The sequence below is a fragment of the Pseudomonas sp. 2957 genome (assembly GCF_031456345.1).
Lineage (GTDB): Bacteria > Pseudomonadota > Gammaproteobacteria > Pseudomonadales > Pseudomonadaceae > Aquipseudomonas > Aquipseudomonas siliginis.
Genome location: NZ_JAVDUL010000002.1, coordinates 1 through 114,732 on the forward strand (window position 1 = coordinate 1; position 114,732 = coordinate 114,732).

Annotated in this window: 98 protein-coding genes and 2 pseudogenes (1 of these 100 only partly in view); 35 read left to right on the top strand and 65 right to left on the bottom strand. The window is 60.0% G+C overall.

The genetic code is table 11. From position 1 onward, the window contains the following. Positions 1–130: 130 nt before the first annotated feature. From J2Y39_RS05690 to J2Y39_RS26430, 19 genes and pseudogenes are all read right to left on the bottom strand, one after another. Entirely contained in the window at positions 131–1,183 is a 1,053-nt protein-coding gene (locus J2Y39_RS05690) for an autotransporter outer membrane beta-barrel domain-containing protein (protein ID WP_310215829.1), read from the bottom strand. Positions 1,184–1,562: 379 nt separating this feature from the next. Then, complete coding sequence (locus tag J2Y39_RS05695) at positions 1,563–2,345, bottom strand: endonuclease/exonuclease/phosphatase family protein (RefSeq protein ID WP_056786852.1); 783 nt, start codon at positions 2,343–2,345, stop codon at positions 1,563–1,565. A 198-nt stretch (positions 2,346–2,543) separates the two neighbouring features. Next, positions 2,544–3,302, bottom strand: a complete 759-nt coding sequence (locus tag J2Y39_RS05700; RefSeq protein ID WP_056785811.1) for a PIG-L deacetylase family protein — start codon at positions 3,300–3,302, stop codon at positions 2,544–2,546. 178 nt (positions 3,303–3,480) lie between these two features. After that, a complete protein-coding gene (locus J2Y39_RS05705; protein WP_095179947.1) occupies positions 3,481–4,140 on the bottom strand; it encodes a glycosyltransferase family 2 protein in 660 nt (219 codons plus the stop codon). After that, the gene (locus J2Y39_RS05710) at positions 4,137–4,736 is read right to left on the bottom strand and encodes an SAM-dependent methyltransferase (protein WP_056785814.1); all 600 of its coding nucleotides are present in this window, start codon (positions 4,734–4,736) and stop codon (positions 4,137–4,139) included. Before J2Y39_RS05710 ends, J2Y39_RS05705 begins: the two co-directional genes overlap by 4 nt. Continuing rightward, positions 4,733–5,491, bottom strand: coding sequence for a PIG-L family deacetylase (locus tag J2Y39_RS05715; RefSeq protein ID WP_310215837.1), 759 nt, complete (start codon positions 5,489–5,491; stop codon positions 4,733–4,735). The genes J2Y39_RS05710 and J2Y39_RS05715 overlap by 4 nt, the downstream gene beginning before the upstream one ends. Then, positions 5,488–6,486: an acyl-CoA dehydrogenase gene (locus J2Y39_RS05720; RefSeq protein ID WP_150635384.1), complete on the bottom strand. Its 999-nt coding sequence runs from the start codon at positions 6,484–6,486 to the stop codon at positions 5,488–5,490. Before J2Y39_RS05720 ends, J2Y39_RS05715 begins: the two co-directional genes overlap by 4 nt. 1 nt (position 6,487) lies before the next feature. After that, a complete protein-coding gene (gene glgX / locus J2Y39_RS05725; RefSeq protein ID WP_041480983.1) occupies positions 6,488–8,647 on the bottom strand; it encodes a glycogen debranching protein GlgX in 2,160 nt (719 codons plus the stop codon). 239 nt (positions 8,648–8,886) lie between these two features. Continuing rightward, positions 8,887–9,225 carry a DUF2934 domain-containing protein gene (locus J2Y39_RS05730; RefSeq protein ID WP_252885989.1) on the bottom strand — a complete coding sequence of 113 codons (339 nt, stop codon included), beginning with the start codon at positions 9,223–9,225 and terminating at the stop codon, positions 8,887–8,889. A gap of 21 nt (positions 9,226–9,246) precedes the next feature. Continuing rightward, the gene (locus tag J2Y39_RS05735; protein WP_310215841.1) at positions 9,247–12,021 is read right to left on the bottom strand and encodes a malto-oligosyltrehalose synthase; all 2,775 of its coding nucleotides are present in this window, start codon (positions 12,019–12,021) and stop codon (positions 9,247–9,249) included. Then, positions 12,018–14,096: a 4-alpha-glucanotransferase gene (gene malQ / locus J2Y39_RS05740; RefSeq protein ID WP_095179954.1), complete on the bottom strand. Its 2,079-nt coding sequence runs from the start codon at positions 14,094–14,096 to the stop codon at positions 12,018–12,020. The genes J2Y39_RS05735 and malQ overlap by 4 nt, the downstream gene beginning before the upstream one ends. Continuing rightward, the gene (treZ, locus tag J2Y39_RS05745) at positions 14,093–15,895 is read right to left on the bottom strand and encodes a malto-oligosyltrehalose trehalohydrolase (protein WP_310215843.1); all 1,803 of its coding nucleotides are present in this window, start codon (positions 15,893–15,895) and stop codon (positions 14,093–14,095) included. Before treZ ends, malQ begins: the two co-directional genes overlap by 4 nt. A gap of 17 nt (positions 15,896–15,912) precedes the next feature. Next, positions 15,913–17,499 carry a glycogen synthase GlgA gene (gene glgA / locus J2Y39_RS05750; RefSeq protein ID WP_016774645.1) on the bottom strand — a complete coding sequence of 529 codons (1,587 nt, stop codon included), beginning with the start codon at positions 17,497–17,499 and terminating at the stop codon, positions 15,913–15,915. Positions 17,500–18,089: 590 nt separating this feature from the next. Beyond that, on the bottom strand, positions 18,090–19,043 hold the full coding sequence (locus J2Y39_RS05755) for a D-2-hydroxyacid dehydrogenase family protein (RefSeq protein ID WP_041480978.1): 954 nt from the start codon (positions 19,041–19,043) through the stop codon (positions 18,090–18,092). A gap of 12 nt (positions 19,044–19,055) precedes the next feature. Further along, complete coding sequence (locus tag J2Y39_RS05760; protein ID WP_310215847.1) at positions 19,056–20,102, bottom strand: alpha/beta hydrolase; 1,047 nt, start codon at positions 20,100–20,102, stop codon at positions 19,056–19,058. 86 nt (positions 20,103–20,188) lie between these two features. Further along, complete coding sequence (locus tag J2Y39_RS05765) at positions 20,189–20,623, bottom strand: YqaA family protein (RefSeq protein ID WP_310215849.1); 435 nt, start codon at positions 20,621–20,623, stop codon at positions 20,189–20,191. Beyond that, positions 20,623–21,069, bottom strand: coding sequence for a DUF411 domain-containing protein (locus J2Y39_RS05770; protein WP_041480975.1), 447 nt, complete (start codon positions 21,067–21,069; stop codon positions 20,623–20,625). The genes J2Y39_RS05765 and J2Y39_RS05770 overlap by 1 nt, the downstream gene beginning before the upstream one ends. Positions 21,070–21,309: 240 nt before the next feature. Next, positions 21,310–21,837 (bottom strand): annotated as a pseudogene (locus J2Y39_RS26425) (methyl-accepting chemotaxis protein); the annotation flags it as partial. 333 nt (positions 21,838–22,170) lie between these two features. Further along, positions 22,171–23,301 (bottom strand): annotated as a pseudogene (locus J2Y39_RS26430) (cache and HAMP domain-containing protein); the annotation flags it as partial. A 354-nt stretch (positions 23,302–23,655) separates the two neighbouring features. Between J2Y39_RS26430 and J2Y39_RS05780 the strand changes: the two are divergent. Continuing rightward, on the top strand, positions 23,656–24,183 hold the full coding sequence (locus J2Y39_RS05780) for a hypothetical protein (protein WP_310215854.1): 528 nt from the start codon (positions 23,656–23,658) through the stop codon (positions 24,181–24,183). A 45-nt stretch (positions 24,184–24,228) separates the two neighbouring features. Here J2Y39_RS05780 and J2Y39_RS05785 read toward each other — a convergent pair whose 3' ends face one another. The 5 genes from J2Y39_RS05785 to J2Y39_RS05805 are packed head-to-tail and all read right to left on the bottom strand — an operon-like array spanning position 24,229 to position 31,278. Beyond that, positions 24,229–25,164, bottom strand: coding sequence for a GNAT family N-acetyltransferase (locus J2Y39_RS05785; protein WP_310215856.1), 936 nt, complete (start codon positions 25,162–25,164; stop codon positions 24,229–24,231). Then, positions 25,133–26,443: a phenylacetate--CoA ligase family protein gene (locus J2Y39_RS05790; protein WP_310215858.1), complete on the bottom strand. Its 1,311-nt coding sequence runs from the start codon at positions 26,441–26,443 to the stop codon at positions 25,133–25,135. The genes J2Y39_RS05785 and J2Y39_RS05790 overlap by 32 nt, the downstream gene beginning before the upstream one ends. A 43-nt stretch (positions 26,444–26,486) precedes the next feature. Then, the gene (locus J2Y39_RS05795; protein WP_310215860.1) at positions 26,487–28,889 is read right to left on the bottom strand and encodes an aldehyde dehydrogenase family protein; all 2,403 of its coding nucleotides are present in this window, start codon (positions 28,887–28,889) and stop codon (positions 26,487–26,489) included. A gap of 1 nt (position 28,890) precedes the next feature. Then, the gene (locus J2Y39_RS05800) at positions 28,891–30,021 is read right to left on the bottom strand and encodes an acyl-protein synthase (RefSeq protein ID WP_310215862.1); all 1,131 of its coding nucleotides are present in this window, start codon (positions 30,019–30,021) and stop codon (positions 28,891–28,893) included. Positions 30,022–30,030: 9 nt separating this feature from the next. Then, positions 30,031–31,278 carry an MFS transporter gene (locus J2Y39_RS05805; protein ID WP_310215863.1) on the bottom strand — a complete coding sequence of 416 codons (1,248 nt, stop codon included), beginning with the start codon at positions 31,276–31,278 and terminating at the stop codon, positions 30,031–30,033. A gap of 355 nt (positions 31,279–31,633) precedes the next feature. Between J2Y39_RS05805 and J2Y39_RS05810 the strand changes: the two genes are divergently transcribed. Then, the gene (locus J2Y39_RS05810; RefSeq protein WP_041480969.1) at positions 31,634–31,822 is read left to right on the top strand and encodes a hypothetical protein; all 189 of its coding nucleotides are present in this window, start codon (positions 31,634–31,636) and stop codon (positions 31,820–31,822) included. Positions 31,823–31,831: 9 nt separating this feature from the next. On the opposite strand, the gene J2Y39_RS05815 is transcribed toward J2Y39_RS05810, so the two are convergent. After that, entirely contained in the window at positions 31,832–32,209 is a 378-nt protein-coding gene (locus tag J2Y39_RS05815; protein WP_252885999.1) for a fe2+ zn2+ uptake regulation protein, read from the bottom strand. Positions 32,210–32,452: 243 nt separating this feature from the next. On the opposite strand from J2Y39_RS05815, the gene J2Y39_RS05820 reads away from it, so the two are divergent. Further along, the gene (locus J2Y39_RS05820; RefSeq protein ID WP_310215868.1) at positions 32,453–34,792 is read left to right on the top strand and encodes an acylase; all 2,340 of its coding nucleotides are present in this window, start codon (positions 32,453–32,455) and stop codon (positions 34,790–34,792) included. 53 nt (positions 34,793–34,845) lie between these two features. Here the strand turns inward: J2Y39_RS05820 and J2Y39_RS05825 are convergent, their stop codons facing one another. Continuing rightward, positions 34,846–35,847, bottom strand: a complete 1,002-nt coding sequence (locus J2Y39_RS05825; protein ID WP_056785862.1) for a FecR family protein — start codon at positions 35,845–35,847, stop codon at positions 34,846–34,848. Positions 35,848–36,000: 153 nt separating this feature from the next. Between J2Y39_RS05825 and J2Y39_RS05830 the strand changes: the two genes are divergently transcribed. After that, positions 36,001–36,270, top strand: a complete 270-nt coding sequence (locus J2Y39_RS05830) for a PepSY domain-containing protein (RefSeq protein WP_041480965.1) — start codon at positions 36,001–36,003, stop codon at positions 36,268–36,270. A 70-nt stretch (positions 36,271–36,340) separates the two neighbouring features. Here J2Y39_RS05830 and J2Y39_RS05835 read toward each other — a convergent pair whose 3' ends face one another. Continuing rightward, positions 36,341–41,188 carry a dermonecrotic toxin domain-containing protein gene (locus J2Y39_RS05835; protein ID WP_310215870.1) on the bottom strand — a complete coding sequence of 1,616 codons (4,848 nt, stop codon included), beginning with the start codon at positions 41,186–41,188 and terminating at the stop codon, positions 36,341–36,343. Between the two features lie 233 nt (positions 41,189–41,421). Here J2Y39_RS05835 and J2Y39_RS05840 point away from each other — a divergent pair, with 233 nt between their 5' ends. After that, positions 41,422–42,450 carry an Ldh family oxidoreductase gene (locus J2Y39_RS05840; RefSeq protein WP_095179972.1) on the top strand — a complete coding sequence of 343 codons (1,029 nt, stop codon included), beginning with the start codon at positions 41,422–41,424 and terminating at the stop codon, positions 42,448–42,450. Positions 42,451–42,652: 202 nt separating this feature from the next. Here the strand turns inward: J2Y39_RS05840 and J2Y39_RS05845 are convergent, their stop codons facing one another. Further along, positions 42,653–42,970: a YqjD family protein gene (locus J2Y39_RS05845; protein ID WP_016774661.1), complete on the bottom strand. Its 318-nt coding sequence runs from the start codon at positions 42,968–42,970 to the stop codon at positions 42,653–42,655. Between the two features lie 154 nt (positions 42,971–43,124). On the opposite strand from J2Y39_RS05845, the gene J2Y39_RS05850 reads away from it, so the two are divergent. Beyond that, positions 43,125–43,379: a hypothetical protein gene (locus J2Y39_RS05850; protein WP_003224595.1), complete on the top strand. Its 255-nt coding sequence runs from the start codon at positions 43,125–43,127 to the stop codon at positions 43,377–43,379. A 6-nt stretch (positions 43,380–43,385) separates the two neighbouring features. Here J2Y39_RS05850 and J2Y39_RS05855 read toward each other — a convergent pair whose 3' ends face one another. Next, positions 43,386–44,300 carry a LysR substrate-binding domain-containing protein gene (locus J2Y39_RS05855; RefSeq protein WP_150635368.1) on the bottom strand — a complete coding sequence of 305 codons (915 nt, stop codon included), beginning with the start codon at positions 44,298–44,300 and terminating at the stop codon, positions 43,386–43,388. Positions 44,301–44,384: 84 nt separating this feature from the next. On the opposite strand from J2Y39_RS05855, the gene J2Y39_RS05860 reads away from it, so the two are divergent. Next, complete coding sequence (locus J2Y39_RS05860) at positions 44,385–45,308, top strand: carbon-nitrogen hydrolase family protein (protein ID WP_310215877.1); 924 nt, start codon at positions 44,385–44,387, stop codon at positions 45,306–45,308. A gap of 137 nt (positions 45,309–45,445) precedes the next feature. Here the strand turns inward: J2Y39_RS05860 and J2Y39_RS05865 are convergent, their stop codons facing one another. Beyond that, complete coding sequence (locus J2Y39_RS05865) at positions 45,446–45,919, bottom strand: LEA type 2 family protein (protein WP_310215879.1); 474 nt, start codon at positions 45,917–45,919, stop codon at positions 45,446–45,448. A gap of 65 nt (positions 45,920–45,984) precedes the next feature. Continuing rightward, a complete protein-coding gene (locus J2Y39_RS05870; RefSeq protein ID WP_110645241.1) occupies positions 45,985–47,451 on the bottom strand; it encodes a nucleobase:cation symporter-2 family protein in 1,467 nt (488 codons plus the stop codon). 263 nt (positions 47,452–47,714) lie between these two features. Between J2Y39_RS05870 and zapE the strand changes: the two genes are divergently transcribed. The 3 genes from zapE (at position 47,715) to J2Y39_RS05885 (ending at position 50,130) form a co-directional block, all read left to right on the top strand. Then, positions 47,715–48,833: a cell division protein ZapE gene (zapE, locus tag J2Y39_RS05875; RefSeq protein ID WP_310215883.1), complete on the top strand. Its 1,119-nt coding sequence runs from the start codon at positions 47,715–47,717 to the stop codon at positions 48,831–48,833. 17 nt (positions 48,834–48,850) lie between these two features. After that, complete coding sequence (locus J2Y39_RS05880; protein ID WP_258708179.1) at positions 48,851–49,432, top strand: DinB family protein; 582 nt, start codon at positions 48,851–48,853, stop codon at positions 49,430–49,432. Between the two features lie 200 nt (positions 49,433–49,632). Beyond that, positions 49,633–50,130, top strand: a complete 498-nt coding sequence (locus J2Y39_RS05885) for a GNAT family N-acetyltransferase (RefSeq protein WP_310215888.1) — start codon at positions 49,633–49,635, stop codon at positions 50,128–50,130. A gap of 116 nt (positions 50,131–50,246) precedes the next feature. Here the strand turns inward: J2Y39_RS05885 and J2Y39_RS05890 are convergent, their stop codons facing one another. From J2Y39_RS05890 to J2Y39_RS05900, 3 genes are all read right to left on the bottom strand, one after another. After that, positions 50,247–50,456, bottom strand: a complete 210-nt coding sequence (locus J2Y39_RS05890) for a hypothetical protein (RefSeq protein WP_310215891.1) — start codon at positions 50,454–50,456, stop codon at positions 50,247–50,249. Positions 50,457–50,632: 176 nt separating this feature from the next. Then, entirely contained in the window at positions 50,633–52,375 is a 1,743-nt protein-coding gene (locus J2Y39_RS05895; RefSeq protein WP_150635362.1) for a phosphoethanolamine transferase CptA, read from the bottom strand. Positions 52,376–52,586: 211 nt separating this feature from the next. Then, on the bottom strand, positions 52,587–52,769 hold the full coding sequence (locus J2Y39_RS05900) for a DUF6026 family protein (RefSeq protein WP_016774671.1): 183 nt from the start codon (positions 52,767–52,769) through the stop codon (positions 52,587–52,589). A gap of 275 nt (positions 52,770–53,044) precedes the next feature. On the opposite strand from J2Y39_RS05900, the gene gnd reads away from it, so the two are divergent. Genes gnd through J2Y39_RS05915 form a run of 3 tightly spaced genes read left to right on the top strand, consistent with a single transcriptional unit; the run spans position 53,045 to position 56,363 of the window. Further along, positions 53,045–54,025: a phosphogluconate dehydrogenase (NAD(+)-dependent, decarboxylating) gene (gene gnd, locus J2Y39_RS05905; protein WP_122507312.1), complete on the top strand. Its 981-nt coding sequence runs from the start codon at positions 53,045–53,047 to the stop codon at positions 54,023–54,025. Beyond that, on the top strand, positions 54,022–55,545 hold the full coding sequence (zwf, locus tag J2Y39_RS05910; protein ID WP_095179979.1) for a glucose-6-phosphate dehydrogenase: 1,524 nt from the start codon (positions 54,022–54,024) through the stop codon (positions 55,543–55,545). Before gnd ends, zwf begins: the two co-directional genes overlap by 4 nt. After that, positions 55,542–56,363: an HAD family hydrolase gene (locus tag J2Y39_RS05915; protein WP_310215895.1), complete on the top strand. Its 822-nt coding sequence runs from the start codon at positions 55,542–55,544 to the stop codon at positions 56,361–56,363. Before zwf ends, J2Y39_RS05915 begins: the two co-directional genes overlap by 4 nt. Positions 56,364–56,523: 160 nt before the next feature. Here the strand turns inward: J2Y39_RS05915 and nhaB are convergent, their stop codons facing one another. From nhaB to J2Y39_RS05930, 3 genes are all read right to left on the bottom strand, one after another. Next, positions 56,524–58,026: a sodium/proton antiporter NhaB gene (nhaB, locus tag J2Y39_RS05920; protein ID WP_056785902.1), complete on the bottom strand. Its 1,503-nt coding sequence runs from the start codon at positions 58,024–58,026 to the stop codon at positions 56,524–56,526. Between the two features lie 88 nt (positions 58,027–58,114). Next, on the bottom strand, positions 58,115–59,404 hold the full coding sequence (locus J2Y39_RS05925; RefSeq protein ID WP_310215901.1) for a hypothetical protein: 1,290 nt from the start codon (positions 59,402–59,404) through the stop codon (positions 58,115–58,117). A 264-nt stretch (positions 59,405–59,668) separates the two neighbouring features. Continuing rightward, on the bottom strand, positions 59,669–59,935 hold the full coding sequence (locus J2Y39_RS05930; RefSeq protein ID WP_095179983.1) for a hypothetical protein: 267 nt from the start codon (positions 59,933–59,935) through the stop codon (positions 59,669–59,671). Between the two features lie 520 nt (positions 59,936–60,455). On the opposite strand from J2Y39_RS05930, the gene J2Y39_RS05935 reads away from it, so the two are divergent. Further along, positions 60,456–61,781: a sigma-54 dependent transcriptional regulator gene (locus J2Y39_RS05935; RefSeq protein WP_041479695.1), complete on the top strand. Its 1,326-nt coding sequence runs from the start codon at positions 60,456–60,458 to the stop codon at positions 61,779–61,781. 99 nt (positions 61,782–61,880) lie between these two features. Here J2Y39_RS05935 and J2Y39_RS05940 read toward each other — a convergent pair whose 3' ends face one another. The 10 genes from J2Y39_RS05940 to J2Y39_RS05985 all read right to left on the bottom strand — a co-directional run bounded on the left by J2Y39_RS05940 (position 61,881) and on the right by J2Y39_RS05985 (position 72,521). Beyond that, on the bottom strand, positions 61,881–64,091 hold the full coding sequence (locus J2Y39_RS05940) for a hypothetical protein (RefSeq protein ID WP_310215906.1): 2,211 nt from the start codon (positions 64,089–64,091) through the stop codon (positions 61,881–61,883). A 222-nt stretch (positions 64,092–64,313) separates the two neighbouring features. Further along, the gene (locus tag J2Y39_RS05945; protein ID WP_041479694.1) at positions 64,314–65,630 is read right to left on the bottom strand and encodes a hypothetical protein; all 1,317 of its coding nucleotides are present in this window, start codon (positions 65,628–65,630) and stop codon (positions 64,314–64,316) included. Positions 65,631–65,675: 45 nt separating this feature from the next. Next, on the bottom strand, positions 65,676–66,422 hold the full coding sequence (locus J2Y39_RS05950) for a hypothetical protein (protein WP_041479693.1): 747 nt from the start codon (positions 66,420–66,422) through the stop codon (positions 65,676–65,678). A 43-nt stretch (positions 66,423–66,465) separates the two neighbouring features. Next, positions 66,466–67,146 (bottom strand): C39 family peptidase, encoded by a 681-nt coding sequence (locus J2Y39_RS05955; RefSeq protein ID WP_024012915.1) that lies wholly within the window; start codon positions 67,144–67,146, stop codon positions 66,466–66,468. Between the two features lie 64 nt (positions 67,147–67,210). Continuing rightward, the gene (locus tag J2Y39_RS05960; RefSeq protein ID WP_150635355.1) at positions 67,211–68,203 is read right to left on the bottom strand and encodes a heme utilization protein; all 993 of its coding nucleotides are present in this window, start codon (positions 68,201–68,203) and stop codon (positions 67,211–67,213) included. Between the two features lie 73 nt (positions 68,204–68,276). After that, entirely contained in the window at positions 68,277–68,849 is a 573-nt protein-coding gene (locus J2Y39_RS05965) for a hypothetical protein (RefSeq protein ID WP_041479691.1), read from the bottom strand. A gap of 1 nt (position 68,850) precedes the next feature. Beyond that, positions 68,851–69,300, bottom strand: a complete 450-nt coding sequence (locus J2Y39_RS05970; protein WP_056785923.1) for a hypothetical protein — start codon at positions 69,298–69,300, stop codon at positions 68,851–68,853. 331 nt (positions 69,301–69,631) lie between these two features. Then, positions 69,632–70,156, bottom strand: coding sequence for an AAA family ATPase (locus J2Y39_RS05975; protein ID WP_150635354.1), 525 nt, complete (start codon positions 70,154–70,156; stop codon positions 69,632–69,634). Then, a complete protein-coding gene (pnuC, locus tag J2Y39_RS05980; RefSeq protein WP_310215913.1) occupies positions 70,153–70,716 on the bottom strand; it encodes a nicotinamide riboside transporter PnuC in 564 nt (187 codons plus the stop codon). Before pnuC ends, J2Y39_RS05975 begins: the two co-directional genes overlap by 4 nt. Positions 70,717–70,886: 170 nt before the next feature. Continuing rightward, the gene (locus J2Y39_RS05985) at positions 70,887–72,521 is read right to left on the bottom strand and encodes a methyl-accepting chemotaxis protein (protein WP_310215916.1); all 1,635 of its coding nucleotides are present in this window, start codon (positions 72,519–72,521) and stop codon (positions 70,887–70,889) included. Positions 72,522–72,814: 293 nt separating this feature from the next. Between J2Y39_RS05985 and J2Y39_RS05990 the strand changes: the two genes are divergently transcribed. Both J2Y39_RS05990 and J2Y39_RS05995 read left to right on the top strand, forming a co-directional pair. Beyond that, complete coding sequence (locus J2Y39_RS05990; protein ID WP_016774688.1) at positions 72,815–73,645, top strand: undecaprenyl-diphosphate phosphatase; 831 nt, start codon at positions 72,815–72,817, stop codon at positions 73,643–73,645. Continuing rightward, a complete protein-coding gene (locus J2Y39_RS05995; protein WP_256809786.1) occupies positions 73,642–74,070 on the top strand; it encodes a DUF1294 domain-containing protein in 429 nt (142 codons plus the stop codon). Before J2Y39_RS05990 ends, J2Y39_RS05995 begins: the two co-directional genes overlap by 4 nt. A 119-nt stretch (positions 74,071–74,189) precedes the next feature. Here J2Y39_RS05995 and J2Y39_RS06000 read toward each other — a convergent pair whose 3' ends face one another. Both J2Y39_RS06000 and J2Y39_RS06005 read right to left on the bottom strand, forming a co-directional pair. Further along, positions 74,190–74,549 carry an MmcQ/YjbR family DNA-binding protein gene (locus tag J2Y39_RS06000; protein ID WP_110645259.1) on the bottom strand — a complete coding sequence of 120 codons (360 nt, stop codon included), beginning with the start codon at positions 74,547–74,549 and terminating at the stop codon, positions 74,190–74,192. After that, on the bottom strand, positions 74,546–75,454 hold the full coding sequence (locus J2Y39_RS06005) for a LysR substrate-binding domain-containing protein (RefSeq protein WP_056785936.1): 909 nt from the start codon (positions 75,452–75,454) through the stop codon (positions 74,546–74,548). Before J2Y39_RS06005 ends, J2Y39_RS06000 begins: the two co-directional genes overlap by 4 nt. A gap of 126 nt (positions 75,455–75,580) precedes the next feature. Between J2Y39_RS06005 and J2Y39_RS06010 the strand changes: the two genes are divergently transcribed. Together J2Y39_RS06010 and J2Y39_RS06015 are read left to right on the top strand one after the other, a co-directional pair. Continuing rightward, on the top strand, positions 75,581–76,192 hold the full coding sequence (locus J2Y39_RS06010) for an FMN-dependent NADH-azoreductase (protein ID WP_310215922.1): 612 nt from the start codon (positions 75,581–75,583) through the stop codon (positions 76,190–76,192). A 167-nt stretch (positions 76,193–76,359) separates the two neighbouring features. Next, positions 76,360–77,397 carry a dienelactone hydrolase gene (locus J2Y39_RS06015; protein WP_310215926.1) on the top strand — a complete coding sequence of 346 codons (1,038 nt, stop codon included), beginning with the start codon at positions 76,360–76,362 and terminating at the stop codon, positions 77,395–77,397. 57 nt (positions 77,398–77,454) lie between these two features. Here J2Y39_RS06015 and J2Y39_RS06020 read toward each other — a convergent pair whose 3' ends face one another. Further along, complete coding sequence (locus J2Y39_RS06020; protein ID WP_095179994.1) at positions 77,455–78,642, bottom strand: MFS transporter; 1,188 nt, start codon at positions 78,640–78,642, stop codon at positions 77,455–77,457. 282 nt (positions 78,643–78,924) lie between these two features. Next, positions 78,925–80,511 carry an ABC-F family ATPase gene (locus J2Y39_RS06025; protein WP_016774693.1) on the bottom strand — a complete coding sequence of 529 codons (1,587 nt, stop codon included), beginning with the start codon at positions 80,509–80,511 and terminating at the stop codon, positions 78,925–78,927. Between the two features lie 375 nt (positions 80,512–80,886). Here J2Y39_RS06025 and J2Y39_RS06030 point away from each other — a divergent pair, with 375 nt between their 5' ends. The 4 genes from J2Y39_RS06030 (at position 80,887) to J2Y39_RS06045 (ending at position 85,495) form a co-directional block, all read left to right on the top strand. Then, on the top strand, positions 80,887–82,113 hold the full coding sequence (locus J2Y39_RS06030; RefSeq protein WP_252869519.1) for a zinc-dependent alcohol dehydrogenase: 1,227 nt from the start codon (positions 80,887–80,889) through the stop codon (positions 82,111–82,113). Positions 82,114–82,128: 15 nt separating this feature from the next. Continuing rightward, complete coding sequence (locus J2Y39_RS06035) at positions 82,129–83,058, top strand: ZIP family metal transporter (RefSeq protein WP_236168844.1); 930 nt, start codon at positions 82,129–82,131, stop codon at positions 83,056–83,058. Positions 83,059–83,168: 110 nt separating this feature from the next. Next, on the top strand, positions 83,169–84,536 hold the full coding sequence (locus J2Y39_RS06040; RefSeq protein WP_056785944.1) for an iron-containing redox enzyme family protein: 1,368 nt from the start codon (positions 83,169–83,171) through the stop codon (positions 84,534–84,536). A 14-nt stretch (positions 84,537–84,550) separates the two neighbouring features. Then, positions 84,551–85,495, top strand: a complete 945-nt coding sequence (locus J2Y39_RS06045) for a class I SAM-dependent methyltransferase (RefSeq protein ID WP_310215932.1) — start codon at positions 84,551–84,553, stop codon at positions 85,493–85,495. A 33-nt stretch (positions 85,496–85,528) separates the two neighbouring features. On the opposite strand, the gene J2Y39_RS06050 is transcribed toward J2Y39_RS06045, so the two are convergent. Next, positions 85,529–85,963, bottom strand: coding sequence for a short chain dehydrogenase (locus J2Y39_RS06050; RefSeq protein ID WP_310215934.1), 435 nt, complete (start codon positions 85,961–85,963; stop codon positions 85,529–85,531). Between the two features lie 309 nt (positions 85,964–86,272). Between J2Y39_RS06050 and lpxO the strand changes: the two genes are divergently transcribed. Next, on the top strand, positions 86,273–87,172 hold the full coding sequence (lpxO, locus tag J2Y39_RS06055; RefSeq protein ID WP_041480397.1) for a lipid A hydroxylase LpxO: 900 nt from the start codon (positions 86,273–86,275) through the stop codon (positions 87,170–87,172). Positions 87,173–87,303: 131 nt separating this feature from the next. Here the strand turns inward: lpxO and J2Y39_RS06060 are convergent, their stop codons facing one another. Beyond that, positions 87,304–88,170, bottom strand: coding sequence for a Ku protein (locus J2Y39_RS06060; protein WP_310215938.1), 867 nt, complete (start codon positions 88,168–88,170; stop codon positions 87,304–87,306). A 188-nt stretch (positions 88,171–88,358) separates the two neighbouring features. Here J2Y39_RS06060 and J2Y39_RS06065 point away from each other — a divergent pair, with 188 nt between their 5' ends. From J2Y39_RS06065 to nudC, 4 genes are all read left to right on the top strand, one after another. Then, positions 88,359–88,679, top strand: coding sequence for a hypothetical protein (locus J2Y39_RS06065; RefSeq protein WP_056785955.1), 321 nt, complete (start codon positions 88,359–88,361; stop codon positions 88,677–88,679). Between the two features lie 52 nt (positions 88,680–88,731). Next, the gene (locus J2Y39_RS06070; RefSeq protein WP_016774703.1) at positions 88,732–89,877 is read left to right on the top strand and encodes a PQQ-dependent sugar dehydrogenase; all 1,146 of its coding nucleotides are present in this window, start codon (positions 88,732–88,734) and stop codon (positions 89,875–89,877) included. A gap of 205 nt (positions 89,878–90,082) precedes the next feature. After that, the gene (locus J2Y39_RS06075) at positions 90,083–90,895 is read left to right on the top strand and encodes a crotonase/enoyl-CoA hydratase family protein (RefSeq protein ID WP_310215941.1); all 813 of its coding nucleotides are present in this window, start codon (positions 90,083–90,085) and stop codon (positions 90,893–90,895) included. A 7-nt stretch (positions 90,896–90,902) separates the two neighbouring features. After that, complete coding sequence (gene nudC / locus J2Y39_RS06080; protein WP_095180000.1) at positions 90,903–91,733, top strand: NAD(+) diphosphatase; 831 nt, start codon at positions 90,903–90,905, stop codon at positions 91,731–91,733. Here nudC and J2Y39_RS06085 read toward each other — a convergent pair. The 3 genes from J2Y39_RS06085 to J2Y39_RS06095 form a co-directional block, all read right to left on the bottom strand. Then, positions 91,701–92,480: a TSUP family transporter gene (locus J2Y39_RS06085; RefSeq protein WP_016774706.1), complete on the bottom strand. Its 780-nt coding sequence runs from the start codon at positions 92,478–92,480 to the stop codon at positions 91,701–91,703. The two genes, nudC and J2Y39_RS06085, sit on opposite strands and share 33 nt — an antisense overlap. Before the next feature lie 252 nt (positions 92,481–92,732). Next, positions 92,733–93,212, bottom strand: a complete 480-nt coding sequence (locus J2Y39_RS06090) for a nuclear transport factor 2 family protein (RefSeq protein ID WP_016774707.1) — start codon at positions 93,210–93,212, stop codon at positions 92,733–92,735. A 54-nt stretch (positions 93,213–93,266) separates the two neighbouring features. Then, complete coding sequence (locus J2Y39_RS06095; RefSeq protein WP_252876285.1) at positions 93,267–93,830, bottom strand: TetR/AcrR family transcriptional regulator; 564 nt, start codon at positions 93,828–93,830, stop codon at positions 93,267–93,269. Between the two features lie 215 nt (positions 93,831–94,045). Between J2Y39_RS06095 and pssA the strand changes: the two genes are divergently transcribed. Beyond that, positions 94,046–95,389: a CDP-diacylglycerol--serine O-phosphatidyltransferase gene (gene pssA, locus J2Y39_RS06100; protein ID WP_310215950.1), complete on the top strand. Its 1,344-nt coding sequence runs from the start codon at positions 94,046–94,048 to the stop codon at positions 95,387–95,389. Positions 95,390–95,484: 95 nt separating this feature from the next. On the opposite strand, the gene efeO (J2Y39_RS06105) is transcribed toward pssA, so the two are convergent. Genes efeO (J2Y39_RS06105) through efeU form a run of 4 tightly spaced genes read right to left on the bottom strand, consistent with a single transcriptional unit; the run spans position 95,485 to position 99,684 of the window. Next, complete coding sequence (gene efeO / locus J2Y39_RS06105; RefSeq protein WP_150635338.1) at positions 95,485–96,309, bottom strand: iron uptake system protein EfeO; 825 nt, start codon at positions 96,307–96,309, stop codon at positions 95,485–95,487. Positions 96,310–96,335: 26 nt separating this feature from the next. Next, complete coding sequence (gene efeB / locus J2Y39_RS06110) at positions 96,336–97,634, bottom strand: iron uptake transporter deferrochelatase/peroxidase subunit (protein ID WP_310215953.1); 1,299 nt, start codon at positions 97,632–97,634, stop codon at positions 96,336–96,338. Between the two features lie 17 nt (positions 97,635–97,651). Beyond that, positions 97,652–98,836 (bottom strand): iron uptake system protein EfeO, encoded by a 1,185-nt coding sequence (gene efeO / locus J2Y39_RS06115; RefSeq protein ID WP_310215956.1) that lies wholly within the window; start codon positions 98,834–98,836, stop codon positions 97,652–97,654. A gap of 8 nt (positions 98,837–98,844) precedes the next feature. Further along, a complete protein-coding gene (gene efeU, locus J2Y39_RS06120; protein WP_310215959.1) occupies positions 98,845–99,684 on the bottom strand; it encodes an iron uptake transporter permease EfeU in 840 nt (279 codons plus the stop codon). A 273-nt stretch (positions 99,685–99,957) separates the two neighbouring features. On the opposite strand from efeU, the gene J2Y39_RS06125 reads away from it, so the two are divergent. The 6 genes from J2Y39_RS06125 to J2Y39_RS06150 all read left to right on the top strand — a co-directional run bounded on the left by J2Y39_RS06125 (position 99,958) and on the right by J2Y39_RS06150 (position 106,975). Next, a complete protein-coding gene (locus J2Y39_RS06125) occupies positions 99,958–100,974 on the top strand; it encodes an AraC family transcriptional regulator (RefSeq protein ID WP_310215962.1) in 1,017 nt (338 codons plus the stop codon). Positions 100,975–101,265: 291 nt separating this feature from the next. After that, positions 101,266–102,930, top strand: a complete 1,665-nt coding sequence (locus J2Y39_RS06130) for an AMP-binding protein (protein ID WP_310215965.1) — start codon at positions 101,266–101,268, stop codon at positions 102,928–102,930. Positions 102,931–102,948: 18 nt separating this feature from the next. Continuing rightward, positions 102,949–103,710, top strand: coding sequence for an SDR family NAD(P)-dependent oxidoreductase (locus J2Y39_RS06135; protein WP_041480381.1), 762 nt, complete (start codon positions 102,949–102,951; stop codon positions 103,708–103,710). A 12-nt stretch (positions 103,711–103,722) separates the two neighbouring features. Further along, a complete protein-coding gene (locus tag J2Y39_RS06140; RefSeq protein WP_310215968.1) occupies positions 103,723–104,916 on the top strand; it encodes an acetyl-CoA C-acyltransferase in 1,194 nt (397 codons plus the stop codon). Between the two features lie 142 nt (positions 104,917–105,058). After that, positions 105,059–106,186: an acyl-CoA dehydrogenase gene (locus J2Y39_RS06145; protein ID WP_130910508.1), complete on the top strand. Its 1,128-nt coding sequence runs from the start codon at positions 105,059–105,061 to the stop codon at positions 106,184–106,186. Positions 106,187–106,201: 15 nt separating this feature from the next. Continuing rightward, positions 106,202–106,975: an enoyl-CoA hydratase gene (locus tag J2Y39_RS06150; RefSeq protein ID WP_095180013.1), complete on the top strand. Its 774-nt coding sequence runs from the start codon at positions 106,202–106,204 to the stop codon at positions 106,973–106,975. 457 nt (positions 106,976–107,432) lie between these two features. Here J2Y39_RS06150 and J2Y39_RS06155 read toward each other — a convergent pair whose 3' ends face one another. The 5 genes from J2Y39_RS06155 to J2Y39_RS06175 form a co-directional block, all read right to left on the bottom strand. Continuing rightward, positions 107,433–108,584 (bottom strand): acyl-CoA dehydrogenase family protein, encoded by a 1,152-nt coding sequence (locus J2Y39_RS06155; RefSeq protein ID WP_310215973.1) that lies wholly within the window; start codon positions 108,582–108,584, stop codon positions 107,433–107,435. A 3-nt stretch (positions 108,585–108,587) separates the two neighbouring features. Further along, a complete protein-coding gene (locus tag J2Y39_RS06160) occupies positions 108,588–109,694 on the bottom strand; it encodes an enoyl-CoA hydratase/isomerase family protein (protein WP_310215975.1) in 1,107 nt (368 codons plus the stop codon). Positions 109,695–109,932: 238 nt separating this feature from the next. Then, the gene (locus J2Y39_RS06165; RefSeq protein WP_258706681.1) at positions 109,933–110,619 is read right to left on the bottom strand and encodes an HPP family protein; all 687 of its coding nucleotides are present in this window, start codon (positions 110,617–110,619) and stop codon (positions 109,933–109,935) included. Between the two features lie 156 nt (positions 110,620–110,775). Further along, entirely contained in the window at positions 110,776–111,954 is a 1,179-nt protein-coding gene (locus tag J2Y39_RS06170) for an MFS transporter (RefSeq protein ID WP_252867601.1), read from the bottom strand. A 243-nt stretch (positions 111,955–112,197) separates the two neighbouring features. Beyond that, on the bottom strand, positions 112,198–113,577 hold the full coding sequence (locus J2Y39_RS06175; RefSeq protein WP_310215978.1) for a UDP-glucose/GDP-mannose dehydrogenase family protein: 1,380 nt from the start codon (positions 113,575–113,577) through the stop codon (positions 112,198–112,200). A 241-nt stretch (positions 113,578–113,818) separates the two neighbouring features. Between J2Y39_RS06175 and xerC the strand changes: the two genes are divergently transcribed. Next, positions 113,819–114,732 carry the 5' portion of a tyrosine recombinase XerC gene (gene xerC / locus J2Y39_RS06180; protein ID WP_305965242.1) on the top strand. It continues 25 nt past the right edge of the window, so only the first 914 of its 939 coding nucleotides appear in the window; the start codon lies at positions 113,819–113,821; its stop codon lies off the right edge, out of view.

Below are 114,732 nucleotides of genomic sequence, written 5' to 3' on the forward strand. Positions count from 1 at the left end.
CCATAGCTACAACAACTACCGGTCACCGGTCGCCATGGAGAAAATGGCGGCCTGAAAAACCCTAACGGGTGTCCAATATTACTTGACCAGTTCAGGCTCGCTCCCACAAGGTTCTTCAGCGTTCAGCAGATTACCAACGCATCCGCACTCCAAGGCTGCCGATAATGCCGTTCAGATCATTGTCATCCACATCGCTGCTGTAATCGGCGCTCATGTACAGGCTTACTGCCGGTGTGACCCGCGCCACCAGTCCCAAGCCCAATTCCACTGTTGAAGACTTGCGGCTGCTGCTGATCTTGTCGACCTGATCGAGGGTCACCGTGCTGCCGGTGTACACCGTGTGCCAAAGGTTGGTGCGCACGTAGGGTTCAACAGGCAACCCGTTCAAGTCATAACTGCCTTTCAATCGCGCACCGACACGGCCACTCCACGCGGTCAGGTCGGTCGACGAGGCGTTGCCCGAGCCTGCATAAGGCGCGTCGAGGCTGATGCGCTGGTTGATCAGTTGCGCCTGTGGTTCGACCACCCAGTTGTCACTCAAGCCGATCGGATAACCGCCTTCAACGGAAAAGGTCATCGCGTTGCCTTCGGTGGCTTGCCGATTGCCTTGTGGGCTCCGACTGAAACCGCTGACCCGACCGCCACTGGCCGACAGGTCGACGTGCCAGCCCTGCGCACCGACCAGGCTGTAATAGGCGCCAAGGCTCTGGCCTTGCAGGTTGAGGCTGTCAGTGTTGCGGTCGGCGAGGGCGCGTCGGGTCAGCGCACCACCGGCATTCATCTGAATCTGATTATCGCCGCCGATCAGACCAAGGGTCTGGGTGGCACCACTGCTGCTTTTCAACGTGACCACCGCCGGGCCTTTGAACTCGCCGCCAGGCATCGCGTAACCGGAGGACAATGCATCCGTCTGCGCGCGCCGGGCGCTTTTGCCGTACAGCTCGTCCCATGCGGAGGGCGCAAGATCTTCGGTGATCAGGCGCGAACTCTGCTGACTCAATGGCAGCGGTCCGGGCGTTATCACGGTCAATGGCAAGGTCATCACAGGGACATCGGCGCGATACCACGCGGGTTCATCCGCCGAAAATTCCGCATGCGCCTCCATGGACGAGCACAGCAACAGCGAACCTGACACTGTGCAAAAAGTGATTTTCAATTCATGTGGGGTCAGTGAAGTTTTCATGGAGGTCTACCTTGCAAGCGCATGCGTCATCTCGAGTTTGGCGTCTCTCCTACCCCGAACGAGGGGCGACCGAATAGAGCGGGGCGAACCGCGGCTGCTCGATTTCGCGAGTGCCGGAAGGTCAGCCCCAGTAGTGATTCCGGGGGTAGTAAGGTAGAGATAAGAAGAGCGATGCTCGCGCGTCAAGAAAATGCACGATGAATGGCGCGCTTAAATCAGCAATCGCAAGCGTTTGTTTTTCTGCACATAACTAAGTGCTTGTTTGCATGGAAAAACGCTTGCGAAGGGTGCATCTGACGGTTTTTTGCCGCCGACGAAAGGTCCTTCCGAGCGGTAATTGCCGGAACGACCTGTCATTAGATGGCTGTCAAAAATGCAGCTAGAGGTGCACTTCAACCGCCAAGGGAAGATGATCCGACAAATGCGTCCACGGCTTGTTGCCGAGAATCCTTGGATCGTGGCTGCTGGCATTGCGCAGGTAAATCCGGTCCAGGCGCAACAGCGGAAAACGCGCCGGATAGGTTTTCGCCGGGCGCCCATGATGACGTTCAAAAGCTTCGTGCAAATAGTCGCGACGGGCGAGGGCGGCGTTGCCCTGCAACTGCCAGTCATTGAAATCACCGGCAATGATCACCGGCGCATCGTCGGGCAGTGATTCAAGCAACTGGCAAAGCAGCTGCAACTGCAATTGCCGATGGCTCTCCAGCAGACTCAAATGCACACAGATCGCGTGCACCTCGGCATGCCCGGGCACATCAAGAATGCAGTGCAACAGGCCGCGCCGTTCAGGCCCGGTGATCGACACGTCGAGGTTGCGGTATTCGCGGATCGGGTATTTCGACAGCAGCGCGTTGCCGTGGTGGCCGTCGGGGTAAACGGCGTTGCGGCCGTAGGCAAAATCGCTCCACATACTGTCGGCGAGGAATTCGTATTGCGAGGTCTGCGGCCAGTCGTTGTAGCGACTCGAATGGCGTTCGTGTTCACCCACCACTTCCTGCAGAAACACCAGATCGGCCGAGGTACTGCGCATCGCTTCGCGCAGCTCCGGGAGAACGAACCGCCGATTCAGCGCGGTGAAGCCCTTGTGGGTGTTGACCGTGAGTACCCGCAGGCGATGAATGACTGGCGCGTCGACCACTTGACGCTTGGGATCGCTGGACACGTTCACTCCTCTGAATTGGGCCATGCCTGTTCATGCGACTGGTTTGAGGGGGTGGCAGTTCCTTCCGATGATTCACTGCTGGGCCAATGTGGGAGCGAGCCTGCTCGCGAAGACTTCATCACATTCAATACATCTGACACATGACACACCGCTTTCGCGAGCAGGCTCGCTCCCACAGGTATTGTGAGCTTCCGCCGTTCAGAAGAAGACGATTTCATACGGCAAGCGCATCCGCTCCAGCAGCACCGGGGGCAGCAGCGGGGCGATGCCGATGGCCGGTTCGCCCTTGAGCTGGCTGGCGTAAGCGTGGGTGGCGTGGCTCTTGCGCGCGACTGTCCAGGTGTCGAGACGCAGCTTGCGCGCGCGTTCCCAGGGAATCATGCGCTGCTCGCGCTCCGGCCAGTGCCAGGCCCACACCGGCACATCGTGATAGGTCGCCCCGGCCTTTTGCGCCGCGTCGAAACTGGCGCGGCCGACCACTTCATGATCCGGCGGGCCATCCTTGCGCCAGGTACTGAACACTACGTCGCCCGGTCGCAGGTAGCGGCCGATGAACTCGGTGAGCTGGCTTTGCTGATCACTCAGTGCGTTGTCGGTAAAGCCGCCGCGCACCCACTTCAGGCTGTGCATGGGCAGGCCGAGGCGGCGCAGGGCTTCGACGCTTTCCTGCGGGCGGAATACACTCAGGCGTTGTTCCGACCATTGCCGCGAGCCGGGGTGGCTGGCGCTGCCGTCGGTAATGGAGAGCAATTGCAGGGGATGGCCAAGGCTGGAGAGCAATTGCAGCAAACCGCCGCAAGTGACCACTTCATCGCCCGGATGCGGGGCGATGACCACGGCGCGGGCGCCGGCGGGAACCAGGCTGTGGGTGTTGATGACGGGAATATTGTCGAGTTGCGGCGCGCTGTTCCAGATCTGTGCTGGCAGGCCGTGTTCGTTGATCAATGACGATTTCATGAGTGCGACGTCCTTGTGGTAGCTCGCCCTCAGTCGTGAGCAGCCAACGCTGATCGCGGCCCGTGAAGGCAAATGAATAGCAACGGTGCAGTGCTCCAACCCTTGGATTACTGCGAGGCAGAGTATTGCTCAAGACAGCCGATTCGTCGCGTCACAGATCAATCTGATCCGTATTTTTTTATTCCAGCTGTGCCAGATTGCGCAGAAAGTCACCGAATCCGCCCTTGGCCCGACTGTCGAGACGGGCGCTGGTGTGCACTTGCGGGCGATGACTCCAGGCGATATTCGCACCGCTGCGCTCCAGCGCACGCACCAGTTGCACGTCCTCGTCACAGGTCAGCGGTTTGAAACCGCCGGCCAGGCGATAAGCCTCGGCGCTGACACCGAGGTTGGCGCCGTGAATGTGTCGATGGCCATCGCGGGCCTGATAATGGCGGTGATAGCGAATCTGCGCCGCTTCATCGATCGATTCGTGCCAGTGCTCGACGGTCACCGTGCCGCACACTGCGTCCGCCTCCAGTCCCAGTTGCGCCGCCAGCCAGTCATCGGCGACGCGGCTGTCGGCGTCGGTACAGGCTATCCAGCGGGCACCGCGCTCAAGCAGCAGTCGCGCACCGGCGGCTCGGGCTTCGCCGACGTTGCGTGCGTCGATCTGCAGGCTCAGCACCGGATAAGCGCTGACAATCTGCGCCGAGGCGTCGCTGCAACTGTCGAGCACCACCAGGATTTCCACCGGCTCGCCGGCCAGTTGCCCATGCTGGCTGGCCCGCAGGGCGGCGCGCAGGCATTCATCGAGCAGCGCTTCTTCGTTGTGTGCAGGAATCACGATACCGATCAACGCAAGCCCTCCAGTGCCGCCACCGAGCGTGGCTCGCGGCTCCACAGTTCGAGAATGAAATCCGCTTCCTGATGCAGCACCAGACGCGGCAAAGCCAATTGATCGTGAATCTGATCGTGGACCTGACGTGCATTCAACGGGCAGCCCTCGATCGGCGGGCGCCAATGGCAAGCCAGCAATTGGCCGTCGGCGGTCAGTGACTCACTGATCCGGCGGATCATTTCTGTCAGATCTTTTTCGTCGAGGTAGTAGCCGATTTCGCTGAATACGATCAGGTCGAATTTTTCCTCCGGCCAGTCAGCCGGGAGGCGGCCCTGACGGACTTCGGCATGCTCGAACACGCTCAAGCGCGTACGCGCCAGCTTCACTGCCGCGCTCGCCGTGTCGCAGCACAACAGGCGGTCGCAGCGCGGAGCCAGTTCTGCACTCAGTTCGCCGTTGGCGCAACCCGGTTCGAACACCGACCTGTAGCGCGGACGCGGCAGGGCGGCGAGGGTGATCGCGCGTTTGCGCTGCTCGTACCAGCGCTGGCGGAACGCCCATGGGTCGTCATTGCCCGCGAACAGGCCGTCGAAATAGCGGTCATCGACGCTCACAGGAACACCACTTCAAAAGGTTGCAGCAAACGATCAAGCACATAGGGCGCAAGCACCGGCCCGAGCCCGACGTCGCGGTCGCCTTCCAACTGGCTGGCGAACGCGTGGGCCGCGTGGCGTTTGCGCGCGATGTGCGTGGGTGACAGAAGAATCTTGCGCGCGCGTTCCCATGGCACCGAGACGTCTTCCGGGGTTGCCCAGTGCCAGGTCCAGACCGGAAGTTCAAGGCAGGTCGCACCGACGCGTCGCGCCGCCTCGACACTGGCGCGGCCGACGGCCTCGTGATCGCTGTGACCGTCCTGGCGCCAGGTAGTGAAAACCACATCACTGGCGTGCAGATAACCGGCGATGAATTCGCTCAACCCGGTTTCCTGCGCCGCCACTTGGGTGTCGGTAAATCCGCCGCGCAGCCATTTCAGGCTATGCATCGGCAGACCGAGACGACGCAAGGCTTCGGCAGACTCCTGCGGACGCACCACGCTCAAACGCTCGACTGTCCAGCGCTGCGAGCCGGGGTGACTGGCGCTGCCATCGGTAACCGAGATCAATTGCAACGGCCGTCCGGCTGCCGCCAGCAACTGCATGATGCCGCCGCAACCGAGCACTTCATCATCCGGATGCGGCGCGATGATCACCGCCCGCGAACCCAGCGGTACCAGGTCAAGAACGTCGATGGCGGGCAGTTCGGCCAGACGCCGCGAACCCTGCCATTGCTGCAGTGAAGTGCCCTGGCCGACGATCGGGTTGTCCTTCATAACGCCCAGACCTCGCAGGATTGACCGGCAATCCGCTGGCCCAGCGCAGCAAGGTCGCGCTCGGCGTGACTCTGGCGCAGAAACACCGGCAAGTCGGCACTCAGTCGCGCAAAATGCCGATCCTGACAAAACGGCCCGGCACCCAGCGCCCGCCCGACTTCACGCATGACCTGTTCGGCAGACTGTTCGACCACCGCGCGGGCGCGACGGGCCAGCAGTTCAGCGTCAGCCTCAGGCTGCGCATCGATTTGCAACGCGCTGAAGCGCAACACGTCGGCCGCTGCTTGCAGTGCCGTGTCAGTCGCACCGAGATGGGCGAGGGCGTGCGGTTCATCGCGTTGCGCGCAATGCTGACGCAGCCCTTCGGCAATCCGCCGTGAAGCGCCGTACCAGCAAGCCGCGATACCGATCCCGCCCTGCCAGAACCCCGGCCGTTGCAGGTAATCACCGGGGTTGCCAATGGCCTGCGCTTCGGCGTTTTCAAACAGCACTTCGACGCTGCCGGTGGCCGCCATGCCCACCGCTTGCCAGCCTTGATCGGTGATGGTCACGCCAGGTTGATCGAGTGCGACTGCAACCAATTGCTGCTGATCATCAGCGTCCCACGCAGTGAGCAAGGCGTGGCTGAGCACCGCAGCGCCAGAGCACCAGGCCTTGCGCCCGTTCAGCATCACCATATGCCCGGACGGCGTGACTTTCACCCGTGCCTGCGGCGGTTCGGCGGCCCACATGCCCCACGTGCTGCCCGGGGTTGGCGTACCGCCCAATTGCTCGATGATCGCCAGAGCGTCGGTGTGGCCTTCATAGAGTTTGCACAGCCCAAGATCGTGTCCGCCCACCTCCGATAGACGCTGGAAGCGCTCCAGCGTGTGACCGCTGCCGGGCAACGGCAAGCGGTCGAGGCCGGCCTCGACCATTGCTCGCAGGCAACGGCCGAGGGCATTGGTGTCGGCGTAATCTGGCGGACGGCGAGCCAGATAATGTTGAAAGTCCATATCAATCTTCTTCGTCGCGTTGCAGTTCGAACAACAGCAACGAACGCCCGGTCACCGAATACTCGTGACCGAATTCGAAGCGTTCCTGGCCGCGAATCGACGGCTGATTGGTATCGATCATGCACGTCCAGAAGCCACCATCCGGTACTTCCGGCAGGGTGAAGTTGACGATGTCATGGTGTGCGTTGACCACCAGCAGCAGCGTCGCGTCGGCGCCTTTGCGACGGATGCCGGTTTCCTGCGCGCGACCGTCGAGCAGCATGCCGAGGCAGCGATTGTGCGCATCGTGCCAGTGCTCGGTGGTCATTTCGGTGGCGTCCGGTGCCAGCCAGGTCACGTCCTTGACGCCGATATCTTCGTTGTACTCGCCGACCAGAAAACGTCCGCGACGCAGGATCGGATAAGTCAGGCGCAGTTTGATCAGGCGTTTCACGAACTTGAGCAGGGCCTTGCCGTCCTCGCTCAGGTCCCAGTTGACCCAGCCAATCTCACTGTCCTGGCAATAGGCATTGTTGTTGCCGTCCTGCGTGCGCGCGAACTCGTCACCGGCGACGATCATCGGCGTACCTTGGGCCAACAGCAGAGTGGCGAAGAAATTGCGCATCTGCCGGTGGCGCAGAGCGTTGATTTCCGGATCGTCGGTCGGGCCTTCGACGCCGTGGTTCCACGACAGGTTGTTGTTGCTGCCGTCCTGATTGTTCTCGTCGTTGGCTTCGTTGTGCTTGTCGTTGTACGAGACCAGATCGTTGAGGGTGAAACCGTCGTGGGCGGTGATGAAGTTCACCGACGAATACGGCCGGCGCCCGCGCTGGTTGAACATTTCGCCGGAAGCGGTCATGCGGCTGGCGAAATCGGCAAGCTGAGCGTCGTCGCCTTTCCAGAACGCACGCACGGTGTCGCGGAACTTGTCGTTCCACTCAACCCAGCCCGGCGGAAAGTTGCCGACCTGATAACCGCCGGGACCGCAGTCCCAGGGTTCGGCGATCATCTTCACCTGACGCAGCACCGGGTCCTGACGGCAGGCGACGAGGAAGCTGTGGCGCTCGTCGAAACCATCGTGGTAACGGCCAAGAATGGTTGCCAGGTCGAAACGGAAACCGTCGACGTGCATCTCACTGGCCCAGTAGCGCAGGGAGTCAGTGACCATTTGCAGCACGCACGGGTGACTCAGGTCCAGGGTGTTACCGGTGCCGGAGTCGTTGATGTAGTAGCGCTTGTCGTCGGGCATCAAGCGGTAGTAGGAGGCGTTGTCGATACCGCGCATCGACAGGGTCGGGCCTTGCTCGTTGCCTTCGGCGGTGTGGTTGTAGACCACGTCGAGAATGACTTCGAGATTGGCATCGTGCAGGTGCGCGACCATTTCCTTGAATTCGGCAATCTTGCCGCTGGCCAGATAACGCGGGTCCGGGGCGAAGAACGCGATGCTGTTATAGCCCCAATAGTTGGTCATGCCCTTCTGCAGCAGATGCTGATCGTTGACGAAGGCGTGAATCGGCAGCAGTTCGACAGACGAAACACCGAGCTTGCGAATGTGCTCAAGCACGTCGTCGACCATCAAGCCGCCAAAGGTGCCGCGCAGGTTTTCCGGCACCGAAGGGTGACGCATGCTGATGCCGCGCACGTGGGTTTCGTAAATGATGGTCTTGTCCCACGGCACGCTGACGCGATGGTCATTGCCCCAGGTGTGGGCCGGGTCGATGACCTTGCACTTGGGCACGAATGGCGCGCTGTCACGCTCGTCGAAACTGAGGTCGGCGTCGGGGTGGCCGATGGTGTAGCCGAACAGCGCCTCCGACCATTTCAGCTCGCCGACCAATTGTTTGGCGTAAGGGTCGATCAGCAGTTTGTTGTGGTTGAAACGGTGACCATTGGCCGGGTCATAAGGACCATAAACGCGGTAGCCGTAGATCAAGCCAGGATGCGCATCCGGCAGGTAGCCGTGGTAGATCTCATCGGTGTATTCCGGCAGCTCGATGCGTTCGAGTTCGACTTCGCCGGCATCGTCGAAAATGCACAGCTCAACCTTGGTGGCGTTGGCGGAAAACAGAGCAAAGTTCACCCCCAGACCATCCCAGGTCGCACCCAGCGGGAAGGGCAGGCCTTCACGGATTCTCGATGGCTCGGCGTGCGCAGCGGGTTCGGCTTTCTTTGGACGGGTCATGATTGCTCCTGCAAAAAAACGGGACAGTTCAGGCAATGAGATTTCCTTGTGGGAGCGAGCCTGCTCGCGAAAGCGTCGGTACATTCGACGTTTTCACCAACTGACCTAGCGCTTTCGCGAGCAGGCTCGCTCCCACAGGGTGGTGTGTTTTGCCCCAAGAAGGGCTTTCTTCGGGGCGCAAGAACCCCTTGTGGCGAGCACGCTCGCCACACAGTCATTCAGTTCAAAAATGGATCGGGTCAGTTCGCCGGAGGCTTCTTCGCGGCTCGCGGCTTTTTCTCGGCAGCCTTTTCGCCCGGCGGGACTACTTTGGCCGTGGCCGCAGGCTTGGCTTTCGCCGCTGGTTTGGCTTTGGCGGCTGCCGGTGTCTTGCCGTCGGTGCTTTTCGCTGCTGCGCTTGTAGTTTTGCCAGCCACTTTGCTGCCAGCCGCCTTGGGTGGCTTCTTGGGTGCCAGCGCTTCGGCCTCGGCCAACTTGCGCGCCATTTCCCAATGACGTTCTTCGTGGCCTTCAGGTTTCCCTTCCGACTCCCAGATCTGATAGGCGAATTCGCGAATGCGTTTATCGTCGGTGCTCATCGCAATGCTCCTGAACTGAACTCATGCTTGTGTTAAGTGTTGGATAAAGAGATTGACCGGGACATCCCCCAGCGCTTCGCTGACATTCAGCTCCCTGTTTTGTGTGACTACGCTGCTGGCAAAAAGTCCCTTCAGGTTTGCATCCGAAGCGGCAGACGGTAAAACCACCCGCGTATCGCCCCAGCGCAGCGCATCGACCCGCGGGATGGCACTGTTTTCCAGCAACGTTGCGCAACGCACCGGCACTACGACAATGGCCCGCACGCCTTCGTGTTCACGCGCGAATGCCAAGACGTTGTGCGCCTGACTGCCCAGTACTTCCAATGGCTGGTAATCGCCACGGCGGAACAGCTCGCCGTGTTCCTTGCGCAGGTTCAACACCTCACTGATCAGCGCCTGTTTGATGCGCCCGTCATGCCAGTCCTTGAGCAGTTCGGTACCCGGCACGGATGCCTGCAACGCTTGCTCGCGGGCGGCGTAATCCACCGGCCGGCGGTTGTCCGGGTCTACCAGACTGAAATCCCAGTACTCGTTGCCCTGATAGAGATCCGGCACACCCGGCACGGTCATGCGCAGCAAGGTTTGCGCCAGCCCGTTGAGCGCGCCGGCAGCGGCGATGCTGTTGACGGTCTTGCTCAGCGCCGCACGCAGCAACTCGCCTTCTTCACCGGTCAGCAGCTTCTCCGTGAAAGCCTGGGCCGCGTTTTCATAGGCTTCATTCGGCGCGCTCCAGCTGCTTTGCAGCTTGGCTTCGCGCAGGGCTTTCTGTTGCCACTGCCAGATGCGCTTGGCGTAATCGGCGAAACCGGCCTGGTCATCGTCCTGCAGGTCCAGCGGCCAACTGCCGAGCAATGCCTGATAGAGGATCAGTTCGTCGCCAGCGGAAGGCGCGTCATCTTCGATGCGCACCGGGCGGGCGAGGGCGCGCCACAGTTCAACCTGATCGGCGTACCAATGGCTGCGTTCGCTCAGCACGGCCAGCCGGGCGCGAGTGTCTTCGCCACGCTTGTGGTCATGGGTAGCAGTCGCGAGCAGGTTGTCAGGAAACTCGGCCATGCGCTGTTGATTGACTTCATGGAATTCGCTGACCGGCGCACTGAATTGCTCGGTGTTGTAACCGACATCGTTGCGCGACAGCAGCACCGCCGAGCGATACAGCGCAGTATCTTCCACAGCCTTGGCCGCTGCCGGCGAAGTCAGTTGCTGGAACCGCACGCAGGCATGCTTGAGGATCTTGCGCGAGCGCCCGCGCGGCTTGCGTCGCCATGGCGTGCCGCCGAGCCAGCTGGCAACCGAGTCGAGCACGGGCCAGTCAGCTTCGCTGAGGGTTTGCCGCGCACCGTCCATGGCGTGCTGGAAAATCGCCTCGTCCTGTTCCGAGCGGCCCAAGGCGCTGATGTAGGTGCGGTAAACCGGGAAGTGCACGATCAACGCATGCAGCACGCGGCGAATCGCGCCCAGGGTCAGGTCGCGGGTCATCAAGTCATCCCGCGCGACTTGATGCAGCGCCTGCGCGACACTTTCGAAGTCGCTGGCCAGCGAACCGTTGAGAATCTGCTGACGGGCCAGTTGCGCTTCTTCCATGAACGCTGCCGGGCGCTCGGTGCGGCGCTGCCAGAGTTCGCCGAGGACATGTTCGCCGTCCGGGTCGTGTTGCAGCAGCGACAGCTGATTCATGAACTCGTAACCGGTGGTGCCGTCGACGCTCCAGTCGCGGCGCAGGGTTTCGCCCTCGCCGAGGATCTTTTCGACATAGATCGGCAGATGACGTCCCGGTGCCAAGTGATCCAGACGCCGACGCAACTTGCGACAATAGCCACGCGGGTCGGCGAGGCCGTCGATGTGGTCGATGCGCAGGCCGTCGACCAGACCTTCTTCAACCAATTGGAAGATCTTGCCGTGGGTTGCTTCGAACACTGCCGGGCGCTCCACTCGCAGACCGCCAAGCTCGTTGATGTCGAAGAAGCGCCGCCAGTTGATGTCGTCCGCCGCCGTGCGCCAACTGGCCAGGCGATAGCTTTGCCGCTCGAGCAACTCGTGGAGCTTGTGGAAGCCCTCGTCAGTGGTGGAATCGTATTGGGCGACATTGCTTTCGATGGTGGCCAGAACACGCGGATCGCTTGCCAGCTCGCGCAACTCCTGCTTCAGCGGGATCGCCAGCGAGTGAGCATCGGTCTGGTAACTGAGCGTACTGAAGCGATCTGCCAGCGATTTCAGCGTGTCGTCGGACTTGAGCAGCTCGCCATAGTTGTTCGGGCAGATCGGGAAGTGGTGGTCGTAATGCTCGACGTAAAAAGTGCCGGTCTGCGCGTTGAATTTCAGCTTCAGCGTACCTTCCTGCAACGCCACGCCGTAATCACTGCCAAGGAACGGCAGCAGCAACTGGCCTTCCATCAACGGGTCCGGCGAGTGCCACTGAATGTCGAAGAATTCGCCATACGGACTCAGGCGTCCCCATTCGAGCAGGTCAAGCCACCACGGGTTGTCATTGCCGCCCACGGCCATGTGGTTGGACACGATGTCGAGAATCAGCCCCATGTTGTGTTCACGCAGGGTGCTGACCAGTTTGCGCAATGCCGGCTCGCCGCCCAGTTCCGGATTGACTTGGGTCGGGTCGACCACGTCGTAGCCATGCATGGAACCAGCGCGCGCCGCCAGCAGTGGCGAGGCGTAGATATGGCTGATGCCGAGTCGGGCAAAGTACGGCACCAGTGGCACCGCTTGTTCGAGGGTAAAACCTTTATGAAATTGCAGGCGCAACGTGGCGCGCAGTGGCTGGATTTGCTGTTGATTCATTGGTCACGCTCAGAGGCTTGAAGGCGCGCGCAGGCCAGCAGTTCCAGGCGGCGGGCGGCATCGGGGCCGTCCAGCAACGCTTCGCTGGGACCGGGCAAACGTCGCGACCAGTTCGGATGTGAATCGGTGGTGCCAGGCAGATTCGGCTGTTCATCGATACCCAGGGCATCTTCCAGCGGCAGCAGCACCAGCGGCGCGCGGGTGTGCCCGAGGAAACGCACACTGGCATCGACCACTTGATCGGCTTCGTGAGACTCTTCGCGGAAGTTCTGTGGATCCTGACGCAGCGCATCGCGCAGGCCTTCGCGTTCACGCTCGCGATGCCGGCGCCAGTCGATTTCGCCGTTGGCATCGACCAGACCGAGGCGCGCGTTCCAGTCGATATCGCGGCCATGCCACCAGCCATTGAGTGTCGGCAGGTCATGGGTGCTGGTGGTGGCCAAGGCATCATCCGGCCAGTCGAGAATCGGTTTGAAGCGGGTATTGTCCTGTTCGAACAACAGCACGCGCATGCCCAAAATCGAGCGCGCGGCGAGTTTTTCCCGCAGGCCTTCCGGCACGGTGCCGAGGTCTTCACCGAGCACGATGGCTTGATGCCGATGCGACTCGAGGGCCAGCAGGCGCAGCATGTCGTCGAACGGATAATACAGATAGGCGCCATCGGCCGGGGCGGCGCCGTTGGGAATCACCCACAGGCGTTGCAGGCCCATGACATGGTCGATGCGCAGGCCTCCGGCGTGGGCGAAGTTGGCGCGCAGCATCTCGATGAAGGCACGGAAACCATTGCGGATCAGCCCTTCCGGCGAGAACGCGGAAATGCCCCAACCCTGACCGCTGCGATTGAGAATGTCCGGTGGCGCGCCGACGGTCAGCGAGGCGAGCAATTCATCCTGGAAACTCCAGGCCTGACTGCCGGCACCGTCAGCACCGACGGCGAGGTCGGCGATCAGGCCAATGCCCATGCCGGCACTGCGCGCGGCAGATTGCACGCGCTCGAGGCAGCGATGGATCAGCCATTGGCAGAAGGCGAAATAACCGATGCGCTCGGCATATTCTTCGGCAAAAGCGCCCAGCGCCGCGCCGCGCGGGTCGTGCCAGTGCTCCGGCCATTCGCGCCAGTCGAGGCTTTCGCCACGGGCGGCGCGCATTTCCTGAATCGCTTCGAAGCGACAATGGTTCTCCAGCGCTTCGCCACCGGCATGACGGAAACTGGCGAAGTCGGCGTGCAGCGGATGCTCGCCGGCGACGAAACCGTCATATAAGGCTTGCAGCAGTTTCTGCTTGGCTTGGGCGGCGGCAGGCCAGTCGATCAGCTTGAGATTTTCCAACTGGTCGAACTGCGCGGCCAGGCCACTGGCATCGATTGCGTCACGCAATGCGCGCTCGCCGAGAATGCTGCCCGGCGCTGCGTACAGTGAATTGAGAAACAAGCGGCTGGACGGCGAATAAGGGCTGTAGCGGCCATTGTCTGAGCTGAACATCGCGTGCATCGGACTGATCGCCAGCGCATCGGCGCCGCGTTCACCCGCTACACGAACCAATTCCTCCAGCGCCTGGGTGTCGCCAAAACCACCGTCACCCGGACGGCGCAGCGAATACAGCTGGGCGCTCAGACCCCAAGCGCGCGGGATCGGACTATCGACCGCATCGCCAACGCTGAAACAACGCTCAGGCGCCACAGCGAGAGTGAAATACTGATCGCCGATGTGCACTTGCTGGTAACCGACCGGAATCAAGCCGGGCAACATGGCTTCGTTGTCCAGCTTGAGGTTCATCTGCGAGCCGTCTTCAAGATGAATCTCGCAGGGCGTCTCCGGTGTGAAGTAGCGACTCAGGTCGAGGGCAACGCCAACGTCGCAGGTCAGCAGGGGCGGCAGATGGCGGTCTTGCTGGACTTCTTGCAGTTGCAACAGGCTGGCATCGATTTCTTGCGCGGTGCTGGCGGGGTGGCCGAGTCCGATCAGGACATTGCGCAACACAGCGGGAGCGACTTTTTGCTGACGCCCGTTGGCGTCGATCCAGTCGACGGCAAGGCCGGCTCGACTGGCGAGTATTTCCAGTTGCGCATCGCTCATAGGCGCTCTCCATCCAGGGGGTGCAAAAGGGGTGCGGCCGTGAGGCTGACGAGCGCGGTGTACGCCGGCAGTTGGTTCGGGTCCGACAGTTCGATCGCGACTGGCTGTTGAAACAGCCACTCGGTATCGGTCTGTGCAGGGTTGACCACTGGCGTGTCACTGAGGTTCAGGTCAATTCGCAGCTCACTGCCGTTGCCCAGCCGCCAGCGCGCGCTGACCGCTCCATAGCCGAGCATTTGCGCGCCCAGAGCCTGGGTCCCGGAGAGATGGGGAATGATGTACTGATGGCGCAACTTCAGCAGTTGCCGGTAGAGCTCATGGGTCTGCTGTTGCAATGGCGTACCGCTGCCGGACAGTCGCGGCTGCGAAGCGTGGAAAGTGCTTTCGGCATTTGGATCAGGGATCTGTTCGCGCTTGTGCGGATCGGTAAAGGCACTGAATGCGGCGAACTCGTTGCGCCGACCTTCACGCACCAGTTCCGCCAGTTCACCGTGGTGGCTGGTGAAAAACAGGAACGGTTGCTCGGCGGCAAACTCGTCGCCCATGAACATCAGCGGAATCATCGGCGACAGCAGCAACAACACCGTCGCCGCCTGCACCGCACGCGGGTCGGCAAGCTGATGCAGACGTTCGCCAAACGCGCGGTTGCCGATCTGGTCATGGTTCTGCAGGAACAACACGAAAGCGGTGGAGGGCAGATGTTCGCTCGGCTCGCCGCGAGGTTCGCCATGGCGAGTGATGTGGCCCTGGAATACGAAGCCCTGACTCAGGCAGCGCACCAGTTGCTCGGTGGGCTGCGCGGCATAGTCGGCGTAATAGGCGTCGGTTTCGCCGGTCAGCAGCACATGCAACGCGTTATGACCGTCGTCGTTCCACTGCGCGTCGTAATCGTTTTCCAGCAGGCTCGACTGGTTCAGCTCGTTTTCGACGGTCAGCCAGACGTGCCGGGTCGGGTCGATCTGCTGGCGAATGCGCCGGGCCAGATCGCTGAGGAAATCCGGGTCTTCAATCGCGTGCACCGCATCCAGACGCAGGCCGTCGAAACGGTATTCGAGCAGCCACATCAGTGCATTCTCAATGAAGAACTCGCGCACTTCCGGGCGGCGGAAATCGATCGCTGCGCCCCATGGCGTGTGCTTGTCCTCGCGGAAAAAGCCTTTGGCGTAACGATGCAGATAGTTGCCGTCGGGGCCGAAGTGGTTGTAGACCACGTCGAGAATCACCGCCAGGCCATGGCCGTGGGCGGTGTCGATCAGGTGTTTGAGTTGTTCGGGGGTGCCGTAGGAGGCTTGAGGTGCATAGGGCAACACCCCGTCGTAACCCCAGTTGCGATCACCGGGAAATTGCGCCAGCGGCATCAGTTCGATCGCGGTGATGCCCAGCGCCACCAGCCGCGCCATATGCTGTTCGACTTCGGCAAATCCACCGAGCGCACCGACGTGCATCTCGTAAATCACCGCTTCGCTCCACGGCCGACCATTCCAGGTCGTGTGCCGCCATTGATAGGCATGGGGGTCGACCACTACGCTGTGGCGGTCGAGGTCACCATCCTGCGCCCTGGAGGCCGGGTCCGGCACCTCCAGTTCGCCATCGATGCAGTAACGGTAGCGACTGCCCGCCGGGCAATTGGCCTTGATTACAAACCAACCGTCACCCTGAGGCAGCATGGGCAACGATTTTCCATCTTCCAGTTCCACACTGACGTAGAACGCGTCAGGCGCCCACAACGCAAATTGCGTGTGCTCGGCATCCAGCATGATCGCGCCGTGGGGCCAGGTTTCTTGGGTCCTTGACGGCATCTTCTGCAACTCCCTGGTTATTTGTGGCTGGCTTTACCCAACGCCTTGGCGACCAGTTGTTCGTAAAGTTCGGCGTACGGTTCAACCGCTTTGCTCCAGTTGAACGGTGCAGCCATGGCCCGGCAACGCATGGCATTGAGCAATTCCGGAAAGGCGAACACCTTGAACGCGCGGCTCAGGGCTTCCTTGTAGCTATCAACGGTGGACTCATCGAAGAGGAAACCGGTGACGCCGTTTTCAATGGTGTCGGCCAGGCCGCCGGTGTTGCGCGCGACCGGCAGCGAGCCGAAACGCTGGGCGTACATCTGGCTCAGGCCGCAAGGCTCGTAGCGCGACGGCATCAAGAGGAAATCGCTGCCGGCGAACATACGTCGGGCATCGGTTTCGTTGAAGCCGATGCGCACGCCGATCTGGCCAGGAAAGCGCAGGGCCAGTTCACGCATGGCCTGCTCTTCTTCCGGCTCGCCGCGACCGATGATCGCGATCTGGCCACCGTTCTGCACGATGAACTCGGACACCGCTTCGGTGAGGTCCAGACCTTTCTGATAGACCAGGCGCGATACCACTGCGAACAGCGGGCCGGTGGAGTCATTCAGGCCGAACAGCTCACGGACATGGGCGGCATTGACCGCTTTGCCTTCCCAGTCGCCGATGGCGAACGGGGCAAACAGGTGCGGGTCGGTCGCCGAATCCCAGCTCTCGTCGATGCCGTTCGGGATACCGCTGAGCAGGCCTTGCTGGGTCTTGGCGGCAAGGAAACCGTCGAGGCCGCAGCCGAAGTCCGGGGTGGTGATTTCTTGCGCATACGTCGCGCTGACGGTGGTGATGTGGCTCGAATAGGCCATGCCGGCCTTGAGGAACGACATCTTGCCGTAGAACTCCATGCCTTCCTGTTGCAGGGCATGGGTGGGAATCCCCAGCTCCGGGCAGGAACCGAGGCTCGTCACGCCCTGGTAGGCAAGGTTGTGAATGGTGAACAGCGTTGGCGTGCGCTGCCCGCGCCAGTGCATGTAAGCGGGCGCGAGGCCAGCCGGCCAGTCATGGGCGTGCACCAGATCCGGGCGCCAGTGGATTTGCGCAAGATTGGCGGCGATGTCGGCAGCGGCCAGGCCGAGACGGGCGAAGCGGATATGGTTGTCCGGCCAGTCGCGACCGTTGTTGGCGCCGTAAGGGCCACCCTCACGCTCGTAGAGTTCAGGGCAGATCAACACGTAGATCACCAGACCATCGGGCATGTCCATACGACCGATCTTGCAAGGTGGCAGCGCGGCGTGGCCACCCAGCTCGCCGATGATGTGAATCGGGTTTTCGCTGTGCACCACTTGCGGATACCCGGGAATCAACACCCGCACGTCATGCAGGTGGGCCATCGCCCGGGGCAAGGCGGCGGAGACGTCACCGAGGCCGCCGGTCTTGACCAGATCGGCGATCTCAGAGGTCACGAACAACACTTTTTTCTTGTTGGGATTCTGGCTTGCTACCGGAGCAAGCGTCTTGGTGCCGGGTACGTTGATCTGTCGGCTGCCGGGAACACTGATGGTGCTCGATTCTCCAAGCGACTGGTGAGCACGCTCTCCCTGAATATCCAATGCCGCACTGATCATATGTATCTCCCGTGTGTGATCTGATTCTTGTCTCGAACAAGCTGTTTCGTGGCCAAGTCCTGTGGCCGGGCGCAAAGGCGCCACGCATCGGTGAGCAAATGCTGACCCAACACGCGCAAGCAGAATGGGTGGTGAGGCCGTTGCAAGGATTACACCAGTCGCTTTCGCCCAGTTGTTCTGATGACCTGTGGCGTGAAGCAAAAGTTTCGACTTTTTTTCGTCGGTATGACCGAGTGGTTTGGCCACTGAAAAATCAGTCTAGGCCAGATCCTAGAGCGGGTTAGGGCAAATGGGTAAATTGTTCGACAATCGGTTGTGTCGGGATGTTAGCGAGGGTTCAGGAGGGAAAACGCTCCGACGAAGGGCATGTTTTTTGGACGGAGTGGGCCAAAACAGTGACTGGGTAGTCACGGTTTTGTGCTAGGGGAAGGGCGAGTTGCACCGTTGTGGTGCGAGCGTATTGCAGAGTGGTATCTGAGATGACCTCTTCGCGAGCAGGCTCGCTCCCACATTGGAACGCGTACAACCTGTGGGAGCGAGCCTGCTCGCGAAGAGGGCGGTTGAAGCAACTCAACTTTAAAGTGATGGGCTCAGTTCAACAGACGCACCGGCTCCCCAGCTGCCCAACCCTGAATATCCTCGATCATCTGCCGGAAGAACTGTTCGTAATTCTGCCGGCTGACATAGCCCACATGCGGCGTGGCGAGGACATTGTCCAGCGTGCGAAACGGGTGCAGGGCCGGCAACGGCTCTTGCTCGAATACGTCCAGCGCTGCCCCGGCAATGCGCCGTTTCTGTAGCGCCTTGATCAACGCCGCTTCATCGACGATCGGCCCGCGAGCGGTGTTGACCAAAAGCGCGCTCGGTTTCATCCAGTCCAGCGCCTGGGCATCAACCAGACCGCGACTGCGTTCACTGAGCACCAGATGCACCGACAGTACGTCGGCCTGCTCGAACAGTTGTTGCTTGCTGACGTACGTCACGCCGGCCTGTTCAGCGCGTTCGGCGGTGAGGTTTTCGCTCCAGGCGATCACCCGCATGCCGAACACCTGACCGAATTGCGCGACCCGCTGGCCGATGCTGCCCAAACCCAGGATTCCCAGGGTCTTGCCATGCAGATCGCCGCCGAGGCCCTGCTGCCACTGGCCGGCCCGCAGCGCATTGGCTTCCTTCACCAGATCACGGGTGGCCGCCATGATCAGCGCCCAGGTGAGTTCCGGCGCGGCGTGTTTGTAGCTATCGGTGCCGCAGACCTTGATGCCCAGTGCTGCTGCGGCCGGCATGTCCAGTGCGGCATTGCGCATGCCGCCGGTGACCAGCAACTTCAGATTGGGCAAGCGCCCGAGCAAATCGGCGTCGAAGCGCGTGCGTTCGCGCATGACGCAGATCACCTCGTACTTGCCAAGGCGCTCGGCCAGTGTGGCGTTGTCGGCCGGGTAATCATGCACAAAGGTTACTTCACCGATGCCCTCGAGCGCGGACCAGTCGACCACGTCGCGGGCCACGTCCTGCCAGTCATCGATCACTGCAATCTGCACCGTCATCGGCTTGCCTCATCAAGGAGCGGAAGGAGTCTTGCCCAGCCAGCCAAGCAGCGCCTGATGGAATTTCTCCGGTTCTTCCATTTGCGGCGCATGACCCATGCCCGGGAATTCAATCAGCGTCGACTGCGGAATCAGCTTGGCGACCTGTTTGCCAAGCACCTCGTAATGACCGATTTTGGCTTTCACTTCCGGCGGCGCGAGGTCCTTGCCGATGGCGGTGGTGTCGGAGGTGCCGATCAGCAACAGGGTCGGCATCTTCAGGTCTTTGAACTCGTAGTACACCGGCTGGGTGAAGATCATGTCGTAGATCAGCGCCGAGTTCCACGCAACCTGGGTCTTGCCCGGACCGTTGCTCAGGCCGGCGAGCATGTCGACCCAACGATCGAATTCCGGCTTCCAGCGGCCGTCGTAATAGGTGGTGCGCTCATAGTCGCGAATGCCCTTGGCCGTGACCTTCAATTCGCGCTGATACCATTGATCGACGGTGCGATACGGAACGCCGAGGGCTTTCCAGTCTTCCAGACCGATCGGGTTGACCATCGCCAGTTGATCAACCTGCTCAGGGAACAGCAGCGCATAACGGGTGGCGAGCATGCCGCCGGTGGAGTGGCCGAGCACAGTGGCTTTCTGAATGCCCAAAGCCTTGAGCAATTGCTGGGTGTTGGTGGCCAGTTGCTGGAAGCTGTACTGATAATGCTCAGGTTTGCTGGATGTACAGAAACCGATCTGATCCGGCGCAATCACGCGGTAGCCGGCGTCGCTCAGGGCTTTGATCGAACTGTCCCAGGTCGCTGCGCAGAAATTCTTGCCGTGCATCAGCACCACGGTGCGGCCGTTGGCCTTGCCATTGGCGGCGACGTCCATGTAGCCCATTTGCAGCTTCTGGCCTTGGGATTCGAAGGCGAAATGTTTAAGCGTGTAGGGGTATTGGAAACCTTGCAGCTCCGGGCCATAGGCAGGCCCTTCGGCGGGGGCGGTTTCAGTGGCTGCGTGCGACATTAACGGCAAGGCAGCGCTGAGGACCAGGCCGGGCAGCCAGCGGGAAAGCGTGACGGACATAAGCACAAACTCCTTGAAAATTGGCCGACTCTGGAAGGTCGGGATTACGCCGACGTTAAACAAAGGCAATCACACTGAGGGTTGGTTCAACCTAGCCAGCCAAGTGTCAGCAAGGCCAGCACGCCATAGCGCGCGCCTTTGGCCAGCGTCACGATCAACAGAAAGCGCCCGAGCGGTTCGCGCATGACGCCGGCAATCAAGGTCAGCGGATCGCCGATCACCGGCAGCCAACTGAGCAGCAGCGACCAATATCCATAACGCTCGTAGTGCTTGCGCGCCTTGGCCATGTGTCGAGGAGTGACCGGGAACCAGCGTCGATCCTGAAACCGCTCGATGCCACGGCCCAGCCACCAGTTGACCAGCGAGCCGAGTACGTTGCCCAGCGTCGCTACCGCGAGCAAACCCCACAGCCAGTAACGCTCGCTGACGATCAGGCCGACCAGCAGCGCCTCGGACTGCAACGGCAACAATGTCGCCGCGCCAAACGCAGCAAAGAACAGGCCGAAGTAGGCTGCCCCCATCAACGGGCCGGGTAGTCCGCCACCACCACGTCGGCGCCGTCCTTCTTCAGGCCGATCACTTGGTACGCATCGCTCATGCCGTCCATTTCCATGCCCGGCGAGCCCATCGGCATGCCTGGCGCTGCCACACCCAGCAGATCGTCGCGCTTGCTCAACGCAAGCACCTGATCGGCCGGCACATGACCTTCAACGAATTTGCCATTGATGATCGCCGTGTGGCAGGACGCCAGACGCGGTGGTACGCCGTGCTGCTGTTTGAAGCTGCTCATGTCGCTTTCGACGTGATCTTCGACTTTGAAGCCATTGGCTTCGAGATGGCTGATCCACTTTTTGCAGCAGCCGCAGTTGGCATCGCGGTGCACTTCGATCGGGATCAGTTCGGCGGCTTGCGCCAGGGAGGAGATGAACAGGGCGCTCAGGGCGAGCAGACGCAGTTGGCTTCGCATGGGAATGGGCTCTCGACTCGGTGAAGGTCAGCAAGAACGCATTTTGACCGGTTTTTCCATCCCGGCATCAACTGAGTGTTTCCAGTTGCTACAAAACACCCGAACCAGTTTAGGAGTGAGCCTGCTCGCGATTGCGGTTGACCAGCCGCAGATACAGTGACTGAAAAATCGCTTTCGCGAGCAGGCTCGCTCCCACAGGGGATTGGCGTAAAGGCCGAAATCCCCGTGGTCGCGGTTGGCTTAACTGACCTTGAACCGCCCCATGATCGCGCTCACGCGGCTATTGGCTTCGAGCAACTGGCGGGTATTCAGCTCGCTGGCCTGGCCGCTCTGCACCAGTTCATCGACCATGTGGCGAATCTGCACCATGCTGCGGTTGATCTCTTCGGTCACTGCGCTTTGCTGTTCGGCGGCGGTGGCGATCTGCGTGCTGAGGCTGTTGATATGGCTGACCGAACCGGCCATTTCGTCCAGCCCCGAGTTGACTCGGGCGGTGGCGTCAGCAGCGGACTGGCAACTGGCCTGGGTGTTTTCCATGGCGCTGACCGACGAACTCACGCCTTGGGTCAGACGGGTCAACATTTCGTTGATTTCCGAGGTGCTGGCCTGAGTGCGGGCGGCGAGGGCGCGGACTTCATCCGCCACCACCGCAAAGCCGCGACCCTGTTCACCGGCCCGGGCCGCTTCAATCGCGGCGTTGAGGGCGAGCAGGTTGGTCTGCCCGGCAATCGCGCCGATGACGCCGAGGATTTCGGTGATGCGCTGGGCGTCCTGCTGCATGTTTTCAACTTTGTGTGTAGCGCTGGCCACTTCGTCGATCAGCGCGACCACGCTATTGGTCGCTTCACCCACCACGACGCGCGAGCGGTCTGCGTTCTCATTGGCACGCTGGGTGAATGCAGCGGTTTCAGCGGCGTTTTGCGCGACGCTTTCAGCAGTCGAGCTCATTTCGTTGATGGCGGTGACGGTCTGATCGGTTTCCGAAGCGTGACGCAGCAGAATCTGGCCGGTATGTGCCGAGGTGCGCTGCAGGTTGTCGAGGCTGGAAGCCATGGCGCCGGTGGCCTGGGTGACTTCGCCGATCATGTTCTGCAGATAGGCGATGAAGGTGTTGACCGAGTGACCGATGGCGCCCAGTTCGTCTTCGGCGCGAATGGTGATGCGGCGGGTCAGGTCGGCGTCACCGCTGGACAGCGAATCAATGTTGGCCTTCAGCGCTTTCATGCGCAGCACCAGTTTACGAATCGCGTAAACCTGCAACAGCACCAGCAGGATCACCAGCGGAATCTGGATCAGGCTGAGGCTATGGAGCACGTCGTCGCGCTGGGCAGTGAGCATCTTGGTCGGCAGGGCAGTGGCGAGGAACCACGGTGTGCCCTCGATAGGGCGCATGAAGAATGTAGCGTCTTCACCGTTGTTATCGAACTCGACGCGTTGCGCTGTATCGCGATTCTGCAGGCCGGTCTTGATCTGATTGACGAAGGTCGAGCTGGCCGCCAGTTCGCTGATGTTCTTCAGCACGATCGGGCCGCTGATGCGCGAGCTGTTGCTGATGATCTTGCCGTCAGCCTCGACGATGAGCATTTCGGCGTTGAGGTCTTTTTCCTTGCGCGCCACCAGGTCGTTGAAGAAACCCAGGGTCACGTCGATGGTCGAAACACCCCAGGCGCTGCCGTTCTTGTAGATCGCCATGGCGCAGTTGGTGCGCGGCTCGGCACTGGCGTCGTCCTTATAGGCAGCGGCCCACGCGCACTGGCCGCGCGGAGTGGCCATGCCGCCCTTGTGCCAGCTCTGGTCGTAATAGTTGGGCGCCGCATCGCTGTTCCAGAACGTATTGACCTTGAGTTGGCCCGAGGCGTCACGGTGCCAGAAAGTGCTGAATTTGTTGCGCCCGGCTTCACGCTGGCCCGGCAACGGCCAGATGCCGCCGCCGAAGACTTTCAGTTCGCCGTACTGATCCACCAGCCCTGGCAGCACCACGTCGATGGCGGCGCTGTCGAGCAGCGGGATAGTCTGGGTGATGCTGCGTTGCTGCGCCTGTACCTTGTTCAGTTCGCCCTGAATCTGCACGGCGACTTCGGCGATGCGGTTGAGCACGACCTTCTCTTCGGTATCGCGCAGGGTCGGTGCCACCAGTTGGCTGATGCCGACCACGGTGAGCACGGACAACAGCAGAATGAACAGAATCAGAAACAGCGTGTAGCGAGCCTGAATAGTGCGCAGTGCGGGCATGGAACTGATCCTTGAGCGGCTTTTTTGTTGGAGGGCAGGAATAAAACAGGGCGGGTATCACAGCGTATCGTCGTTGCGGGCCGAAGCTTTAGGTGCTCGCGCGCCGAAACAACGCTGGGCGATGACCGGTTGGTATCGGGATTGGTACATCTCCAGCAATCGCCACAGTTGTTACATCCTGATGACGGCTCTGAAGCAATGTTTGCGGGCCTTAAGCTCGGTGTCATGAATGTACGAGATTTGTAAAAAAGCGCACAAAAGACTTGGTGCGATCAGGCGCATCGGCCGATACTCGCGCCCATTCAATTGGTTGGAACAAGGACATTTCATGCTCATCGCACAAGGAATCCTCGCATGACGATCGGCTATACCGGCGCCTGGGAAAGCAAGGCAGGCGTAATGGTCCGTGATACCGGCGCGAAAAAGCAGGTTTCGCAGAGCGTCAAAGTGCAGCAGATGCTGACGCTGGTCGGCAACGATCCGAATGCGCTGAATGTGGCGGAGATGGATAAGCAGGGTTTGCGCAAGCAGATCAAGGGCTTCGACCCGGCCAACGTTTCCGTCAAGCAGTTGGGCAACCTCAGCGAGTTCCTGCGCGGGCGCGGCCTGATTTCCGAGATCACCTCGATCACTTTGCTCAATGCCGGCGACAAATTCGACCGCTTCGGCGTGCAGAAAGACCCGGAGGCCAAGTTCAACGCGCTGGAATATTTCGCCACTCAGCTCGATGCCATCCAGACCAACAGCCTCAATGGCAATTATTACGGCAAAAGCCTGATTCCCGAATTCAAGAAAGCCATTTACGTCCTGCAGAATCTCAAGACCTATGGCGAAGGCAATGCGCCAGTTCCGTCTGACAAAGGCCTGAAGGCAAAGGCGTAACGTCTGCTGATGACGCCCGCTCATCCGTGTGCGGGCTCATGCTGTTTACGCCGCCGGCACGGCTTGCCGAGTGATGTGACGTTGTGCCTGGTCATGCAACTGCTGCATATGCGGGCAATGCAGCGCAAGCCGGCGCGTGCGGTAGCCCCGATGAAACAACGCCAGCCATCCCCCTCGATTGTCCTGTGCAGGCGCCAGGCCGGTGAAAGCAAAACCGATGGCCTTCAGACTGTGCAGATCCACGGCAAACTGTCGCGAAAGCTGTAGACGAATCGAAACCAGCCAATGCCCGGGCAGTGATCGCAACTGGTCGAGCAGTTCCGGATTGAGTTTTTCCAGCCACATTTCATGGCGGCTGCCGTGCTGCTGGACCTGAACCGAAGCTCCGCGCCAGCGTCCTGCATCAGCCCCGACGCCGAACACAGCGCTCAGACGCTCCATCAAGGGGCGGCAACTGGCTGGCCATGCCTGTTCTGGCAATGGCCGTTGATAGCCATCGATAGCACGTACCCCCAACACGATCGACTCGGGTTTTTTACAACCAAAGGGTGAGCGGACATAGTCCGGCAACAATCCAGTGTTGTGAAAACCGAGGTTGATAGCCATGCGTTGGGTGTAAGGGTGATGGGTGACCTGTTTGATCGAGACGCTGCGACAGCCCAACGCCTGCGCATGAGTCAGCAGTTGTCCGCCCAGCCGTGTGGCAATGTTCTTTCCACGGGTATCGGGATGTACGACGCTCAAGGCCAGTTCGGCATCGTGCGAGCTTTCGCTCTGCCGATACAAAGTGGCATGGCCAAGAACCCGCTCACCCTCCACTGCAACCAGTGAATGCCAGCGTTTGTCGGCGTGGTTCTGATTGATCAGGCAGGGCATGTAAACGTCGGTTTGCACGTAATGATCACCGTAGACCTCGCGAAACAGCTGGCTGACGGCCTTGGCGTCGGTGTCACGGTAATTGCGCAGAATCAACGACTCCATCACGCACCTCCCTCTCGTCCGGGCCATAGCAGCGCAAGTCGACGATCCGCAGGCTTTTCCCTGCGCGAGGATGGCGCGCCAAATCCTCGAACCGGCAACTCTGGATGCGCAGCTCCAATAACCGCTCAGCCCGCAGTTGCGCGATCGGCGGGTACATTTCGATCAAGCGGGCCTCAAGTTTCTCGTCGATGAGCGCCGATCGTTCGATGACTGCGTATTTCAACGTCAACACATCTGCGCTGTTGGCTTGTTCGATCAGCAATTGCCAATCGTCGCTGCCAGTAATGCTCTGTACGATTTCGCTGATTTCATCGGTCATCAGCGACAGAATGCCGACCCGCACCCGCTGGCTATTGCCGCTGCGTCCTCTCAGGGCGAATTTGCGTCGTGCAGTGCCCGGCGGTTCGCGCCAGCACGCTAGATCTCCGACGGGATAGCGGATCAGCGGCATCAAGCGGCGATGCAGATTGGTCAATACGAGCAGACCGGTTTGATCGCAGGCCTCGATCGTTGCGCCGCTGTGCTGATCGATAATCTCCAACAGGACGTGGCCGTCGGGTGTGCGATGTTCTCCTTCGACGCAGTCAGGATGACTGGCGCCAATAAATCCGCCGTCGACGCTGGCGTAGCCGATCGAGGCAATGCGCGCGTTGGGCAGCACTTGCTCAAGGAGCTGGCGCTGTGAGGCAAACAGGCTCTCCCCGCCGTAAAGCACGCTATCAACCAGGGGCAACGTAAGGCCGCGTTGTTTGAGCCAACTGGCGAAAGTCAGTAATTGCGCGGGCACGCCAGCCAGTACATTGATTCGATGCTGTTCGATGGCATCGGCCAACTTCGGCGGATCGACCTCACCGGTAAACGGAAACTCGGTAACAGCTGTTCCAGCATGGGCGAGTGAGTCATGAATAAACAGAAAACTGGCGTAGAGGTCGCCAGCGAAAAACAGGTTGGCGACACGGTCGCCGGAGCTGAATTGTTCACTCAGGCTGCGGCCGAAATCTTCCACCGTGCGCTGCCATTCCGTGCGGGCATACACGGACAGCCTGCCACCGCCGGTTGAGCCACCGGTCTTGAACACCAAGGCGTGGGCAATGGGGGCCGTCAGAACCGGCCATTGCATCAGATCCGCGCTGTCTTTCCAGAAGTCTGCCGGATCAAGCAGTGGCAATTCGCACAGTGAACTTATCGCCTCGGGGATGTTGGCGAGACTGTTCTTGTAGTAGGGCGAATGCTCACGGGCGAAACCCGTTAATTCGCTAATCGAGTCGGTTGTTTTCACGGTGTGTTCTTCTTGATTCGAATGAGCCAGCTCACGGCAAGCGTCAGCGGCGGGAGTCAATGACCAGCGGCGTCTTGCCGCTGTGTTTGTTTCGAGCGAAGTGTTCGGGCGAGCATTGCTCGATCTGCAGCACCAGCAATCCGCTGTCGATGATGGTCGTCAGGGTCAGGTAATCGGCGAGACGTGTTTCAACGGTGGCGGCTGTAAGTTCGCAATGCAGTTGCATGCGCTCGACGCCCTCGGCGCTGTGGTCCAGATGCAACTGAAACGGCACTTGCAGCCGTGACGCCAATTCGCTCAGGGAAATGAAGTCGGTGCCGATACGCAACAACTTGCCGTGGCGTTGCAACAGTTCAAAGCGGGGCGACTTCAGCCCGCAGGTGCAGAGGCCCGGCAGCCAGCGTCCGCTGTCGCCAATCTCATAACGCTGCACGCGCTGACCACCCTCGCGGGCGAGCGAGGTGACCAGCAGCCGTCCCACTTGATCGTCGATCACCGGCACATCCTCATCGAACGTTACAATCTCCAACTGCTGGATCTCGCTCATCAGATGGAAAACCCCATCCGCCGAATCCTCGCAGGCATGCCCAAGCGGACCGGCGTCGACGCTGCCGTAAATCGCCGAGCGAATGGTCGAGACGCCACAACTGCGCAGCAATTCACGGTTTTGCTCGCTCAGGTGCTCGCCACCGAGAAAGACCTTTTCGACTCCGGCATAAGCACGCAGACGCTCCTGTTCATTGAGAAACAGACGATGCAGGGTGCCGGGCATACCGACCAGCACGTTGATCCGTTGGTCGATGATCAATTGGGCAATCTCCCGATAATCGTCATCAGCAGGGGCGGCCATGGGCAGGTGCGTCACCTCAAGCAGTTCCAGCGCTTTGCTGAAGCTGAGAAAGCCGCCGTACAGCCCGCCACAGAAGAACAGGTTCATGACTCGGTCTTGTGCTGGATCCAGACCGGCAGCGAACAGGCCATCAGCGGTCGCGCGCATCTGCCGATCAAAGTCGCGATAGCTGTAGCCGGCCAGAGCAGGGGTGCCGCTGCTGCCTCCGGAGCGGAAATACAACTGCGCCTGATCGTTGATGGGCTGGGCGACGAAGGCTTCTTTGTCCATGATCGCAGCGCACGGCGTCGCCGCTGATGGTGCTGGATCGAGACTGGCCTGATTCGGCAGTTGCGTGGCTGCAAGACTCACCGATACCCGTCGACTCAAACGTTGCAGCGCATAGACGCCATCATGGGGTTCGCCCTCGTACCCGTCGTGAATGTTGCCGATCGGTGCGATCCGCGTGACTCCGGCAGCGATCAACGCATGGGTAAGCTCGACAATTTGCGATTGTGCGCATACCAGCGCACAGCTTTGCAGGACGTTGCGCCACGGCAGCAGAGTGGCGGGCAGCAGCGCCTGCGGCACCGGGTGCAGCAATACGCTGCGAAACAGCGGCGAAGGTGCGAGTTGCCGATCATGGCTCCAGATCACCCGCCAGCCTGGGCCGTGCCAGACTTGCCCGGTGTGACCGGCGAAACTCTGACCGAGGCGGGCCATTTGCGTGTGCGTGGTAATTTGCGCAGCTTCCTGGCGTGTCGGCACCAGTGCCGGCCACTGTGCGGCGCGTCGTTGCAGGGCCTGCGCCAGGCGTTCACCGATATCGCGCAAGACTTGCGTGTCGTCGCTGTCCACCAACAGCCATTGCGGGCTGGAGCAGGCCTGCTGATCCAGTCGGCAAACTTCGTCGGCGATGGCATCAAGCGCCTCTGGCGTAGCTGATGCAGGAGTGAGATAGACGAAGCTGATGCGATGCCCCCAGTCGATCCAGCGACAACCCGGCGCGAGCTGTTGCCGAATGGCTTGCAAGGCCGCTTCGCCACCCCACGCCGCAACGCCATTGGCAGATTTGCATAATTGGCCGATCTGCTCGGTGTTCGCTGGAACCACCGCCACGTGGCCGGCCAGTTGTCCGCTCGCATCGCAGTTCACCAACGCCCTCAACAGTCGCGCCGTCAGGCCTTGATCGCTGCGGCTGGGGCGCAACCAGTTGACGTTGCCGGCGAGCAGACTTTCCACCACCGCGCAAAAAGCCAGCAGCGGCGCGTTGGCCGGGGTGATGTGCACCACCAGCCCGAGCGGGCGCCAGGCTTCGAAGCGCGGCAGGCGATAATCGATACGGCGCAGGGAGTCGGCAGCGACGCCGAGTTCGCGCTGGCGTTTGATCGTCAAGGCTTCAGGTTGGCAGAAATCGATCAAGGCCTGCCGTTGTTCGCTCTCGAGGGGCAGGTTCGTGCGCGAGTCACGCAGCAGCTGGGCAAAAACAGTTATCGCCGTGATGACCGTGCTGCTGTCTAGCGACGTCGCCAAACGCTGGGGCAACTTGTGTTGCAGGTCTTGCAGCGCTTGGTCGAGGCTGTAAATGTCGTGCAGTTGTCCATCGATCAAAAACATTTCAGTGACTTCCCATTAATTCGGCGGCGGCCATTGCGCAGCTTCTGCCCGCTGTGGTGCCGGCGCGGCCGTGCAGTTCGAACCAGTCGCTGGTCAATCCACAGCCGCAACTTGCGCCCGGGTGCAGCGTGGCAAGGTCGCTCATCACCACGGCATGCGCCGGGCTGGATGAGATGTAAGGCGAGACGAAGCCGAGCAGGCCTTGTTGGCCATAGGGCAGCAGAGAAAAATCCGCCGCATCGCGAATCAGCACCCGCGAATACACCGGCACATGAAAGCGGTGACGGGCGCATTCGATGTAAGGCACCGCATGCTCGACAGCGCCGTAACCGTCGCGGCAGCGGGCGGGTTCGATGCCCAATTGCCGATGGATATGGGCATAAAACTGTTGTTTAGGAATTTCCTGCGCAGCCTGGGTTTTCCAGCCGCCGCCAAAAAAGGCCAGCGAACCGGCGGGCAATTGCACATCCTGTACAGCGGTAGCCTGCATGCGTTGCAGTGTCTGCCAGAGAAACGCCGGGAAGCCGAAAATCCTCACCGGCAAACCTTCTTCAGCGAATGACTGCAATGCGGCGATGACACCGAATACGTCGAACTGATGGCCGCTACCGGTGTTGCGCAAGGCGTAAACCACGCGATTGACCGGGGCAAACCGACAGAGAAACTGGTCGGTAAACGAAGTGCCGAGCGTAATGTGACCCTCGGGTTCGTAGCTCAGCAGCAGGTAATTGCACGGCGTATCCGGAGTGTCCCAACCGTAATGGCGAAAGATCTGCGCAACCATGAACTGCGCCCGCGCCAGGCTGCGTTCGTCGTAACGCATCCGGCTTTTCTGTCCGCTGGTGCCCGACGAGGTCAGTTCCAGGGCGTCCGCCCCCGTACTGCTGAGCAGCAAGTGTTGCTTGAAGAAACTGGCAAAGATCGGCGGCAGACGCGACCAGTCATCAAGACTGTCGAGGTCTTGCGGCGCCAGTCCATGGGCGTTGAGCCAATGGGCGTAACCCGGGGTGTGGCCGCAGTGAAAGCGGCTGATTTCAGTCATCGCCCGATCAAACAGACCGGGCGCGGCTGAATCCGCGCAATAGGGTTGCTTCAACGCGCACAGCGCGTCGGCATAGTGTAGGTGAGTCATCAGTGTTCCTTACTGAGGCGAGGCCACATCAGCTGTGGTGGTTTGCAGGAGCCGGTAAACCATGGGCAGGCACATCAGCCCGCCGAATGCGGCCCAGAGAGCGAAGTATTCAAGACGGCCGCCGCCACCGATGGCCGCAATCAGCGAACCGCCAAGGCCCATGACGGCGATCGAAATCATGCCGGTCAGCGCCGACACCAGACCTTTGCTGTCGTCGCTGGCAAACAGCGCCAGGCGATACACCGCCGCGTTGCTCATGCCCAGCCCGACGGCGTACAGCGACAGACTCGCCACCACCGGACCAAGCCCCGCGCCGAGCAATGCGCACGCGGCCAGAAACAGAAGGCCCAGACAGAACGGCCAGAGCGCCAGTTGAATCAATTGCGTCAGCGAATGAGTCTGCAGCAAGCGGTCGAGAATCAGATTGCCGGCAATCACCGCTGAGAAAACCGGAATCTGCCACAGGCCATATTCCAGCGGCGGCAGTTCCAGCACCCGCACCAGCAGCAACGGTGCCAGGCCTATCCATGTGATCAGGGGCAGACTCATCAGGCCCAGCGCCAGACTGGCGCAGAGAAAACGCGGGTTGCCTAACAACGCGCCATAGCGCCGTGAAGTGCAACGCCAGGAGAAGGGCACACGGGGTGTTCGATGACCATCGCGGCGCTCGACGCCTACGGTTTCCGGCATCCACAGCAACAGACCGAGCCAGACCAGCGCTGCCGTGAATCCCAGCAGCAGAAAGATTTCCCGCCAGCTCAGCCATTCCAGCAACAGGATCCCCAGTAGCGGCCCGAGCAGTGGCGATAACAACGCAACATTGCCGAGCAACGCCATCAGCCTGACGGCGTCCGCTTCACAGAACACCTCCTGTAGCGCCGGATAGCTGACTGCGACGACAAACCCCAGACCCATGCCTTGCAACAGCCGCAACAGGTTGAACCCCCCAATACTGTCGGTGAAAAAAGCCGCCGCGCACGACAATCCGAACAGCGCGCTGCCCGATAACAACAGTGGTCGTCGGCCGTATTGATCGGACAACGGGCCGAGTAACCATTGCAGGCACACGCCACCCAACAGATACAGGTTGAAGGCATGGGGAACATGCCGTACGTCCGCGTCGAGGTCGGTGGTGACGTCCAGCATCGCTGGCATGATCACATCGCTGGCCATGTAAGTGAGCAGTTCGAAAGCGGTCAGCGCCAGACAGAAACCCGCAACCTGTCTGGGGCCGATATTGATAAGTGTTCTCTGCATGAACATCCCTGTTTTATGAGTGGTAGGAAGTTCGCAGAGCCTAGGCGCAGGCGCACAGCCGACCTAGCCGTTTGCTGCGTCAGCAGATTTCAAAAACTTACGGCATGTTTAAAGGATTGGCGCGGCGTGAAACCTGTTTACCTGGCTGCCATTGCGGCGCAAACAACGATGCCCTCGTCAGTGCGGGCATTGATTGCGCCAGAGCAGGGAGGGCCATGCCTTAAGGTCGGGTTACCTTGCAGCCAAAAGTCTTCAGGGGCGGTAACATGAGCACCCGTTTGCCCCGGCGCATACCCGTAATCCGGGGAACGCTCGGCGTGCAACCGGCTACATTTCAATGTTTCAGGAAACCGCAATGACCCAGAAGCAACGCTTGATTTATTCGATTCTGATCGCTCTGTCGGTACTGGCGATCATGCTGGGCCTGTCCTGGCTGCAGAATGCCGGCATGATCACCGAGAAGACTTTCCAGTACGTGGCAATCGGCGTGGCGGTCGTGGTGGTCATCATCAACGGCGTGATGCGCCGCAAGGTCAAGCCCTGAAGGCGAGCCTCATTCGTGGTTGAGGACCGCTGCAGCCTGCGGGTGCAGGCTGTAACTCTTGTCGGCGTTGAAGGTGATCACGCCTTCGGCGCACAAGCGTTTAAGCACTTCTCGCACGCTGAGAAACGACAGCGGCACGTCCAGATCGAGCAACTGGCTATGTACGCCACGTACGCCCAGGCGACGATTGCTCTGTGCCGCCACGAGCAGCGCGTCGATGACTTTCAGGCGAATCAGGCTGGTGCGCAGGCCGAAACTCTTCAGTAGCACGCGAATACGCTCATTGCCCGGACGCTCGCCGCGCTGGGTGAAATTGCCAGAGTGCGAACTCATCGAAACGCCCTGTGGCGTCTGGCTACCGTCCGATGGTAGTTGCGAGTTGTACATGCGATTACTCCTTTTCAGAGCCAGATCGGGAAAGGTTTTGTTGCGCTCTCTAAACAAGACGTTTCAGCACGACAAATCATGAAAGAAAAGATGTAGAAATTTCGTCGCTAATTCGTCTCAGCCTTGTGATGACAGCATTGCCCCAATGGACTACCCGCTAAATTTTTTCCCTCAGCTTCGTTTCTTCGACAGGCTCATTGCGCGTGGACGCAGGGGCAATCGACCTTTCGATCAGGAGCAAGCGTGATTATTTCCAGGCAACTCACCGGGCTGGCCCTCGCCAGCACCTTGTTCGGACTGAGCCTGTCGGCCCATGCACTGAGCCCGGCTGCACAAACCAGCGCCGATATTCGCCGCACCAGTTTCGGCGTGCCGCACATTCGCGCTGAAAACGAGCGCGGTCTGGGTTTCGGCATCGGTTACGCCTACGCCCAGGACAATCTGTGTTTGCTGGCCAACGAGATTGTCACGGTCAACGGCGAGCGCTCACGCTACTTCGGCCCGGAGCAGTTCACTGTCGAACAACGGGAAAACCGCGTCAGTGATGTGTTCTTCACCTGGCTCAATACTCCTGAAGCGGTCGGAGCCTTTTGGCAGGCACAACCGGCGCAGGTGCATGATCTGGTTGAAGGCTATGCCGCCGGTTACAACCGCTATCTGGCTGAACGCCGTCAGCAAGGGTTGCCGCAGCAATGCCAAGGCGAGTGGGTACGTGATATCAGCGCCGAGGATCTGGTCAAACTGACGCGGCGCCTGTTGGTTGAAGGCGGGGTGGGGCAGTTCGCCGAAGCCCTTGCTGGCGCGACGCCGCCGCAAGCGACCGCGCAGGTGAAGCACGACACCGAGGCGTTCCAGTTGGCCGACGCGCGTCAGCAACGTTTTGCTCTGGATCGCGGTAGCAACGCTGTGGCGGTCGGCAGCGAGCGCTCGTTCAATGGCCGTGGCATGTTGCTGGCCAACCCGCATTTCCCATGGGTCGGGGGGATGCGCTTTTATCAGATGCACCTGACCATCCCCGGCAAGCTTGATGTGATGGGCGCCGCTTTGCCGGGATTGCCGATGATCAATATCGGTTTCAACCAGCATCTGGCCTGGACCCACACCGTCGATTCGTCGAAACACTTCACCTTGTATCGCCTGCAACTTGATCCAAAGGATCCGACTCGATATTTGCTCGATGGCAAGTCGCTGCCACTGAACAAACAGACGGTTACCGTGCAGGTCAAGCAGGCTGACGGACAGGTCGTAGCGGTTGCGCGCGACATCTACAGCTCGCAGTTCGGCCCGATCGTGCAATGGCCGGGCAAGCTCGACTGGGACAGGCAATATGCCTACAGCTTGCGCGATGCCAACCTCGACAACGACCGCGTGCTCGAACAGTGGTATGCGATGAACCAGGCCAGCAATCTCAAGGATCTGCAAGACGCGGTGCACAAGATCCAGGGCATTCCGTGGGTCAACACCCTGGCAGTGGATGACAAGGGCCAGACGCTGTACATGAACCTGTCGGTGGTACCGAACGTCAGCGCGGAAAAACTTGCCAAGTGCAGCGACCCACGCCTCGGTCTGCGCATGATCGTGCTGGACGGTTCCAACAGCGGCTGTGCCTGGGATGTCGATCCGCACGCGGCGCAGAAGGGCATCTTCGCTTCCAGCCAGTTGCCGCAATTGCTGCGCAGGGATTTCGTTCAGCACTCCAATGATTCGGCATGGCTGGCCAACCCGGCTCAACCGCTCACCGGCTATTCACCGCTGATCAGTCAGGAAGGACAACCGCTGGGCCTGCGCTCACGATTCGCGCTTGATCGTTTGGGTGAACTGAGCAAGAAAGGCCCGCTGGCAGTCAAGGATCTGCAGCACATGGTCATGGACGATCAGGCCTATCTGGCCGCGCAGGTCATGCCCGATCTGCGGAAGTTCTGCGGCGCCGATCTGGGCAGCGATGCCGCGACACTCAAGTCTGCGTGCGCCAGCCTCAAAGCCTGGGACGGCCGCGCAAATCTGGATTCCGGGCTCGGTCTGGTGCATTTTCAGAACATCATGCAGGCGCTGCTTGAATCAGCGGATATCTGGCGTGTTGCATTCAATCCGGCAGATGCGCAACACACTCCTCGCGGCCTGGCAGTCGAACAACCTGCCGTCGCCAAAGCACTGCGTGAAGCGATGCTCGCGTCGGTTGAGCGGGTCGCAAAAATGGGCCTGAAACCCGACACGCGCTGGGGTGATGTCCAGGTGGTCAGCAGCGGCGGGCAGCAAACGCCGATTCATGGCGGGCCGGGGACGCTGGGCATCTACAACGCGATGCAAAGCGTGCCCCGCGAAGACGGCAAACTTGAAGTGGTCAGCGGCACCAGCTATCTGCAAGTTGTGAGCTTCGATGAAAAAGGCCCGCACGCCCAAGGGCTGTTGGCGTTCTCGTTATCCAGTGATCCGATGTCGAAATACTCGCGGGATCAGACTGCTGCATTTTCGAAGAAGCAGTGGAGTGTTCTGCCGTTCACCGAACAGCAGATCCAGGCGGATCCGCAATATCAGGTGCAGACGATCAAGCAGGATCAGACAGGGAAGGTGGCAGCGCAGTAAAACAGTCACAGCTCGAAACAAACGAAGGCCGCCTCCCGCAAGGGACGCGGCCTTCAGCTTTTCGGCGGGCGTTGCGGCATCGAATTGATTACCGGGTTGCCTTCCTTGTTGCGCGTCAAATAGACCGGCAGCACTTTCGGCAGGCTGTTGGCGAGGTGGTTCATCTCTTTGATGTTGTAGACGCCGCCCACGCGGATCGCGCCGGTATTGGTGTCGGCCAGCATCAACGGCTTGTCGAGGTAACGGTTGATCAGCGGCAAGGCGTCGTGCAGCGCAAGGTTGTCGAGCACCAATCGGCCGCTGCGCCACGCCAGCGAAGTATCGCCAGGGTAGGTCTGACTGATTTGCGGCGCGTAATCGCCATGCCGGTAGCGCGCCTGCATCGAGGGACTGAGGCGCAGACCGTCGCCAGGCAAGTCGCGATTGCTGCTGACCAGCACCGAACCTTCGATCAGATTGACCCGCACCTGATCTTCGTACATCCACACATTGAACCGCGTACCGGTCACGCGGATCTTGCCGTCGCCGGCGCGAACCACGAACGGATGAGACGCGTCATGGCTGACATTAAAAAACGCCTCGCCCTTGTTCAGGGTGACGCGACGTTCATGTTTGTAATTGCTGAAGCTCAGGTCGGTGTGCAGGTTGAGTTCGAGCTGGCTACCGTCACTCAGGGTGATCTGACGCACACTGTCGGTGGCGGCGTAATGCTGATAACTGTTGGGCACCCAGCCCAGACTCCAGCCGCTGTAGGCCGCGAGTGGCAAGGCGAGGGCGCAGGCGCCAGCAATGACCGCGAACTTGCGCCACGAACGCGAAGGCTTGCGCTGCGCGGCGAGTGCCTCGGGCTCGGTTCGAGGCAGATCTCCGGCGACTTCCCAGATTTCTTGCATGGCTTCGTATTCGAAGGCATGCAAAGGATGTGCAGCGTGCCAGGTCTCAAATGCGCGACGCTCCTCGTCCGTGCAGTCAGCGGCGTGCAGACGCATGCACCAGTGCGCGGCGGCATCGGTGATCGCATCGTATTCGGCTTCCGAGAGAGTGTCTTGGGTCATTGACTCGTCCTGATTTCGCTCATTCTAACCTCGCCGGCAGGCTGCCGAGAACATCCGTCATGGCATTTACCCATCAACGCGGAACTTATTTTTCCCTGTGGCGCCCAAAAAAACAGGAAGCAACTGCCTACTATCCATAAATGGAGTGAAAAAATGATCAAAAAGACATTCGCAGCCCTGATTGCCACTGCCGGTCTGCTCAGCGCCGGTGCCGCTCTGGCGGACAAGCCGGGCGCAGGCTGGATCACCATCGAAAAAGCCATCGAGGTCGCCAAGACCAAGGCCGGCTATGTCGAAGTCTATGAGATCGGCGCCGACAATGACGGCTACTGGGAAGGCGAAGGGCGCAAGGCTGACGGCATTGTCTACGAGTTCCGCATCGACGGCGCCTCGGGCAATGTACTGCGCGATCAGAAGGATTAACGCACCTTCTCACTTGTTGATTCTTGGCATGAGCAATGCGCTGGCGTTACGCCGGCGCATTTTTTTGTCTTCACGCCAGCGCTTGCGAGGATCCCGCCTGATCTGCAACCGGCGCCGATAGCGGTATGGGCGCGGGAAGCGGGTCGAGCTGGCGCCCCAGTTCGCTGATGAGCAGGGCGATCGAGTCGGCGTTGGCGAGCATCACGTCGACCCGCGCATCTGCTGAAACAGGACTGCGAAACGCTCGGCGCGCGTCTGCAAGGTTTGTGGTTTTGGTAAGGCTGAGGATTTTCAGGTAATCCGCGGCATGCGTCGGCATTTTGTCCAGATCGGTCCAGACGTGGTTATCGGATTTCACCGCAAAAAGGTGCGAGAGATTGCCGTAGCGCGACAATAACCTGCGATAACGTTCAAGCGAGTCCTTGGCCGCTTGCCCCTCTGCCGTCGTCGTGTCGATAAGGTCGAGATAAGGCCCCATGGCCTGGACCGTTACCAGATCTTCGCTGTCGCAAACCAGATGCGAGAGTTCATGGATAATCGTTACGGCGCGTGCGTGTGAATCAACATTGAATCGAGGAGGCAGATGGGCGGTGTATTTGTCCATTCTGGGATTGAAAAAAACCTCGGTGAGATGAATTATTTTCTGTTTGTCCTGTTTGAAAACGAAGGCAACGGTATTGGCGCTGCCAGGCCCATTCAGACCAGTAAAGAAGCGCTCGGTGTAGAGCAAATCATCTTTTGGATTCGTCAGTTCCTGGCAGACAGGAATGATCACTTTCTCGAGTTTTGTGAGCAGCAAGGGCGTTACCTCATGAACCTCGAAGAACTCCTTCAAAACCCTCTCCAGCCGTGTGCCCGCAGGGTGGCTACGCTGTGTAACGTAGTTATGCAGGCAGTTGACTGCGTATTCTCTTGCACGGTTTACGGCTTGCTGTATCACGAACGCCCTGGCCGGATAGCGACGGTGGATCTGGGCCATGCCTCTGGCCTGGATATACATTTCTATTGAGCGGTTTTCCTCGACTTCATGTTGAGCAGGGTCACGACGTTTTGATCGGCAGCGATGAACCGGCTGGCTGGCGCTTGCAACAACCAGACGGGCATTTTTCTCTTCGAGTGCCGGCCCCTGACTGCCGTCTTTTTTGCGCAAATACCAGTTTTTTTCGAGCTGGACTGCCGGATACACCTTGCCGGCAATGGCGGCGTATTTCTGCGTCGTTGACGAATCCCCATAGACCAGCTTATTGGCATCAAGCTTGAGGGATTCCAGCGCCGTACTGCTTTCAAAGGGCTGCAAATCAATCCGAGCGGGCGTGACGGGCGACACCTTTGCCCAGCCAGAGGCGACTTGCACCGTTGTGGCTGTACCCGCAGGTGCTTGCGCCTCTGCGGCGAATTCGGAGCCGGCCGTTTCTGCCTCGCTTTGCCATGACAGACGTCCCAGGCTGAAGAGGGTAATCGCCCCTGCGATGAAGCTTTTCAGGGCATTTGCCCAGTGGTGATCCTGAAGGCCTTCGGCGGACGCCTTGAAGTCCTGGTAGCTTCGCCACAGAAAAAAACCGGACGCGAGTTTGCCCGGTAGCAAATGTGGCACCAGGCGCACGCCGTGACTGAAGAGAAACTTCACCGCTTCCCAATCCGCTTGGCCATTGACCTGTGGCTGGCTGCGCAACAGTTGCGGCAGAAGACGCAGAGTGTCCTGGTGAAACCGCTCGAGCACGTTGCCATTGATGGGCGCGCCATGAAGAGTGATTTCACTGTCTTTGCCGATCGTTGTTTTCAACAGGCTCTTGAATATCGCCTGCTGAGCCTCAGGCAGGCGCCGGATAACCAAATCCTGGAAGTGCCCGGGGGTATTCAGTGCTTCGATCAGCTGCGCTTCGTTTTCGAATTCGCGAAACACATACCTGGAGTAAGGCGCATAGAGGACCCGGGGGCCTGTTTGCCCTGCGCCCGGACCGAAGACATACAAACCGAGTGTGTCGACGCAATCAGCGCCTGGGGTCTTGATCAACGATAGCGGACAGGCGATGGCATGAGCGCCCTCGACCGCAGCGCGCGCTATCGCGTCGGGCATGTCGAGGACCTGGCAAATGTAGTCATAGCCGGTATCCGAGAGCTGTTGCTGCAATTTCATCGAGTGGGCGTGTTGCATCAATTGCCAGGGCAACTGGCGCAAGAACCGTTCTTTGCTGGTGCGAGCAGACGGGCTGTCGGCTGACAGCGCTTCGGTGACTTTCGCGGTGTAGGTGGTAGCAACATCAAGAGATTGCAGTAATTGCCGTACCGCGGCCTGGGCAAACTCTTTTGGTAAGGCTGTGGCCGTTGTCGAGGCGACTTTGAAACCGCTGCCCTGCACGACGTTGTAGTGATGCAAGGCAAATTCCAGCAAGTTGCAGGCAGGGCCGGCCAATATCAGATTGGGGGTGATCCGGATGTCCTGTGGCTTGAGCCCGTTGCCTGGAAAGCGGGCATCGAGCAGGGTTTTGAGGGTCTGCTCGATATGAGTGGCCAGCGCCGGGACCTCATCGAGGAAATCCTTGCCATCGATGAACGCATGCCGCAGTTCATCCAGCAGCGCGAGTTGCGTGCGTTGCTCCGTCGCCGAGGCCATACGCAACCAGTCGGGGTAATCCAGATGACGCGAAAGGGTTCGTGCAAGATCGATCGCGCGTCGCAGGTTGGTATCGATGACAGCATTCTTCATTTCATCAAGGAAGCTCGCCAATGTCTTTGGCTCCTTGATGCAAACTCGCAGCAGTTCACATTCTGCCAGGAACTGTTCAATGGCAGATTGCATGCGGTCTCGGGAGACACTGCCATTAATCAATTGAAACTCGCCCAGTGTGTATTGCTGGTCCAGTCTGTGTTGCGCCTTTGGCAGATTTTCCAGCAGCGTGTGACTCTGGTTATTGTCGTCCAGCCGTTGCTGCAATTGCTTTTGCGCATTGGCGATGTCGTCAAACAGCTCCAGGCCCAGGGCCGGTGTCCAGAGGATGGCGCGCCCGGAATGTTTCACGTCCATGCCGCCGCGCTCGGTCAGCAGCACACAGTGAGCGAGCGGCAGCGCAGCGTTGGGCTCGGCCCCGATGAGGGTCAGTGACCAGGCATCGGGGCGAAAACCATTGAGTGACTGGCGGTCCCTGCGTGTCGGGTGCCTGGAATCGAACACGGTGTCGACGATCTTTCGTTCCGCCTCCAGCCATGACCCGCTGAGGCTGCGCAGGTACGCCTCACCACGCAGGCCGTCTTCGAATGCCTGGGCCAGTTTCCACAGAATGCCTTCGAGAAAGACGCGCTGTTCTGCGGCGTGCGCGGTCGGCTGGTCTTTGAAGTGGCTGGTCAGATTATCCAGCGTCCGCCCCAGAAGTGCCGCCTGCTGCGCAGCCTTGTCTGCCTGCAAGAGTGACGATGGCGGTGTACTGGTAAACAACGGTCGGGTACTCCAGCGCTGATTGACGTCGAGCTTGAGCAGCCGTTCATGAATCATTGAGCGGATATCCAACGCCTTGTCGAAGAGCGCATGGATGTCAGTGGTGCGCTCGCTCTGACGAAAACGCTGCAGAACGAATTCAACGTTCTGACGTTGCTTGGTGATGATGGCCTCGAACAGCGTCGTCATGATCTCACCGCCAATGTTTTCCCCGGATACCTGCGCGTTAGCGAAGCCAAGGTAACGATTGCGCTCTTGCAGATTCATCAGCCCGTAGAGTTCGTCTTCGTGTCCGGCAGCCCGCATTTTCGCGGTCAGTGTCTGTTTGAGATCCGCATAGTCGGCGAGTACCTGCAGGCCCTGGCTGGGCGTATAGAGATAAGCCTTGTCGTGATTGATCATCAGCGAACCGGCCAGCTCGACACAGGCTGTTTCTTCGCTCAGGCACACGGTTTCGAACGTTGGCCGCCGTACCGCAACGGTTGGCTCACGTACCAGGCTGTGCAGGGCGTCGAACTCGCTGGCGGTGAGTATCTGCGTTTCGCGCTTGATCATCAGATCCGCGCGCGCCTGATCCTGCACCGTCTGGCTGAAGAAAGTACGTCTGGGCGAGCCTTCGAATGAAGCGCCGTTCCAAAACACCTCAAGCTGTCGAAACAACAGCATGGTCAGTTTTCCAGACGCCGACTTGATCGCATTGGTCCAGGCCGACTGATCGTCTTCGCGTACCGAACGGGCGGGATGGGTGAATTCTACGGCCTGACCGTGGGGCCAGCCCTGACGGTGAAAGTGCACCAACAGCGCTTCAGTCAGCGACAGCGAGTCGACCCACTGTTTTCCATCCGAAGTAGTCACCGAATAGAAACCGACCCGGGTAAGCGATTGTTGCACCGCGCCAAAATGCGCTTCGAGCAGTTCGTCGAGAATCTTTTCCAGCAGCGTTGCAAGGGATGGCAGTCGTTTAAGCTCGTCCAGCAGGTCACGGGCGCACCTCTCCAGAGAGTCGCCGATTGCCAATTGCTGGTCCTCGAACACATCACCTTCGATGGTTTCGCAAGTCAGAGTGATACCCCGTTTTTCCACCAGTTCCTTGCGCAATGAAACCGAGAGGAAAGCCAGCAGATCATCGTTTTCCCTGGCGTTGTCGAGGCGTTTCTGCAGGGCATCAGTCAGGGCTTGCCGGTCAGCGAATTTTTTCAGGCCATCGTAGGGCGTATAGAGAAACACGCCGTTGTCATCCGGCCCTGCGCTGAGTATGAAGCTGCCTGCCAGCGGCACGGCCAGTTGCTTGTCGGCGTTGAGCAGGATGCGTTCGGCCAGCATTGGCGGTGTTTGCTTGTTGCGCAGCGATTGCGTAGCGAGTTGCGCATGTGCAAGCCAGTCGAAGTCTTTGCTGTTGAGACCGTGTGCCGGACCGAGGTCAGCGTGCAGGCCGGGTGAATCAAATATCACTGGAAACAACAGCGGGGCAGTCGGGATGGACATCATTGCAACTCTGAACAGGGCGCCATTGGGCTGGAACTCAACAGTAAATGCGCAGAGTGGAGCACTTGCGGTAGACAGTTACCGCACGTACCGAGATCAAAATGTGCATCAGGGCGCGCCAACCGATGGCAATGAATCGAAGGGTTGACAGCTGGCAGCTCGGACAGGGTTAATCGGTGGGCAAAATCGACCGTACGCTGTTGTTCCCTCCAATAATCATTCTGGAGCTTCAGATGTCTGCGCCACACGATCATGGCTCGTCCACAGTGTCCCTCGAAGCACTGACGCAACTGCTTGAAACGATTTTTCTGCGCCACGGCACCTCCAGCGAAGTCGCACGGGTACTCGCCGTCAACTGCGCCAACGCCGAACGCGACGGCGCTCATAGTCATGGCGTGTTTCGCATCCCCGGTTATGTCTCGACGCTGAAAAGCGGCTGGGTCAATGGCCATGCCGTGCCACAGGTTGAAGATGTCGCGCCGGGGTTTGTCCGGGTTGACGCTGGCAACGGTTTTGCCCAGCCAGCGTTGGCAGCGGCCCGACCACTGCTGATCGAGAAGGCGCGTCATGCCGGCATCGCAGTCCTGGCAATTCGCAACTCGCATCATTTCGCCGCTTTGTGGCCGGATGTCGAGCCCTTCGCCGACGAAGGTCTGGTGGCGCTGAGCGTGGTCAACAGCATGACCTGCGTGGTGCCCCATGGCGCTGATCGGCCATTGTTCGGTACCAATCCGATTGCCTTCGCCGCGCCAAGGGCCAACGCCGCGCCGATTGTGTTCGATCTTGCCACCAGCGCCATCGCTCATGGCGATGTGCAAATCGCAGCGCGCAAGGGTGAAAAACTCCCGGCCGGCATGGGCGTCGACAGCCTCGGCCAGCCGACCCAGGACCCCAAAGCGATTCTCGAAGGCGGCGCCTTGTTGCCGTTTGGCGGCCATAAAGGCTCGGCGCTGTCGATGATGGTCGAGTTGCTGGCGGCGGCATTGACCGGCGGCAATTTCTCATTCGAGTTTGACTGGTCCAACCATCCCGGCGCGAAAACCCCGTGGACAGGTCAGCTGTTGATTGTGATCGACCCGAGCAAAGCGGCGGGGCAGAGCTTTGCCCAGCGCAGCGAGGAATTGGTACGGCAGATGCACGGGGTCGGGCTCAAGCGGCTGCCGGGGGATCGCCGGCATTTGCAGCGCAGTCGTTCAATGGCGCAAGGGATCGTACTGGATGAGCAGACGCTGGGGCAGTTGCGGGAGTTGGCGGGGGAGTGAGTCTTTTGTTGTTCTGACGATTGCAGTGACAAGGTCAAAAGCCCCTCACCCTAGCCCTCTCCCGGGGGGAGAGGGGACTGACCGCGTGGTTTGAGCGAGGTACGCCGCTTGGGATACCGAGTTGAATTCAGTAATCGAAAAGCAAAGCGGTTGGCATAAAAAAAGCGAACCGGAAGGCTCGCTTTTTTTATAGCGCTGGAACTCAGCGACGGCCGAGCAGCAGGCCCACCACCAGGCCGAAACCGGCGGAGATCGCCACGGTTTGCCAAGGGTGACCACCGATGTAGTTTTCGGTGGCTTCGACGGCGGGTTTGGTGCGATCGCGCACGCTGGATACCGAATCCAGTGCCAGCTGCAGTTTCTGGGCGATTTGTGCACGCAGTGTTTCTGCTTCTTCGCCGACCAGTGAAGCGCTGCTCTTGAGCAGTTTGTCCGATTCTTCGATCAGAGCCTGAAGCTCGCTGAAAGCTTGATCCTTGATTTGCTCTTCGGCAGCTTGCGAGGCGGTTTTACGGGCCATTGGGTGACTCCTTGCAGGTGAATGGACAGTGACCAATGGAGTGTAGCGGCAGGCCAAAAGTTGCATGTCATTCGTGGAGAAGGGAAAAACCTGCACCGGAGATTTCCATCGAGCGTGTAAGATGTCGCCATTTTACGCAGCAGGATAAATCCCCATGAGTTTCAATCTGGCCGACAAATCCCTCGCAGAGCGCGCAGCGCTGGAAGATGAGAAATCCCGTCTGTTCGAACTCTGGCAGAACAATCTGGGCAAAGCCAAAGGCGAAGCCGCGCGCTTGTTTGGGGAGCGCTCCAAGCGCAAGGGCAAATGGGCGGAGTGGGTCCGCGCCGAACTGGACGGCATGTCGCCGCCGGAGTTCGCCAACATGGTGCGCAGTGAAGTCAATCGCCTGATGGCGGCGAACAAATAATCCGCTTCACGCCTGGCTGAACGTGGCGGCAATCGCCTCGCGAACCTTGAACAGCACCGGATCGATCTGCGTGCTGGTGCGCCAGCCCAGTTCCACCGGATAGCGCGGTAAAGCCAAAGGGCAGGGCAGCAACGCCAGCCCGCTCAGCGCCGCGATGCTTGCGGCGGCATGGGCCGGGATGGTCGCCACCGCCTGACTGCCCTTGAGCAGGAAGGGCAGCGCGGCGAAATGCGTGGTCGACGCGCAGACTCGCCGGCTCAAGCCCACTGCCGCCAATCCCTCATCGGTGATACCGATAAAGCCGCCCGACGACACCAGAATGTGCTCGCGTTCAACGAACTCTTGCAACGCGATCTGCTGTTGGCCTGGCGCGAGACTGGCAGGGTCGACCAGACACGCATATCCGCCTTCCCCCAACACCTGACGACTGAGCAGGCGCTCGGAAAAGCCGCCGGCAGTGATCGCCAGGTCGATGCTGCGTTCCATCAGCGCGCGGGCAACGATCTGGCTGTGGGTCTGGCGAAATATCAACCGCAGCTTCGGCGCACGGCGGGCGATTTCCTCGATCAAGTGGCGCCCGTAGGCAATTTCAAAATCATCTGACAGACCGATCGCCACCGAGCGTCCTTCGTATTGATTGGCCGCCGGATCGAGCATGGCCAGACTTTGCCGGCATTTGTTGAGCGCATCGCTGATCACCGGTTTCAGCTGATTGGCTTGCAGGGTCGGCGCCAGTCCGCGCCCGGTGCGCACGAACAACTGATCGCCATACACCTCACGCAAGCGGCGCAATGCCGCGCTGACTGCCGATTGCGTTACGCCCAGGCGCAGGGCGGCGCGACTGGCACTGGATTCGTCGTGCAGCGCTTCGAAGACTTTCAGCAGGTTGAGGTCAATGTCGGCGATATTCATTTGGCTCATATCATTCAGCAGTCGGCAGGGCTTTATTCATGATCGCGTGACGCCGGAGAATCGGCAACACCTGAACCTGATGGAGTAAATACGATGGCCAAATCCATAGTGGCGGCGTTGCAGATCGGTGCATTGCCCGGCGGCAAAGGCGAAACCCTTGAACAGATCCTTGCTTGGGAAGACGCAATCCGCGAATCCGGCGCTGCGTTGGTGGTGATGCCGGAAGCCTTGCTCGGTGGTTACCCGAAAGGCGAGGGCTTCGGCACCCAATTGGGCTATCGACTGCCCGAGGGGCGTGAGGCGTTCGCGCGTTATTTTGCCAACGCCATCGATGTACCGGGCGCCGAAACCGAAGCGCTGGCCGGATTGTCAGCGCGCACCGGAGCCAATCTGGTGATCGGCGTGATCGAGCGCGCTGGCAGCACGTTGTATTGCACGGTGCTGTATTTCGATCCGCAGGCCGGGCTGATCGGCAAACACCGCAAGCTCATGCCCACCGGCACCGAGCGACTGATCTGGGGCAAGGGTGATGGCTCGACGCTGCCGGTGTTCGACACCCAGGTCGGCAAGCTTGGCGCCGTGGTCTGCTGGGAAAACATGATGCCGCTGCTGCGCACGGCGATGTATGCCAAGGGCGTTGAGGTCTGGTGCGCGCCGACCGTGGACGAGCGCGAGATGTGGCAGGTCAGCATGCGCCACATCGCCCACGAAGGCCGCTGTTTCGTGGTCAGCGCCTGTCAGGTGCAGGCCTCGCCGGATGATTTGGGGGTGGAGATTGCCAATTGGCCGGGTGATCGACCGTTGATTGCCGGTGGCAGCGTGATCGTCGGTCCGATGGGCGATGTGCTGGCGGGGCCGTTGCGCGGGGAAGCGGGCTTGCTCACGGCGGAAATCGACACTGATGAACTGATCCGCGCGCGGTATGACTACGATGTGGTCGGCCACTACGCGCGGCCGGATGTCTTCGAGTTGACCGTTGATGAGCGTGCGAAGCCGGGGGTGCGGTTCAACTCCTGACCTTGATACTTGTTTTGAACCTGTGGGAGCTGGCTTGCCAGCGATGGGGCCATGTCAGTCGACATCTTTTTGGCAGATGCACCGCTATCGCTGGCAAGCCAGCTCCCACAGGGATCGGTGCCCGATCAGAAAACTTTTTACCAAGTCGCCGCACTCACCTTGGGCAGGCTCAACTTGCCGCTGTCGGTAAAGCGCATCGTGCCAAACAACCCGCCCGCCAGTTTGCCGCGCAGCACGTAGGGCAGATTATCGAGGCTTTGCGTCTGGCTCAGCCCCAATGTCTGGCGCAGCACCGAGAACGCCGAGACGCTGACCGGCACTGTGACAATGGCTTCAGAGAAGCGCGGGATCGAACCGCTCTGATCGCTCACACCCGAAGCCAGCGAATGACCATTGACCTCCAGATCCAGGGCGATGCCGTTGTAATCGATCGCCGTTTCATTGGGGTTCTGCACGCGCAACTTGATCGCGAAGCGCACTTCCAGTTCCTGGCTGGGCAACGGTTCGAGGCCGACCACGTTGATGTTCACCGGGTCGCGATTGGGAAACAATGCGCAGGCGCTGAGCGACAACAGCAGAAGCGACAGGATGACGGCGTGGAGGCGGCGCATAAAAATCTCTCGACAAAAAAGGGCTGAACCGTTGCCGGTGCAGCCCTTTTTGCCAAGGCTCGACGTCAGCGGTTCAACTGTGCGACAGCCGCCGCTTGGCCGGGTTCACCTTTGGCGGTGACGTCGGGGTTTTCCATGACCTGCAGGATCGAAGCTTCCGGGTCGAAATCGTCTTCTTCCAGCTCGATGAATTCCTCGGGCAGGAAGATGTTCAGCACGATAGCGCACAACGCACCGACAGTGATTGGCGATTCGAAGATGTTGCGCAGCGCTTGCGGCAGTTCGCGCAGGACTTCCGGCACCGCCGCAATACCCAGGCCCATGCCCAGCGAGATCGCCACGATCAGCATGTTGCGTCGATGCAGGCCGGCCTCGGCGAGGATCTTGATTCCGGCCACGGCGACGGTGCCGAACATCACCAGTTCAGCGCCACCCAGCACCGGTTTCGGCATAAGTTGCAGCACCGCGCCGATCATCGGGAACAAACCGAGCAACACCAGCAGCCCGGCGATGAAAAACGCCACGTAGCGGCTGGCCACGCCGGTCAATTGGATCACGCCGTTGTTCTGCGCAAAGGTCACCATCGGCATGCTGTTGAACACTGCCGCCATGGCCGAGTTGAGACCATCGGCGAGCAGGCCGGATTTGATCCGGCGGATGTACAGCGGGCCTTTCACCGGTTGCCGCGAGATCATCGAGTTGGCGGTCAGGTCACCGGCCGCTTCCAGCGGCGACACGAGGAAAATCACCGCCACCGGCACGAACGCCACCCAATCGAAGTTGAAACCGTACTTGAACGGCACCGGCACGCTGACCAGCGGCACTTCGGGCATCGAAGCGAAATCCACCGTGCCCATCAGCCATGCCACCACGTAGCCGAGCGTCAGGCCGATGACGATCGCGCCCAGCCGCAGAAACGGCACGTCGACTCGGTTCAGCACAACGATGGTGCCGATCACCAGCGCCGCCAGAAACACATGGCTGGCCGCGCCGAGATCAGGCGCCCCGAAGCCGCCGGCGATGTCGGTCATCGCCACTTTGATCAGCGACAGGCCCATCAGCGTGATGATCGTGCCGGTCACCACCGGCGTGATCAGCATGCGCAGTTTGCCGATGAACTGGCTGAGCACCACTTCAATGAACGCAGCGAAGAAGCACACGCCGAAGATCGTCGAGAGGATTTCGTCAGTGCCACCGCCGCGCGCCTTGACCATGAATCCGGCGCTGAGAATCACGCTGATAAAGGAAAAACTGGTGCCTTGCAGACACAGCAGACCCGACCCCACCGGGCCGAAGCGCTTGGCCTGGACAAAGGTGCCAAGGCCGGAGACGAACAGCGCCATGCTGATCAGGTAGGGGATTTCACTGTGCAGACCGAGGGCGCCGCCCATGATCAGGGTCGGGGTAATGATGCCGACGAAACTCGCCAGCACATGCTGCAACGCGGCGAACACCGTGGCGGTCAGGTGCGGACGGTCGTTGAGACCGTAGATCAGGTCGTTGTTGCGCGGGGTTTTGTCAGAGGCGGTCATGGTGATGTGCGCGCCGCAAGGCGGGGCCGGGTCAGAAAATGGGTGCGCAGAATGCCGGAAGAGGGCGGCGAGGGCAACGAGCAATAACTGCCTGAAAGGTCAGGTTTTACTGCCTATGTGGGAGCGAGCCTGCTCGCGAAAGCGGTGGCTCAGTCTGCATCTCGGTGACTGACGAGCCGCCTTCGCGAGCAGGCTCGCTCCCACAATGATCGTCCACGCCCGTTAATCAGCAATGGCCAATCGCCCGTGGCATACTCCCGCGCATGACTTTCGACTCTCCCCTCAGTGCCTGGCAATACGCGGTCGACCACAAGGGTTTCATCCAGGATGAAGCTCAGGAACACGCGGTCTGGGCCTTACAGAAATGCCATGAAGCCTTGCACGCCGGTGCCCCTTCGATCAGCGGCGTGTACCTGTGGGGGCCGGTCGGGCGCGGCAAGACCTGGCTGATGGATCAGTTCTATCAGAGCCTGCGGGTGCCGGCGCGGCGTCAGCACTTTCATCACTTCATGGGCTGGGTACATCAGCGTTCATTTCAACTCAGTGGCATCGCCGATCCGTTGCGCGCCTTGGCCAAAGAGCTGGCCGGCGAAGTGCGCGTGCTGTGCTTCGATGAACTGTTCGTCAATGACATCGGCGACGCGATCATTCTCGGCCGGCTGTTTCAGGTGATGTTCGAGGAAGGCGTAGTGGTGGTCTGCACGTCCAACCTGCCGCCTGATGATCTGTACGCGGACGGCTTCAATCGCGACCGTTTCACGCCGGCGATTGCGGCGATCAAGGCACACATGACAGTGGTGGCGGTGAATGGTGCCGAGGATCATCGCTTGCATCCCGGAGCGATCGAGCAGCGCTATTTTGTCAATGAAGCCGATTCACCGAGCGCACTGGGTGCCATGTTCAAGTCGCTGGCTGTAGATGAGACTGTCAGCGATGAGCCAGTCGCCGTGGGCCATCGCACGCTCAGCGTCGTGCAAGCCAGCGAATCGGTGCTGTGGTGCCGCTACAGCGATCTGTGCGAACAACCTTTCGCCGCCATGGACTTCATTGCCCTGTGTGATCGCTACCGGGCTATTCTGTTGAGCGAAGTGCCGAACCTCAGCGCACAAAAACGCGAAGGGCGCATTGCGCGGGGCACCGAAGATGGCGCTGAACGCGTGGTCGCCGGTGACCGGGAATTGCCGCAGTTATCGGTGCATGACGACGGCGTTCGCCGCTTTATCGCGCTGGTCGACGAATGCTACGACCGCAAGGTGCCGCTGTACGTCGAGGCAAGCGTACCGATGGACGCGCTATACACCGAGGGCTACCTGGAATTCCCGTTCCGCCGCACCCTCAGCCGTTTGCAGGAGATGCAATTGCAGCGCTTCGCTGAAGCCTGAAAGAAGAGGGCGCCGACATGAGTCAACCGCTGTCCCATCATTTGCTGACCATGGCCTATCAGAATGCCTGGGCCAATCACCGCCTGGCAAAGGCCTGGAGCCAGCTCGACACCACTGAACTGGCGGCGCCACAGGTGAGCTTCTTCCCCAGCATCCGCCTCACGCTCAATCACATCCTCACCTGCGACTGGTTCTACGTTGATGCGCTGGAGCGGGAATTGCGCGGGGACGAGCCACACCCTGATTGCTACGTGTTCTTCAATGCAGACGAGCCGTTTACCGAGGCTGCGGCGCTGCGTGCAGAACAGGCCCGCGTTGATCGCCGCCTGATCGCCTATTGCGAGCAACTGCGCGATGCCGACCTGTCGAGAATCGTCACCATCGCCCGTGACATGCCGCAACATGACAGCCGCCTGCGCATGCTCTCGCACCTGTTCGAGCACCAGCTCCATCATCGTGGCCAGGTGCACGCCATGCTCAGCGGCACGGCGGTCAAGCCACCGCAACTGGATGAATTTTTCTGTGTCGGCGAAAGCGCATTGCGCGCCGAAGACTTCGCCGAACTGGGCTGGACCGAAGAGCTCATCTGGGGCCACTGACCACGAAAGATCGCAGCCTCGTTGCACTCGTCAACTCCTACACGTATCGGATCGTAGGAGCTGACGAGTGCAACGAGGCTGCGATCTTTTGATCTTCAGCTTTTCAAGTTGCCCTCTCCGGCGCACCCAAGCTAAGGTCCCCCCCAGGCCTTTCAGCTAGCACCTTGCGCGCCGGGGCTTTTTGCTTATCGGGGATGGAAATGGATTTCGCAGAAATACTCGTACTTCAGGCCAGCTACAGCAACCCGGTGCACGCCGAAGCCATCGGCATCGTGCTCAACCACTACGCCGAAGATCCCATGGGCGGCGGTCATCCGATCGCGCCCGAACTGCTGCAACGCCTGCCCGAAGAGCTCGCCCGCCGCCCGCATGCCTTCAGCGTGCTGGCCTTCGTCGGCGGTGAACCGGCCGGGCTGGTCAACTGCTTTGAAGGCTTCTCGACTTTCGCCTGTAAACCGCTGGTCAACGTTCACGACGTCGCCGTGGTCGGCAAATTTCGCGGCCTGGGGCTCAGTCAGAAAATGCTGCAGAAGGTAGAAGAGATCGCCCGTCAGCGCGGCTGCTGCAAAATCACCCTGGAAGTGCTGGAAGGCAATGCGGTGGCGCAGGGTTCATATCGCAAATTCGGCTTTGCACCGGGGATGTTCAATCCGGATCACGGGCGGATGCTGTTCTGGATAAAGGATTTGCAGGCCTGAAGGCTCCTCACCGCCAATCACCAACATAAAAAAAGGCGCCCCGATCAGGGCGCCTGAACTGTCATCTCCCGGGCCAGAGCGGAGCCACGGAAGGTCCATCGGTTGCTCGGTAATGCTCAGTCGCGATAGGACTCGGTCACCTGCGCCGTCTGGTCAGCAGGGACGCGAATTTCTCTCGCACTGGCGTCGGCCTTTTGCTCGCTTTGCGCGTGCTGGACCGGGAAATTGTCGTAGTAATAACGCATGCGTTCGGCACCGCCTTCAGCGAAGGCGCTGGTGGAGCCGAGGGCGAGCAGGGTGGTGAGAATGAAGGTAATGGTTTTCATGGTGCCTCCTACTGAACAAGTGGGAGTCGGTTCGTCCGTGAAGCAGACCGCGAAAGAAGTCTGCGTCGCGGCCATTAACAATGGGTTAACGCTGGTTCAGCGCAAATATTGCGGCGTATTACAGAAACACTGCGGCCGATGGGCACAAAAAAGGGCCTTCTCGGCCCTTTGTCGTTTTACTTCTGCGCGACTTCCGCCGGAGCAGGGTGTTTGGGCTTCATCAAACTGAAGTCAATCAACGCGCGCCTCGGCGCCTGGTACGGGTCGCCAATCAACAGCTTGCGCGGTACAAAGCTGTCGCTGACCAGGCTTTTGCTGCGATCCAGTTCATCGGAACTCAACCCGGCCAGATCCGCCCAGGTGTGAATGAGTTGCGAGCTGCTGTACGGGCGGCTGAGGTCGCCGGCGAAGTTCCAGTCGTGGTTTTCCTTCCACTTCGGCGAGGCCCAGGCCATGAACGGGATGGTGTACATCGGCGCGGTCGGTTTGTTTTCGTTGCGCCCCAGCGTGCCGTGACCGGCGGAGTCGAAGACATCTTCACCGTGGTCGGAGAGGTACAGCAGGAAGCCATTCGGGTCGGTCTTGGCGTAGTCCTTGATCAGGCTCGAGACCACGAAGTCGTTGTACAGCACGGCATTGTCATAGCTGTTGTAGGTCGGTACCTGATCGTCACGCACGCCAGCCGGAACGCCCTGGCGATCCTTGAACTTGTCGAACGTCGGCGGATATCGGTACTGGTAGCTCATGTGCGTGCCGAGCAGGTGCACGACGATCAGCTTGCGCGGCGCCGCATCGGCCAGCGCCTTGTTGAACGGCTCGATGACGTCGCCATCGTACTGCGCCGAGTTCTGGTTGCGGTTGTTGTTCAGGTACACCTGCTCGTCGGCCTGTTCGGAGAAGGTCGTGAGCATGGTGTTGCGCTTGGTCATGGTCTGCTGGTTGGTGATCCAGAACGTCTTGTAACCGGCCTGTTTCATCACGCTGACCAGCGATGGCGTCGACAGGTACAGGTCGGGGTTCTGCTCGTCGGCGAAGGTCAGCACTTGCTGCAGCGCTTCGATGGTGTACGGGCGCGGGGTGATGACGTTGTCGAAGATCGCCAGTTGATCCTTGAGTTTGTCCAGTTCCGGCGTGGTGCTGCGCGGATAACCGTAGAGGCTCATGCGCTGGCGGTTGGTCGATTCACCGATGACCAGCACCAGCGTCGCCGGTTGCCCGGCCGAGGCGTCCTTGAGGTTTTTCAGCGGCGGGATCTTGCTCGCGCTGTCGAGCATGCCTTGCATGTCCCCCAGCGTTTCCAGATAGCGGTGATAGGCCACGGCCATCTGCCACGGCACGGCGGGCTCGATGCGGGTTTCGAATTTCTCGAAGCCTTCGGCGAAATTGCCCATGCGCATGGTTTGTTTGATCAGCGGGTAGCCGGCGACGGCGATCACGATTGCGGTGGCTGCAACCAGTGCGCGACCACGGGGCATGTACACCGGGCGCAGGCGCGTCCACAGAAAGTAGGCGAACGCGGTATGGGCGAGGAACGCCGGGATCATCCACCAGGCGAAATACTGCGTCATGTACTCGCCCGCTTCCGACACGTTCGACTCGAACATGATGAAGATGACGCTCTGCGAGAATTCCTGCTGATAAATGAAGAAGTAACCCAGGCTGGCCATCGAGCAAGCCCACAGCACCACACCGATGATTGCCGCAAGCAGACGCGTCTGTTTGGGGAACAGCAGCATCGGCGCCAGCCACAGCGCGCTCATCACGAATGCCTGACGGAATCCCGTGAAACCAGACGTGCCGGTCAGCTGGATCAGCAGTTGAGTGATGCCCGAGAAGTACCAGAAGAAGACGAACAACCAGATGAATCCGGCCCAGTCGAAACCGGTCGCAGTCGTTTTGCTGCGTTTGAACAATGCCATTCAGCGCTCCAGCTCAATCATCAGACCCACGCCGGAAACGCTTCCATGACACCGACGAACAGAGGCCGTACACGCAGGCACGGCCAGAATGGGGCGGAGTATCCCCAAGGGCTTGTGAAAGATTTGTTAAGCGCCGCTGTTGGTGTGTATCAAGCGGTCAGAGGTGCAACGTGTCGGGAACGACGAGGGCCGTTCCCGAAGCAGGCGGGGATCAGGCGTGGGGTGCGCGCTGCACAACCGGACGAGGTTGCGGCTGCGAGCCCTGGGTCAGTGCGCGCAATTGCGCCAATTCGTGCTTCAACTGGTCGCGCTCGTCTTTCAACTGGCGCAATTCATCGCGACGGATCGTAACGTAGAGGGTTTGTGGCGGCATTGCTGTATGTACTGTGCCCATTGCTCACCTCGCAAATGGCGTGCATCAACTGTAAGTCACTCCTCGTTTTGAGGCGCTTGACTTACTATCGGCGCCAATTTTGATTTCTTTTGCCCTGGAAGGGAACTTTTTTATTTTTCATGGTCGGTGTGTCTTCGGCAGGATTCGGGGCGTTATCACTCTGGATCGGGCACAATGCCCGGAAACTTCATCGCAACGCTCTGGACTAACCTCCATCAGTCGCGTTGGGCTATAACCAATGACACACATTTATTTGTAGTAAGGAGCATCAGCACATGCAACTCGGGATTATTGGACTGGGCCGCATGGGCGGCAATATTGCGCGACGTCTGATGCTCAACGGGCACACCACCGTTGTTTACGACCGCAATACCGCTTTCATCGATAACCTGGTCGCCGAGGGCTCCACTGGCGTCGCCGACTTGCCAGCACTGGTTGCCGGCCTCGACAAGCCGCGCGCGGTCTGGGTCATGCTGCCGGCGGGCGCACCGACCGAAGATACCATCAACACCCTGAGCGAACTGCTTGAGCCCGGCGATACGATCATCGACGGCGGCAACACCAACTACAAGGACGACATTCGTCGCGCCAAGACGCTGAACGAGAAGGGCCTGCACTACATCGACGTCGGCACCTCCGGCGGCGTCTGGGGCCTGGAACGCGGTTATTGCATGATGATTGGCGGCGACGCCGAGACGGTCAAACGTCTCGATCCGCTGTTCGCCGCACTGGCGCCGGGCATGGGCGACATTCCGCGCACCAAGGATCGCAAGTCCGATGACCACCGCGCCGAGCATGGCTATATCCACGCCGGTCCCGCCGGCGCCGGGCACTTCGTGAAGATGATTCACAACGGCATCGAGTACGGCATGATGGCCGCGTTCGCCGAGGGCTTCGATATTCTCAAGACCAAATCCAGCGAACGCTTGCCGGAAGATCAGCGATTTGATCTGAACGTGGCCGATATCGCTGAAGTCTGGCGTCGTGGCAGCGTGGTGTCGTCGTGGTTGCTTGACCTGACTGCCGACGCACTGGCCAGCGATCCGAAGCTCGACGGTTTCTCCGGCTCGGTAGCTGACAGCGGCGAAGGCCAATGGACCATCGAAGCGGCCATGGAGCAAGCGGTGCCGGTACCGGTGCTGTCCAACTCGCTGTTCTCCCGTTACCGCTCGCGCGGGCAGGGCACCTTCGGTGACAAGATCCTGTCGGCACAACGCTTCGGCTTCGGCGGCCACGTGGAGACCGCGAAAAAATGACCCGTACGATCCGCAGAAAATCCAAGGCAGAACCCGCACCACCGACCACGCTGTTCTTGTTCGGTGCCCACGGCGACCTGGTCAAGCGCCTGCTCATGCCGGCGCTGTACAACCTCAGTCGCGACGGTCTGCTCGACGAAAACCTGCGGATCGTCGGCGTTGATCACAACGCCATTACCGATGAAGCCTTTGCGCAGAAGCTCGAAGACTTCATCCGTACCGAAGTGGCGGCGAAGGTCGGCAAGGGCGATCAGATGCTTGATCCGGTCTTGTGGGCCAAGCTCGCCAAAGGCATCAGCTACGTCCAGGGCGACTTCCTCGACGACAGCACCTATTCAGCCCTGGCGGCGAAAATCGCCGACAGCGGCACCGGCAATGCGGTGTTCTACCTGGCCACCGCGCCACGATTTTTCAGTGAAGTGGTGCGCCGCCTCGGCAGCGCCGGTTTGCTTGAAGAAACTCCCGAAGCGTTCAGAAGAGTGGTGATCGAGAAGCCGTTCGGCTCCGATCTGCACACCGCCGAAGCCTTGAACGCGTGCCTGCTCAAGGTCATGAGCGAGAAGCAGATCTACCGGATCGACCATTACCTGGGCAAGGAAACCGTGCAGAACATTCTGGTCAGCCGGTTCTCCAACAGCCTGTTCGAAGCGTTCTGGAACAATCATTACATCGACCACGTGCAGATCACCGCGGCGGAAACCGTCGGTGTGGAAACCCGTGGCAGCTTTTACGAACACACCGGCGCACTGCGCGACATGGTGCCCAATCACCTGTTCCAGCTGTTGGCCATGGTGGCCATGGAACCGCCGGCTGCTTTCGGCGCTGACGCGGTGCGTGGCGAGAAGGCCAAAGTGGTCGGGGCGATTCGTCCCTGGTCGACAGAGGAGGCCCGGGCCAACTCGGTGCGCGGCCAGTACAGCGCCGGCGAGCGCGATGGCCAGCCATTGAAGGGTTATCGCGAAGAAGCCAACGTGTCGCCCGACAGCACCACGGAAACCTACGTGGCGCTCAAGGTGATGATCGACAACTGGCGCTGGGTCGGCGTGCCGTTCTATCTGCGCACCGGCAAGCGCATGAGCGTGCGCGACACCGAAATCGTCATCTGCTTCAAACCAGCGCCTTATGCGCAGTTCCGCGACACCGAAGTCGACGAGTTGCAGCCAACTTACCTGCGTATCCAGATCCAGCCAAACGAAGGCATGTGGTTCGACTTGCTGGCCAAGCGGCCCGGGCCGGCGCTGAACATGGCCAACATCGAGTTGGGCTTTGCCTACAAGGACTTTTTCGAGATGCAGCCTTCCACCGGCTACGAAACCTTGATCTACGACTGCCTGACCGGTGATCAGACGCTGTTCCAGCGTGCCGACAACATCGAGAACGGTTGGCGAGCCGTGCAGCCTTTCCTTGATGCCTGGCAGCAGGATGCGAGCGTCGAGACGTATGCTGCCGGCGAAGATGGCCCGCAAGCAGCGGAAGATCTCCTGACTCGCGATGGTCGCGTCTGGCACGGCCTGGGATGAGTGATTTGCCGAAACAACCCATACGTTTTCTGCTCAGCGACATGGACGGCACGCTGTTGCTGCCGGATCACACGCTGAACCAACGCACCATCGAAGCCGTGCGCTCGTTGCGCGAGGCCGGCGTGCTGTTCAGCCTCGCCAGCGGCCGCCCGCCGAAAGCCATGTTGCAGCAGATCGAGGCGCTAGGCGTTGATCTGCCGACAGCGGCGTTCAATGGCGGCACCATCGTCAAACCGGACGGCACGCTGTTGGCCGCGCATTATTTGCCGGCGACCACAGCGCTGATCGCACTGGCACTGTTTGCCGATCAACCGGAGGTGGAAATCTGGGTGTTCAGCGGCGGCGACTGGCTGCTCAAGGACCCGCACGGGCCGATGGTCCCACGTGAACAGAGTGGCCTCGGCTATCCGCCGGTGGTGGTCGAGAGTTTTGAACCGTATCTGGAGCGCATCGACAAGATCGTCGCTACCAGCAACAACACTGAGTTGCTGATTGAGCTGGAGGCGCAGTTGTTGCCCAAGGTCAACGGCATGGCGCAAGTGTCGCGCTCGCAGCCGGTGTATCTCGACGTTACGGCGCTTGAGGCCAACAAAGGCACGGCATTGACGACCATCGCCGAATACCTCGGCGTGCCGCTGGAGCAAACCGCTGTCATCGGCGACGGCGGCAACGACCCGGCGATGTTCAAATGCGCTGGCTTTTCGATTGCCATGGGCCAGGCGGAAGAGGCGGTGAAGCACCAGGCTGATGTCGTTACAGCGCCAAACACTGAAGACGGCGTGGTCCTGGCGATCGAGAAATACATCCTCACGCACTGACCCAACACCAAAACCAATGTGGGAGCGAGCCTGCTCGCGAAGGCGGTGTGTCATTCAACAGATTCGTTGCCTGACACGACCTCTTCGCGAGCAGGCTCGCTCCCACAGGTTTTCGCGGCGCGTGCAAACCCCGGTAACCCACAGGTTTATTCAGTGTTGCTTAGAGCCAATAGCTCACCGCATACCAGCCCAGCAGTCCCATCACCACGGTATACGGCACCGCCATCCACACCATGCGCCCGTATGACAACCGCACCAGCGGTGCAATCGCCGAGGTCAGCAGGAACAGAAACGCTGCCTGACCATTCGGTGTCGCCACGCTCGGCAGGTTGGTGCCGGTATTGATCGCAATCGCCAATGTCTCGAAGTGCTCGCGAGTCATGTGCCCTGCGAGAAAAGCCTGTTTCACTTCGGTAATGTAAATGGTCGCAACGAATACGTTGTCGCTGATCGCCGAGAGCAAGCCGTTGGCGATGAACAACATGCCCGGCTGTTGATCCATCGGCAGCGCCAAGACCCACTCGATCAGTGGGACGAACAGATGCTGATCGTGAATGACCGCCACCACGGCAAAAAACACCACCAGCAGTGCAGTAAACGGCATGGCGTCCTTGAACGCGCTGCCCAGACGATGCTCGTCGGTGATCCCGGTAAACGCGGTGATCAACACGATTACCATCAACCCGATCAGGCCAACTTCAGCCAAGTGAAACGCCAGGCATCCAATCAGGATAAGCGCCGCCGCCCCTTGCACCAGCAGCGCCGCCGTCTGACGAGGCGTGCGTTTGGCGTTGTCCTCGGCGGCGTAGTTGGCCAACACGGCGCGGACGTTGTCTGGCAGCAGCGTGCCGTATCCGAACCAGCGCAGCTTCTCCAGCAGCACGCAAGTGACCAGACCCGCCGCCAGTACCGGCAGCGAAACCGGGGCAACTTTCTGGAAGAACTCGCCGAAATGCCAGCCCATCTCATGGCCGATCAACAGGTTCTGCGGCTCACCGACCAAGGTGCAGACGCCACCGAGCGCTGTGCCGACCGCTCCGTGCATCAACAGGCTGCGCAGGAAAGCGCGGAATTGATTCAAGTCCTCATGGTGTCGCGACGGTAAATGCTGATCGTCAGCGAATTCGCTGTCCTTGCGTGGATCATTGCCCGACGCGACGCGGTGATACACCGAGTAAAAGCCGACAGCCGCACTGATGATCACCGCCGTCACGGTCAGCGCATCCAGAAACGCAGAGAGGAACGCTGACAAGAAGCAGAACATCAGCGCCAGAATCGCTTTCGAGCGCACGCCCAACAGGAGCCGCGAGAAGAGAAACAGCAGCAGATCTTTCATGAAGTAGATGCCGGCAACCATGAACATCAGCAGCAGGATCACCGGAAAGTTGTGCAGCAACTCATCGTAAAGCGCTTGCGGCGTGGTCATCTTCAACAGCAACGCTTCAATCAACAGCAGGCCGCCAGGCATCAACGGATAACACTTGAGGGCCATGGCCAGGGTGAAGATGAATTCGATCACCAGCAACCAGCCTGCGGCGACCGGCCCGACGGTGAACAGCACCACGGCGTTGAGAATGAGAAAACCGACGATGGTCGCCTTGTACCAGCGTGGCGATTGCCCGAGGAAGTTGTGCGCGAACGCCTGGGCGATTGAACCGGACATCGGCTGCTCCTTTTATTTAGAAGCGCGAAAGTTGCCGGATGTTTCAAGGAAGATCAAGTCGCCGATAACCTCGATTCTGTTGAATGCTCTATGGATTCAGATAACGCGCAACCATTGCCCGGTAGTTGCCATCCAGCGAATAGCCACCTACCACAATCGCCCCGTCAGTATGTACGGTCAGTGAATTGGCGGTATCGAGACTTCGCCCCAGTCGCGTGCGCAACCAGCCATGGCCCTCACCGAACGCTGGATCAAGGCTGCCATCGAGTTGATAGCGCGCCACCATGAAGTCAGCTTCGACTCCGCCGATGGTCGCGCCCACGGCGACGATGCGGCCGTCGCTCATTTGCTGGGCGGCGTTCCATTGGCATCCGCTGGGGCCGATGTCCAACACCTGTGGCTGGCCATGATGACAGTGCAGGTCCGGTCGACCGTTGGCGTGCAGGACAAACGTCAAACAGCGGATTGGATCGCGGCTGCTGCCGAAGCAATAAAGCCTGTCGTCGGACTCAATAATCTGGCTGACCTGAGCGCTGTTGCCGTGAGCCTTGAAGGCCATGAAGCCATCGACGGCGAAGCGCTCGTCCAGGCTGCCATCGGGCCGATACACCGCCAGCAGGCCTTGCTGAGGAAAGTCGATGGAACCTGCGACGACGATGCGCCCATCCTCCTTCAACAACAGCGTGCTCAGCCAGGTATTGAGCAGCAGGTGGCGGACCACTACAAATCCGCGTCCGTTGAATGATTCGTCGAGAAATCCATCGGGTTGCAGGCGGATCAATATGCCGGCGTGGTCGGCAAGGCTGAAATGATGGTTGGCGATCAGCAGAATACGGCCGTCTTCCTCCACCACAAAGTCACAGGCTTCGACGCCAGGCACGCCCGGCGGCAACCAGTTGTCGCGGGTGCCCATGGACAGCTCGCCGGGCAGTCGCACCACCTGGAAACCGTCATCGCCGAAGAATCGGTCTGGCTGGCCGTTGGCATCGAACAGGGCGAGGGCGGGCAGGGTGCGTTGGGTGTCTTCATAATGCAGGCCGGCCAGCAGAATCTTGCCGTCGGCTAACACCTGAACCTTGCCGGCCTTGGCTTCGAAACCCTCGACGAAACTGCCGATCACGCTGCCCTGAAAGCCGAACGACAAATCCGCCGAACCATCGGCCAGCAGCCGCGCGAGGCCAAAACGACTCCCCTTGGATGTACCGACCTTGGCGGCGACCAGAATCCGACCCTGTGCATCGAGCGTGACATGTTGGGTCTGGCTGGACAAACTGCCGGCAAAGTACACCTGCGCAACACCGCCAATGGCGAATGTCGGGTCGAGCGAACCGGGGGCGGTCCATGCAGTAGGCAGCGCGTAAGGGCTCAGGGTGGACATGCACGCGTCTCCTTGTGCCTGAGCCGATACCCAGTGGTTGGGAGGCTGACTGCACGAGCGAAACATTCAATCCCTGAACCGCGAGAAGTACAACTGGGGGAACTAACAGAAGGACGGTCGCACTGTGCCAGAACAGTGTCTTGTTGAACCACTCGCAAGCGAGCCAAGTACTTTCGATGAAACGGCACTGCAACTACGTTGATTGTTCGACTACGCATACAACAAGGGCGGATGACTTTAACGTCATCCGCCCTTGTTCGGTAATCAGTGTGGCATCGACCACGATTGCAGTGTGTGGCCGTCTTCGCTGAGCTCAGCGCGGGCCTGCTGCAGCAGTTGTTCGAGTTGCGCCGGGTCAGAGTAGGCGCTGCTCGGGATCTGTTTGCGACCGATGTGGGAGTTGGTGCGGTCGACGACGGTCAGGCTCAGTTCGCCATTGCCGTCTTGTGGCGCCCAGGCAACGCATTGAAAAGGCTTGAACGCGTGGTTGGCAATCAAAAGAGCTTCGTTGATACGCAGCGGGGCAGTCATGGGGTCTTCTCTCTATTGGCGCCCAATCAAATGATGTGCCGTCGGTTGGGCTTACCGTGCGGCTGGTTACTTGTACTGATGCACGCAACCGGGGGGCGGGTCACAAGTGAAACAAAGAAATTTCAGATTCTTTACATAACGTAAGTTCGTTTCGTTAAACCTGCACATGTCCGAACACCGCGCTGAATTCACCCCTCACCCCAGCCCTCTCCCCGAGGAGAGGGAGCCGAGTTGTGGGCTTTTCAAACTGGAGTTCGGCTCGGTCTTTCAGATCGGCTGACCTCGCGTATACCTCACCCTAGCCCTCTCCCTCGGGAGAGGGCTAGGGTGAGGGGCAGCTCTTTGATTCACCGCAAATAGTCGATAGCTAACTAACAACCAACTTTCTTATAACTCTTTTAATACCCAGCCTATAAGCAATCGGTACAAGCCCCCGTCAAAATCTTGCTAGTGTTACAACCGGGTCTGCCAAATGACTGTTTTTACGATCATTTATCAAATTTGGCGCCAAGGAACAGTCATGAGCGAAGCTCCTGCATCGAGACGTTTACTGGTGGTCGATCCCTGCGACGACTGTTATCGCCTGTTGCCCGGATTGCGCGCCGTAGGCTGGGATGTCGACAGTTGTAATCTGGAAAACGCCGCATCCCGGGCCTGCGATGTCGGCCTGCTGCGTTTGCAGCCCTACCACCTGGAACGACCCGAAGCCGTCAAAGAGCTGATCAGCCGCAGCGGCACCGAGTGGATCGCCGTGCTCAATCAGGAAGTCCTGCGCTTGCAGAACGTCGGTGACTTCGTCTGTGAATGGTTTTTCGATTTCCACACCTTGCCCTTCGACGTTTCCCGCGTACAGGTCACCCTCGGCCGCGCCTTCGGCATGGCACGCCTGCGCGGGCAGGGTACGATTCATGTCGATCAGCCGGAGCACGAACTGCTCGGCGACAGCAAGCCGATCCGCGAACTGCGCAAACTGCTGAGCAAACTGGCCCCGACCGAATCGCCCGTGCTGATTCGCGGCGAAAGCGGCACCGGCAAGGAACTCGTCGCGCGCACCTTGCACCGCCAATCCCAGCGCCACAACAAACCGTTTGTAGCTATCAACTGCGGGGCGATACCAGAGCATTTGATTCAGTCCGAATTGTTTGGCCACGAAAAAGGCGCGTTCACCGGCGCGCACCAGCGCAAGGTCGGACGCATCGAAGCGGCCAATGGCGGCACGTTGTTCCTCGACGAAATCGGCGACCTGCCGCTGGAATTGCAGGCCAATCTCCTGCGCTTTCTGCAGGAAAAGCATATTGAACGGGTAGGGGGCAGTCAGCCGATACCGGTGGATGTACGCGTGTTGGCCGCAACCCACGTTGACCTGGAAGCGGCGATTGAGAAGAAGCGCTTTCGTGAAGACCTTTATTACCGGCTGAACGTCCTGCAAGTGGTGACCGCGCCATTGCGCGAGCGCCACGGCGATCTATCGATGCTGGCCAACCACTTTTCGCACTTCTACAGCCATGAAACCGGGCGTCGACCAAGAAGCTTCAGCGAAGACGCGCTGATTGCCATGGGCAAGCACGACTGGCCGGGCAATGTGCGCGAGCTGGCTAACCGGGTCAGGCGTGGGTTGGTGTTGGCGGAGGGGAGGCAAATCGAGGCGCGGGATTTGGGATTGATCAGTCAGCATTCCATCGCCACGCCGATGGGCACGCTGGAAGACTACAAGACCCGGGCGGAACGGCAGGCGTTGTGTGATGTGTTGAACCGGCACAGTGATAATTTAAGTGTGGCCGCGAAAGTTTTAGGGGTTTCGCGGCCTACTTTTTATCGGTTGTTGCATAAGCATCAGATTAGGTGAGTGCAAGAATCAGAATATAAATGCAATTGTTTTTGTTAGGGTGTCACACAAAACATCCAATATAGTGCGTTTGATCTTGCTTCATAATAGGATTGGATTTTAAAATTTCCGCAACCTTATATTTTTGATACGTGTTTGCGCCACAACTCCCCCCACATAAAGGTATAACATTAATGTTTTTGGCGTCTCGTATTTTGCGGCATTAAAACGAAAGTTTTGAGACTGCCAAAGCATAGAGCTGGGTACGTTGAGCTGCGTTTTTTCATTATTCTGCTTGAATATTACAACGCACAGTTCTGTGTTTTTATAATCAAAACTCAACTCATATTGGTCGCCCTCTTCAACTTCTTGGAAACTCTTGACGATCTGAATGGCACTGCGCACCTGTGGGCCAGGTACTGATTCAAGAAAATACTCATTTTCAATAAAGGAAATTCTTGGATGGGAGCCCTCTCCATATTGGACTGCCCAATGGTTCCAATGATAGTTATCAAACGTAGTCAAATCATCCAACCCAGCCTTGACCCCATAACTCCTCACCCGACACGCCACGGCCTCACCCTCAACCGCCCCCGCATGCAATCCCACCTTAAATACAACAGCCAACTTCGAATCAGCCTTACACCCGCGCAACCACTCCACCTCAGCCAAATAATCAAGCCCCCCTCCCTGATCATGCGCCGCCCCGACAAACTGCTCCTTGACGCGCTCTCCACCACTCGTGAACGTCTCCACATACCTTAACCAGATCGGTAATCCCGCCTGCTGAAATGGCCAAGCCTCACACAAAACCTTCGTGTCATCGTTGAGCATTCCAACATCCAGCACCTCACCATCAAAACCCGCAAGTTTCGGCATCGGCATGCTCGATTGCAGCAACTCGCCAATCACCAACGTCACGCTCTGCACAGGCGTCGGCTGGCCATTGACGATCAAGTTGTATTTCAATTCCACACTGCGCTGCAGATTTGCCCCGGTGATAGAAGAATCGATATCGAATTGCACTTTCGATTGTCCCGCCACCGGCTTGTGCTGGGGAGGCACTGAGCCGGCGCCGGGTCTGCCGGCGATTTCCAGTTGCACTTCGTGATTGGCGCCAAACGTCGAAGTGTCAAACACCACGGTAAATCCGCTTTGATGCAGATTCGGGTTCAGCCTGTAATCGGGCGCCTGCACAACCGTTGGCGGTTTCAACTGACTGACTTCGCCGGTGACCGCAATCACAATGTCATTGGAGGGGCGCGCAGGTGCGCCGGCGCGCAGCAGCTGAAAGCCGACCTTGGCCGAACCGTTGACGATCGCTGTGATCTTGTCGTTCGGGATCGGGAAGTCGTGATGGCCGGGCACGCTGTCGACAGTTTTTTCCAGCGGGCCGACGGTCACGGGCTGTCCTCCAGACGTCGTACCGGCCCAGGTCAGGACGACCTTGTCACCAGCCTGGTAGTCGCCGCCTGTGAAGTAAACCCGGGCAGCGGCATCGCTCGTGCCCAGTACCTTCAGGTCGATGGTGGTGACGTTCTGGCCGTTGACCCAGATCGTCGGCGCCGGCAAGCGATTGTTCAGATCCACCGAGACGTAAGTGATTTTCGCCCACCGCGCCTTCGGATCCGGCAGATTACCCACCCGGTCGACGACCTGATAGCTCACTTCGATATTGTTGCCGTTGCCTTGCGCCCTGATGACGTCCTCGGTGAAGGTAGCGAAGATCGGATGGTTGACCGGATCGTCGATCTGCTCTCTGGTGACCGGGTAGTACGTCACCACCTGATCACCCCAACGGCACCGAATGGTGTCGAAGATGGCGATGTTCTCATAGGGTACGATGTTCATGCGGATTCCCCGCCGGGCCAAATCCTCATTCACGCCATTGGACGGATCCGGGCTAAGCGTATAGATCAGGCCGGAGTTGCCTTCTTCGCTGTCGCTATCGGTGCCACCTGGTTGTGTGAGTTGGACCCACATACGCCGTACCGGCTCGGAGCTGACCGGGTCCTGACCCAAGCGCTGTACGGTGTAAACGATCAGTGCTTCGCCATTGGTGACTTGACCCTTGGGGACTTTGAATTCGAGCCGCTTATTCAAGTTGCTTTCATCGACCGGAACTGTCCCAACTTCGACGCCATCAAAATACATTTTACAGTTGTCATACATCGCCATCCCTACCCACGGATCTACGATGATCAGCAAATCATTTTCGACGGTCTCGAGCGAAATGCCACCGTCGTAGCCCCCATCCTTCAAAACGGCCTGTTTCAAAACAAAGGGTGGATTCAGAGCGAGAATGCGGTTTTCATCCGGCGTCTGGTTCATGTCGATGCTCCGTTACGGCCTGTTGCAAGGTGCGAGGCGCTGGAGTCATGTAAGCGGATTCAGCGGTAGGGCGCACCTGTCAGATCTGACAGGTGCGGACGTATTTCCGATAAGTGGTCGCGAGTTGCACCAGCAGCGAAAAGCCGACAGATCAAAGGATCGCAGCCTTCGGCAGCGCCTACACGAACTGTAGGCGCTGCCGAAGGCTGCGATCTTTTGCTTTTAGAAGTAATACGGGAATTTCAGGCTGAACGAAAAGTCCGGGGCATCATCGGTCATGCCGATCGACAAGTTCGGCACGATCGTCAGGTTGTCGGTGGCTGCGATGGTCATGCCGACGTTGAAGTAACCGGCGTTGGCATCACTGGACACTACCGATTCCCAATCGCCGCCGTCCTGTTTCAGCTTGCTTTTGCGTTGCACCAGGTCGGAGACCGAGAACGACATACTCATCTTCTCGTTGAGCGCGAAGGCGATACCGGCGCCGATCTGGAAGCTGTCGCCAATCTTAACCTTGCCCGGGTTTTTCTGATTGACCGTAGAGCTGATGTCGTCGAACGACTCCTCGAGGTTGTGGGTGTAGGAAAGGCTGCCGAACAGCACCGCCGGGTCAAATGTCTTGACCAGCGAGATACCCGGCGTAATGGACCAGACGCCGTTGCCGGTGGGCAGGGTGTCGGGGACGAACAGGTTGGAGTTGGCGTCGGTCTGGCGCAGTTTGATGCCGAACGGGTCTTTGCCGGTCGGCGCCTTGACGCGCAAGGTGACCACGGCGTCCGGGGTGTTGACCGATTCGTCGAGGAACTTGTACGCGATACCGAAGTTGACGTCGCCGATGGTTGGATCCTTGGTGACGGTTTCTTCTGTTGTTACGCCAGCCGCGCCCTCGTTGCCGCCGCCGGATTGATACGTCGACTCGCGATAGATCACCGGCACGTTCAGGTCGAACTGCCAGCGGTTATCGAAGTTGTAGCGGCCGGTGAGGTCCAGGGTCCAGGTGTCGGCCTTGATCCGGTCGAGGTTGATGTTGCCCAAAAAGATCGAATCCAGCGCAAGGAACCCGTTCAGGATCAACTGGCGGGTGTCATAGCGCGAATAGGTCAGGCCGGTTTCCACGCTGAACTTGCCGCCGCCAAAGAAACCGCTGGCTTCGTCATACAGGTTGGAAACGCTTTGCGCCGGTTGTGAATCATCGGCCAGCGATTGACCGTAGGAAGCGCCGCTGCCCCCGGCGGCGCCTCCCGATGCAGCGGCCGCACCGGTGCCTGTGGCGGCTCCGGCGGCGACGCGATTGCCTTTCATGTCGGACGGCGATTTCGCCAGTCGTTTTGGCGGTGGGGCCGCGGGTGTTTCTTCTACCTGGCGGACCCGTTGTTCAAGTACCGCCAGCGCTTGTTGTTGTTGTTCGTATCGTTGTCTCAGTTCCAGAAGTTCCCGTTTCAGGGCTTCTACATCGGCGTCGGGTGCTGCTTGCAGCATTGCCGCCGGGAGAAGGGTACTCAAACACACTGCGGCACGCAGTGATACTGATCGATACATGAATAAGCCGTCCCTTTAAGCCCAATGATCGAGACTCAGCGTAGTTCAATATCCGATATTGCGTAGGGCCCCGAGTTGGGTCAGGTTGCAATCCAGTGCACCGGCGCTTCTGCCGTTATTGTTCAGTACGACGTTGAGTTGCGTAAGGTTGTTGACCACGTTGGCGCTGCCCAGCAATCGGGTGTTCTGCAGCAGCCCGCCCTGGGCGACTTGTTGCAGTGCCGTGCCTTGATTGCCGCTGGCCTGAATGGCCATTTGCACGCCACCACCATTGGCCGAAACCGCGACACTGCCGGCGCCGTTGCTGCCAGTAATGGTTTGTCCGGCGATAAGGGCCTGGCCTTGCGATGGCACCAGTGCCGGCGCCTGACTGGCTTCGCTGACGTTGATCGCGACGTTGTTGTTGGCGGTGTTGCCATCGCCGGCGGCGCGTACGCTTTGCGTCACACCCTGGCTGCTGTTGAGGCCGGCGCCACCGATTACGCTGCCGGTGCCTGCGGTGAGGGCGCTGCCGTTGCCCGACTCCTTGATGGTCGAGACGTAGAATTCCGGTTTGACGGTTGCGGCCTGGATCTGCATCGAGGTCGCGGCCCCGATCAAGTCGCCGCTGGCGTTGCGCCAGGTGCTGCTCATGACAATGCCGAAGCTGATGATCCGCCCCGGCATGACGTAACGACCGCGCAGCTCGGCGAGCTCCTGGTCCTTGATTTCGATGGGTTTGAATCCGGCATGGGCTAAACCTGACGCACTCGCTGCCAGGCAGGCGGCGGCCAGCCAGTATGAGCTTTTCATCTGCTGCTCCCGGGACATCCAGTCCCATTCTCTAACTCGGCGATTAAAAGAAGTCGCTCTGAATGAACCCGAAATCCATCAATTCCGCATCTTTGACCGGGTTGAAACTGTCCAGCGAGTTCTTCGCCGTCAGCGGCACCGGAGGGCTGCGCAAGGCGTTGGCCTTGTCGTAACCGGGGCCGACGATGGCAAAGACAATGCCGTTCCAACCTTTGACAAAGTCGTCGTGCTTGTAGCGCTTGTGGCCGAGAACCGGGTCACCGATGTAGACCCAATCCTTGTCCGAACGCTGCAGGACGACGAAATGCTTGTAACCACGAATGTCCATCAGAACCACCACCGGAATGGTCACCGCTTCGAGTTTCTCGGGCGGGATCCGGTAACCACGGGCACGCATGCCGATGCTTTCTACGTAGCGCTTCATGTCGAGCATGGAGAAACCCTGGGTTCGCACCAGGTCCTGGTCAGCGTTGACCAGCATGCCTTTGATGATGTGCTCCTCATCGACGTCGAGCCAATAGGCCTGGCGCAGGACCGTCGCCAGTGCAGCAGCGCCGCAGCTGAAGTCGGTTTTCTGTTCGACGATGTCGGCAAACTTGCGCTCACGAATGCTTTGCACATCCTTGTAGACCAGCACGCCACCCGGCAGGGCAGCGACGGGCATCTGGGCCGCCTGAGTCAGGCCGCACAGACAAAGCAGAGCGAGGAGGGCAGGAGTCCGCATGATCGAATACGCCTTGTGGAACCGAGGAAAAGCCCCGTTGCCGGGGCTTTCGTTTCGATCGCGATTACATGCAGGCTTTGCAACCTGCGGCGATGGACAGCGAGTTGCTTTGTTGGTTGCCCACACCCGCCGAGACGTTGGCTCCGCCGTTGCCGGAGAAGTTGTTCATCGAGTTGGTCATGTTGGCGTTGTTGACGACAGGGGTTTTCCAGCCATCTTTGGTCAACACTTGTTGGGTGGTGACGCCAGCGAGGCCAAAAGTACCCACGGCTTCGAACTTGGCTTTCTGATCATCGTTGCCACCATGGCCGCCGCCACGGTTACCCCAACCACCATGGTCGTTGTCGTCTTCGATGGTCGCAGTGCCTTTGGCTTTGAACACGCCAGCGGCTGCATAAGTACCGGTAAGGGTGTCGGTTTTGTAAGCCTGCACGCCTTTGTTTTCCACGACCAGGCCAGTCGAGGACTGGTTGGCAGAGGCGGCAGCCTGCGCTACACGACCACCGGAAACGGCGATGGCGAGGTTGTTTTTCTGTTGGTTGAAGTTGCCGGCGGTCACGTTGATGCCGATGTTGCCGGAACCGTTGTTGCCAGTATTGGTGAGGTTGGCGTTGTTGAAGGTGGAAGAGTTTTTCACATAGTTGTTGGTGTTCACCTGAGTCGCGCTCGAGGCGGCAACAGCATTGCCGAAGATGAAGCTTTCGTCAGCGGTGGCCAGTGCAGCAGCGTTGTCCTGCTGGTTGCCGTCGCCGCCCGCCACGTTGGCACCCATGTTGCCGTTGGAGCCGTTGAGCGAGTCGCTGGCATTGGCGTTGTTCAGGGTGCCCTGGTTTTTCACCACGTTGCCGTCGCTGTTTTGTGCGTCAAGTACAGCGGCGCCGGCGCCTGCGGTGATCTGCAGCAGTTGTTCAAGATTCGGACCTTGTGGCTGGCCGTGACCATTGCCGTGCCCGTTACCATGACCGTTGTTGTCACCACGGCCGCCAGCCTGTGCTGCCATTGCCATCACTGCTGCGAGTGCGAAAACCAGTGGTTTGAGAGCCATTGTAGGTTTCATGGTTGTTTCTCCGTCGTGCTTATTAGTTGGTTAAGTGTTGGGACTTTTCTAATTGCACTGCTTTTTGTTTGGGTCAGTCTGCGACCCGGATGCTCAGGGTGTTAGCCATGCGGTTCCCCACCCCGGCACTCTGGTTCACCTGGATTACCCCGCGGCTGCCGGTGAAGGCCTGATCACTTGTCGTGACCTGGCGACTGCCGATTGAGGTACCAGTTGCTCCTGAGCTCGGTAAAAACGCCACGTTCTGTTGTGAAAGGGCGCTGTCGTCAACGCTCTGCGGGCCGGCACTGATGCTGACGCGCGTAACGTTGGCCATTTGGTTGTTGGCACCGGCGCCCTGGTTAACACCGAGGATGCCGTTGCCATTGCTGAAAGAGTTGCCGCCGATGTTGGCGCTCGCGTCGATGGCGCGGCTGGCGGGCGTGTCGATGGTTTGCCTGACGCTGGTGGTGGCATGGGCTTCGGTGCCGATGGCAATCGCCTTGGTGTTGGCTTGTTGCATCTGGTCACCGGCAGCCTGGTTGACATTGAAGTTGCCGCGATACTGAGCGCCGGAATCCTGAATGTTTGCCTTGTTGACTGAAGCCGAATCGGCCATGGCGCTGGTGCAGCCGAGCAGGGCAAGAAGCAGCAGGGTGCGATTCATGTCATTGGCCTCCGGCCATGCGAGTCAGAGGCGCCAGCCCGGTACTCATCGCCCGGTTGACCGTGTTGGAGATCGAGGCGCCAGAACCACCGCCGCTGCCAGTACGCATGCCGGGCAGGCCGTTCTGATTGGTCAGGGTGTTCATGCCGGGCAGGTTGGAACTGGGCGTGGTCATGTTGCCGCGAATCGATGAGCCGCTGGCGACACTGGCGAAATCACCGTCAGTGAGTTCGGTACTGCTGAGGGTCTGGTTGATCCGCGCCGAAGGGTTGGCGTTGACCGTGGTCGGATAGGGGTCTTTGCCGCCATTGCGCCCGATCGCGACGGGTTGAACGTCGCGGTTGAGGACGATCACGCCGTTGCCTTCAGCCTGGGCGCTGACGCTGATCAAAGCGCTGGCGGCTGATCCGATCAGCAGGAGGCAGGTCAGGCCTTTATTGAAATTCCCCACGGCTGCAATTCCTTCTTCAGTGGGCTGGGTTATTCAGCGTTGTGAAGGAGAGAGCGAAAGCTGTGCCGGTTTTGAATTATCTTTTTATTTCAACGGCTTACATGCTTTGGGAAATTCCCTGTTGCGGGCACTGTTTCAGCGCTGAGACACAGGGCGGATCGCTTGCGGGGCAATGGGCGCCGGAAAGCTCTGGAACAAGGGTTTGCGCCGAGGTGTTTCATCGGCGTAACAGATCACGTGACGCAATGATGAATGACGCTTGGGCGGGGCCTTTGCGCGGTCGGGAGTGTTTCAAAAACGGACAGTTTTGCGTTAAAAGCCGCCGGGCGGCTTATCTGGACAGCAAACGCTCGACCGCCGCAAAGGCTTGCGTCTGGCGCTCGGCCCAATTGCCTTCGATCATTTGCAGCGGCTGTTGGTGCTGGATCAACCAAACGCGGGTGGCTTCGTAGAACGCCATGCGATCCGCAAGATCCGGTTGGCAGCGCTGGCCGTCTTCGGTCCAGTCGATCTGTTGTGGGGACAACAGCAGGTGCAGGTCGTAATGGCGCGCCAGTAACTCGGTTTCCAGCCAGTCCGGGCAGGCGCCAAACAAAGTCTGGCTCCAGAGGATGTTGCTGAGCAGGTGGGTGTCGAGAATCAGCAGTGGGGGCTGTTTCGCGCGCGCCTGATCTTCCCATTGCAACTGGCCCTGGGCGATATCAGGGATATCCGCAAGGCAAGTGTCGCGTGGGTTGTCTTCTATGAACCGACGAACATATTCATCAACGCGCACGCCGCCGAAACGCTGCTCCAACCCTGCCGCCAGCCAACTTTTGCCGGTGGATTCCGGGCCGGTCAGAACGACGACTTTCATGCGCGCAACGCCGGATCGGCGCGCCATTCCCGCCAGCCTTGCACGGCGAGCAGGGTAAACAGCGCGTACAGGGCGGCGGTCAGGTACAGGCCTTTGTAGATGAACAAGCCGACAAAGATCACATCGAGGACGAACCACAGCGCCCAGCATTGCAGACGTTTTTGCGCCATCCACAGTTGCGCGACCAGACTGAAACCGGTGAGCGCGGCATCGAGCCACGGCTGTGCGGCGTCGGTCCAGTGCGCCATCGCCGCGCCCAGCAACACACTGCCGATCGCCCCAACGCCGAGGCCGAGCACCATCGAGCGTGCATCGAGGCGGGTAACCTGGCGACCGTCATGCATCGTCCCGGCGCGGGTCCATTGCCACCAGCCGTAGATCTGCAGCGCGGCGTAGATCACTTGCAGCAACATGTCCGAATACAGCTTCACCTCAAAGAAGATCCAGCTGTAGAGCAACACCATGACCAGCCCGATCGGCCAGCACCACGGATTCTGCTTGACCGTCAGCCACACGGCGATGACACCGAGGGCAGCGGCAAACAGTTCAAGCCCGGACATGAGTGATCCTTGGGGGAGTTGAGAAGGGGGCGGATTGTACTGCATTCGCCCAGACACAGAAGTACCCTGTGGGAGCGAGCCTGCTCGCGAAAGGGCCTGTCCAGTCGACATCTTCTTCCACTGACTGGCCCGACGCCTTCGCGAGCAGGCTCGCTCCCACAGGTTATGGGTCAGACCCGGAACTGGCGCAGCAACCCGTTGAGCTGTTCGCTCAATTGACCAAGTCGCAGACTGGCCGCGCTCGACTGCTCAGCCGCCAACGCGGTGCTATGGGAAAGCCCGGCCGCCTGGGTGACGTTCTGGTTGATGTCCTCAACCACCTGCGCCTGTTGCAGCGTAGCGCTGGCAATCGACGCATTGAGGCCGTTGAGATTACGCAACGCCTGGCCAATCGCATTAAGGCTCGCCCCGGCCAGTCCCGCCTGTTCGATGGTCAATTGCGAGGCCTTGCTGCTGTCGCCGATCACCTTCACCGCAGCCTCCGAATGATTCTGAAGACGCTCGATCATCGACTGAATCTCCGCCGTCGATTTCTGCGTACGCTGGGCCAGCAAGCGCACTTCATCGGCGACCACGGCAAACCCGCGACCCTGTTCACCCGCACGCGCCGCTTCAATCGCCGCGTTCAAGGCCAGCAGATTGGTCTGCTCGGCAATCGAACGAATCACTTCCAGTACGCTGCCAATCTGCGTGCTCTCCGCTGCCAAGGTGCGGATCACTTCCACCGCCTGATCGATCGTGCCCGAGAGCTTGTCGATCTGTTGCAGGCTGCCGTCAATATTGATCTGCCCCTGTTGCGCCTGCGCTTCGGCATCGCGCATTTCTGCGGCGGCGTGTTCGGCGTTTTTCGCCACATCCTGCACGCCGTAGGTGACTTCGTTGATCGCCGTGGCCACCAATTCCATCTGCTGCGACTGCTGCTGACTGCGCTGCTGCGCCTGCGAGGCATCGTTACCCAGCTCGCTGGAAGACTGGCCCAAAGCGCTGGCCGAGACCTGCAGATCACCAATCACTCGGCGCAGTTTGGCGGTGAAGGCATTGAAGTGATGGGCCAGTTCAGTGACCTCATCCTTGCCGTGGGTATCAAGGCTGCGGGTCAGGTCGCTTTCGCCGCTGGCGATGTTCGCCATGGCATTCACGGTCTCATGCAACGGACGGACTATGCTGCGTGCGATCAGGATCACCAGCAGCGCCATGATCAGCGCAATCGCCAGGCCGATCGCCGACGCCTTGATCATTTGTTCCTGAAATTCCGCCTGAACATCGTCGACGTAAACACCGGAACCGATTACCCAGCCCCACGGCTCGAACAATTTCACGTACGAAGTCTTGGCAACGGGATCAGTCGCCCCCGGTTTCGGCCAGCGATAATTGACCATGCCCGCGCCTTTGGCCTTGGCGATGGCGACCATTTCGTTGAACACCGCAAAGCCGTCCGGGTCGCGGATCGCCGAGAGGTTCTGGCCTTCGAGCTTGGGGTTGGTCGGGTGCATGACCATCACGGGCGTGAGGTCGTTGATCCAGAAGTAGTCGCTCTGGTCGTAGCGCAGGCCACGGATCGCGGTCAGCGCCTGCTTTTGCGCCGCGTCCCTGGTCAGGGTGCCAGCGGTTTCCAGCCCTTGGTAATAAGTCAGCAGGCCACTGGCGGTCTGCACCACGTGCTGGGTTTTCTGCGCCTTGGCGTGGTAGAGGTCGTCATGGATCTGCTTGAGCATCAGCACGCCCAAGGTCAGCAACATGACCACCGCCACGATCAAGATGAGCCACAAGCGTCGGCTGATCGACACACTGCGCAAGCTGTTCATAACGCTGTCACTCCGGATTCTTGTTCTTGTAGTAAACGATCGCCAGCATCCAGCCACAGCTGAGTGCCCGGGACTACCATCCAACGCGCAGAGCGCTTTTGAGGCTTGTCTGTTAGGATTTCGGCCCCGCGCGCAAAAACCTGAATCCGGTTTTGATATTTCACGGAATTTTTACCGTTTCGTGTGGATCCTGTGCGCGCGCAATCGCTACAGCTTTTACCGGCTACGCTGGACGCAGTGAACGAAAAAATACTATCGGGGCATGCCCGCGTGCATCGCTCTTTGGGGGATTGATGGATCTTTGGACCGCCTTGCAGGCACTGATTCTAGGAGTTGTAGAAGGGCTGACGGAGTTTTTGCCCATTTCGAGTACCGGACACCAGATCATCGTCGCCGACTTGCTGAACTTCGGCGGCGAACGGGCCATGGCGTTCAACATCATCATTCAGCTCGGCGCGATCCTCGCGGTGGTCTGGGAATTTCGGCGCAAGATCCTCGACGTGGTGATCGGCCTGCCGACCCAGCCGAGCGCACGGCGTTTCACCGCCAACCTGCTGATCGCCTTCCTGCCGGCCGTAGTGCTCGGCGTAATTTTTGCCGATCTGATCCACGAATATCTGTTCAACCCGATCACCGTGGCGGCGGCGCTGGTCATCGGCGGAATCATCATGTTGTGGGCCGAACAGCGCCAGCATGAAGTGCATGCCGAAACCGTCGACGAGATTCGCTGGACCGACGCGCTGAAAATCGGCTTCGCGCAATGCCTGGCGATGATTCCCGGCACCTCGCGTTCCGGCTCGACGATCATTGGTGGCTTGCTGTTCGGCCTGTCGCGCAAGACGGCCACCGAGTTCTCGTTCTTCCTCGCCATGCCAACCATGGTCGGTGCGGCGGTGTATTCGGGCTACAAATACCGCGACCTGTTCGTGCCGGCGGATTTCCCGGTGTTCGCCATTGGTTTCGTCACGGCGTTCATCTTCGCCATGATCGCTGTACGCGGCCTGCTCAAGTTCATTGGCAGCCACAGCTACGCAGCGTTTGCCTGGTACCGGATTGCGTTCGGCCTGTTCATTCTGGCGACCTGGCAGTTCGGCTGGGTGGATTGGTCGGCAGCGAAGGCATGAATGACCCGCGCACGCGCCGCCCTGAGGGACGACCTACAGGCGGCCGCGTTCAGCATCTGAAATTGAAGCTTGTGGTGTTGCTGATCGTCTGCGCGCTGCCGCTGTTCGGCTCGCTGTCGATGTGGCTCAGCGGCATCTCGCGGGTGCCGCTGGCGGCGTACGGGATTGTCAGTGTGCTGGCGTTCTTTCTGTACTGGGCCGACAAACGCAAGGCCCGCGCCGATGCCTGGCGCACGCCGGAAAACATCCTGCATGCGGTGGAACTGGCGGGTGGCTGGCCGGGTGCTTTGATCGCGCAGCAGGTGTTCCGGCACAAAACGCGCAAGGTGTCGTTTCAGATTCTGTTCTGGGTGATCGTGTTGTTGCATCAGGTGTTCTGGATTGACCAGATTTTCCTCGGTTCAAACCTGCTGTCGCTGATCTAACGTCCACCGAAAATCCCCTGTGGGAGCGAGCCTGCTCGCGAAAGCAATCTCATCCTCGCTGATGAGTCGCCTGACAAACCGCCTTCGCGAGCAGGCTCGCTCCCACAGGATTTGCGTGCTTACAAAAGCAGGCCGATTTGGGTTTTCTTAGGCAACTTGCCCACCACCAGTTGATGCGATCGCTGCAACAAACCCTGTAATTCCTCGGCACCCAGCGGGTAGGGCGGGTGCATGATGATCCACTGCGCCCGCGCCAGATACGGCGCCGGATGAATCCCCGGGCGGTCGCAATGGCCGAGAAACAGATCCTTGTCGACCTTGAACGCCAGCGAATCCCCACGTAATCCCTGCAAGGCAAACATCTTGTTGCCGGCAATCGAGAACACCCGCACGCCGCCCCATTTGTAATCTTCCCGCGCGCCGGGCAGGGCAAGACAAAACTCGGCAACTTCGGCTTCGCTCATTCTTCCCTGTTTCATAGAAATCTGTCCCCGCAGGCATTGAACGATTCGACCAGGTGATCAATCCATGCACGCACCGCTGGCATTACCCCGCGCCGGTGCGGATAGACCGCTTGCAGCCAGCCGCCAGGCAATGACCATTGCGGCAGCACTTGCACCAGTGTGCCGTTACGCAATTCGGTTTCGCAGAACATCATCGGCAGCACGGTAAAGCCCTGACCGGCGAGCACGCAGGCCTTGCGCACCACGAAGTCATCAATGCCCAGCCGCGCTTCCATGCTCAGATCGACGCTCTTGCCTTGCTGATCGAGCAGACGGACGTGAACCATGCGGTCGGCCTCCAGCGCGCCGAGTACCGGCAGGTTTTTCAGGTCCTGCGGATGAGTGATGGTCTTGCCTTGCATGAACGCCGGGCTGGCGATCACCACTGCTTGCGCCTGCCGCAAGCGGCGGGTGACCAGCAACGGGTCTTCATCGCCGTGATCGCGCACACGCAACGCCACATCGATGCCTTCGGTGACCAGATCGACCCGGCGGTTGAGCAGGACGACCTCCAGCTGCACCTGAGGAAACTTGCCGAGGAAATCGCTGATCACCGTCGGCAGCATTTCATGGGCAAGACCGGTCGGGCACGATACCCGCAAGCGCCCGCGAGGCTCGCTGGACATGCTCGCCACCGCCTCGTCAGCCATTTCCGCTTCCAGCAGCATCGCCTGACAGTGGCGCAAATAGCGTTCGCCCACGGCAGTGAGGCTCAGTTGGCGAGTGGTGCGTTGCAGCAGACGTGCACCGAGGCGCTCTTCCAGCTCGGCAATTCTTCTCGAAAGCCGTGACTTGGGAATACCGAGCAAGCGCCCGGCGGCGGCAAAACCGCCGGCTTCGACCACTTTGGCGAAATAGTAGAGATCGTTGAGGTCCTGCATGCGCGTTTCCAGTCGTTCTATCAATGGGACGAACTATCGCATTGTCGGCGACTAATCAGCTATTGGTTTGTTGCGTAGGATTGTCTCCATTCCGTCGCCGCCGGCGATTCTTTCAGGAGAACCCACATGAAACTGTTGCACATCGATTCGAGCATTCTCGGCGACAACTCGGCTTCCCGTCAGTTGAGCCGTCAAGTCGTCGACGCCTGGCAAGCCGCCGAGCCGAGCGCCGTGGTTACCTACCGCGACCTGGCCGCCGATGCGATCAGCCACTTCTCGTCGACCACGCTGATTGCCGCCGGCACCACCGCCGAACTGCGCGACGCTGCGCAACAGCACGAAGCCGAGCTGAGCGCTTCGACCCTGGCCGAATTCATCGCTGCCGACGCCGTGGTGATTGCCGCGCCGATGTACAACTTCACCGTTCCAACCCAGCTCAAAGCGTGGATCGACCGCGTCGCCGTCGCCGGCCAGACGTTCCGCTACACCGAAGCCGGCCCTGAAGGCCTGTGCGGCGGCAAGAAAGTGGTGATTGTGTCGACCTCTGGTGGCATCCATGCCGGTCAGGCCAGCGGCATCGCTCACGAAGAGTATCTGAAGCTGGTACTGGGCTTCCTCGGCATCACCGATATCGAAATCGTCCGCGCTGAAGGTCTGGCCTATGGCGAAGAAGTGCGCAACAACGCCATGAGCGCTGCGCAAGCGAAGATCAGCGAGCAACTGTTCGCCGCCGCGTAAGGCTTGCGTAAAGAACAGCGTCTGTTCAGGCAATCCCCAAAAAACTCTGTATTCTGATTCCGCAAGGGCTGATTACGGAGTTTTTTGTTTCTGGCTGTTACATAATCTGGCCCGGGTTATGCAGTTTCAGCACATCCGACGATGTGGTCCGACAGGGTGGGGCATTCATGAGGCATCTTTGTGCACTGTTGCTGATTTGCCTGGTGGGCAGCCTGAATTCAGTGCAGGCCGCGCCGGGGCGGCACCCTGTCTGGAGCGTCGGTTATCACGAGATGACCTTTCTCGACCCGCTCGATCTGCAACCGATGCGCGCCATCGCTTTTTACCCGTCCAGTGACCGTGAGCATATGAGTTTGCTTGAGGGCTACTCGGTCGAGGCCGGTGAAGACACCAAGGTCGCGATCGGCCGCTTTCCGATGTTGATGCTCTCCCATGGCAATACCGGGACGCCGCTGGCCTTGCATGATCTGGCGACCTCGCTGGCGCGCAAGGGGTTTGTCGTGGTGGCGGTGATTCATCCCGGCGACAACTGGCGCGACCACAGCCGACTTGGCACGTTGAGCAATCTCTACGGCCGGCCAATCCAGATTTCCCAAGCGATCACCGCGACGCTCGGCGACATCATGCTGGCGCCGTTCGTCAATGCTGATCAGGTTGGTGTGATCGGTTATTCGGCTGGAGGCGAGACCGCGTTGATTCTTTCCGGGGCGCAACCGGATCTGGATCGTCTGCGCCGCTATTGCCAGGAACGTCCGGACGATCACGACGCCTGTAACACCCAGGGCGAGCTGATTGTCGATCGCGATGACCTGCAGCCAGTGGCCGATCCACGGGTTCACGCGTTATTGCTGATGGCGCCGCTGAGCCTGAAGTTCGGCCGCCACACCCTTGCCGATGTGCACGTACCGGTGCTGCTCTACAGCGGCGACGGCGACAAACTGGTGGCCTTCGATAAAAACGCTGCGGCCCTGGCGCGCAAACTGCCCACCGCGCCGGACTTCAAACTGCTGGCCGGAGCAGGGCACTTCGTGTTCATGGCGCCGTGCACCGAAGAGCAGATCCGCGCCATGCCGGCGTTGTGTACCGATGCCGACGGGGTGGATCGCGAGGATATTCACCGCAACCTGATCTCCGAGGCCGGACGGTTTTTTGCCCAGGCACTGGGTAAATCGAGCAGGGCGGGGATGCAGACGGCGGATCAATAACTTCATCACCGCCACCAATTCCTGTAGGAGCTGACGAGTGCAAGGGGATCGGTGGTTTCAGGAGGTAGCGCGACGCTTGAGCAACAAGGTCAGGCCCAGCCCGGTCACCGACAACAACGCCGCGCTGAAGAAAATCCACGAATAGCCCAGATTCAACGCCACCGCGCCCATCAACGGTCCCGCGATCGCCAGTGCCAGATCGAAGAACACTGCATAAGCCCCCAACCCTGAACCACGGCTGGAACTCGGCACCTGTTTGATCGCTTCAACCCCCAGCGCTGGGTACACCAGGGACAGCCCAAACCCCGCCAGCCCTGCGCCAATCAACGCATACGCAGTGGAGGGCGCCAGCCACAACAGCACCAGCCCGACAGTTTCAACCGACATGCAAACGATGGCCGAGGCAAACCCGCCAAACCGGGCAATCGCCGAGATGAACAACAGCCGCGACAGAATGAAACACACGCCAAACACGGTCAGGCAGTACGCCGCGCCGGTCCAGCCTCGGTTGAGGTAATAAAGGGTGATGAAGGTGGTCAGCGTGCCGTAGCCGATCGAGGCCAACGTCAGGCTGGTGCCGTACGGTGCAATCTTGCCGAACACCGCCCAGAACGAAAGGCGCTCGCCACGAATCACCGGCACCGAAGGTTTGTTGCGGATCAACCACAGCGCACCTGCCGCCAACGCCGACAGCGCGATGCCAAGGCTGACAAAGCCATATTCAGCGACCATCACCACGCCCAACGGCGCGCCAATGGCAATCGCGCCGTAAGAAGCGATGCCGTTCCAGCCGATGGATTTTGCCGTGTGCTCGACACCGACCTGGCCCATGCACCAACTGATGGTGCCGACACCGATCAAGCCTTGGGCAATGCCAAGCAGCAGGCGCCCGGCGATCAGGATCAACAGGCTGGTCAGCGGAAAACTTTGCAGCAAGGTCGACAGCAACGTCAGCGCGCCGCTGAGGACAATCCCCCACAAGCCATAAATGATCGCCCGCTTGGTGCCAAGGGTATCCGACATGCGCCCGGCCATTGGCCGGCTGAGCAGGGTGGCGAGGTACTGCGAACCGATCACCAGCCCGGCAATGATCGCGCTGAAACCCAGTTGCTCATGGACGTAACCGGGCAGTACCGCAATCGGCAACCCGATGCAGAGAAAGGCAATGAAGGTATAGAAAACGATGGAGACGATCTGCAGGGTGATCGCCAGGGAGCTTTGCGGTGGCAGTGGCTGCGCAGACATGAGCACTCGTTCGCGGGCGGCGGTGGGAGAGTTGCCGACATCATGGCGCGGGGCCGGGATAAAAGAAAGCAGGCTAACTACTTTCCCTTGGGATTGATGGGGCTGCTGACGGCCCCTTCGCGAGCAGGCTCGCTCCCACATTTGAAATGCATTCCCCTGTGGGAGCGAGCCTGCTCGCGAATATCTGCGCACCCACAACTCCCAAACGCCGAATGCAAAAAGCCCCGTCACAGGGACAGGGCTTTTAACTTGGAGCTTGCAGCTTGAAACTAAAAGCTGCTCTTAAAAAACGACGCCCTGGCTACGCAGGTAGTCGTCATAAGTGCCGCTGAAGTCGGTCACGCCGTTCGGGCTCAGCTCGATGATGCGCGTGGCCAGGGACGATACAAACTCACGGTCGTGACTGACGAAGATCAACGTGCCCGGGTAGTTTTCCAGCGCCAGGTTCAGCGCCTCGATCGATTCCATGTCCAAGTGGTTGGTCGGTTCGTCCATGATCAGCACGTTCGGCTTTTGCAGGATCAGCTTGCCGAACAGCATGCGACCTTGCTCACCACCGGAGATGACCTTGACCGACTTGAGGATCTCGTCGTTGGAGAACAGCATCCGGCCCAAAGTACCGCGAATCATCTGCTCGCCCTGGGTCCACTGACCCATCCAGTCGAACAGGGTGACGTCGTCTTCGAAGTCGTGAGCGTGGTCCTGAGCGTAGTAGCCCAGTTCAGCGGCGTCAGTCCATTTCACGCTACCGGCATCCGGGGTCAGTTCGTTGACCAGGGTGCGCAGCAGGGTGGTCTTGCCGATACCGTTCGGGCCGATGATCGCAACGCGCTCGCCGGCTTCAACCTGGAAGCTGAAGTCCTTGAACAATGGCTTGCCATCGAAACCCTTGGCCATTTTCTCGACCATGACCGCCTGACGGTGCAGCTTCTTGTTCTGCTCGAAACGAATGAACGGGCTGACGCGGCTGGAAGGCTTGACCTCGGCCAGCTGGATCTTGTCGATCGCCTTGGCGCGGGAGGTGGCCTGCTTGGCTTTCGAGGCGTTGGCCGAGAAGCGGCTGACGAACGATTGCAGCTCGGAGATCTGCGCTTTCTTCTTGGCGTTGTCCGACAGCAGTTGCTCGCGGGACTGGGTCGCCACGGTCATGTATTCGTCGTAGTTGCCCGGGAACAGGCGCAGCTCGCCGTAATCCAGGTCAGCCATGTGCGTGCACACGCTGTTCAGGAAGTGACGGTCGTGGGAGATGATGATCATCAGGCTGTTGCGCTGGGTGAGGATGTTTTCCAGCCAGCGAATGGTGTTGATGTCCAGATGGTTGGTCGGTTCGTCGAGCAACAGCACTTCCGGATCGGAGAACAGTGCCTGCGCCAGCAACACGCGCAGTTTCCAGCCTGGCGAGACTTCGCTCATCGGGCCGAAATGCTGTTCCAGCGGAATGCCCAGACCCAGCAACAATTCGCCGGCACGGGATTCGGCGGTGTAGCCGTCCATCTCGGCGAACTCGGTTTCCAGCTCGGCAACGGCCATGCCGTCTTCTTCGGACATTTCAGCCAGCGAGTAGATGCGATCGCGCTCGGCCTTGACCTTCCACAGCTCTTCGTGACCCATGATCACGGTGTCGATCACGGTGAATTCTTCGTAGGCGAACTGATCCTGGCGCAGCTTACCCAGACGCACGTTCGGCTCGAGCATGACCTGGCCACCGGACGGATCGAGATCGCCGCCGAGGATTTTCATGAAGGTCGACTTGCCGCAACCGTTGGCACCGATCAGACCGTAGCGATTGCCTGCGCCGAATTTGACCGAAACGTTTTCGAACAGCGGCTTGGCGCCAAACTGCATCGTGATGTTAGCTGTGGAGATCAATTACCTTACCTATCAATGGGTTAGAGCTGGTCTGTGGTGCCTGGTACAAACCTGAGTACCAATCTGGAGCTTTTCCAGCTCCCCCCAGTCTGTGCTTGAGTTGAGCCAACGCGCATAAGCCGTCCGCAACTGGGGCCGTTGAAGGCAAGCTGCTGAGCGACGAGTACGGGGTTCTTGTTGGACATTGGCGCGCATTGTCGCATAACTCAGACGGCAGTTATATGGCAGGCAAACGGGCGTACGCATCGGCTCGTCCGAGAAGTCCCCGATATCCGCTGATCAAAATCTCGAAAACCCGAATGAACTCACTCGGCCATTTTCACTTCGGAAAGTGGAGCAGCAGCCATTTTCGTTCAAACGAGTGAGGACCAAGCCATGCGAGCAATGACCTATCACGGCGCCCATGACGTGCGCGTCGAAACCGTACCGGACCCGAAACTTGAAGCCGCCGACGACATCATCCTGCGCGTCACCGCTACCGCCATCTGCGGGTCGGACCTGCACCTGTACCGAGGCAAGATACCCACCGTCGAGCACGGCGATATCTTCGGTCATGAGTTCATGGGGATCGTCGAAGAAAGCGGGCCAGCCGTCACGGCCGTGCAGCGCGGCGACCGCGTGGTGATTCCGTTCGTGATCGCCTGTGGCGATTGCTTCTTCTGCCAGCAAGAGCTTTACGCCGCTTGCGAGACCACCAACGAAGGCCCCGGCGCGGCGCTGAACAAGAAAATGATTCCGCCGCCAGCAGCGCTGTTCGGCTACAGCCGTATGTATGGCGGAATTCCCGGTGGCCAGGCGGAACTGGTGCGCGTGCCGAAAGCCAATACCGGCCCGTTCAAGGTACCGGGCACGCTGTCGGACGAGAAAGTGCTGTTTCTCTCTGACATCCTGCCGACTGCCTGGCAAGCGGTGATCAACGCCGGCGTTAAACAGGGTTCGAGTCTGGCGATCTACGGCGCCGGGCCGGTCGGTTTGCTCACCGCAGCCTGCGCGAGAATGCTCGGTGCTGAGCTGATTTTCATGGTCGACCATCACCAGTACCGCCTCGATTATGCCCAGCGCACCTACGGCGTGATTCCGATCAACTTCGATGAAGACGATGACCCGGCCGACACTATTACCAGCCAGACTCCCGGCCATCGCGGCGTCGATGCCGTGATCGATGCCGTCGGCCTTGAAGCCAAGGGCAGCACCACCGAAACGGTCATGGCTACACTCAAGCTTGAAGGCAGCAGCGGCAAGGCTTTGCGCCAGTGCATCGCCGCCGTCCGCCGTGGCGGTGTGGTCAGCGTTCCGGGGGTGTATGCCGGGTTTATCCATGGCTTCATGTTCGGCGATGCTTTTGACAAGGGCCTGACCTTCAAAATGGGCCAGACTCACGTACAGCGTTTTCTCCCGGAGCTGCTTGGCTATATCGAAACCGGCAAGTTGCAGCCTGAAGCGATCATCACTCACAGGCTGTCGCTGGAGCAGGCGGCCGAGGGTTACAAGATCTTCAATAAAAAGCAGGAAGAATGCCGCAAGGTGATTCTGACCCCGGGTGGCAGCGATGTTCCGCTGGCGCAGCTGGATGAAACCACGCCGTTCGTACCGGCCACCTGAAACCGAGGACTTTTCATGGCGCTACCGTCATCTTCGTTCGCCGCCCCCGTGCGCGCATGGTTCGTCAGCCTGACGCGTACGGGCTGGGGAGGGCGGATTTTCTGGCTGACCCTGGTCGGTGTAACCGTGTTGCTGTTGATCAGTGGCTACACCGGTTTGGTCAGTACGGGCCGCGACACCTTGCGCCTCGCCACACTTGGCGGACTGTCGGGTTTTGCCGCTACGGCAGTCGGTGCGTTATTGGCCCTGGCGCTGCGGGCGATTACTTCGCGAACTCAAGACACCATGCTCGGGTTTGCGGCAGGGATGATGTTGGCTGCCAGTTCCTTTTCACTGATCCTGCCGGGGATTGCGGCGGCGAAGGAAGCGGTGAGCAGTCCCATGCTCGCCGCTGCCGTCGTAGTTGCCGGCATGGCTTTGGGCGTAGCGTTGATGGTCGGCCTCGACCGCTTCGTCCCCCACGAACACGAAAAGAGCGGCCGGCGCGGCCCCGAAGCCAAGCGCTTCAATCGAGTCTGGCTGTTCGTGCTGGCGATCACCCTGCACAACCTGCCGGAAGGCATGGCGATCGGCGTCAGCTTCGCCACCGGCGACATGAAAATCGGCTTGCCGCTAACCACCGCCATTGCCATTCAGGACATCCCCGAAGGTCTGGCTGTGGCGTTGGCGCTGCGGGTGACCGGCATTTCCGCAGGACGTGCAGCGTTGATTGCCGCCGCTTCAGGATTGATGGAACCGTTGGGCGCGATTATCGGATTGGGCATCACCAATAGTTTTGCGTTGGGTTTTCCGGTGGCGATGGGCCTGGCGGCGGGCGCGATGATCTTTGTGGTGTCGCATGAAGTGATTCCGGAAACTCACCGCAACGGCCACGAGACGCCTGCCACGCTCGGGCTGATGCTTGGGTTCGGCGTGATGATGTTTCTCGATACCGCTTTGGGTTAAAAAACCGACGTGCACCACTGAGCGTATCGTCTCGCACAAAAAGGGAATTTTTTTCAGCGCCAATCACTCTTTCGTTTATAGGCAATGCCAATAATGCAGGGGAATGAGTCATGTCGCTGATCGAAATCCCGACCAGGAAGTCTTCGGGTAAAACATCCACGCCGGCGGATACCGAGCGCCGGCTCTATGACCGATTGCTGGCGGAAGACTCCACGGTTGATCGTGCGGCACTGGACTTCCTGCGCCGGCAGCTGAGCAAGGCGGCTGCGCTGTCTGACGATTTGCCGGCCAGCGCCGAAGAGCTGCTGCAATGGTCGGAAACCCGCTGCGCCAGCGTGGCGGCCGAGTACGCCGATTACCTCGAACAACGTCAGCAGGGCGCGCCGCGCCGCTATTTCCGCAACAAATCCCACGCGTTGTATTTCATCTTGCATGTGGCACCGACCAAAGAGGTCGATGGCGCTTGGCTGGCTGGGCTGTTGCCGCAGTGGCAGGACCCGCGTTTCGACGATTTGCTCGATACCTATCTTGAAGAACTGGGCGAGGGCGTGCCACGGCAGAATCATGTGGTGATCTATCGCAAGCTGCTCGCCGAGCATGAATGCTCTGATCTGAGCGGTCTTGCCGACGAGTATTTTCTGCAAGGCGCGGTGCAGCTGGCACTGGGACGTTTCGGCGGGCAGTTTCTGCCAGAAGTCATCGGCTTCAACCTCGGCTACGAGCAACTGCCGCTGCACTTGTTGATCAGTGCTTATGAGCTAGCGGAGCTGGGCATCGATCCGCACTATTTCCGCCTGCACGTGACCATCGACAACGCCAGCACCGGCCATGCGCGCAAGGCAGTGCAATCAATGCTCGAGCTGTTGCCACTTGGCGATGAACGCGATGAGTTCTACCGGCGCATGGCTGTCGGTTATCGCCTCAATGATGTCGGCAAAGGCACAACCGCGGTGATCACAGAGTTCGATCTGGACCACGAAGTCATCGCCATGCTTGAGCGCAAGGCGGTGTTTGGCCGGCACATGCATTCCGACTACTGCCGCATCGAAAACCGCACCATCAATCAGTGGCTGGCCACGCCGGGACAGATGGGCGAGTTTCTGTCGGCGCTGGAGCGCAAAAGCTGGATCAAACGCGGTGAGGCGGTGGAAGAAAGTCGTTTCTGGCGTTTGATCGACGGCAGCGATGCGGCGATGTTCGGGGTGTTCAATGGCTATGAGAAACAGCTGTTGCGCGACTGGATCACTCAGGATTGCCCGGCCTCCCGGCCTCGGCCTTACGTACGCCGCGAAGCTGCCGTCGAAGAAACCTTTGACGATGACGCCGATCTGCTCAACTTGGAAGCGGCACTGGCCGACAAGCCTGCCGCCGAACAGATGTCATTGTTGATGCCATGGCTGCAACCCCAGCGGCACTGGCGTCCGGCCGGACTTTTCGCGACGCGTCGCTTCATGCAACTGCGCGCCCGCTTGCGTTGAAACAAGGAGGCTTCATGTCGGCACAAGAAACATCGGACAGAGCGCTGTTCGAGTTGGGCAAGCGCCTGCTCGACAGCGGTTATCACTTCATTACTCCAACGCCGTTGACCCACGAGCGCTTCTTGCAGCGCTTCACCACACCTTTGGCGAAAGATCTGCGTGATGTGTTTGGCTGGTCGATGCCGTTTCCTTCAGAGCTGTTTCGCGCAGAAGAACTGGCCACGCTGGAGCAGGCCGGCGTAGTCGAACGCGATGGCGCGGTGTGGCGCAGTCAAGTGCGCTGGTCGACGCTCAATGAGCGGTTGTTCGCTCATTCCGCCTTCCCGACAACCGCGAGCGATGCGGTGTTCTTCGGTCCGGATACCTACCGTTTCGCTCAGGCCATCGAAACGCAATTGCAGCAACGCTTTTCGCCGATCAGGCGCGCGGTGGACATCGGCTGCGGCAGCGGCGCCGGGGCGGTGCTCATCGCCAAGGCACGGCCGGATGCCCAAGTGCTGGCGGTGGATATCAATCCGCAGGCGTTGCGCATGAGTGCCGTCAACGCTGAGCTGGCCGGAGCCAACAACGTGTCGGTGTACCACAGTGATCTGCTCGCCAGTGTCGAAGGTCAGTTCGACTTGATCATCGCCAACCCGCCGTACATGAACGACCAGCAACAGCGCGCTTATCGCCACGGCGGTGGGGCGCTGGGCGAAGGCTTGTCGGTGCGTATCGTGCGTGAAGCGTTGCCACGTCTGGAAGTCGGCGGCACGTTGCTGGTGTACACCGGCGTAGCGATTGTTGCCGGGCAGGACCCGTTCCGCGAGGCCGTGGCGCCTCTGCTCAAGGGCGAACGTTTTGGCTGGACTTATCGTGAGCTTGATCCGGACGTGTTCAGCGAGGAACTGCTCAAGCCTGAATATGAGCGCGCCGAGCGCATCGCCGTGGTCGCACTGACGGTAACCCGCGAGCAGTGACCGATAGTTGGGCCACTGCTCGCGCGGTGGCCTTCAGCGATTTCTGATGCGCGAGATCGTCAGCAGGCAAACCCCTACCAGCATCGCAGCCCCGGCCACCAGAAGCGGTGAAGGGCGAATTGGCTGCCGCGAGATACGCTCGATGCGCCCGGCGAGGGAAGCGCGCACTGGCGCAGCAGGTTCCGCCAGATAAGGCGCTTCTTCGATCTCCAGGCGTAAGCCGTCCGGCATCACCAGCGTCAGCCCTTCAATCGTACCGGCAATTCTGCCCGGATAAACCGGCTCACCGGTCGGGTCGAGCTGGTCGTAGACAAACATTTGCCCTTCAAGCCAGCCGACGGCGGTCTGCAACTCAGGTCCCAGGTAATACTTTCCATCGAGAAAAAAGCCAGAGAATTGCGGCGCGCGCTCGACGCTTTCAATGCGATAGCGCTGACCTGGTTTCATACCGGTTTGTGGGGCGATCATGGGGGTTCCTCCGTTATTGGTAAGCGATAGAGGAGCGCGTGCCAAGCGTGGTTCCATCCAAATGAGCAACGGGCGTTTGTATGGATTCAAGTGTGCTGGAGCTTTACACGCAAACGCGCAAGACAGTTTTTCACAGTTGAGGGTTCACTATCGGTTACGAACTGTGGCTAAAATGCCACCCTTTCACCGAGCGCCCGGAAACGGCGCGGGCCATGGACGCGCCCTGTGCATCAAGACCGCTGCATAAGACGCTGGGCCTCAGGTCGCCACGCGCGCAGTTTGTTCACTTTTGACGTGTGACCCTTTTCCGTGAAACTCATCATTGCCGCTGTTTATGTCATCTCGATTGCTTACGTTCACTTGCGTGGACGCGTGCGCCACAAGCTGGGGCGGCAACTGAGTGACCACTCGACGTTCCTCGCGCCGATCAACTGCTTCCTTTATCTGTTTTCGAAGATTCCCAACAAGCCGTACCTGAATCCGGCGGATTTCCCGGATCTGAGCCCGTTGCAGGCGCACTGGCAAGAGATTCGCGAGGAAGGCCAGAATCTGCTGCGTGCCGGCGAGATCAAGCGCTCGAATCAGTATGACGATGTCGGCTTCAACTCTTTCTTCAAGACTGGCTGGAAGCGCTTCTACCTCAAGTGGTACGGCGACAGCCATCCATCGGCGATGAAGCTGTGCCCGCGCACCACTGAATTGGTGCAGAGCATCGGCTCAATCAAGGCGGCGATGTTTGCCGAGCTGCCACCGGGCTCGAAGCTGGTGCGCCACCGCGATCCGTACGCCGGTTCCTATCGTTATCACCTGGGTCTGGATACGCCGAATGATCCCGGCTGCTACATCAACGTCGACGGTGAGAACTATCACTGGCGCGATGGCGAAGCGGTGATGTTCGACGAGACGTTTATTCATTACGCTGAAAACACCACGGATCAGAACCGGATCATTCTGTTCTGTGACATTGAGCGGCCGTTGAAGTACCGCTGGGCGGCGGCGTTCAACCGCTGGTTCAGCCGCACCGTGATGTCAGCGGCAGGCGCGCCGAATGATGCGGGGGACAAGACTGGCGGCATCAACCGCTTGTTTACCAAAATCTACAAGATCCGTTTGCGCGGCAAAGAGCTCAAGAAGCGCAACCGTACGCGTTACTACTTGGAAAAATGGGCGATTTTTGCGGCGTTGTTGGCGATCTTTATTCTGATCTGAGACTTGCGGTGTCAGTACCGGCCTCTTCGCGAGCAGGCTCGCTCCCACATTTTGAAATGCGTTTCCCTGTGGGAGCGAGCCTGCTCGCGAAGGCGGCCTCACTTCAAACATACCTCTAGCTGGCCCAACGCTTACTCCCCGGACGCCTTCTTGGTCTTCTTCGCCGGCGCCGCCTTACTGGTTGATTTGGCCTTGGACTTGGCCGGTGCCTTGCCGCCGAGGCTGCGTTTGAGCAGCTCGGTCAAGTCGATAACATCGGCAGTCTTGCGTTCTTCCTCGCCAGTGGTGGTCTCGACGTCCTCGATCTTGCCTTCGTGGGCTTTTTTCTCGACCAGCGCCATGATCTTGTCTTCGAACTCGTCCTTGTAGTCCTCAGGCGACCACTCCGAGGTCATGTCTTCAACCAGACGTTTGGCCATGTCCAGCTCACCCTTGGCCAATTGCGGTTTGGTCACTTCACTGCCCAGCGCCAGTTCATCAAGACTGCGCACTTCCTGCGGCCAGCGCAGTTTCACCAGAACCAGCGCCGACTCCAGCGGCATCAACGCGGCCAGGTATTGACGGGTATGCAGGACAACGCGGGCGAGGGCGACCTTGTTGGTTTTGCTCAGGGTTTCGCGCAGCAACGCGTAGACCTTGCCGCCGCGCTTGTCTGGCGCCAGGTAATAGGGCGTGTCGATGTTCTGCAGCGGAATCTGCTCGGCGTCGACGAAAGAGAAAATGTCGATGGTCTGTGTCGAGACGGGGTGCGCCGAGCGGATTTCTTCCTCGCTGAGCACCACGTAGCGACCCTTTTCGTAGGCCACGCCTTTAACGATGTTCTCTTTGGTGACTTCCTTGCCGGTGACCTTGTTGATGCGTTTGTAGCCCACCGGGTCCATGCTGCGGCTGTCGAGCCAATCGAAGTCCACGCCTTGGGACGACGTCGCTGAAACCAGCGCCACGGGGATGTGTACCAGTCCAAAACTGATTGCGCCTTTCCAGATTGCCCGAGCCATGACTTGTCCTCCGAGTGATGATCAGGTGACCCGTGGCGCGGCGAGAAAGTTTCCAGTGATTGCGCGGCTTCCAGCGGTACGGTCAAGCCGTGTTACATGTTGTTTAAGGCACGAGGGTTAACAAATCCGAACCCACGGCGTAGCTTGGGCTCCAAGGCTCTAGTCCACGCACATCGAGAGGTATTCCCATGAACCGGTTTCTGATTGGCATCGCCGTCCTCGTCTTAAGTGGTGGCCTGGTTCATGCCGATGTCGTGCTCGCACAAAGCCCCACCGGGAACAGCAACAATCCCTACAACAGCCCGATCCGCCGGGCCAATCCCAACAGCATGCAGGGCACCCAGCCCAGCGCTCCGCCGCTTCGCGGGCCGAACACCGTTCCCGTGCCACGTCAGCCGACCGTTGAAAATCGCGGCATCGGCAATGGTCAACCGATTCGATCGGTGCCGAGCAATCCGCCAACCTTCATTCCCAACCCGCCCTCACGGGGCACCGGCAGCAACCGTTGAACGGCAGGACTGATGTTCTGTCAGCCTTTCCCACGAACAAAAGGAATCGTGCATGTTGCGTAAAACCCTACTAGCCACCTGCTGCGCCGCCGCGCTGATCAGTGCCCCGGCGTTCGCCGCCGCGCCCAAAGAGCTGAAAAGCGAACAGGGCATTCTTGAAGTCACCACCATTGCCCAAGGCCTGGAACATCCCTGGGCACTGGCGTTTCTGCCTGATCAGAAGGGCATGCTGGTGACCGAACGTCCGGGTCATCTGCGCGTTGTGAGCAAGGACGGCAAACTGTCGGAGCCGATCAGTGGCGTGCCGCAAGTCTGGGCTAAAGGGCAGGGCGGTTTGCTTGATGTGGCGCTGTCGCCAGACTTCAAGCAGGACCGCATGGTCTATCTGTCGTATGCCGAAGGCGGTGGTGAGGGCGGCAAGGCTGGTACGGCGGTAGGGCGCGGACGGCTTTCCGATGACCTGAAGACGCTGAAGGACTTCAATGTGATCTTCCGTCAGGAACCGAAGCTGTCGGTGAGCAACCACTTCGGTTCACGGCTGGTGTTCGATCGCGACGGGTATCTGTTCATCACCCTCGGTGAAAACAACGATCGGCCGACTGCGCAGGACCTCGACAAGTTGCAAGGCAAAGTCGTACGCATCTTCCCGGATGGCAAGGTGCCGGACGATAACCCTTTTGTTGGCCAATCCGGTGTCCGGCCTGAAATCTGGTCCTACGGCCTGCGTAACCCGCAAGGCGCGGCGCTCAATCCGTGGACCGGCACGCTGTGGGAGAACGAGCACGGGCCACGTGGCGGCGACGAAGTGAACATCATCGAACGTGGCAAGAACTACGGCTGGCCGTTGGCGACCCATGGCATCAACTACTCGATGCAACCGATTCCTGAGGCGAAGGGCAAAACTGCTGAAGGCACCGTGGCGCCGCATCATGTCTGGGAAAAATCCCCCGGGGTTACCGGCATGGCCTTCTATGACGCGGATCGCTTCACGCCGTGGCAGCACAACGCGTTTATCGGCGCACTGGTGACCCAGGAGCTGATTCGCCTGCAATTCGATGGTGACAAGGTAGTCCATGAGGAGCGTTTGCTGGGTGAGTTGAATCAGCGTATCCGTGACGTGCGCCAAGGGCCGGATGGCTATCTGTATGTGCTGACGGATGAAGAGAATGGCTCGCTTTACAGGCTGGGGCTGAAATAATTGCGTGCGGTGAATGATCCGACGCCTTCGCGAGCAGGCTCGCTCCCACATTGAAATGCAGTCTCCCTGTGGGAGCGAGCCTGCTCGCGAAGAGGCCCGCGCATCTTGCGCAGACTTCGGGCAGTCCCGCATTTGGCCGAACCGCCGCCCCCTTGCCTTGTTATAGTTCGAGGCTTATTTCCCAGCCCGGTAAAGGATCACTGCCATGACTCAATACTCCGCCTTCAGCGTCGAACTGGCCGACAACATCGCCCATGTGCAGATCAATCGCCCGGAAAAGATCAACGCAATGAACGCGGCGTTCTGGAGCGAAATCGTCGAAATCTTTCACTGGGTTGACGATACCGACGAAGTCCGCGTGGTGGTGCTCAGCGGTAACGGCAAGCATTTTTCATCGGGCATCGACCTGATGATGCTCGCCGGTGTCGCCAATGAACTGGGCAAGGACGTGGGCCGTAATGCGCGCCTGTTGCGGCGCAAGATTCTCAATCTGCAAGCCTCGTTCAACGCCGTCGACAATTGCCGCAAACCGGTGCTTGCTGCAATTCAGGGCTATTGCCTGGGCGGGGCAATCGATCTGATCGCCGCCTGTGACATGCGTTATGCCGCCGAGGACGCGCAATTTTCCATCAAGGAAATTGACATCGGCATGGCCGCTGATGTCGGCACGTTGCAACGGTTGCCGCGAATCATCGGAGACGGCATGCTGCGTGAACTGGCTTACACCGGTCGCACCTTTGGCGCCGAGGAAGCACGCAGCATGGGCCTGGTCAATCGCGTCTACGGCGATAAGGACACGCTGCTCGAAGGCGTGTTCGGCATTGCCCGTGACATCGCTGCGAAGTCGCCGATCGCCGTGACCGGTACCAAGGAAATGATCAGCTACATGCGCGACCATCGCATCGACGATGGTCTTGAATACGTTGCCACCTGGAACGCCGCCATGTTGCAATCCACCGATCTGCGCGTGGCCATGGCCGCCCACATGAGCAAACAGAAACCCGAATTTCTGGATTGAGTTAATCATGATCTCTCGCTGGACCACTGCAGTACTCGACACCGATCAACCCGGCGGCTGGGCCGTAGCGCGCAGCCCCGAAGGCTTCCTGTTCGATGACAACGGCGCACTGTTCCCGCGCGAGTGGCTCAAGCGCCAGGACCTTTCAGTCCTCGCTGAGCACGGGATTGGTCATCTCGACGGCGAACCGGTCTATCTGCTTGAGTTGCACAGCGTCAGCGATGTGCCCGGTTGCGGCTGGAAGGGGCTGCGAGCGTTCATGCTCGAAGGCGATCACACGCTGTACAAAGTGCTCGGTTATGCCGCTCAGATCGGCACTTGGGCACGAGAGCATCGCTTCTGCGGCAACTGCGGCCAGCCAATGACGCAAGTCCCGCGCGAACGAGCGATGTATTGCCAGCCGTGCGATCTGCGCAGTTATCCGCGCATTTCACCAAGCATGATCGTGCTGATCACCCGTGGCGACGAAATCCTTCTGGCGCGCTCGCCGCGTTTCGTCACCGGGGTTTACAGCACGCTGGCCGGCTTCGCCGAGCCGGGGGAATCGGCCGAGGATTGCCTGATTCGCGAAGTGCGTGAAGAAGTGCAGATCGAAGTGAAGAACATCCAGTACATCGGCAGCCAGTGCTGGCCGTTCCCGCATTCGATGATGCTCGGCTTCCATGCCGAATATGCCGGTGGCGAAATTGTCTGTCAGGAAGACGAGATCGAGGACGCCCAGTGGTTCAACGTGCATGACTTGCCGCCGTTGCCGGCGTCGCGTTCGATTGCCCGTTACCTGATCGACGTCTACGTCGCGCGGCGCTTAGGCCACGCTGAACCAGTGTTGCCAGGCTAGACGCACGGTCAAGCCGAGCACGACGGTGATGAACACTGGACGAATGAATTTGGCCCCGCCGCTGATTGCGGTGCGCGCGCCGAAGAAGGCCCCGACCATCACCGACAGGCCCATGCACAGGCCAATGATCCAGTCGACCTGACCGGAGAAGATGAACACCGACAGCGCTGCGATGTTGCTGACAAAGTTCATGCTGCGCGCTACGCCGCTGGCCTTGACCAGGTCGATCGGGTACAGCAGCAGACTGCTCACGGTCCAGAATGCGCCCGTGCCGGGGCCGGCCACGCCATCGTAGAAGCCGAGGCTGAAGCCTTGGGTCGATTGCCATTTTTTTTTGATCGGCGCGTCGCTGTCCAGCGGCGCTTTCGGCGTGCCGCCAAACAGCAAATACAGGCCACAGGCGAAAACGATCACCGGCAGCATCTTGTTCAGCCACTCGGCCGGCAGGTAATGCGCAACCACCGCGCCAGTGAGCGCGCCGACCAGGGTGCCGACAATCGCGTGGGTCCACTGGCGTGGATGAAACAGTTTGCGTTTGTAGAAGGTGAAGCTGGCGGTCGCCGAACCGAAGGTCGAGCTCAGCTTGTTGGTGCCCAGCACCAGATGCGGCGGCAGGCCCGCCGTCAGCAGCGCCGGCGTGGTCAACAGACCGCCACCGCCAGCGATGGCATCGATGAAACCGGCAAGGAAAGCAACAGCAGCCAGAATGGCCAGGGTGGTGAGGTCAACGCTGAGTTCGAAAGGCATGGAGTCGGCTTATTCGGCAAGGCGCAGAACGTGGGCTGCGGGGAGGGCGGTTATGTTACCTGTATCGAACTGTTGCGGCGAGCCAGAGCATGCCGTCGTCAATTACAGTCTGGAATACATTCCTGTGTAGGAGCTGCCGAAGGCTGCGATCTTCTCGGGCGCGGAGCGCCCCGGCTGCTGCGCGTGGGAACGATCAAATCAAGATCAAAAGATCGCAGCCTTCGGCAGCTCCTACACAGGGGTGGGTTGGCTTTAGAGACCGAGTTCACTCAGCCCCGGATGATCATCCGGCCGGCGGCCCAGCGGCCAGTGGAATTTGCGCTCGCTTTCCTTGATCGGCATGTCGTTGATGCAGGCATAGCGCTGGAACATCAGGCCGTTGTCATCGAACTCCCAGTTCTCGTTGCCGTACGAGCGGAACCAGTTGCCCGAATCGTCGTGCCATTCATAGGCATAACGCACCGCGATACGCGTATCGGAGTAGGCCCAGAGTTCTTTGATCAAGCGATAATCCAGTTCCTTCGCCCATTTGCGCGTCAGAAACGCCTTGGCCTCTTCGCGGTTGTTGGCAAACTCGGCGCGATTGCGCCATTTGGTGTCGAGGGTATAGGCGAGCGAAACCTTTTCCGGATCGCGGCTGTTCCAGCCATCCTCGGCCAGACGCACCTTCTCGATGGCTGACGCATGGTTGAACGGGGGCAATGGCGGACGTACCTGGGCTGCAGTCGACATGTTCAATCTCCTGATTCATTTAATGTTTGAACAACAAGTCCGGCTTGCTAAGAGTTACAGGCCCAATAACTTTCGCGCCATGCATTGCGCATTATCGGCGGCACTGTGATCACCCATCACAAGCGCTATGGTAATGGCGCCTTCAATCAGGATCAGCAACTGTCTGGCCAATAGTTGCGGATCCTCGGCACCATATTCGGTACATAGCTCGCACACGTAGTCGAGCAGCTTCTGTTTGTGTTCTTTGGCCACCAGCCGCACTGGATCCTGTGGATCACCGGTTTCGCCGCTGGTGTTGATGAAGGCGCAGCCGCGAAAGCCTTCCGAGTCGAACCAGCCCTTGAGCACGGTAAACAGGTTGAGCAGACGATCGGCCGGAGTCTTGGCCTGGTCGACAGCACTTGTGAACCAGTGCATCCAGCGAACATCGCGTCGCTGAAGGGCCGCGACAACGAGTGCGTCCTTGTCGGCAAAGTAACGGTAGATGCTTTTTCTGGAGACGCCGGCGGTCTTCACCAGAAGATCCATGCTGGTGGCAGCGATGCCACTTTTGTAGATCAACTTTTCGGTGACATCCAGAATGATGTCGCGTGTGTCATTGCTGATTGATTCGTTCATGTGGCGAACAGTAGAACGACTGTTCTCCTTGGTCAAGCGAATTTCTTCAGCGTGTGTGAAAACGCTTTCGCGAGCAGGCTCGCTCCCACAGGGGAATGCATTTCAACGGTGGGAGCGAGCCTGCTCGCGAAGGGGCCATTACGGACACTGACAAGACCCGGCGCAGACGATGGTGTAAGCTCTCAAACTCTTCGGAATCGAACCTTGCGAGCCTTATGCCGTTGCTTTTCAAACGTTCTCTGCTGCCCAAACTGCGCAGCTTCGCGCTGACCGCCGAGGCGGTGAGCATTCTGTCCAGTGCTGCCGAATTCCGACGCTGCCTGCTCGAGCAAATCGCCGCAGCGACGCAGCGCATCTACATCGTCGCGCTGTATCTGCAGCAGGACGAAGCCGGTCAGGAAATCCTCGATGCCCTGCACGCAGCCAAGCTCAAGCGTCCCGAGCTGGAAATCGCCGTGGTGGTCGACTGGTTGCGTGCCCAGCGCGGTCTGATCGGCGCGGGCAAGCAGCCGGGCAACGCCGCCTGGTATCAGGACATGACCCGCACGCACCAGAGCGAAGTGCCGATCTACGGCGTGCCGGTGCAGACCCGCGAGTTGTTCGGCGTGCTGCACCTCAAAGGCTTCGTGATCGACGACAAGGTGGTCTACAGCGGCGCGAGTCTGAACAACGTCTACCTGCACAAACTCGACAAGTACCGCTTCGACCGCTACCACGTGCTGCACAGTCGCGAGCTCGCGGATTCGATGCATCATCTGGTCAAGCACGGACTGATCGAATCGAAAGCCGTGCATCGCCTCGACCTGCCGAACCTGCCGAGCACGCGCAGCCTGCGCAACGACATCGGCGACCTGCGCAGTCGCCTCAAGTATGCGACCTACGACACCGGCGCCGGCAGCACCAGCAGAGATGGGCTGTCGGTCACGCCACTGCTCGGCGTCGGCAAGAACAACCCGCTGAACCGGGCGATTCTCGAACTGATCGCCAGCGCACAAAAGCAGCTGACCATCTGCACGCCATACTTCAACCTGCCACTGGGCGTGATCCGTGAGATCAACCGCGCGCTGGCCCGTGGCGTGAAGATCGACATCGTGGTTGGCGACAAGACCGCCAACGATTTCTACATTTCGCCGAGCGAGCCGTTCAAGGTGATCGCCGCGCTGCCGTATCTATACGAAATCAGCCTGCGCCGCTTCGCCAAACGCCATCAGCACAGCATCGACAGCGGCCAGTTGAACCTGCACTTGTGGCGCGACGGTGACAACACCTATCACCTCAAGGGCATGTGGATCGATCAGCGCTACACCTTGCTGACTGGCAACAACCTCAATCCGCGCGCGTTTCGCCTCGACCTGGAAAACGCGCTGCTGATCGAAGACCCGAAAGGTGAATGGCTGGAGCCACGGGCGAAAGAGCTGGAAAACATCTTCCGCCATACCACGCGGATCGACAGCTTCCAGACCCTGGAGACACTGCCAGATTACCCGGCAGGGGTGGCGAAGTTTCTCAAGCGGGTGAGTCGGGTGAGGATTGAGCGGTTGCTCTACAGGATTCTCTAGCGCGTCCGGAATTGCTTTCGCGAGCAGGCTCGCTCCCACAGGGAAATGCATTCCAATTGTGGGAGCGGGCTTGCCCGCGATGAGGCGCTGAAGATTTAATTCAGACCCAACTTCCCGCGCATCATCGAAAGATCCTCCGCCAGCGTATTCACCGGCCCGATCAGCGCTTTGCGGTCGTTGTCCTTCACTTTGTCATAGGTCTCAAACCCGCCATCCGCCGTTTTGTACTTGGCGAGGATCTTGTCGACCGTAGCGAAGTTCTTGTCGACCTTGGCAACAAACGCCTTGTCCTGCTGTTCGATCTGCGGGCGGAACAGATCAACGATCTTCTTCGCCCCGTCGATATTGCCTTGGAAGTCGTACAGGTCGGTGTGGCTGTAGCGATCTTCCTCGCCGGAAATCTTCGTCGCCGCGACTTCTTCCAACAGCGCAGCAGCGCCGCCGACGACCTTCTCTGGCGGGAAGGTCAGACCGGCCACACGGGTTTGCAGGACCTGCACGTCTTTGTTCAAACCGTCGGCCAATGCATCCAGGCCCTTAGTGGACTTCTCCGCGAACAACGAATATTCGATCCGGTGAAAGCCAGTGAAGTCCTCGGCCTTAACGCCTTTTTCGTGATCGTCAACGCGCGAGTCGATGGACGCATCGAGATCGCTGAACAGCTCGGCAATCGGCTCGATCGACTCGTAATAAACCCGCGTCGGCGCGTAGAGCTTCTGCGCGGTGGCCAGATCGCCTTTCTTCACCGCGTCGGTGAACTGCTGGGTGTGGCTGGCCAGTTCATCGAGCTTTTCGGTCACGTAGATCTTGTAGTCCGACACCGGCCCCACCAGATCCAGCGGCGCAGTCGCGGCGAACGCCGCTAGCGGGGTGTTGAGCAAACCAAGGGTCAGCAATAACGCGAGTGGCGTCTTTTTCATGGGGCGGCTCCAGTGTCGGTTGGGTGTCATGCGGTTTTGTTTTGGGAGGTGGCAGCGAGTAACGAGCGACCGATGAAATCGTCATCGCCGGTAGCGCCGGGCAGGGTGAAGAAGTAACCGCCGCCGACCGGTTTGAGGTATTCCTCAAGCGGTTCGCCGTTGAGGCGGGTCTGCACGGTGATAAAGCCTTTTTCCAGATCGGCCTGATAGCAGATGAACAGCAGACCCATGTCGAGCTGGCCGTTCTTGTTGACGCCGTTGGAGTAGTTGAACGGCCGGCGCAGGATCAGATTGGCCTGGGTCGCGGCGGTGCGCGGGTTGGCCAGACGAATGTGCGCATCGAGCCTGGTCAGCTTGCCGGCCGGATCCTTGCTGTAATCCGGCACTTCGCTTTCAGTGTGGCCACCGATGGGCGCGCCGCTGCTCTTGACCCGGCCGAGAATGCTTTCCTGCTCCTGCAACGGCGTGCGATCCCAGCGCTCGACGAAGTTGCGGATGATGCGCACCGCTTGATAACTGCCGTGGGCAGCCCAGGCCGGTTCGTCACTGTCCGGCTGTACCCAGACAATCCGCTCCATGGCCTTGGCGTCGTTGGAATCGGGGTTGGCCGAACCGTCGCGAAAACCGAGAAAGTTGCGCGCCGACTGCGCCGGCACACCGGGTTTGGCCGGTGCTTGCGGCGGTACGCTGCCTTCCTGTTTCCAGCGCACCAGCAGCAGGTCGGGCAGGTTCTTGACGATGTCGCGCAGGGCGTGAATGTTGGTGTCGGCAGTGTTGGCGCAGAACTGCAGACTGAGGTCGCCATGGCAGCAATCGGCGTCCAGCGCATCGTTGGGAAAACCGACCATGCGTTGCAGACGCTTGGGCTTTGCCGCCGCCAGACCGAAGCGCTCGTCGAACAGCGAATCGCCGACAGAAACGGTGATGGTCAGGTTGTCCGGGGTGACCACCGGGCCGAGGATGCCGGAGTCCAGCGGTGGCAGTTTCGGGTCGATCTGCGCGACCGGGCCGCCCTTCATCAAAAACGCGATGCGTTCGTTGAGGGTGCGGAACAGCCGCTCGAGGTCTTCGCGATCGCTGGCCAGCACATCGAACGCCACCAGCATCCCGGAGGCCGGGCGTGGGGTGACGATGCCGGTCTGGTGCAGACCGTGGAAATCGTGGCGGTCTTCGGTCTTGTCGCTGCTCGGCGCTTCGGTGACTTGCGCAGGCTGCGCGGCCATGGCCGGGCAGCTCAGCGCCGAGCCGGCAAGGGCGACACCGGCGGCGCCCATGCCCATCAGCACGCGACGTCGTTGCAGGTTGAGAGGTTCTGAATCGTTCATCTGTCGTGGTCTTCTGCTTACAGGCCGGAAAGGCCGAGGGCGGGGTCGATGCCATCCATTGCCGCGGCCAAAGCCTTGGCTTTGGCGGCGATCTGCTGGCGTTGCGCGGCGGTCACGGCGTCGTAACTGACGTAGCCATCGGCGGATTTGAACGCGTTGAGCTGGTTGTCGAAGTCACTCATGGCCTGGTCGACATTCGCCAACACGTCAGCGGCGGATTTGCTCAGCATCGGGCGCAACAGGTCGACGACCTTGCGCGCGGTCTGCGCGTTGGCGGCGAAACCGTTGAGATCGCTGTGGCTGTAGCGTTCTTCCTCGCCGCTGCCGGCGCGCACCTCGGCGAGGCTGTTGAGGTTGCGCACGACGATGCCCACCAGTTGCTCCGGCGGCAGTGACTGCGCGAGCAACTGTTGCTTGAGGGTGGTGACATCTGCGAGCAAGCGCTGGGCAATCGGCGTGACATCATCGAGATTGCGCTGCTGGAACAGCGCGTATTCGAGGCGATGGAAACCGACAAAGGCGGGATCCTGTTCGCGCTTTTCGAAATAATCGGCGCGGGCATTGATCTGATTGTCCAGCTCGGCCAGGCGCTGCGCCGCCGGCGCCAGACGCTGATAGGCAGCACGCGCCGGCAGGTACAACGCTTGCGCCTGCGCCAGATCACCACTGGTGATCGCCTGATTCAGCGCCGTCGTCGCTTTGATCAACGCGCTGCCCTGAACGGCCAGATATACGCGAAATTCCGACAGCGGCCCGACGAAAGCCACCATCGATGGTTTGGCCTTGGCGGCGGCATCGGAAGCGGCCGTCGGTGTGACGTGCAAAGTGCCGCGCGCGTTGCTGAGCAAGCCGCAAGTGATCGCATAGTCGCCCGGTTGCAGGTTGGCGTTGATCACCTGGCTCAGGCCCGGCGCGATGTTTTCCCGCTCTTCGACCACCAGCACGCCGTCGAGAATTTCCCACTCGACCGCACGCTCGGAGCGGTTGACGATGCGAAAACTGGCGCGGCCGGCGGGCACCGTCAGGGCATCTGGCTCGCAACTGTGCGGATGGATGTTTACGACGATTTCATCGTGGTTGTGCTGACGCTTGGCGGCGGCCATGTTCGAGGCGTACCAGAACAGCCCGCCGGCGGCGACCATCAGCAGCACCGAGCCGGCCAGCGCCCAACGCAGGGCCGGAGGGGTTTGGGTAGTAGACATGAAGGGCCTTATTGGCTGGAAACGGAAGTGGTTGACGGCGCCTGGCGCGGCGCGGGCATGAAGAACATCACCAGCGCCAGCAGCAGATAAATCAGGTACGCGCCAAGAGTGCTGACGGTCGGCGCATCCTGGTAACCGAACATGCCGGCCAGCACCGAGCCCAGCGGGCCGTCCATCGGCAGCGTCGCGCTGAAGTCGAACAGCACCATTTGCAGATGATTCCACAGCCCGGCTTCATGCAGCGCCTGCACCGAGTTGGCGAGGATCCCGGCAGCGACCACGAGGATGAACAATCCGGTCCACTTGAAGAACGCCGAAAGATTGAGACGCATGCTGCCGCTGTAGATCAGGAAACCGACAATTACCGCCAGGATCAGGCCGAGCAGGGCGCCGATCGGCGCGCCTGGGCCTTCGCTTTGCTGGAACACGGCGAGCAGGAAGAACACCGTCTCCAGGCCTTCGCGAGCGACGGCGAAGAAAACCATGGCGATCAATGCAATCACCTGATGCCTGGATTGCGTCAGCGCTTGATCCAGCGAGGCTTGCAGCGAGTGCTTGATCGACCGCGCGACCTTGCGCATCCAGAACACCATCGAACTGAGAATGCCCACGGCGACCAGACCGACGACGCCTTCGAACAGCTCCTGCTGCTTCTGTGGGAATTCAGCACTGATCAGTTCCAGACCACCGCCGACCAGCAGGGCAAGGGCGGCGGCGAGGAAGACGCCGATCCATACCGCTGGCATCCATTGGCCACGGCCGGTCTGCTGCAAATAACTGGCAATGATGCCGACGATAAGCGCGGCCTCGATGCCTTCGCGCAACATGATCAAAAAGGGAACGAGCATTGGCGAGCCACAGCGATTTAGATAGGAGGCTAAGTTGTAACATAATGACACTCATTCCCAAATGGCATTCATTGACATTTAGCTGAACGTTAGCTGAACAACTGTGATTCCTGTGTGAGCGAGCCTGCTCGCGAATGCGGTATGCCTGTGACATTTGTTTATCTGACACACCGCGTTCGCGAGCAGGCTCGCTCCCACATTGGCCCTGCGGTGAAATCAGCAGCTGGGTTAAGATGCCCACCACCCAAAAAACAATAAGGCTCATCTCGCTCCATGGCGGAAAAAGACACCATTGCCATTCAACTGGTGCGCGAAGCGCTGCTGCAAAGTTGCGCCCCGGGCGCGGCGACGGATGAGGCGTTGACCAAAGTCGGCATCGATCCGGCTTTGTTAGCGGCCGATGAGGGCAGGGTGCCGGCCTCGCAATACGCCAGGCTCTGGCGCCTGCTGGCGCGACGCGGTGATGACGAGTTCTTCGGCATGGACCCGCGCCCGCTCAAATCCGGCAGCCTGGCGTTTTTGTGTCGCAGCGCCATGGCGCAACCGACGCTGGCGGCGGCGCTGGATACCGGTCTGACGTTCCTTTCGCTGATGCTGGAAAAACTGCCGGCGCAACTGGCGCATCAGCAGAGCCTTGCGGAAATCGTCCTGCTCGAAGACGACGCCGAACCGCGACGCGCCTTCACCTATTTCACTTACTGGATGATCGTGCACGGCGTCGCGTGCTGGCTGGCCGGGCGGCGGATTCCGATTCTGGCGATTGAACTGCGCTGCGCCGAACCGGATTTCACTGACGACTATCGCGTGATGTTCTCGGAGAACCTGCGGTTTGAACGCCCACGTACGCGGATGATCTTTTCCGCCGATTGCCTCGATCTGCCGATCAAACGCAGTGCTGAAGAACTCAAGCGCTTTCTCGCCCAGGCGCCGGCCAACATTCTGGTCAAGTACCGCGACCCCGACAGCCTCGCCAGCCGGATCAAGCAGGATCTGCGGCAGCTCCCCGCCGAGCAATGGCCGGAAACCGAGGCGCTGGCCCAGCAATTTTGTATGTCCGCGTCGACATTACGCCGGCGTCTGGCCGAGGAAGGGCAGACTTATCAGGGGCTGAAAGACAGCGTGCGCAAAGAGCTGGCGATTACCTGGCTGGCGGAGCCTTCGATCAGTTTTGTCGAGATCGCAACACGGCTGGGCTTTGCTGATGCCAGTTCGTTCTACAAAGCGTTTCGCAAGTGGTCGGGGTCGAACCCGGGGCATTACCGGACGCTGATCCTCAATGAGGTGGTCTGACCCGACGCCTTCGCGAGCAGGCTCGCTCCCACATTTTTGAAATGCGGTCCCCTGTAGGAGCTGCCGAAGGCTGCGATCTTTTGATCTTGTACTTGATGGTAAAAATCAAGATCAAAAGATCGCAGCCTCGTTGCACTCGTCAGCTCCTACAGGGCATGCGGCCGCAACCTCTTGGCCAAACCAGTCAACCACGTTGATAGCTTTGACCATTGCCCCAAGCCCCGCGCGGCGCGACTATCCCTGTGTTGTTTACGGTTCCCAGCCTAATAAAAACACCGAGGGATTCTGGCAATGCGTGATTACTTGTCTGCCACCGAACAGTTCGATTATCAGCACACCGTCGATGCATCGCTCAGCGGCACGCTCGCCGCGCTCAACGCCTGCGTCGAATGTTGCGACCGCCATGCCTTGCCCGGGCGTATTGCGTTGTTCTGGGAAGGTCGCGACGGCTCTAGTGCGACTTACACCTTCACTGATCTGCAAGACAAAGCCGCGCGTTTCGCCAATTTCCTCCTCGCCCAGGGCGTGCAGAAGGGCGATAAAGTCGCTGGCCTGCTGCCACGCAACGTCGAATTGCTCATCACCGTGCTCGCCACCTGGCGCATCGGCGCGGTGTATCAGCCGCTATTCACCGCATTCGGGCCGAAAGCGCTAGAGCACCGCCTGAACAGCTCGGGGGCTAAAATCGTGGTCACCGACGCGGTCAACCGGCCCAAGCTCAATGAAGTCAGCGCATGCCCGACCATCGTCACCGTGGCCGGCGCCAAAGGTCAGGGCATTGTTCGCGGTGATTTCAGTTTCTGGGCTGAGCTGGCCAACTATTCCAATGTCTGCGAGCCGGTATTGCTGACCGGCGAAGACCCGTTCCTGCTGATGTTCACCTCGGGCACCACTGGCCCTGCGAAAGCCTTGGCGGTGCCGCTCAAAGCCATCGTCGCTTTCCAGAGCTACACCCGCGATGCGGTGGACCTGCGCCCCGAAGACGCGTTCTGGAACGTCGCCGATCCGGGCTGGGCCTATGGCATCTATTTCGGCGTCACCGGGCCGTTGGCGCTGGGGCACCCGATTACCTTCTACGATGGCCCGTTCACCCTCGAAAGCACCTGTCGGGTGATCAACAAATACGGCATTACCAATCTCACCGGCTCGCCCACTGCCTATCGTTTGCTGATTGCCGGTGGCGAGGAGTTCGCCAGATCGATCAAGGGCAAACTGCGCATCGTCAGCAGCGCCGGCGAGCCGCTGAACCCGGAAGTGATCCGCTGGTTCGCCGACAACCTCGACGTGGTCATCCACGACCATTACGGCCAGACCGAACTGGGCATGGTGCTGTGCAACCACCACGGCCTCGAGCACCCGGTGCATGTCGGCGCCGCTGGTTTCGCTTCGCCGGGCCATCGCATTGTCGTGCTCGATGAGCAGTGCAACGAACTCGGCGTCGGTCAGCCGGGCATTCTTGCCATCGACCGCCCGCAGTCGCCGATGTGCTGGTTCGGCGGCTACGAAGGCGCGCCGACCAAGGCCTTCGTCGGCAACTACTATCTAAGCGGCGACACCGTGGAGTGGAACCCGGACGGCAGCATCAGCTTCGTCGGCCGCAGTGATGATGTGATCACCACTTCGGGCTACCGCGTCGGCCCGTTCGACGTGGAAAGTGCCCTGATCGAACACCCAGCCGTGGTCGAGGCGGCGGTCGTCGGCAAACCCGACCCGGAACGCACCGAACTGGTCAAAGCCTTTGTCGTGCTGAGCGCGCAGTACCGCGCCGCGCCGGAGTTGGCGGAAGAACTGCGCCAACACGTACGCAAGCGTCTGGCCGCGCATTCGTACCCGCGTGAAATCGAATTTGTCAGCGAGTTGCCCAAAACCCCGAGTGGCAAATTGCAGCGCTTTATCTTGCGCAACCAGGAAATCGCCAAGGCTCAAGAGGCCGCGGCGCACAGAGTTTCAGCTTGAATCCAAGGGAACACCGTCATGCAGATCGAGAACAAGGTTTTTATCGTCACCGGCGGCGCGTCAGGCCTCGGTGCCGCCAGCGCTGAATTGCTGGTCAGTGCCGGCGCCAAAGTCATGCTGGTCGACATGAACGCTGAAGCCGTCGCCGCTCAGGCTCAGCGCCTGGGTGCGCAAAGCGTGGTTGCCGACATCAGCAATGAAGCCGCCGCCGAAGCCGCTGTGCAGGCGACCGTTGCCGCATTTGGCAGCCTCAACGGCCTGATCAACTGCGCCGGCATCGTTCGCGGCGAGAAAATTCTCGGCAAGAACGGCCCGCACGCCCTGAGCAGTTTTGCTCAAGTGATCAACGTCAACCTGATCGGCAGTTTCAACATGCTGCGCCTGGCTGCGGCGGCGATCGCCGAGAGCGAAGCCAATGCTGACGGCGAGCGTGGAGTGATCATCAACACCGCCTCGGTCGCAGCGTTCGACGGCCAGATTGGCCAGGCTGCGTACTCGGCTTCGAAAGGCGCGATCGCCAGCCTGACCCTGCCGGCCGCCCGCGAGCTGGCGCGCTTCGGCATCCGCGTGATGACCATCGCACCGGGCATTTTCGAAACGCCGATGATGGCCGGCATGACCCCGGAAGTGCGCGACTCGCTGGCCGCCGGCGTGCCATTCCCGCCGCGTCTGGGCAAGCCTGCCGAATACGCCGCGCTCGTGCGCCACATCATCGAAAACAGCATGCTCAACGGCGAGGTGATCCGTCTCGACGGCGCCTTGCGCATGGCCGCCAAGTAAGGAGGATTAGTCATGACTATGTCCAATGATCCGATTGTTATCGTCAGCGCTGTCCGCACACCGATGGGCGGTTTTCAGGGCGAGTTGAAAAGCCTCACCGCACCGCAACTCGGCGCGGCGGCGATCAAGGCTGCGGTCGAACGCGCCGGTGTCGCCAGCGACGCGGTTGATGAACTGCTGTTTGGGTGCGTACTGCCCGCCGGCCTCGGTCAGGCGCCGGCACGTCAGGCTGCGCTGGGCGCCGGGCTGGATAAATCGACGCGCTGCACCACGGTGAACAAGATGTGCGGCTCGGGCATGCAGACCACCATCATGGCTCACGACATGCTGCTTGCCGGCAGTGCCGACGTGGTGATCGCCGGCGGTATGGAAAGCATGTCCAACTCGCCGTACCTGCTCGATCGTGCCCGCGCCGGCTATCGCATGGGCCATGGCCGCGTGCTCGATTCGATGTTCCTCGACGGCCTCGAAGACGCCTACGACAAGGGCCGCCTGATGGGCACCTTCGCTGAGGATTGCGCCGAGGCCAACGGCTTCAGCCGCGAGGCGCAGGACGCTTTCGCCATTACCTCGACCACCCGCGCACAACAGGCGATCCAGGACGGCAGCTTCAAGGACGAAATCGTCCCGCTGACTGTGACTGTCGGCAAAGAGCAGGTGGTGATCAGCAATGATGAACAGCCGCCAAAAGCCAAACTCGACAAAGTCGCCTCGCTGAAATCGGCGTTCCGCGAGGGCGGCACGGTCACCGCAGCCAACTCCAGCTCGATTTCCGACGGCGCGGCAGCGCTGGTGCTGATGCGCCAGTCCCACGCGCAGCAACTGGGCCTCAAGCCGCTGGCGGTGATCCATGGGCATGCTGCGTTCGCTGATACACCGGGCCTGTTTCCCACCGCGCCGATTGGCGCGATCAAGAAACTGGTGAACAAGACCGGTTGGGCGCTGGATCAGGTGGATCTGTTTGAAGTGAACGAGGCGTTTGCCGTGGTCGGCATGGCGGCGATGACGCACCTGGAGATTCCCCACGACAAGCTCAATGTGCATGGCGGCGCCTGCGCGCTGGGCCATCCGATCGGCGCCTCGGGAGCGAGGATTCTGGTGACGTTGCTCGCGGCACTGCGGCAGAAACAACTCAAGCGCGGCATTGCAGCGATCTGCATTGGCGGCGGCGAAGCCACGGCCATGGCTGTGGAATGCGTTTACTGAAGGCATCGCCGATCAACTGTGGGAGCGAGCCTGCTCGCGAAGACGTCGTTTCAGCCGGCACATGCGTGACTGATACACCGCTTTCGCGAGCAGGCTCGCTCCCACAGGGTTCAATGTCGTACTCAGATTTCAAGGACTCACCATGATCCCCAACGAAGACCAGACCCAGATCCGCGACATGGCCCGGCAGTTTGCCGAGGAGCGGCTCAAGCCGTTCGCCGCCGAGTGGGATCGCGAGCACCGTTTCCCCAGGGAAGCCATCGCCGAGATGGCTGAGCTGGGCTTCTTCGGCATGCTCGTGCCGGAGCAGTGGGGCGGCTGTGACACCGGCTACCTCGCGTACGCCATGGCTTTGGAAGAAATCGCCGCCGGCGACGGTGCCTGCTCGACGATCATGAGCGTGCACAACTCGGTCGGCTGCGTGCCGATTCTCAAGTTCGGCAATGACGATCAGCGCGAGCGCTTCCTCAAACCGCTGGCCAGCGGCGCCATGCTCGGCGCCTTCGCGCTGACCGAACCGCAGGCCGGTTCCGATGCCAGCAGCCTGAAAACCCGCGCGCGGCTGGAAGGCGATCACTACGTGCTCAACGGCTGCAAACAGTTCATCACCTCCGGGCAGAACGCCGGCATCGTGATCGTGTTTGCCGTGACCGACCCGAGCGCCGGCAAACGCGGGATCAGCGCGTTTATCGTGCCGACCGACTCGCCAGGCTACAAAGTCGCGCGGGTCGAAGACAAACTCGGCCAGCACGCGTCCGACACCTGCCAGATTCTTTTTGAAGATGTGAAAGTGCCGGTGGCCAATCGGCTGGGCGAGGAGGGCGAGGGCTACAAGATTGCCTTGGCCAACCTTGAAGGCGGCCGCGTCGGTATCGCCTCGCAAGCCGTCGGCATGGCCCGCGCCGCGTTCGAAGCCGCTCGTGATTACGCCCGCGAGCGTGACACCTTCGGCAAGCCGATCATCGAGCATCAGGCCGTGGCGTTCCGCCTGGCGGACATGGCCACGCAAATTGCCGTCGCCCGGCAAATGGTGCATTACGCCGCAGCCTTGCGTGACAGCGGCCAACCGGCGCTGGTCGAGGCGTCGATGGCCAAGCTGTTCGCCTCGGAAATGGCTGAGAAGGTCTGCTCCATGGCCTTGCAAACCCTTGGCGGTTACGGTTACCTCAACGACTTTCCGCTGGAACGCATCTACCGCGACGTGCGCGTCTGCCAGATCTACGAAGGCACCAGCGACATTCAGCGCATGGTCATTTCGCGCAATCTCTGACAAGGAATTTTATTCATGACTTACGAAACGATTCTGCTGGAAACCCGCGACCGCGTCGGCCTGATCACCCTCAACCGGCCACAGGCATTGAACGCGCTGAACGCGCAACTGGTCAGCGAAGTGAACCACGCCCTCGATACGCTGGAAGCCGATGCGCACATTGGCTGCATCGTCCTCACCGGTTCGAAAAAAGCTTTCGCCGCTGGCGCCGACATCAAGGAAATGGCTGAGCTGACCTATCCGCAGATCTACATGGACGATCTGTTCAGCGACAGCGATCGCGTGGCCAACCGGCGCAAGCCGATCATCGCCGCGGTCAATGGTTTCGCCCTCGGCGGCGGCTGTGAACTGGCACTGATGTGCGACTTCATTCTGGCTGGCGACAACGCCAGATTCGGCCAGCCGGAAATCAACCTCGGCGTGCTGCCGGGCATGGGCGGCACCCAGCGCCTGACCCGCGCGGTGGGCAAAGCCAAGGCCATGGAAATGTGCCTGAGCGGGCGCATGATCGACGCGGTGGAAGCCGAGCGCTGCGGCATCGTCGCGCGGATCGTGCCAAGCGATGAGCTGCTTGATGAAGCGCTGAAAGTCGCGGCGGTGATCGCCGGCAAATCACTGCCGATTGCGATGATGATCAAGGAGAGCGTCAACCGCGCGTTCGAGGTCAACCTGAGCGAGGGCGTGCGTTTCGAGCGCCGGGTGTTTCATGCAGCGTTTGCGACGCAGGATCAGAAGGAAGGGATGGCGGCGTTTATTGCCAAGCGTCAGGCTGAATTCCAAGGCAAATAGTGTGTGAGCTTCAAAAGCCCCTCACCCTAGCCCTCTCCCCAGGGAGAGGGGACTGACCGCGTGATATGGGCGAATTACGCCGATCTGAAATGTTGCCGCTGAATCCGTAACCGACCCGGTCGGCTCCCTCTCCCTGGGGAGAGGGGACTGACCGCGTGATATGGGCGAATTACGCCGACCTGAAAGGTTGCCGCTGAATCCGTAACCGACTCGGTCGGCTCCCTCTCCCTGGGGAGAGGGGACTGACCGCGGGATATGGGCGAATTACGCCGACCTGAAAAGTTGCCGCTGAATCCGTAACCGACTCGGTCGGCTCCCTCTCCCTGGGGAGAGGGGACTGACCGCGGGATATGGGCGAATTACGCCGACCTGAAAGGCTGCCGCTGAATCCGTTACCGACTCGGTCGGCTCCCTCTCCCTGGGGAGAGGGCTGGGGTGAGGGGAAGGGCCAACGCCATTACAACTGATAGTTCTTCAAATCCCGCGCAATCACCATCCGCTGTATCTCGCTCGACCCTTCATAGATCTGGGTAATCCGCGCATCGCGGTAGTACTTCTCGACCGGGTAATCCTCCAGATAGCCATAGCCGCCATGAATCTGGATCGCCGACGAACACACTTTCTCAGCCATTTCCGAAGCGAACAGCTTGGCCTGCGAAGCCTCGGACAAGCATGGTTTGCCCGCCGTCCTCAGCCGCGCTGCATGGAGGATCAGCAACCGTGCGGCGTTGATCTGCATGTGCATGTCAGCCAGCAGATTGGCGATGCTCTGGTGCTCGATGATCGGCTTGTCGAATTGCACCCGGTCTTTCGAGTAGGCCAGCGCCGCTTCAAACGCTGCCCGGGCAATGCCCAATGCCTGCGCGGCGATGCCGATGCGTCCGCCTTCAAGGTTGGACAGGGCAATCGCCAGGCCCTTGCCACGCTCGCCGAGCAGATTGGCCTCGGGGATGCTGCAGTTGTTCAGCGTCACCGCGCAAGTGTCGGAAGCACGGATGCCCATCTTGTGTTCGGTGCGATCGACGATGAAACCCGGCGTGTCGGTCGGCACCAGAAACGCTGACAGGCCTTTCTTGCCCAAGTCCGGATCGGTTACCGCGAAGACGATCGCCAGTTTCGCCCGCTTGCCATTGCTGACAAATTGCTTGGCACCGTTGATCACCCATTGGCCGTCGCGCAGTTCGGCGCGGGTGCGCAGGTTGTGTGCTTCGGAGCCGGCCTGGGGTTCGGTCAGACAGAAGCAACCGATGGTCTGCCCACTGGCCAGATCGGCCAGCCAGGTCTGTTTCTGTTCGTCGCTGCCGTAGTTGAGCACCGGGCCGCAGCCCACCGAGTTGTGAATGCTCATGAACGCGCCGGTCGCGCCATCGCCGGCAGAGATTTCCTCAACCGCCAGCGCATAGGCAACGTAATCGACGTAGGTGCCGCCCCATTCCTCCGGCACAACCATGCCGAGCAAGCCCAGCTCACCCATCTTCGTCACCAGGGCGTCGTCGATCCAGCCAGCCTTTTCCCAGGCCTGGGCGTGGGGTGCGATTTCGCCACGGGCAAAATCCCGGGCCATGTCGCGGATCATCACTTGTTCTTCAGTCAGTTCGAGATCGTGCATGACTCAGCTCCCGCTCTCATCAAAACCATGGAAGAAGCTCGCAACCTGCGCAGCGTCCAGCTCAGCGACGGTTGGCGGGTTCCAGCGCGGTGACTTGTCCTTGTCGATCAGCAGGGCGCGCACGCCTTCGATCAGGTCGCCTCGGGCAAACCACTGGCGGTCCAGATGCAGCTCCAGCGCAAAGCAATTCTCCAGACTCAAATGTCTGCCGCGACGGAGCATTTCCAGGGTCACGGCCATGGCCAGCGGCGAGCGGGTTTCCAGCAGATCCGCCGTGCTGACTGCCCATTCATGGCTGTCGGCGACAGTGACGGCGCGCAATTGCTCGATCATGCTCGGCACGTTGGGCAGGGCAAAGAAATGGTCGATGGCCGGGCGCAACACTTGGAGGGGTGCATTGGGCAGAGTTTGCACGGCGTGCTTGGCCAGCAGGTTCTGCAGCGCCTTCAGCGGCGTGTCCTGCCACTCCATCTGGTCGAGCTTGTCGTCGAGCAGCGCCAGTTTGCTGCTGTCCAGGTACCAGTCGGCGAGGCCGCAGTACAGCGCATCGGCGGCGCGAATCTGCACGCCGCTGACGCCCAGATAAATCCCCAGCTCACCGGGGATGCGCGGCAGGAAGTAACTGCCGCCGACATCAGGGAAATAACCGATGGCCACTTCCGGCATCGCCAGACGGCTCTTTTCGGTGACCACACGCAGATCGGCGCCTTGCACCAGGCCCATGCCACCGCCGAGGACGAAACCGTCCATCAAGGCCAGCACCGGTTTGCGGTAGTGATGAATGGTCAGGTCGAGGGCGTATTCCTCGACGAAGAAATCTTCGTGCAGCGTGTCGCCGCTCTTGTAGCTGTCGTACAGCGAACGAATATCGCCACCGGCGCAGAAGGCCTTTTCACCAGCGCCGCGCAATACCACGGCGTGCACATCGGCGTCAGACGCCCAGGCATCGAGCTGCTGTTGCAGCAGACGCACCATGTCGAGGGTGATTGCATTGAGGCCCGCAGGGCGGTTGAGGGTCAGGTGGCCGATATGATTGCGCACCTCGGCCAGCACGTCGTTTTGCATGGCATCCATGGACGGGGTCCGCCGGGATGAAGCCTGAGCTGTCATCAGTAACTCCCTGCTTTTATTGTCTTTATTCGAAAAGCCCGCGCGCGGGCGTTAGCGGATCGTAACAGTGCAAATTTGTCGTGTACAACGGGGATATGTGCAGGGGGAATCTGCGTTTTTCTCTTAGCGCCGCTGTCTGTAGGAGCTGACGAGTGCAACGAGGCTGCGATCTTTTGATCTTGTTTTTTGAAATCAACAGATCGCAGCCTCGTTGCACTCGTCAGCTCCTACAAAGGGATCATCTGAACGTTTCGGTAATGCTGCGCCGCTTGGCGTGCAGTTCGCTGGCGTGAATCAGGCGTTCGAGGTCTTCGGGGGTGACGTCGATGAAGGCTTCCATGTCGGCCAGCGCCAGTTTCAGGTCTTCGGCGGTGATCGCCTGGCTATCGATCGGGACCACTGGCGGAGCCGGGTCAGCAGCGCGTTTCGGATAGCGGATGCGGGTCAGGTTGTTATACGCCAGCGCACTAATGAGCATGCACAGCGCGCCGAGCATCACCGGCTCCATGGCTTTCCAGTCCATGGCGATGGTTGCCGGGTCGGCCAGCACCAGCGTCAACGCCAAGGCGCCGGCCGGTGGGTGCAGGCAACGCAGCCAGCACATCAGAATCACCGCCATGCCGGCAGCAAGGCAGGCGCTGCCCAGCGTACGGCCAAGCACATGGGCGACCAGCAAGGCGACCACGCCAGCACACAGGTAGCCGCCGAGAATCGACCATGGCTGGGCGAGGGCGCCCGAGGACACCGCGAACAGCAGCACCGCCGAAGCGCCGAGCGGGCCGACCAGGTGAAACGCAACGTCATGGCCGAACACCTGCGCGCACATCCACACACTGAACAGCGTGCCCAGGCCCATGCCGATCGCGGCACGGCTCCATTCAGTGGGGCGGGTGTTGATGGCAGCGGGCAACCAGCGAGCAAGCATGTAGAACTGATCCTTTACAAAATCCGGGGCAAAAAAAAGGACTTGTCCGGCAAATCCGGAAAGCCCTAGAAGCGTTCCAACATTGGGGGAGGAACGCGCGTAGTTTGCCGATCAAAATCGATGCTGACAAATTCATATAAATGCAGTTTTAGTGCACTATTTTTGCATTGAAGCGGTGCGCCGAGCGCTGACGAAGCATAGGTATCCACCCAGCGCCGCCAAACCGCTCAGGGCGTAGAACATGCTCGGCGCAGGCGTGTGCATCAATAGAAACCCGCACATTACCGGGCTGGCAGCCCCGCCAAGCGCTGACAGGTTCTGCGCGCCGTAGTAACTGCCGCGCAGTGCCTCCGGGGCGAGGGTGTCAACGAACAGGAAGTCGGCGGGGTAGATGATCATCTCGCCCAGGGTGAAGATGAACATCGCCACGCACCAGCCGAGCAGGCTGTCCGCCAGACTGAAACCGATCAACCCGACGATGAACAGCGCGGTGCCGCCGGCAATCCAGTGACGCAGGTGTTCGCGACTGAGCCAGCGACCCACCTGGTACTGCAGCAGGATCACCGTGATTGCGTTGCAGGCGAGCAGGGCGGCCATGGTGTCGAGCGTTTGTTGCTGGGTGTGGGTGACCAGCAGGTATTGCGACAGGTACAGCGTAAAGCGCCCGTGCACCAATGTGCTGAGCAGGCAACCGAGGGTGAACAGCACCATGGTACGGTCGTTTTTCAGGATCATCAGCGTGTCGAGGAAACTTTGCGGCGCACTGCCGGAACTTATCGGACTGGCATCCCTGGTCGCGCCGAGCAGCAGAAAAATACTGCCAATGGCGATCGCACCGGCAACGATGAACGGCGCGGACGGCTGCACCCCGGCAATCACCGCGCCAATCATCGGGCCGACGGCGTAGCCGATATTGGTCAGCGTGTAATTGAGGGAAAACGCCTTGACCCGCTGGCCCACCGGCAGCTGTTCACTGAGGGTCGCCTTGCTGCCGATCAAGAACAGCGCCGACGCGGTTTCGCTGATGATCAGCACCAGGGTGACCACATACAGATTCTGCGCGAAGGTCAGCAGGATCAGGCCGATACCGCTGGAGAGCATGGCCAGGATCAGCAACTGGCGCTTGTCCAGCTTGTCGATGATGTAACCGCCGTACAGCGACAGCAATGTTGCGCTGAACACGGCGATACCCAGCAGCAAGCCGACATCCTGCGAATTGAGGCCAAGCTTGTTGCTGAGGAACAGCGTCAGCAGCGGGCTGATCAGGGCGCGGCTGATGACCACGGTCAGCGAGCTGAGCATCAGCCGGCGGATGAAAGGCGAATAGATGGCCAAGGGAGGGGAATGTCCTTATTCGGATTGCCTAGGGCGAACGCCATCCTCTCTGGGCAGCCGCCACCGGTCAAGCTGATACACCAGCGTCTCTCGGAGCACATGATTTCCCTGTGGGAGCGAGCCTGCTCGCGAAGGCGGCGGATCAGTCACCTGCTATGTCGCTGACATACCGTATTCGCGAGCAGGCTCGCTCCCACAGGGTCTGTGTAGCTCACAATTTGCAATGACTCCCACAGGGCCAGTTCAAGCCACATCCGAAGCCGCGGGCCACTGCCGCAAGGTGATCGGCAACTTGCAAGACTCACCGCGCCCCATCGGGAAATACTGAAAGCCATTGCGCGCCAGGCGCTCGGCGTCGTACAGGTTGCGGCCGTCAAAGATCACCGGGCTGTTGAGGCGCTGTTTGATCAGCTCGAAATCCGGGGCCTTGAACTGTTGCCATTCGGTGCAGATGATCAACGCATCGGCGCCGGCCAGTACCGATTCCGGCGTGCCCATCAGCATCAGTTTTGATTCGTTTGGATAGAGATTCTGGGTTTCCACCATGGCTTCTGGATCAAACGCGCGCACGCTGGCCCCGGCAGCCCATAAATCTTCTAGCAGAACCCGGCTCGGCGCGTCGCGCATGTCGTCGGTGTTGGGTTTGAACGCCAGGCCCCACAGGGCAAAGGTCTTGCCGCGCAAATCGCCCCGGTAGAACGCGTTGATGCGCTCGAACAGCTTGTGCTTCTGGCGCTGGTTGATCGCCTCCACCGCTTGCAGCAAGTCGCTGGAACAGTGCGCTTGTTCGGCACTGTGAATCAACGCGCGCATGTCTTTGGGAAAACACGAACCGCCGTAGCCGCAACCCGGGTAGATAAAGTGATAGCCAATCCGCGTATCGGCACCGATGCCCTGGCGCACTGATTCGATGTCCGCGCCGAGGTGCTCGGCGAGTTCGGCGATCTGGTTGATGAAACTGATCTTGGTCGCCAGCATGCAGTTGGCGGCGTATTTGGTCAGCTCGGCGCTGCGCAGGTCCATGAACAGGATGCGGTCATGGTTGCGGTTGAACGGCGCGTACAGATCGCGCATCACATCGCGCACTTCAGTACCTTCGCAACCAATGACAATGCGATCCGGTCGCCCGCAATCAGCAACCGCTGAACCTTCCTTGAGAAATTCCGGGTTGGAGACAATATCGAACTGCAGCAGGCGGCCAATCTTGATCAGGGCCTTTTCGATGTGGCTGCGCAAAGCGTCGCCCGTGCCCACCGGCACCGTGGACTTTTCCACCACGATCAATGGCTGCTCGCGATGTCGGGCAATCGCGTCGCCAACCGAGAGGACGTAGCGCAGGTCCGCCGAACCATCCTCGCGTGACGGCGTGCCCACCGCGATGAACGCCACCCGCCCATGCAACACCGCAAACCGCTCATCGGTGGTGAATTGCAGGCGTTTCGAATCCAGGCCTTCACGCACCAGACTGGCCAGCCCCGGCTCGTAAATACTGACGTGCCCCTGGCCCAATTGCTCGATCTTCTGCGCGTCGACATCCATGCACACGACGTCGTGACCGACCTCGGCCAGCACCGCCGCTTGCACCAGACCGACATAACCACTGCCAAACACCGTGATCTTCATGCCGCACTCCTGCTCGCAGTTCCCTGCACTGAACATAAGAGCGCGATGTTTCAGTTCGCCTACTGCTGAAGAATCAGCAAACAGACCGTTCGGGGAATGCCCGATTGACTTTTACCGCCTCGAACGGCAGGTTGTGGGCCTTTCGCGGTAACCCTTGTCATCGAGTCATGCCGTTTTTTGCGTTTCATTTCATGCATTTATTGTTTTTGTTGAATCGTTTTTTATTTCAAGGCCGTTTCGTTTGAGTGATTTGTCGAGTACCCAACCTGCACCGTCCAACAACAATCCGCTGACCGTTTACCTGGCGCGACTGGCACCTTCCAGCCAGTTGACCATGCGTTATGTGCTGCAAGACGCCGCTGACCGCCTCGGTTTCGAGGACGTCGATATCGAAGAAATCCCCTGGCACGGCCTGCAACCGGAAGACGTGGTGGCGCTGGTCGCCGCTTTGCGTGCCGATGGTTATGCACCGAACACCTCGTCGCTGTACGTGAACGCCGTACGCGGGGTGATGAACGAAGCATGGCGCATGAGCCTGATCAGCCAGGATCACCTGCTGAAGATGCGGTCGGTCAAAGGCATAGCCGGCACGCGGCTGTCCCAGGGGCGCAACCTCAAGCGCACGCTGATTCATGAACTGATGGAAGTCTGCGCTGCCGACCCGCGCCCGCAGGGCCTGCGTGATGCGGCGGTGATTGCGCTGCTGTACGGCACCGGCATGCGCAAGTCGGAATCGGTGGATCTGGATCTGAGCCAGGTCGACTTTCACGAACGCAGCCTGACGGTGACCGGCAAGGGCAACAAGCAGTTGATCAAATACGCGCCGGCCTGGGCCTTTGCCAAGCTCGATGCCTGGCTGGAACTGCGTCGTTCACAGCTCAAGGAAGGTGAGAGCGACGATGCGTTTCTGTTCAACCGTATTCGCCGGGGCAGCCACATCACCCGCGAGCGCATCACCAAACACGCGATTTACTACATTGCCCGCCAGCGCGGTACGCAGGTCGGGGTGAAAATCATGCCCCATGACTTCCGTCGTTCATTCATCACCCGGGTGATCGAAGAGCACGACCTGTCGATCGCGCAGAAACTGGCGCATCACAGCAATATCCAGACGACTGCCAACTACGATGTGCGCGATGACAACGAGCGGCGGCG

What these genes read in the sequence shown, in the direction of transcription:
- J2Y39_RS05690 (WP_310215829.1), bottom strand. Translation starts at nt 1,183, where the DNA reads ATGAAAACTTCACTGACCCCACATGAATTGAAAATCACTTTTTGCACA.
- J2Y39_RS05700 (WP_056785811.1), bottom strand. Translation starts at nt 3,302, where the DNA reads ATGAAATCGTCATTGATCAACGAACACGGCCTGCCAGCACAGATCTGG.
- J2Y39_RS05715 (WP_310215837.1), bottom strand. Translation starts at nt 5,491, where the DNA reads ATGAAGGACAACCCGATCGTCGGCCAGGGCACTTCACTGCAGCAATGG.
- J2Y39_RS05720 (WP_150635384.1), bottom strand. Translation starts at nt 6,486, where the DNA reads ATGGACTTTCAACATTATCTGGCTCGCCGTCCGCCAGATTACGCCGAC.
- glgX (WP_041480983.1), bottom strand. Translation starts at nt 8,647, where the DNA reads ATGACCCGTCCAAAGAAAGCCGAACCCGCTGCGCACGCCGAGCCATCG.
- J2Y39_RS05730 (WP_252885989.1), bottom strand. Translation starts at nt 9,225, where the DNA reads ATGAGCACCGACGATAAACGCATTCGCGAATTCGCCTATCAGATCTGG.
- J2Y39_RS05735 (WP_310215841.1), bottom strand. Translation starts at nt 12,021, where the DNA reads ATGAATCAACAGCAAATCCAGCCACTGCGCGCCACGTTGCGCCTGCAA.
- malQ (WP_095179954.1), bottom strand. Translation starts at nt 14,096, where the DNA reads ATGAGCGATGCGCAACTGGAAATACTCGCCAGTCGAGCCGGCCTTGCC.
- treZ (WP_310215843.1), bottom strand. Translation starts at nt 15,895, where the DNA reads ATGCCGTCAAGGACCCAAGAAACCTGGCCCCACGGCGCGATCATGCTG.
- glgA (WP_016774645.1), bottom strand. Translation starts at nt 17,499, where the DNA reads ATGATCAGTGCGGCATTGGATATTCAGGGAGAGCGTGCTCACCAGTCG.
- J2Y39_RS05755 (WP_041480978.1), bottom strand. Translation starts at nt 19,043, where the DNA reads ATGACGGTGCAGATTGCAGTGATCGATGACTGGCAGGACGTGGCCCGC.
- J2Y39_RS05760 (WP_310215847.1), bottom strand. Translation starts at nt 20,102, where the DNA reads ATGTCCGTCACGCTTTCCCGCTGGCTGCCCGGCCTGGTCCTCAGCGCT.
- J2Y39_RS05765 (WP_310215849.1), bottom strand. Translation starts at nt 20,623, where the DNA reads ATGGGGGCAGCCTACTTCGGCCTGTTCTTTGCTGCGTTTGGCGCGGCG.
- J2Y39_RS05770 (WP_041480975.1), bottom strand. Translation starts at nt 21,069, where the DNA reads ATGCGAAGCCAACTGCGTCTGCTCGCCCTGAGCGCCCTGTTCATCTCC.
- J2Y39_RS05780 (WP_310215854.1), top strand. Translation starts at nt 23,656, where the DNA reads ATGACGATCGGCTATACCGGCGCCTGGGAAAGCAAGGCAGGCGTAATG.
- J2Y39_RS05785 (WP_310215856.1), bottom strand. Translation starts at nt 25,164, where the DNA reads ATGGAGTCGTTGATTCTGCGCAATTACCGTGACACCGACGCCAAGGCC.
- J2Y39_RS05795 (WP_310215860.1), bottom strand. Translation starts at nt 28,889, where the DNA reads ATGTTTTTGATCGATGGACAACTGCACGACATTTACAGCCTCGACCAA.
- J2Y39_RS05800 (WP_310215862.1), bottom strand. Translation starts at nt 30,021, where the DNA reads ATGACTCACCTACACTATGCCGACGCGCTGTGCGCGTTGAAGCAACCC.
- J2Y39_RS05805 (WP_310215863.1), bottom strand. Translation starts at nt 31,278, where the DNA reads ATGCAGAGAACACTTATCAATATCGGCCCCAGACAGGTTGCGGGTTTC.
- J2Y39_RS05810 (WP_041480969.1), top strand. Translation starts at nt 31,634, where the DNA reads ATGACCCAGAAGCAACGCTTGATTTATTCGATTCTGATCGCTCTGTCG.
- J2Y39_RS05815 (WP_252885999.1), bottom strand. Translation starts at nt 32,209, where the DNA reads ATGTACAACTCGCAACTACCATCGGACGGTAGCCAGACGCCACAGGGC.
- J2Y39_RS05825 (WP_056785862.1), bottom strand. Translation starts at nt 35,847, where the DNA reads ATGACCCAAGACACTCTCTCGGAAGCCGAATACGATGCGATCACCGAT.
- J2Y39_RS05830 (WP_041480965.1), top strand. Translation starts at nt 36,001, where the DNA reads ATGATCAAAAAGACATTCGCAGCCCTGATTGCCACTGCCGGTCTGCTC.
- J2Y39_RS05835 (WP_310215870.1), bottom strand. Translation starts at nt 41,188, where the DNA reads ATGTCCATCCCGACTGCCCCGCTGTTGTTTCCAGTGATATTTGATTCA.
- J2Y39_RS05840 (WP_095179972.1), top strand. Translation starts at nt 41,422, where the DNA reads ATGTCTGCGCCACACGATCATGGCTCGTCCACAGTGTCCCTCGAAGCA.
- J2Y39_RS05845 (WP_016774661.1), bottom strand. Translation starts at nt 42,970, where the DNA reads ATGGCCCGTAAAACCGCCTCGCAAGCTGCCGAAGAGCAAATCAAGGAT.
- J2Y39_RS05850 (WP_003224595.1), top strand. Translation starts at nt 43,125, where the DNA reads ATGAGTTTCAATCTGGCCGACAAATCCCTCGCAGAGCGCGCAGCGCTG.
- J2Y39_RS05855 (WP_150635368.1), bottom strand. Translation starts at nt 44,300, where the DNA reads ATGAGCCAAATGAATATCGCCGACATTGACCTCAACCTGCTGAAAGTC.
- J2Y39_RS05860 (WP_310215877.1), top strand. Translation starts at nt 44,385, where the DNA reads ATGGCCAAATCCATAGTGGCGGCGTTGCAGATCGGTGCATTGCCCGGC.
- J2Y39_RS05865 (WP_310215879.1), bottom strand. Translation starts at nt 45,919, where the DNA reads ATGCGCCGCCTCCACGCCGTCATCCTGTCGCTTCTGCTGTTGTCGCTC.
- J2Y39_RS05870 (WP_110645241.1), bottom strand. Translation starts at nt 47,451, where the DNA reads ATGACCGCCTCTGACAAAACCCCGCGCAACAACGACCTGATCTACGGT.
- zapE (WP_310215883.1), top strand. Translation starts at nt 47,715, where the DNA reads ATGACTTTCGACTCTCCCCTCAGTGCCTGGCAATACGCGGTCGACCAC.
- J2Y39_RS05880 (WP_258708179.1), top strand. Translation starts at nt 48,851, where the DNA reads ATGAGTCAACCGCTGTCCCATCATTTGCTGACCATGGCCTATCAGAAT.
- J2Y39_RS05885 (WP_310215888.1), top strand. Translation starts at nt 49,633, where the DNA reads ATGGATTTCGCAGAAATACTCGTACTTCAGGCCAGCTACAGCAACCCG.
- J2Y39_RS05890 (WP_310215891.1), bottom strand. Translation starts at nt 50,456, where the DNA reads ATGAAAACCATTACCTTCATTCTCACCACCCTGCTCGCCCTCGGCTCC.
- J2Y39_RS05895 (WP_150635362.1), bottom strand. Translation starts at nt 52,375, where the DNA reads ATGGCATTGTTCAAACGCAGCAAAACGACTGCGACCGGTTTCGACTGG.
- J2Y39_RS05900 (WP_016774671.1), bottom strand. Translation starts at nt 52,769, where the DNA reads ATGGGCACAGTACATACAGCAATGCCGCCACAAACCCTCTACGTTACG.
- gnd (WP_122507312.1), top strand. Translation starts at nt 53,045, where the DNA reads ATGCAACTCGGGATTATTGGACTGGGCCGCATGGGCGGCAATATTGCG.
- zwf (WP_095179979.1), top strand. Translation starts at nt 54,022, where the DNA reads ATGACCCGTACGATCCGCAGAAAATCCAAGGCAGAACCCGCACCACCG.
- J2Y39_RS05915 (WP_310215895.1), top strand. Translation starts at nt 55,542, where the DNA reads ATGAGTGATTTGCCGAAACAACCCATACGTTTTCTGCTCAGCGACATG.
- nhaB (WP_056785902.1), bottom strand. Translation starts at nt 58,026, where the DNA reads ATGTCCGGTTCAATCGCCCAGGCGTTCGCGCACAACTTCCTCGGGCAA.
- J2Y39_RS05925 (WP_310215901.1), bottom strand. Translation starts at nt 59,404, where the DNA reads ATGTCCACCCTGAGCCCTTACGCGCTGCCTACTGCATGGACCGCCCCC.
- J2Y39_RS05930 (WP_095179983.1), bottom strand. Translation starts at nt 59,935, where the DNA reads ATGACTGCCCCGCTGCGTATCAACGAAGCTCTTTTGATTGCCAACCAC.
- J2Y39_RS05935 (WP_041479695.1), top strand. Translation starts at nt 60,456, where the DNA reads ATGAGCGAAGCTCCTGCATCGAGACGTTTACTGGTGGTCGATCCCTGC.
- J2Y39_RS05940 (WP_310215906.1), bottom strand. Translation starts at nt 64,091, where the DNA reads ATGAACCAGACGCCGGATGAAAACCGCATTCTCGCTCTGAATCCACCC.
- J2Y39_RS05945 (WP_041479694.1), bottom strand. Translation starts at nt 65,630, where the DNA reads ATGTATCGATCAGTATCACTGCGTGCCGCAGTGTGTTTGAGTACCCTT.
- J2Y39_RS05950 (WP_041479693.1), bottom strand. Translation starts at nt 66,422, where the DNA reads ATGAAAAGCTCATACTGGCTGGCCGCCGCCTGCCTGGCAGCGAGTGCG.
- J2Y39_RS05955 (WP_024012915.1), bottom strand. Translation starts at nt 67,146, where the DNA reads ATGCGGACTCCTGCCCTCCTCGCTCTGCTTTGTCTGTGCGGCCTGACT.
- J2Y39_RS05960 (WP_150635355.1), bottom strand. Translation starts at nt 68,203, where the DNA reads ATGAAACCTACAATGGCTCTCAAACCACTGGTTTTCGCACTCGCAGCA.
- J2Y39_RS05965 (WP_041479691.1), bottom strand. Translation starts at nt 68,849, where the DNA reads ATGAATCGCACCCTGCTGCTTCTTGCCCTGCTCGGCTGCACCAGCGCC.
- J2Y39_RS05975 (WP_150635354.1), bottom strand. Translation starts at nt 70,156, where the DNA reads ATGAAAGTCGTCGTTCTGACCGGCCCGGAATCCACCGGCAAAAGTTGG.
- pnuC (WP_310215913.1), bottom strand. Translation starts at nt 70,716, where the DNA reads ATGTCCGGGCTTGAACTGTTTGCCGCTGCCCTCGGTGTCATCGCCGTG.
- J2Y39_RS05985 (WP_310215916.1), bottom strand. Translation starts at nt 72,521, where the DNA reads ATGAACAGCTTGCGCAGTGTGTCGATCAGCCGACGCTTGTGGCTCATC.
- J2Y39_RS05990 (WP_016774688.1), top strand. Translation starts at nt 72,815, where the DNA reads ATGGATCTTTGGACCGCCTTGCAGGCACTGATTCTAGGAGTTGTAGAA.
- J2Y39_RS05995 (WP_256809786.1), top strand. Translation starts at nt 73,642, where the DNA reads ATGAATGACCCGCGCACGCGCCGCCCTGAGGGACGACCTACAGGCGGC.
- J2Y39_RS06000 (WP_110645259.1), bottom strand. Translation starts at nt 74,549, where the DNA reads ATGAAACAGGGAAGAATGAGCGAAGCCGAAGTTGCCGAGTTTTGTCTT.
- J2Y39_RS06005 (WP_056785936.1), bottom strand. Translation starts at nt 75,454, where the DNA reads ATGCAGGACCTCAACGATCTCTACTATTTCGCCAAAGTGGTCGAAGCC.
- J2Y39_RS06010 (WP_310215922.1), top strand. Translation starts at nt 75,581, where the DNA reads ATGAAACTGTTGCACATCGATTCGAGCATTCTCGGCGACAACTCGGCT.
- J2Y39_RS06015 (WP_310215926.1), top strand. Translation starts at nt 76,360, where the DNA reads ATGAGGCATCTTTGTGCACTGTTGCTGATTTGCCTGGTGGGCAGCCTG.
- J2Y39_RS06020 (WP_095179994.1), bottom strand. Translation starts at nt 78,642, where the DNA reads ATGTCTGCGCAGCCACTGCCACCGCAAAGCTCCCTGGCGATCACCCTG.
- J2Y39_RS06030 (WP_252869519.1), top strand. Translation starts at nt 80,887, where the DNA reads ATGCGAGCAATGACCTATCACGGCGCCCATGACGTGCGCGTCGAAACC.
- J2Y39_RS06035 (WP_236168844.1), top strand. Translation starts at nt 82,129, where the DNA reads ATGGCGCTACCGTCATCTTCGTTCGCCGCCCCCGTGCGCGCATGGTTC.
- J2Y39_RS06040 (WP_056785944.1), top strand. Translation starts at nt 83,169, where the DNA reads ATGTCGCTGATCGAAATCCCGACCAGGAAGTCTTCGGGTAAAACATCC.
- J2Y39_RS06045 (WP_310215932.1), top strand. Translation starts at nt 84,551, where the DNA reads ATGTCGGCACAAGAAACATCGGACAGAGCGCTGTTCGAGTTGGGCAAG.
- J2Y39_RS06050 (WP_310215934.1), bottom strand. Translation starts at nt 85,963, where the DNA reads ATGATCGCCCCACAAACCGGTATGAAACCAGGTCAGCGCTATCGCATT.
- J2Y39_RS06060 (WP_310215938.1), bottom strand. Translation starts at nt 88,170, where the DNA reads ATGGCTCGGGCAATCTGGAAAGGCGCAATCAGTTTTGGACTGGTACAC.
- J2Y39_RS06065 (WP_056785955.1), top strand. Translation starts at nt 88,359, where the DNA reads ATGAACCGGTTTCTGATTGGCATCGCCGTCCTCGTCTTAAGTGGTGGC.
- J2Y39_RS06070 (WP_016774703.1), top strand. Translation starts at nt 88,732, where the DNA reads ATGTTGCGTAAAACCCTACTAGCCACCTGCTGCGCCGCCGCGCTGATC.
- J2Y39_RS06075 (WP_310215941.1), top strand. Translation starts at nt 90,083, where the DNA reads ATGACTCAATACTCCGCCTTCAGCGTCGAACTGGCCGACAACATCGCC.
- nudC (WP_095180000.1), top strand. Translation starts at nt 90,903, where the DNA reads ATGATCTCTCGCTGGACCACTGCAGTACTCGACACCGATCAACCCGGC.
- J2Y39_RS06085 (WP_016774706.1), bottom strand. Translation starts at nt 92,480, where the DNA reads ATGCCTTTCGAACTCAGCGTTGACCTCACCACCCTGGCCATTCTGGCT.
- J2Y39_RS06090 (WP_016774707.1), bottom strand. Translation starts at nt 93,212, where the DNA reads ATGTCGACTGCAGCCCAGGTACGTCCGCCATTGCCCCCGTTCAACCAT.
- J2Y39_RS06095 (WP_252876285.1), bottom strand. Translation starts at nt 93,830, where the DNA reads ATGAACGAATCAATCAGCAATGACACACGCGACATCATTCTGGATGTC.
- pssA (WP_310215950.1), top strand. Translation starts at nt 94,046, where the DNA reads ATGCCGTTGCTTTTCAAACGTTCTCTGCTGCCCAAACTGCGCAGCTTC.
- efeO (WP_150635338.1), bottom strand. Translation starts at nt 96,309, where the DNA reads ATGAAAAAGACGCCACTCGCGTTATTGCTGACCCTTGGTTTGCTCAAC.
- efeB (WP_310215953.1), bottom strand. Translation starts at nt 97,634, where the DNA reads ATGAACGATTCAGAACCTCTCAACCTGCAACGACGTCGCGTGCTGATG.
- efeO (WP_310215956.1), bottom strand. Translation starts at nt 98,836, where the DNA reads ATGTCTACTACCCAAACCCCTCCGGCCCTGCGTTGGGCGCTGGCCGGC.
- efeU (WP_310215959.1), bottom strand. Translation starts at nt 99,684, where the DNA reads ATGCTCGTTCCCTTTTTGATCATGTTGCGCGAAGGCATCGAGGCCGCG.
- J2Y39_RS06125 (WP_310215962.1), top strand. Translation starts at nt 99,958, where the DNA reads ATGGCGGAAAAAGACACCATTGCCATTCAACTGGTGCGCGAAGCGCTG.
- J2Y39_RS06130 (WP_310215965.1), top strand. Translation starts at nt 101,266, where the DNA reads ATGCGTGATTACTTGTCTGCCACCGAACAGTTCGATTATCAGCACACC.
- J2Y39_RS06135 (WP_041480381.1), top strand. Translation starts at nt 102,949, where the DNA reads ATGCAGATCGAGAACAAGGTTTTTATCGTCACCGGCGGCGCGTCAGGC.
- J2Y39_RS06140 (WP_310215968.1), top strand. Translation starts at nt 103,723, where the DNA reads ATGACTATGTCCAATGATCCGATTGTTATCGTCAGCGCTGTCCGCACA.
- J2Y39_RS06145 (WP_130910508.1), top strand. Translation starts at nt 105,059, where the DNA reads ATGATCCCCAACGAAGACCAGACCCAGATCCGCGACATGGCCCGGCAG.
- J2Y39_RS06150 (WP_095180013.1), top strand. Translation starts at nt 106,202, where the DNA reads ATGACTTACGAAACGATTCTGCTGGAAACCCGCGACCGCGTCGGCCTG.
- J2Y39_RS06155 (WP_310215973.1), bottom strand. Translation starts at nt 108,584, where the DNA reads ATGCACGATCTCGAACTGACTGAAGAACAAGTGATGATCCGCGACATG.
- J2Y39_RS06160 (WP_310215975.1), bottom strand. Translation starts at nt 109,694, where the DNA reads ATGACAGCTCAGGCTTCATCCCGGCGGACCCCGTCCATGGATGCCATG.
- J2Y39_RS06165 (WP_258706681.1), bottom strand. Translation starts at nt 110,619, where the DNA reads ATGCTTGCTCGCTGGTTGCCCGCTGCCATCAACACCCGCCCCACTGAA.
- J2Y39_RS06175 (WP_310215978.1), bottom strand. Translation starts at nt 113,577, where the DNA reads ATGAAGATCACGGTGTTTGGCAGTGGTTATGTCGGTCTGGTGCAAGCG.